The 106202-nt window shown below is 43.1% G+C and carries 75 protein-coding genes, 4 tRNA genes and 1 pseudogene; 46 read left to right on the top strand and 34 right to left on the bottom strand.

The window, feature by feature from the left end; all coding sequences use genetic code 11:
• Positions 1 to 63 precede the first annotated feature (63 nt).
• The gene (locus AC23P2_RS25620; protein ID WP_487775828.1) at positions 64 to 447 is read right to left on the bottom strand and encodes a PIN domain-containing protein; all 384 of its coding nucleotides are present in this window, start codon (positions 445 to 447) and stop codon (positions 64 to 66) included.
• Positions 444 to 647 carry a type II toxin-antitoxin system VapB family antitoxin gene (locus tag AC23P2_RS25615; RefSeq protein WP_487775827.1) on the bottom strand — a complete coding sequence of 68 codons (204 nt, stop codon included), beginning with the start codon at positions 645 to 647 and terminating at the stop codon, positions 444 to 446. The genes AC23P2_RS25620 and AC23P2_RS25615 overlap by 4 nt, the downstream gene beginning before the upstream one ends.
• A gap of 205 nt (positions 648 to 852) precedes the next feature.
• Here AC23P2_RS25615 and AC23P2_RS25610 point away from each other — a divergent pair, with 205 nt between their 5' ends.
• A complete protein-coding gene (locus AC23P2_RS25610; RefSeq protein ID WP_487775826.1) occupies positions 853 to 1332 on the top strand; it encodes a (2Fe-2S)-binding protein in 480 nt (159 codons plus the stop codon).
• Between the two features lie 194 nt (positions 1333 to 1526).
• Positions 1527 to 3716, top strand: coding sequence for a xanthine dehydrogenase family protein molybdopterin-binding subunit (locus AC23P2_RS25605; RefSeq protein ID WP_487775832.1), 2190 nt, complete (start codon positions 1527 to 1529; stop codon positions 3714 to 3716).
• Between the two features lie 38 nt (positions 3717 to 3754).
• Here AC23P2_RS25605 and AC23P2_RS25600 read toward each other — a convergent pair whose 3' ends face one another.
• Positions 3755 to 5038: an ATP-binding protein gene (locus AC23P2_RS25600; protein WP_487775825.1), complete on the bottom strand. Its 1284-nt coding sequence runs from the start codon at positions 5036 to 5038 to the stop codon at positions 3755 to 3757.
• Between the two features lie 223 nt (positions 5039 to 5261).
• Here AC23P2_RS25600 and AC23P2_RS25595 point away from each other — a divergent pair, with 223 nt between their 5' ends.
• The 4 genes from AC23P2_RS25595 (at position 5262) to AC23P2_RS25580 (ending at position 10057) form a co-directional block, all read left to right on the top strand.
• Positions 5262 to 5813, top strand: coding sequence for a gluconate 2-dehydrogenase subunit 3 family protein (locus tag AC23P2_RS25595; RefSeq protein ID WP_487775824.1), 552 nt, complete (start codon positions 5262 to 5264; stop codon positions 5811 to 5813).
• Positions 5814 to 6075: 262 nt separating this feature from the next.
• Positions 6076 to 7791, top strand: a complete 1716-nt coding sequence (locus AC23P2_RS25590) for a GMC oxidoreductase (RefSeq protein ID WP_487775823.1) — start codon at positions 6076 to 6078, stop codon at positions 7789 to 7791.
• Positions 7792 to 7844: 53 nt separating this feature from the next.
• Entirely contained in the window at positions 7845 to 9152 is a 1308-nt protein-coding gene (locus AC23P2_RS25585; protein WP_487775822.1) for a Fic family protein, read from the top strand.
• Positions 9153 to 9214: 62 nt separating this feature from the next.
• Positions 9215 to 10057 carry a sugar phosphate isomerase/epimerase family protein gene (locus AC23P2_RS25580; RefSeq protein WP_487775821.1) on the top strand — a complete coding sequence of 281 codons (843 nt, stop codon included), beginning with the start codon at positions 9215 to 9217 and terminating at the stop codon, positions 10055 to 10057.
• A 77-nt stretch (positions 10058 to 10134) separates the two neighbouring features.
• On the opposite strand, the gene AC23P2_RS25575 is transcribed toward AC23P2_RS25580, so the two are convergent.
• The 3 genes from AC23P2_RS25575 to AC23P2_RS25565 all read right to left on the bottom strand — a co-directional run bounded on the left by AC23P2_RS25575 (position 10135) and on the right by AC23P2_RS25565 (position 16693).
• A complete protein-coding gene (locus AC23P2_RS25575) occupies positions 10135 to 11628 on the bottom strand; it encodes an FG-GAP repeat domain-containing protein (RefSeq protein ID WP_487775820.1) in 1494 nt (497 codons plus the stop codon).
• A gap of 133 nt (positions 11629 to 11761) precedes the next feature.
• Positions 11762 to 13357: a SusD/RagB family nutrient-binding outer membrane lipoprotein gene (locus AC23P2_RS25570; RefSeq protein WP_487775819.1), complete on the bottom strand. Its 1596-nt coding sequence runs from the start codon at positions 13355 to 13357 to the stop codon at positions 11762 to 11764.
• 18 nt (positions 13358 to 13375) lie between these two features.
• On the bottom strand, positions 13376 to 16693 hold the full coding sequence (locus AC23P2_RS25565) for a SusC/RagA family TonB-linked outer membrane protein (RefSeq protein WP_487775818.1): 3318 nt from the start codon (positions 16691 to 16693) through the stop codon (positions 13376 to 13378).
• Between the two features lie 353 nt (positions 16694 to 17046).
• On the opposite strand from AC23P2_RS25565, the gene AC23P2_RS25560 reads away from it, so the two are divergent.
• Together AC23P2_RS25560 and AC23P2_RS25555 are read left to right on the top strand one after the other, a co-directional pair.
• Positions 17047 to 18276 (top strand): ROK family transcriptional regulator, encoded by a 1230-nt coding sequence (locus tag AC23P2_RS25560; protein ID WP_487775817.1) that lies wholly within the window; start codon positions 17047 to 17049, stop codon positions 18274 to 18276.
• 20 nt (positions 18277 to 18296) lie between these two features.
• Entirely contained in the window at positions 18297 to 19226 is a 930-nt protein-coding gene (locus AC23P2_RS25555; protein ID WP_487775816.1) for a carbon-nitrogen hydrolase family protein, read from the top strand.
• Positions 19227 to 19274: 48 nt separating this feature from the next.
• On the opposite strand, the gene purB is transcribed toward AC23P2_RS25555, so the two are convergent.
• Positions 19275 to 20618: an adenylosuccinate lyase gene (gene purB, locus AC23P2_RS25550; RefSeq protein ID WP_487775815.1), complete on the bottom strand. Its 1344-nt coding sequence runs from the start codon at positions 20616 to 20618 to the stop codon at positions 19275 to 19277.
• A 118-nt stretch (positions 20619 to 20736) separates the two neighbouring features.
• On the opposite strand from purB, the gene AC23P2_RS25545 reads away from it, so the two are divergent.
• From AC23P2_RS25545 to AC23P2_RS25535, 3 genes are all read left to right on the top strand, one after another.
• A complete protein-coding gene (locus AC23P2_RS25545; protein WP_487775831.1) occupies positions 20737 to 22794 on the top strand; it encodes an outer membrane protein assembly factor BamB family protein in 2058 nt (685 codons plus the stop codon).
• Between the two features lie 72 nt (positions 22795 to 22866).
• Positions 22867 to 23565, top strand: a complete 699-nt coding sequence (locus tag AC23P2_RS25540; RefSeq protein ID WP_487775814.1) for an MIP/aquaporin family protein — start codon at positions 22867 to 22869, stop codon at positions 23563 to 23565.
• Between the two features lie 85 nt (positions 23566 to 23650).
• Entirely contained in the window at positions 23651 to 24361 is a 711-nt protein-coding gene (locus tag AC23P2_RS25535) for a tetratricopeptide repeat protein (RefSeq protein WP_028524608.1), read from the top strand.
• 173 nt (positions 24362 to 24534) lie between these two features.
• Here the strand turns inward: AC23P2_RS25535 and AC23P2_RS25530 are convergent, their stop codons facing one another.
• A complete protein-coding gene (locus tag AC23P2_RS25530; protein WP_487775813.1) occupies positions 24535 to 25740 on the bottom strand; it encodes an MFS transporter in 1206 nt (401 codons plus the stop codon).
• A 202-nt stretch (positions 25741 to 25942) separates the two neighbouring features.
• Between AC23P2_RS25530 and AC23P2_RS25525 the strand changes: the two genes are divergently transcribed.
• From AC23P2_RS25525 to AC23P2_RS25505, 5 genes are all read left to right on the top strand, one after another.
• Positions 25943 to 27091: a Gfo/Idh/MocA family protein gene (locus AC23P2_RS25525; protein WP_487775812.1), complete on the top strand. Its 1149-nt coding sequence runs from the start codon at positions 25943 to 25945 to the stop codon at positions 27089 to 27091.
• A 108-nt stretch (positions 27092 to 27199) separates the two neighbouring features.
• Entirely contained in the window at positions 27200 to 27784 is a 585-nt protein-coding gene (locus AC23P2_RS25520) for an RNA polymerase sigma factor (protein ID WP_183976207.1), read from the top strand.
• Positions 27785 to 27920: 136 nt separating this feature from the next.
• The gene (locus tag AC23P2_RS25515) at positions 27921 to 29006 is read left to right on the top strand and encodes a FecR family protein (protein ID WP_487775811.1); all 1086 of its coding nucleotides are present in this window, start codon (positions 27921 to 27923) and stop codon (positions 29004 to 29006) included.
• 269 nt (positions 29007 to 29275) lie between these two features.
• The gene (locus AC23P2_RS25510) at positions 29276 to 32785 is read left to right on the top strand and encodes a TonB-dependent receptor (RefSeq protein ID WP_487775810.1); all 3510 of its coding nucleotides are present in this window, start codon (positions 29276 to 29278) and stop codon (positions 32783 to 32785) included.
• A gap of 19 nt (positions 32786 to 32804) precedes the next feature.
• On the top strand, positions 32805 to 34574 hold the full coding sequence (locus AC23P2_RS25505; RefSeq protein ID WP_487775809.1) for a RagB/SusD family nutrient uptake outer membrane protein: 1770 nt from the start codon (positions 32805 to 32807) through the stop codon (positions 34572 to 34574).
• Positions 34575 to 34662: 88 nt separating this feature from the next.
• On the opposite strand, the gene AC23P2_RS25500 is transcribed toward AC23P2_RS25505, so the two are convergent.
• On the bottom strand, positions 34663 to 34914 hold the full coding sequence (locus AC23P2_RS25500; protein WP_487775830.1) for a BPTI/Kunitz domain-containing protein: 252 nt from the start codon (positions 34912 to 34914) through the stop codon (positions 34663 to 34665).
• Between the two features lie 184 nt (positions 34915 to 35098).
• On the opposite strand from AC23P2_RS25500, the gene AC23P2_RS25495 reads away from it, so the two are divergent.
• Positions 35099 to 36151 carry a sugar phosphate isomerase/epimerase family protein gene (locus AC23P2_RS25495; protein ID WP_487775808.1) on the top strand — a complete coding sequence of 351 codons (1053 nt, stop codon included), beginning with the start codon at positions 35099 to 35101 and terminating at the stop codon, positions 36149 to 36151.
• A 125-nt stretch (positions 36152 to 36276) separates the two neighbouring features.
• Here AC23P2_RS25495 and AC23P2_RS25490 read toward each other — a convergent pair whose 3' ends face one another.
• On the bottom strand, positions 36277 to 36789 hold the full coding sequence (locus tag AC23P2_RS25490; protein ID WP_487775807.1) for a c-type cytochrome: 513 nt from the start codon (positions 36787 to 36789) through the stop codon (positions 36277 to 36279).
• Between the two features lie 153 nt (positions 36790 to 36942).
• Between AC23P2_RS25490 and AC23P2_RS25485 the strand changes: the two genes are divergently transcribed.
• The 5 genes from AC23P2_RS25485 to AC23P2_RS25465 all read left to right on the top strand — a co-directional run bounded on the left by AC23P2_RS25485 (position 36943) and on the right by AC23P2_RS25465 (position 46631).
• Positions 36943 to 38022 carry a dipeptidase gene (locus AC23P2_RS25485; RefSeq protein ID WP_487775806.1) on the top strand — a complete coding sequence of 360 codons (1080 nt, stop codon included), beginning with the start codon at positions 36943 to 36945 and terminating at the stop codon, positions 38020 to 38022.
• A 178-nt stretch (positions 38023 to 38200) separates the two neighbouring features.
• A complete protein-coding gene (locus AC23P2_RS25480) occupies positions 38201 to 38467 on the top strand; it encodes a carboxypeptidase-like regulatory domain-containing protein (protein ID WP_487775805.1) in 267 nt (88 codons plus the stop codon).
• A gap of 11 nt (positions 38468 to 38478) precedes the next feature.
• Positions 38479 to 41586: a SusC/RagA family TonB-linked outer membrane protein gene (locus tag AC23P2_RS25475; protein WP_487775804.1), complete on the top strand. Its 3108-nt coding sequence runs from the start codon at positions 38479 to 38481 to the stop codon at positions 41584 to 41586.
• A gap of 31 nt (positions 41587 to 41617) precedes the next feature.
• Positions 41618 to 43210: a SusD/RagB family nutrient-binding outer membrane lipoprotein gene (locus tag AC23P2_RS25470; RefSeq protein ID WP_487775803.1), complete on the top strand. Its 1593-nt coding sequence runs from the start codon at positions 41618 to 41620 to the stop codon at positions 43208 to 43210.
• 79 nt (positions 43211 to 43289) lie between these two features.
• Positions 43290 to 46631, top strand: a complete 3342-nt coding sequence (locus AC23P2_RS25465) for a VCBS repeat-containing protein (protein ID WP_487775802.1) — start codon at positions 43290 to 43292, stop codon at positions 46629 to 46631.
• Between the two features lie 4 nt (positions 46632 to 46635).
• Here the strand turns inward: AC23P2_RS25465 and AC23P2_RS25460 are convergent, their stop codons facing one another.
• A complete protein-coding gene (locus tag AC23P2_RS25460) occupies positions 46636 to 47244 on the bottom strand; it encodes a Uma2 family endonuclease (RefSeq protein ID WP_487775801.1) in 609 nt (202 codons plus the stop codon).
• A gap of 93 nt (positions 47245 to 47337) precedes the next feature.
• On the opposite strand from AC23P2_RS25460, the gene AC23P2_RS25455 reads away from it, so the two are divergent.
• The 13 genes from AC23P2_RS25455 to AC23P2_RS25395 all read left to right on the top strand — a co-directional run bounded on the left by AC23P2_RS25455 (position 47338) and on the right by AC23P2_RS25395 (position 60973).
• Positions 47338 to 50307: a DUF5107 domain-containing protein gene (locus AC23P2_RS25455; RefSeq protein WP_487775800.1), complete on the top strand. Its 2970-nt coding sequence runs from the start codon at positions 47338 to 47340 to the stop codon at positions 50305 to 50307.
• Between the two features lie 11 nt (positions 50308 to 50318).
• Complete coding sequence (locus tag AC23P2_RS25450; RefSeq protein WP_487775799.1) at positions 50319 to 51062, top strand: SDR family NAD(P)-dependent oxidoreductase; 744 nt, start codon at positions 50319 to 50321, stop codon at positions 51060 to 51062.
• A 257-nt stretch (positions 51063 to 51319) separates the two neighbouring features.
• Positions 51320 to 53290 (top strand): DNA topoisomerase (ATP-hydrolyzing) subunit B, encoded by a 1971-nt coding sequence (gyrB, locus tag AC23P2_RS25445; protein ID WP_487775798.1) that lies wholly within the window; start codon positions 51320 to 51322, stop codon positions 53288 to 53290.
• A 142-nt stretch (positions 53291 to 53432) separates the two neighbouring features.
• Positions 53433 to 55742 (top strand): polyphosphate kinase 1, encoded by a 2310-nt coding sequence (ppk1, locus tag AC23P2_RS25440; RefSeq protein ID WP_487775797.1) that lies wholly within the window; start codon positions 53433 to 53435, stop codon positions 55740 to 55742.
• Between the two features lie 3 nt (positions 55743 to 55745).
• Entirely contained in the window at positions 55746 to 57002 is a 1257-nt protein-coding gene (locus tag AC23P2_RS25435; protein ID WP_487775796.1) for an alkaline phosphatase family protein, read from the top strand.
• Positions 57003 to 57088: 86 nt separating this feature from the next.
• Entirely contained in the window at positions 57089 to 57559 is a 471-nt protein-coding gene (locus tag AC23P2_RS25430) for a hypothetical protein (RefSeq protein WP_487775795.1), read from the top strand.
• A 53-nt stretch (positions 57560 to 57612) separates the two neighbouring features.
• Positions 57613 to 58365, top strand: a complete 753-nt coding sequence (locus AC23P2_RS25425; RefSeq protein ID WP_487775794.1) for an SDR family NAD(P)-dependent oxidoreductase — start codon at positions 57613 to 57615, stop codon at positions 58363 to 58365.
• Between the two features lie 71 nt (positions 58366 to 58436).
• Positions 58437 to 58514: transfer RNA gene (locus AC23P2_RS25420), tRNA-Val, on the top strand.
• 45 nt (positions 58515 to 58559) lie between these two features.
• Positions 58560 to 58637 (top strand) — tRNA-Val (locus tag AC23P2_RS25415).
• A gap of 45 nt (positions 58638 to 58682) precedes the next feature.
• Positions 58683 to 58773 (top strand) — tRNA-Val (locus AC23P2_RS25410).
• Between the two features lie 116 nt (positions 58774 to 58889).
• Positions 58890 to 58964, top strand: a tRNA-Val gene (locus AC23P2_RS25405).
• 433 nt (positions 58965 to 59397) lie between these two features.
• Positions 59398 to 60564: a sialidase family protein gene (locus tag AC23P2_RS25400; protein ID WP_487775793.1), complete on the top strand. Its 1167-nt coding sequence runs from the start codon at positions 59398 to 59400 to the stop codon at positions 60562 to 60564.
• Between the two features lie 88 nt (positions 60565 to 60652).
• Complete coding sequence (locus AC23P2_RS25395; protein WP_487775792.1) at positions 60653 to 60973, top strand: T9SS type A sorting domain-containing protein; 321 nt, start codon at positions 60653 to 60655, stop codon at positions 60971 to 60973.
• Positions 60974 to 61036: 63 nt separating this feature from the next.
• On the opposite strand, the gene AC23P2_RS25390 is transcribed toward AC23P2_RS25395, so the two are convergent.
• From AC23P2_RS25390 to AC23P2_RS25370, 5 genes are all read right to left on the bottom strand, one after another.
• On the bottom strand, positions 61037 to 61750 hold the full coding sequence (locus AC23P2_RS25390; RefSeq protein WP_487775791.1) for a LolA family protein: 714 nt from the start codon (positions 61748 to 61750) through the stop codon (positions 61037 to 61039).
• Between the two features lie 15 nt (positions 61751 to 61765).
• Positions 61766 to 62554 (bottom strand): tryptophan synthase subunit alpha, encoded by a 789-nt coding sequence (gene trpA / locus AC23P2_RS25385; protein ID WP_487775790.1) that lies wholly within the window; start codon positions 62552 to 62554, stop codon positions 61766 to 61768.
• Between the two features lie 85 nt (positions 62555 to 62639).
• Complete coding sequence (locus AC23P2_RS25380) at positions 62640 to 63365, bottom strand: LytR/AlgR family response regulator transcription factor (protein WP_487775789.1); 726 nt, start codon at positions 63363 to 63365, stop codon at positions 62640 to 62642.
• A gap of 24 nt (positions 63366 to 63389) precedes the next feature.
• Positions 63390 to 64451, bottom strand: a complete 1062-nt coding sequence (locus tag AC23P2_RS25375; protein WP_487775788.1) for a sensor histidine kinase — start codon at positions 64449 to 64451, stop codon at positions 63390 to 63392.
• Positions 64452 to 64541: 90 nt separating this feature from the next.
• Complete coding sequence (locus AC23P2_RS25370) at positions 64542 to 64673, bottom strand: hypothetical protein (RefSeq protein ID WP_487775787.1); 132 nt, start codon at positions 64671 to 64673, stop codon at positions 64542 to 64544.
• 70 nt (positions 64674 to 64743) lie between these two features.
• On the opposite strand from AC23P2_RS25370, the gene AC23P2_RS25365 reads away from it, so the two are divergent.
• Positions 64744 to 67170, top strand: coding sequence for a TonB-dependent receptor (locus AC23P2_RS25365; protein WP_487775786.1), 2427 nt, complete (start codon positions 64744 to 64746; stop codon positions 67168 to 67170).
• A 390-nt stretch (positions 67171 to 67560) separates the two neighbouring features.
• On the opposite strand, the gene AC23P2_RS25360 is transcribed toward AC23P2_RS25365, so the two are convergent.
• Positions 67561 to 67905 carry a YrdB family protein gene (locus tag AC23P2_RS25360; protein WP_487775785.1) on the bottom strand — a complete coding sequence of 115 codons (345 nt, stop codon included), beginning with the start codon at positions 67903 to 67905 and terminating at the stop codon, positions 67561 to 67563.
• Between the two features lie 77 nt (positions 67906 to 67982).
• The gene (locus tag AC23P2_RS25355; RefSeq protein ID WP_487775784.1) at positions 67983 to 68828 is read right to left on the bottom strand and encodes an AraC family transcriptional regulator; all 846 of its coding nucleotides are present in this window, start codon (positions 68826 to 68828) and stop codon (positions 67983 to 67985) included.
• Between the two features lie 192 nt (positions 68829 to 69020).
• Here AC23P2_RS25355 and AC23P2_RS25350 point away from each other — a divergent pair, with 192 nt between their 5' ends.
• Entirely contained in the window at positions 69021 to 69422 is a 402-nt protein-coding gene (locus AC23P2_RS25350) for a Dabb family protein (RefSeq protein WP_472492119.1), read from the top strand.
• A gap of 68 nt (positions 69423 to 69490) precedes the next feature.
• Here the strand turns inward: AC23P2_RS25350 and epsC are convergent, their stop codons facing one another.
• A complete protein-coding gene (gene epsC, locus AC23P2_RS25345) occupies positions 69491 to 70318 on the bottom strand; it encodes a serine O-acetyltransferase EpsC (protein WP_487775783.1) in 828 nt (275 codons plus the stop codon).
• Between the two features lie 239 nt (positions 70319 to 70557).
• Here epsC and AC23P2_RS25340 point away from each other — a divergent pair, with 239 nt between their 5' ends.
• A complete protein-coding gene (locus AC23P2_RS25340; RefSeq protein WP_487775782.1) occupies positions 70558 to 71562 on the top strand; it encodes an FAD:protein FMN transferase in 1005 nt (334 codons plus the stop codon).
• Here the strand turns inward: AC23P2_RS25340 and AC23P2_RS25335 are convergent.
• Positions 71550 to 72461 (bottom strand): helix-turn-helix domain-containing protein, encoded by a 912-nt coding sequence (locus tag AC23P2_RS25335; protein WP_487775781.1) that lies wholly within the window; start codon positions 72459 to 72461, stop codon positions 71550 to 71552. The genes AC23P2_RS25340 and AC23P2_RS25335 overlap by 13 nt on opposite strands.
• 17 nt (positions 72462 to 72478) lie before the next feature.
• On the opposite strand from AC23P2_RS25335, the gene AC23P2_RS25330 reads away from it, so the two are divergent.
• Together AC23P2_RS25330 and AC23P2_RS25325 are read left to right on the top strand one after the other, a co-directional pair.
• On the top strand, positions 72479 to 73045 hold the full coding sequence (locus AC23P2_RS25330) for a Crp/Fnr family transcriptional regulator (RefSeq protein WP_487775780.1): 567 nt from the start codon (positions 72479 to 72481) through the stop codon (positions 73043 to 73045).
• Between the two features lie 70 nt (positions 73046 to 73115).
• Positions 73116 to 74306 carry an MFS transporter gene (locus AC23P2_RS25325; RefSeq protein WP_487775779.1) on the top strand — a complete coding sequence of 397 codons (1191 nt, stop codon included), beginning with the start codon at positions 73116 to 73118 and terminating at the stop codon, positions 74304 to 74306.
• 6 nt (positions 74307 to 74312) lie between these two features.
• On the opposite strand, the gene AC23P2_RS25320 is transcribed toward AC23P2_RS25325, so the two are convergent.
• The 11 genes and pseudogenes from AC23P2_RS25320 to AC23P2_RS25270 form a co-directional block, all read right to left on the bottom strand.
• On the bottom strand, positions 74313 to 74606 hold the full coding sequence (locus AC23P2_RS25320) for an AtuA-related protein (protein WP_487775829.1): 294 nt from the start codon (positions 74604 to 74606) through the stop codon (positions 74313 to 74315).
• A 150-nt stretch (positions 74607 to 74756) separates the two neighbouring features.
• Positions 74757 to 76145 (bottom strand): annotated as a pseudogene (locus tag AC23P2_RS25315) (acyclic terpene utilization AtuA family protein); the annotation flags it as partial.
• Between the two features lie 246 nt (positions 76146 to 76391).
• Complete coding sequence (locus tag AC23P2_RS25310; RefSeq protein WP_487775778.1) at positions 76392 to 77687, bottom strand: CitMHS family transporter; 1296 nt, start codon at positions 77685 to 77687, stop codon at positions 76392 to 76394.
• A gap of 378 nt (positions 77688 to 78065) precedes the next feature.
• Complete coding sequence (locus AC23P2_RS25305; RefSeq protein WP_487775777.1) at positions 78066 to 79691, bottom strand: sulfatase family protein; 1626 nt, start codon at positions 79689 to 79691, stop codon at positions 78066 to 78068.
• 13 nt (positions 79692 to 79704) lie between these two features.
• The gene (locus AC23P2_RS25300; protein ID WP_487775776.1) at positions 79705 to 80730 is read right to left on the bottom strand and encodes an alpha/beta hydrolase; all 1026 of its coding nucleotides are present in this window, start codon (positions 80728 to 80730) and stop codon (positions 79705 to 79707) included.
• Positions 80731 to 80811: 81 nt separating this feature from the next.
• Positions 80812 to 81819: a sugar phosphate isomerase/epimerase family protein gene (locus tag AC23P2_RS25295; protein WP_487775775.1), complete on the bottom strand. Its 1008-nt coding sequence runs from the start codon at positions 81817 to 81819 to the stop codon at positions 80812 to 80814.
• A gap of 87 nt (positions 81820 to 81906) precedes the next feature.
• Positions 81907 to 83097: an esterase gene (locus AC23P2_RS25290; protein ID WP_487775774.1), complete on the bottom strand. Its 1191-nt coding sequence runs from the start codon at positions 83095 to 83097 to the stop codon at positions 81907 to 81909.
• A gap of 92 nt (positions 83098 to 83189) precedes the next feature.
• Positions 83190 to 84797: a carboxylesterase/lipase family protein gene (locus AC23P2_RS25285; RefSeq protein ID WP_487775773.1), complete on the bottom strand. Its 1608-nt coding sequence runs from the start codon at positions 84795 to 84797 to the stop codon at positions 83190 to 83192.
• Positions 84798 to 84832: 35 nt separating this feature from the next.
• Positions 84833 to 85003 (bottom strand): hypothetical protein, encoded by a 171-nt coding sequence (locus tag AC23P2_RS25280; RefSeq protein WP_487775772.1) that lies wholly within the window; start codon positions 85001 to 85003, stop codon positions 84833 to 84835.
• Positions 85004 to 85047: 44 nt separating this feature from the next.
• The gene (locus tag AC23P2_RS25275; RefSeq protein WP_487775771.1) at positions 85048 to 86568 is read right to left on the bottom strand and encodes a carboxylesterase/lipase family protein; all 1521 of its coding nucleotides are present in this window, start codon (positions 86566 to 86568) and stop codon (positions 85048 to 85050) included.
• A gap of 125 nt (positions 86569 to 86693) precedes the next feature.
• Positions 86694 to 88322 carry a carboxylesterase/lipase family protein gene (locus tag AC23P2_RS25270; protein WP_487775770.1) on the bottom strand — a complete coding sequence of 543 codons (1629 nt, stop codon included), beginning with the start codon at positions 88320 to 88322 and terminating at the stop codon, positions 86694 to 86696.
• 115 nt (positions 88323 to 88437) lie between these two features.
• Between AC23P2_RS25270 and AC23P2_RS25265 the strand changes: the two genes are divergently transcribed.
• Entirely contained in the window at positions 88438 to 89130 is a 693-nt protein-coding gene (locus AC23P2_RS25265) for an NUDIX hydrolase (protein ID WP_487775769.1), read from the top strand.
• Positions 89131 to 89196: 66 nt separating this feature from the next.
• Here AC23P2_RS25265 and AC23P2_RS25260 read toward each other — a convergent pair whose 3' ends face one another.
• From AC23P2_RS25260 to AC23P2_RS25250, 3 genes are all read right to left on the bottom strand, one after another.
• Positions 89197 to 90024 (bottom strand): helix-turn-helix transcriptional regulator, encoded by an 828-nt coding sequence (locus AC23P2_RS25260; protein WP_487775768.1) that lies wholly within the window; start codon positions 90022 to 90024, stop codon positions 89197 to 89199.
• Positions 90025 to 90295: 271 nt separating this feature from the next.
• Positions 90296 to 92251 (bottom strand): sensor histidine kinase, encoded by a 1956-nt coding sequence (locus AC23P2_RS25255; protein ID WP_487775767.1) that lies wholly within the window; start codon positions 92249 to 92251, stop codon positions 90296 to 90298.
• A 76-nt stretch (positions 92252 to 92327) separates the two neighbouring features.
• The gene (locus AC23P2_RS25250; RefSeq protein WP_487775766.1) at positions 92328 to 93023 is read right to left on the bottom strand and encodes a LytR/AlgR family response regulator transcription factor; all 696 of its coding nucleotides are present in this window, start codon (positions 93021 to 93023) and stop codon (positions 92328 to 92330) included.
• 889 nt (positions 93024 to 93912) lie between these two features.
• Here AC23P2_RS25250 and AC23P2_RS25245 point away from each other — a divergent pair.
• The 5 genes from AC23P2_RS25245 to AC23P2_RS25225 form a co-directional block, all read left to right on the top strand.
• Positions 93913 to 96015, top strand: coding sequence for a hypothetical protein (locus AC23P2_RS25245; RefSeq protein ID WP_487775765.1), 2103 nt, complete (start codon positions 93913 to 93915; stop codon positions 96013 to 96015).
• A gap of 135 nt (positions 96016 to 96150) precedes the next feature.
• Entirely contained in the window at positions 96151 to 98283 is a 2133-nt protein-coding gene (locus tag AC23P2_RS25240; protein WP_487775764.1) for an RCC1 domain-containing protein, read from the top strand.
• Between the two features lie 834 nt (positions 98284 to 99117).
• Positions 99118 to 101205 (top strand): hypothetical protein, encoded by a 2088-nt coding sequence (locus tag AC23P2_RS25235; RefSeq protein WP_487775763.1) that lies wholly within the window; start codon positions 99118 to 99120, stop codon positions 101203 to 101205.
• A 28-nt stretch (positions 101206 to 101233) separates the two neighbouring features.
• Positions 101234 to 104698 (top strand): cadherin-like domain-containing protein, encoded by a 3465-nt coding sequence (locus AC23P2_RS25230; protein ID WP_487775762.1) that lies wholly within the window; start codon positions 101234 to 101236, stop codon positions 104696 to 104698.
• 20 nt (positions 104699 to 104718) lie between these two features.
• Positions 104719 to 106202: Ig-like domain-containing protein (locus AC23P2_RS25225; protein WP_487775761.1), on the top strand; the 1484-nt coding region annotated here is incomplete at its 3' end.

The raw sequence follows: 106202 nt of genomic DNA, 5'->3' as shown, positions 1-106202 counted from the left end.
AATGAATCGGAATATCATTCAAAATATCGAATCTGTCCTACAAGGCTCTTTTCAATGGGCTACCTAAACAGTTACGATTAATTTTAATGTTGTATGCGTAGCCATCAACCGAAAGTGCTTATCCAAACTCCACAATTCGATGTTTTTATCAATACAATGCTGGGCAATCATCAAATCGGGTAGCCCTACTTTATTGATACCGTTTTGTAGGTTCAGTATTTGTAATGCTCTAATTCCTTCCCAAAAAATAGTATAAGGCATGCAAGGTAGTGCATTCAAACTTTCGATGACCTCCGTCTGGCGTGTATGTTGCAAGGCGGGGATGAGTTCAGAAAGGACGACTTCGTTGGTACAAACCAAATCCAAATTGATTAATTTTTCTAGTAATTCCGTATTTTCGCCTTTCCGAAAATACCCCACCCAAACGGATGTATCTATCAAAATCATGGTTTGGAAGTTCTATCGCGTAAGCTATTCAAATCAATATCTAAATCAACTTTTCCCTTGAAGCTAAGTAATTTTAGGCGCTTTTCTCGCAAAATAACTTCATTTAGGGCTTTTTTAATGGCTTCAATCTTCGATTTGGAGCCTGTTACAAGCATCGCTTCAGCAATCAATTCATCGGGTAAGTCAATGGTAGTTTTCATTTTAAAGTATATAATAATTGATATACAAATATATACATAAATCATACATGTTCTACTGCCATCGGAGTAATCAAGTTGGATAAATGAAGCCAAAGAGATTTGGTCTGTTTGATTTTCGTAAGTTTCTGCTTGAAAAACGTTGTTTCTTATTGTGTTTTTTTTAGATTTTTGTTAAATTTTTGAATTGAAATAAAACTAACATACCATGGCAAAGTATAATCTGAAAATCAATGGCAAGTCACGCCAAGTAGATGTTGACCCAAACACGCCTATGCTCTGGGTATTGCGAGATAGTCTCAATTTGGTAGGTACGAAATTTGGCTGTGGTATGGCACAGTGCGGCGCTTGTACGATTCATTTGGACGGAAACGCGGTACGGTCGTGTGTTTTACCCATATCTGCCATTGGAAAACAGGAGGTTACGACGATTGAAGGTCTTTCGGCCAACGGCGAGCATCCCGTACAAAAAGCATGGCTTGAGCACGATGTGGCACAGTGTGGCTACTGCCAAACGGGACAAATTATGACCGCTACGGCATTGTTAAAATCGAACCCAAATCCGAGTGATGCTGAAATTGAGACTGCTATGAGCGGAAATATCTGCCGTTGTGGGACGTATCTGAGAATCAAAGAGGCGATTAAAACGGCAGCCAGCCCCCTAACCCCTAGTGGGGGGAAAAAATAAGCCCCTAACCCCAATGGGGAATCAATTTTGGAAGCTTATTTATTCTTCACAATTTTCAAATCTTTAGAATGCACATGAAAAATCAAGATAAAAAAAACGGTATTAAAGCCCCCATTGGGGGTTTGGGGGCTGGTGGTGACGAGGCTATATCTCGGCGTTCCTTCCTCCAATCTTCCGCTTTGGCTGGTGGGGGAATGTTGCTCAGTTTCGGCTGGTTTACAAGTGCCCAAGCCGCTGAAAAACTGGAAGCCTTAAACCTACCTGAGCAACAGTGGTCGGAACTTGCGGCTTACATCAAAATAACTCCTGATAACGTGGTGAAAATCCTTTGTCCAAACCCCGAGTTTGGTCAAAATGTGATGACGTCCCTGCCCATGATGGTGGCCGAGGAGCTGGATGTGGACTGGAAAAACGTGGTAGTAGAAATGACTACCCACGACAATGTAAAATACGGGGCACAATTTACGGGAGGGAGCAATTCGGTCAGAATGTACTGGAAACCTCTCCGAAATGCAGGGGCAGCTGCCCGCCAAATGCTCATCGAAGCGGCGGCGCAAACGTGGGGTGTGGCGGCTTCTGAAATTACAACCAAAGCGGGTGTTTTGTCTCATTCGAGTGGAAAAACCGCTCACTATGGTGAAATGGCTAGTAAAGCTGCTACCTTTGCCGTACCAAAAGAGGTAAAACTGAAAACACCCAAAGATTTTACAATTATCCGAAATTCAAAGAAAAATACCGAAGGGGTGAAAGTGGTGACAGGTAAACCACTCTTTGGAATCGACTATCGGGTAGATGGTATGCTGATTGCCATGATTCAGCACCCACCTGCTTTCGGGATGAAATTGAAGTCGTTTGATGCCACTGCTGTCAAGAAAATGCCAGGTATCAAGGACGTTTTTAGCATTAAACTCTACGATGAGGGATTTGAACAGGCAGGTTTTGATACCCGTGCTTTCAACGAAATGATAGCCATTGTGGGCAATTCGACTTGGGAAGTAATGAATGCGCGCAAAAAGCTGATAGTTCAATGGGAAGCTGCGGGCGACGTAAAAGAAACCATGCAAGGCAGGGGAGGAAAAAGAGAAGTAACTGTGCTAGGGCGGTTGGAAACGACAAGCGCACAATTTGAGATGATGGCAGAATATGCCAAAAAACCTGCCCAACAGCTCAGAAAAGACGGTGATCCTGAAACGGCGTTCAAAAATGCTGCCCAAATCATCGAACGTACCTACAATGCGCCGTTTTTGGCACACAACACCATGGAGCCGATGAATTTCTTTGCGCATGTGCAAGAGGATAAAGCATTAGTGGTAGGGCCCTTGCAAGCCCCTGGTTGGATGGAGCCAACTCTTGCAAAGATTTTAAACCTTCCAGCCGACAAAATTGAAATCCAAATGACCCGTATGGGGGGAGGATTTGGTCGCCGAGCGTATGGGTCGTATGTGTACGAGGCTGCTCGTATTTCTCAAAAAATGAAAGCGCCTGTCAAGCTTATCTACACGCGAGAAGATGACATGACCTACGGAATTTACCGCCCGATGTACACTGCTACTTACCGCGCGGCGTTGGATGCCAACAAAAACTTGATTGGTTTTCACGTAAAAGGCGGAGGTATCCCCGAAAATCCTGTGCATGCCAACCGTTTCCCTGCGGGTGCTGTTGATAATTATTTGGCTGAAGGCTGGGAAATCCCTTCAAACATTACAATTGGGGCGTTCCGTGCGCCACGTTCCAACTTTAATGCCGCCGCCGAACAGTCTTTCCTTGACGAATTGGCCGAAGCAATGGGCAAAGACCCGATTGAGATGCGGTTGGAGCTACTAAAACGCGCCAAAGAAAACCCTGTGGGGAAAAACAATGACTATGACGCCAACCGATATATGGGTGTTTTGGAGTTGTTGAAGGAAAAATCAGGCTGGGGTAAACCCGAAAACGCGGGTAAAAAACGCGGGGTTGCGGCTTATTTCTGCCACGCTTCGTACGCGGGGCACGTGGTGGATATGGTAATAAAAGATGGACAACCGTACGTAGAGCAAGTGACGAGTGCGGTTGACTGTGGGGTAGTGGTTAATCCCGACGCAGCCCGTAACATGGTTCAGGGAGCCGTGGTAGATGGTATCGGGAACTCATTTTATGGCGCCCTAACGCACAAAGATGGCGTTCCTGAACAAACTAACTTCCATAACTATCGAATGATTCGCCACCACGAAGCACCGAAGAAAATAGACGTTCATTTTGTGCAAAACGACATTGACCCAACGGGCTTGGGCGAACCGCCGTTCCCACCTGTGTTTGGGGCTGTTGCCAATGCGTTGTTCCAAACGACGGGCAAACGTTATTATAATCAGCCTTTTAAGGTAGAGATTGAGAAGCCGAAGTCGTAAAATCCTGTGTGCCCCGATAGATTGTCGGGGCACATATTTCATAATCCATTGACGGCATACAGTGGCATGTTTGCCATCCAGTCTTGCTCGCGGTAGGGGCTCATGGAGAATCGAATCGCTTGCTGAGGTTGGAACTTATCCGTGAACACTTTCAAACTTTTTGATTTTAAGTTCTCTTCGGCTTTGACTTCAATGGGAATCATTTGGTTGTCTTTTTGCACCAAAAAATCAACCTCCGCCGTAGCGTTTGGGGCTGACCAATAAAAAATGTCGTGCTTGAGGGTTAGTTGTTGCGCCACAAATTGTTCGGTCAGTGCACCTTTGAACTCGGTCAAAATACTATTTTTCTCTAGCAGGATTCGCGGGCTGTTTTCGGCCATGGCATTGAGGAGTCCTACATCCAAACAAAACAACTTAAAAATGTCAATATCAGCGTAGGCTTTAAGCGGAAGTGCTGGCTTTTCGACCATGGCTACTTTCAAAATCAGACCCGCTTCGGTGAGCCAAGTGATGGCCATTTCAAAATCCTTCGCCCGTGCTCCTTTTTTGAGTTGACCGTAAATAAATTTGCGATTTTCCTTGGCCAGTTGACTAATCAAATGGCTCCAAACCAATCGGATACGCGGAACGATATCGAAGGGGGCATGTTTTGCAAAGTCATTTTCGTAGCCAAGTAGGATTTTTTCTTGGATGTCACGGACTTGGTTCAAATCTTGGTATTGTTGGTAATTGGCGACCGCTTCGGGCATTCCACCAATAAAAAAGTATAGCCGCAACAAACCTATTAACTTGTCGTGAAATGAAGCAAGAACCTCCCAATTTGATTTCTGAAGCTGTTCTAGTAGAAGTTGTTGGTCATTGTTTTCTAAAAATTCAAAAAAACTCATGGGGTATATGCGTAAAAAATCCACTTTCCCCACGGGAAAAGACGTGCCTTTTTGAAGTGACACTCCCAACAGAGAGCCTGCGGCAATAATATGGTAGTGCGGAGCTTGCTCGTAAAAATACTTGAGGACGGTAAGTCCTTTGTTTGCTTCTTGGATTTCATCAAAAATAATGAGGCATTTCTCTGCTTGAATTTTATACCCAATTTCGATTTCGATGGTTGAAATAATCCGTGAAATGTCAAAATCTACCAAAAACAATGTCTTTAGACGTTCGCTACTTTCAAAATTAAGATAAGCTACTTGTTCAAATTCTTTTTTTCCAAATTCTTTCATCAGCCAAGTTTTTCCTACTTGCCGTGCCCCTTGTAAAATGAGTGGCTTTCTTGTGGCCGAATTTTTCCAGTTTAGTAAGTCTTGATATAGGTGTCTTACCATGTTTTTGTTTGAATTTATGTGGAAAATTACATTTTTTCCTTTGAAAAAGTGTGATGTAATACATTTTTTCAAAGGAAAAAATGAAACTCTCCCGAAAGTTTCAAACTTTCGGGAGGGTAATATTGATATTGTACTAGCCGTAAGGTATGCGCAAACGGTTAAAAAACAGCCCCGCCCATCTTTTAAAGTAATTAACCCAATTTACCAATCAACTCGAAGAAAAATGAACAGAAGAGAGGTTATTAGAAGTGTGGCTTTAATGCTGGGTGGGACTCTTTCTAACCCTACGCTCATGGCAATGGAACGATGTGAACAAGCGCCTACCCAGCCCATGACAAGCGCGGCATTTAGCTTGACGGAGCAGCAGCGAAAAATAGTGGCAGAAGTAGCCGAAATGATTATTCCCCGTACCGAGACCGTGGGTGCCAAAGATGTGGGTGTGCCTGCGTTTATCGAAATGATGCTCAAGGATTGTTATTTGCAGCCCGACCATCAGCGCTTTTTGGAGGGTTTAACTTCTTTGGAACAACTGAAATTTTTGGAACTGAACGAAGGCGAACGACGCGGTGCGCTCAAAATGATGGAGCAGCAAACCAAAGAACAAATGAAAGTGCCATCGAAAACGGTTCCCTTTTGGCGATTGATGAAAGAACTGACGCTGTTGGGGTATTTTACGTCGGAAGCGGGTATTAAGGCTTCGTTTGAGTATGTACAAATTCCTGGGAAATTGGAAAATATCAAACTCAAGCCCAATCAAAAATCGTACGCGTATTAAGTATTTGTGCAATATAAAGACTTTGCGGTCCGCCGCCGCGGCAAGTTTTAGGCTTATACTATTGATAATCAGAAGAGTTATAAACTTGCCGTGGCGGCGGACGTTCGGTGAAAGATGTCACCCCGATGGGGCTTTTGGAGGGCCTTGCCCCCTTTTTTCTACTAAGATTTAGCCTCGCTGAGGCTACTTTTTTGATGCGTTTAGCCTGATTATCATCTCTCAAATCTCATCACTTATTGCTCATTTTAAATTGTTGAAAATCATGTACCTGAATATAAAAGTAACAAAAGAAAATACCTTTGACGCCATCGTGGTGGGGTCGGGGATGACGGGCGGTTTTGCCGCGAAAGAACTGACCGAAAAAGGAATGAAGGTGTTGATGATTGAGCGTGGAAAAGAAATCAAGCACGTCCAAGATTACGATACGGCCATGAAACAGCCGTGGGAAATTGAACACCGAGGTAAAACCACGCTCGTGTCGGCCGAAGAACGCTGGGCCAATAGCCGTTTTTGGGGACTCGGCAGCGAAGAAGTCGTGAATCATTTGACCAACGATAAAGAAAATCCGTACATCGAAAAACGCCCTTTCGACTGGATTCGTGCCTACCATACGGGCGGGAAATCTATGCACTGGGGGCGTCAGTCGTATCGTTGGAACAAACAAGATTTTGAAGCCAATGCCAAAGAAGGCATCGGTATCGACTGGCCTATTCGCTACGAAGATTTGGAACCTTGGTACACGCACGTCGAAAAGTTTGTGGGTGTAAGCGGTAACAAAGAAGGGTTAGATGTATTACCTGATGGGCATTTTTTACCCGCAATGCCATTGTTTGCTCCCGAAGCCTATTTCAAGGGTAAGATGCTCGAAAAATTCAACCGTCCTGTAACGGTCGGTCGGGTAGCCAACTTAACGCAGCCGCAAGATATTCATACCCAATTGGGGCGTGCTTCTTGCCAATACCGCAATAAATGCGCTCGTGGATGTCCTTATGGTGGATATTATAGCTCGCTGTCGGGGGCGATTCCCGCGGCCATGCGTACCAAACGCCTTTCAATACTGCACGATTCGATTGTGGCCGAAATTATCTACGATGACCAAAAAAATAAGGCCGTTGGCGTTCGGGTTATTAATCAGCATAACCATCTCGTCACCGATTATTTTGCCAAAATCATTTTCCTAAACGCAGGTTCTATCAATACTGCCGCGTTGATGCTCAACTCTAAGTCAAATCGTTTTCAAAATGGATTCGGGAATGACAGCGACCAAGTGGGCAGAAACCTCATGGATCATCAACTGGGCTCTGGAGCAACAGCCACGATTGATGGATTTGAAGATGACTATGTATATGGACAGCGCCCCAACGCCATGTACATCCCTCGTTTCCGAAATTGGGGCAACGATAAACAAACCGCCTACCTCCGTGGGTTTGGGTATCAAGGTGGCGCAAGCCGCGAAGGCTGGAACCGTGGCGTGAATGGGGATGGATTTGGGGCTGGTTTTAAACAAGGTCTCACCAAACCTGGCGCTTGGACAATTAGCATTGGAGGTTTTGGGGAAATATTGCCCAACCCCAACAATCGTTTGTATCTCGACCCAGAGAAAAAAGACAAATGGGGCATTCCGATGATTGTGATGGATGCGGCTTTTGTGGAAAACGACTGGGCCATGCGGAAAGACATTATTGCGTCGGCGGTTGAAATGCTTGAAACGGCTGGTTTCAAAAACGTAACTCCGTACGACCGACCTACGCACATGGGCTTGGGTATCCACGACATGGGTACGGCGCGCATGGGACGCGATCCAAAAACGTCGGTGTTGAATTCCTTCAACCAAGTGCATGACAGTAAAAATGTGTTTGTCACCGACGGCGCAGCGATGGCTTCGGCCTCTTGTGTCAATCCGTCCATCACCTACATGGCGCTTACGGCCCGCGCGGTAGATCATGCAGTGAAGTCTTTGAAAAAAAGAGAATTGTAGCTCGAAACAGTATCTGTTTCCTTTGGGTTAGATTTAAAATAGGCGTATCGAACATGAATGTAATTGAACAGGCGATAGGTTTGAAGGCAGAGTTAGATGCCCTCCGACCTATAAGTGGGGAGCAGGAGAAGAGAATCATGCAAAAGTTTCGGTTGGACTGGAATTACCACTCCAACAACTTAGAGGGTAATTCGCTTACTTATGGCGAAACCAAAGCACTCATCATGTTTGGACTTACCGCACAGGGAAAACCTTTGCAAGACCATTTGGAGATAGAGGGGCATAATGAAGCAATTGAACATATTAGTGAAATTGTCAAAGGTGATTACCCATTAACGGAGACATTGATTCGGCAAATTCATAAGTTGCTGCTTAAAAAATCGTACAGCGTGAGTGCCATTACTCCCGATGGGTTGCCTACAACGAAAGTCATTGAAGTTGGTAAGTATAAGATGTTGCCCAATCATATTAAAACAGTAACGGGTGAAATTTTCTATTTTGCATCTCCCGAAGAAACCCCTTTTTTGATGACTGCATTGGTGGAATGGTACCGTGAAAAAGCGGAAGACCCAGCTACCAATCCATTGCTATTGGCGGCCGAATTTCATTACCGATTTATTCGTATTCATCCATTTGACGATGGGAATGGAAGGACAGCGCGTATTCTCATGAATTTTATATTGATGAAGTTTGGCTTTCCGCCAGTGATTATCAAAACCGAAGAAAAAAGAGATTATTTTTCAGCATTACAACTTGCTGATAGCGGAGTTCTGTCGGCTTTTGTTGAACACATTGCCAAGAACCTTGTACGGTCACTTGAAATTATGATTCGTGGGGCGAAGGGTGGATCGATTGAAGAAAACGATGATTTGGATAAAGAGCTTGCCTTGTTGGAGGCGAGATTGAACAAGAATAAATCCCAAATCGAGAAGAATCAGGAAGTGATTTTGGATTTATTTGACAACAGCATCGTTCCTCTTTTTCAGAAATACTATGTTAGCTTAAAAAAATTTGAGAAGTTTTATATCAAGACTACTTTTTATTTTCAATCAACCCAAACCAGTTCTGACGACCTCAACATTGCTTTAAATCGCATCAGGCCATTGATAGATGATACAACTGTAGATTTTGATATATTAACACATTTCGATACTTTTAGGTACGCTGACTACGGGAATTTTGATTTTTTTTCGCAACTTTCTATCATGTTAGGGCCTAATTCCTACTTTGTCATTGCCTATGATAAAAAGAAGTCGCAGGAGAAAAACTACGGTGAACAATTGCTTGAGGAAGAAATAGCGGATTTTGTCAAGTATGAGTTGCAAAGGCATAAACAGTTCATTGATGATAAAACAAAATAACTCAAAACAGTATCTGATTCCCTTTTTTGCCTTTCTTAAAGAAAAAAGTACCAGAGAAAAAGATGAATAACCGTAGAAAGTTTCTTAAACAAGCAAGTAGCGCTTTGGCGCTTGGGGCAGTTGCACCCGCGATGGCGCACGAAAATGCGAGCACGCCCAAAGCAAAAGAAGATTTGTTCAAGCTAGGAATTGCAGGCTATAGTTTTGTGCATTTCAAACTAGACCAAGCCCTCGAAATGATGCGTAAGGTGGACGTTCACTACCTGTGTATCAAAGATTTTCACTTGCCATTTAATAGCACCGACGAACAAATTGCGGCGTTTCATGCCACCCTCAAAGCCTCTAACGTAACGGGCTATGCCGTGGGGCCGATTTATATGAAAACGACCCAAGAAATCGACAATGGTTTTGAATATGCCAAACGGGTAGGTGTAAAGCTGATTGTGGGCGTACCGAACGAAGAGTTGTTGCCGTATATCGACAAAAAAGTGAAGGAATATGACATGCGTTACGCGATTCACATTCACGGACCCGACATTAAATTGTGGCCAAATGCGTCGTCAGTTATCAATGCCGTCAAAAACTTAGACCCACGTATGGGACTATGTTTTGACATGGGTCACGATGCGCGTTTTGGCGATGATCCAATTGCCGATCTCAAAAAATACGCTGACCGTATTTTTGACATTCACCTCAAAAACGTAACAGCGGCTTCTAAAGAAGGAAAAACCTGTGAACTTGGACGCGGTATCATCGACGTACCTGCGTTTGTGGCCATGCTTCGGAAAATCAAGTACAGCGGAAGTTGTAGCCTTGAGTACGAAAAGGATATGAAAGACCCGTTGGCAGGTATCGCCGAATCGGTGGGGTATTTCAAAGGAGTGTGTCAAGCGAGCCGTAAGTAGTAACCTGCGGTTAGCGGACTACTGTCAGCAATAAGTAATTGGGGTTGGGTAGGGCTTTGGTCAATATCCAACCCCTTTTATTTTTTATGCAAATTTTTCAAAACAAGAAGTTGGGGAGTGGACAGAATCCCTTTGAACATGAGCTTTGTTAATTCCCCCACATTGTGAAAATAAGAGCCTAAAACGATGTCAGTATCGCCGTCGCGGTCGATGTCGGCGGCTTCTAAAGTGAGCCATTTTCCTGCGGCAGCAGCAGGAGTGCTTGAGACATCAAATTGAAAATTCCCTTTGTTGGAAAAATACAAAAAACCTTGTTCGGGTTGGTCGAGGTCGTCGTAAAACGAAATAGCGGCGATGTCGATGTCGCCGTCCCTGTCAAAATCCCTTGCCATGGCCTTGCTTGTGCCGTAGAGTGGATAAAACCATGCTTCTTTAAAATTGTCCTTTCCATCGTTCAGAAAAAGTCGAATGCCGTGGTAGTTTTTAGAAATGGCGGAATAATCCCAATTATCGCCGTTGGTCAATAAAATGTCCAAAGCACCGTCTTTGTTAAAATCCACGAATTCAAAATAGCTTACCCCATACACAGGGGGGAATTGCAGTGCAATCTTCTCCCTAAACTGGCCTTTGCCGAGGTTGTAAAAAATGCGAATACTCTCTCGTGCTTGTGCCATCAGCACCACAATGTCGGGTTTTTGGTCGTGGTTCATGTCCCTGATTTCCACCCTGCGCGCACCAGGTAGCGCCAGTAGTATGTGTTCTTTGTCGGGCGATATACTTTCGTACCACGCCAGTTTTCCCGTATTATTTCCAAAGTGACAAATCACGACGTCTTCTTGTCCATCTTGGTTGAGGTCGGCCGTTGCAAAGTCCACCCCTCGCTGAATGGCGTCAAAATAGAGGGTAGCGTTGGCCACGGCCGTATCAAGAACAATTAATTTGCCCAATGCTTGGTCAGAAGGCTGAAACGACCCTATCGTGAGTAAGCGGGGAGGGGCGTTGAGAGGAAATGAAATAGCAGACGGTGGACTATCGACGCTCCAAGCCATTCGTAGCTGAAGAAGTGAATCGACTTCGTACAGTTCATTTTGGGCATCACCCACGTACAAAATACCATTTTTCGGGTTGAACTTGAGCAGCGACGTTTGTGGAATGGGCTTGTCGTGAACTTTTACTTCGACGGCTTCAAATTGCGACAATGTCGGTAGGATGGGAGCGTGTTTGGGCTGTGGCAATGGCGATTCGGGGGCAGTTTGTACGTAGAAATCAACAATCTGTTTCCACGCTTCTTGCGACAATTGTGGTATTTCGGGATACGTACCTGCTTGCCGCAATAAGGCTTCTTCCTTGGGGTTGAGGTCTTCGTACGGATTTTTACCTGCGTCTTTGATACCCAACCGAAGTCCCATGTTGGGAAGTACGCTGTTCGCCCACGTTTTTTTGTCTAACAACGCTGGTTCAGGATACAAATGACAACCCTGGCAATGCATTAAAGCAAGTTGTTTCCCTTGCGAAAAAGCATTTGTTGCCCAAAAGAGTGTAATGAGTAGTCCCGTAATTTTAGAAGTCATAGGGGAGAAATTTGAATCGAAAAATAAAAAAAATTCCGAGATAAAAACTATCTCGGAATTCTAACTACTTACCAAAGTTCAACTCTAACGTTGTATTTTTAATGTATGAATACTGCATACATGGTTAAAAGTACTATTTAACATCCCAAAAAAGTTTGGTAGTTAGATTATCTTGAGCTTTAACCGCCGAATAGTTGGGGTTATAAGTAATTTCGTTGCTAGGGATAGTCCAACGATACGGAGGCAATGTTTGATTGTTGGAGTTATCTGGCACAAAATTAAATTTAGGCAAATCAAGTCTTCTTACATCAGACCAGTTTTCAAATGGCTGGGTGATGTTATAGTGTAACCATTTCTGTTCAGCTATTAAAGCCAACTTATTAGCAGAACTACCTGCTTTTGTCCAGTTTACACCATCTTTTGCAAGGTAGGCCGTAATTTGGGCAGCTGTAGCCGCAACGGGAATATTTTTTTCACCTATAATATTGTTACTCAATGACAATATCTTGTTGTAAAAATTCACCGATTGGTCAATGCCCGTTTCGTAAGCTGTTTGAGCTTTGGCATCGTTATTAGTTCTCAAATAGTATTCAGCTTTTATCAAACTTACTTCGGCAGCATTGATTAACACGCCAGGGAAAAAGTTATTCCCACTGAAAGTAACGCGATTGTAAAGGGCTGCCATACCATCGCTGGCTAAGGTTGCTTGTACAGTGGCATTTGCGGTTGGATCAATTCCCAAATATTCTCCATTGGCATTAGCGCCTGGTTGGAAAATAATCGGCAAGCGAGGGTCGGCATTTGTTTTCATGTGGTCAATCATTTTCTTTCCTGCGAAATTGATGTACCAAGAAGCGCCAGACTCAAGTGCATCTCTAAATCCTTTTGAATTGATAGGCGAATTGAGATCAAAGACATTCATTTGAATATTTTGTGCATTTGTTTCTACGACAGGGTAGGTCGTTGGATTGCCCAAAATTTCGGCAATTTCTGAATTTGAACGCGCTTTCAAACTTTCTACATCAGATACGCGGTTGAGCATACGAAGACGAAGTGAGTTCGTATAGCGTTTCCAAGCATTCAAATCACCATAGTTCACAAAATCTTGAATTGTGAATGATTTTTGATAACCTGAACCAAGTGTAATTCCGTTCAATTCTGTAGCAATGCTTTTCAAATCGTCCAACATTTTTGTATAAAGCTCTTGTGCTGAATCAAATTTTGGAAGTGCGTTAGCATAATCACCACTTTTTGCACTTAGCATACCCGCCTCACTAAAAGGGATAGAGCCGTGTACGTCAACCAATTTTTGGGTATAGTCATACATGTAAACGGTTGCGGCGAGCATAAAAATTTTCTTCTCTTTTTGCTCTTCAGCAGGGCGTTGGGCAAAAACCCGTTGTAGTTCACGGTATTGCGCAAGAGTGTTATAGTAATTAAACCATACATCTTCAACACCTGACGACCCAGGGATATATTGACCTTCACCATTTACCCAACCCGTTGTTTGTACGTAGTGGTTGATAGTGGTGCGAAGTGTAACAAAGTAGAAACGATACCCAGGAAGGACGTAATCTTTGTTTGATTGCAACATCCCAGTGAATTGTTTTTCAATGGTTGTAGTTGAAAGTTTTGATGGGTCTGGGTAAGCTTCAATGAATTCTGACTCTTTGCAAGACATCGCAAATAGAAGGAGTCCTGACAGCAAAATGGATGATATTTTTTTCATTATCTTGTTCATTTAAAATTAGAAACTGGCTCTTAACATTACACCTGTTGTACGGAAAGCTGGGTTGTTCCCCGCGTTGTTTACGTTGTCCGTCCAACGAGTACCTGCGTTTGTTTGCTCTGCATCCAAGTCTTTGATTGTTCTGTAGAAAAAGAACAAGTTACGGCCGAATACAGACAAGGTCAGGTTTTGAGCACCAATTTTAGAGGCAATTGACGAAGGTAAAGTATAGCCAAATGAAAGCTCTCTCATTTTAGCGTACGTGTTTTCAGTTACGTACAACTCATAGCGTGAGTTACTATATTGAGGGCCTCCCCAGTTGTATGTACTGTTGTAATAAACAGCTTGCGAAATGATGTTTGTGTTTTTCTCTCCATTTGCAAGAACCCCGTCCATCAACATACCATCGTGGTAAACAGTCTCTCCGTTAGGGCCTTGGTTTGCTGTTGTTGGGATTCCTTTTCCGTCTTTTACATAGTAGCTAAGTCCACCATGTTCGGCATCCATGCTTCCTAAGCTTTGTTGGGTTAATCCTCGTGATGTCATCCAGTTGATACCTGTTGGCATGATACTTCCTCCGATGCGGAAATCAACTACTGCTTCTAGGTTGAAGTTTTTGTAGCTAACGCTATTGATAAGACCACCCACAACTTTAGGCATGGCATTACCTACTTTTTTCCATGCTGGGTCAAGCTGATACAAACCACTTGGGCCTACTACATTTTTACCATCTTTCTGGAGGATTCCGTGCGCATAAATATCACCCATAGGTTGACCTACGACAGATCTTAGCTGAGCTGCGTTACCATCATAATCGGCATGTAATAGCTCAGTAGAGTTGTTAGCAAGTTTTTCTACTTTGTTGACGTTCTTGGCAAGGTTCAATGTAGCATCCCAGTTCAAATCAGTAGCAGATTTCCCTCTGATGATGTTTGCATTAATACCGATTTCCAATCCCTTGTTTCTAAGCGTACCAATGTTGGCAAGAATAGATCTAGCACCAGTTGAAGCAGGAATCGTCAATTGAAGAATCTGGTCAACAATTTGTGCATTGTAATATGAAATATCCAAACCTAAACGATTATTGAAGAATTTTGCATTAACCCCAAACTCCATTTCGCGTTTTTGTTCTGGACGAATTAGGTCGTTCCCATAATTAGAACTAAGGACTGTATATAATACAGAACTCCCTCCCGTTTGTTGAATATTAAGTGTTCCTTGGTTATACGCTACGTTTGCAGCATATATTGGTGGATAGTTACCCACTACCCCATAAGATGCACGAAGTTTACCGAAGCTAACAAAAGCAGGTAATTGAAACGCATCAGAGAACACAAAGCTTGCGTTAACAGAAGGATAGACAAATGTATTATTGTTTGGAGCTAAGGTAGAAGTGCGGTCTCTACGCAATGTTCCTTCCACAAACACAATGTTCTTATAATCGAAGTTCAATGTTCCTAAATAGGCATCTCTGATAGAACGAATACGGCTTTGGTCACCAAGGGCAGTGTTTACAGAGGCCAATAAGTCAAAGAAGTTTTCGGTACTTAAGCCACCTTCAGTTCTGCGGCTTAACGCTGTATTTAATTCACGTTTGGCAGTATAACCTCCCATTACCGAAACTGTCATGTCTTCATTCAGTTTTTTCGAGTAGGTCAAAAGCAAATCGCCATATACACTATTGTATAAATTGTTGTTCATTGAAAAACCACCACTGTATCCAAACGCAAGCGGTACTGTGCTGTAGTTTTTGTTTTCGATGCGTTCCGAAGTGAGGTCAGTTGCAATACGTCCTCTTAGGTTTAAGCCGCTAACGATGTCCCAGTTTTGGGTAATACTGGCAATAACACGGTTGCTGTATTCGTCCGATGAATTTTTACGTACGTTCCATACATAATCCGCAATATCTCCTTTGAAACCATTGTATCTAATGTTTTCAAGCGGAGTTAAGCTTTGAGTTCCCGCACCATTTACAAACTTATAGCCAAGGCTAGTTTGGTATTTGGCATTGTACCAATCCGCTGACTCAAAACGGTCCATCATCCCCGTAAAGTTGTTGATCATACGATCTACTTTGAAAGGACGGTTATGCGTGTATTGGTTAACAAAATTCACCATCAAATCCGTTTTCAATTTCTTGTGAGGATTAAAGCTGGCGTTAAGGTTGGCAATATTCTTGCTGTTTTTAGCACCGTAGCTAATCATTCCATTGTCTTGACGCGTAAATGAAAAGCGAACATTTGAATTGTCAGATACTTTTGAAACCGCAAGGCTTACGTTAGAGCTAGATGTATTTTGGAATAAATCACCGTAGCTATTGTTAGAAGGTGAATAAGGTCTAATGTTACCATCCCAAGACATAACAGGTTGGCCGTCAAATTTTGGTCCGAAGTTAACAGTAGCACCAAGCAAACCACGTGTTTCTTTTGTGCCATCTCCGTTGGTATCGTAATAAATGAAACCAGCAGCATCCTGACCACCGTTATTGTAATTTAAAGGATAGCCTGGGCCTCTTACGTTTTGATAACGAGGAAGGTATGCGATTTTGTCCACGTTGTAGCTTGCGTTAAAATCAACGCCTAAGCCTTTTTTACCTTTTCCGCTTTTTGTTGTAATCAATAAAACCCCATTTACGGCTTCTGAACCATAGAGGGCAGCTGCGGAAGCACCTTTAAGTACGGAAATATTTTCAACGTCAGCTGGGTTGATGTCCAATAGACCATTTCCACGAATACGTTGGTCACCCCAATAGTCGGTATTTCTAGCTTCTCCATTACGAATAGGAATACCGTCCAAAATGATAAGTGGCTGAGTATTACCAGTAATTGAGCTAAAACCACGAATGCTAATGCTTACTCCACTCGTAGCTCCACCTGGCGTAGCATTGATCATTACACCTGGTGCTTTCCCATAAAGCGCTGCTGCGAAGTTAGGGGAAGCTACTTTTACGAGGGCATCACTTTTAATAGTCGCAGTGGCATAACCCAATCCACGCTGTTCTTTGCCAATCCCAAGTGCAGTTACTACTACTTCTTGGAGCTGAGATGCATCTTCTTGAAGTACAACGTCAATACTTGAGCGATTACCAACAAGGATTTCTTGGGATTTGAATCCAATATACGAAAATACTAGGGCCGTTTTGGAAGAAGCTTGAAGACTGAACTTACCGTTTCCGTCGGTAGTCGTACCAGCATTTGTTCCTTTTACGATGATCGACACACCTGGTAGTGGCTGCCCATCAGTCTGGGATGTTACTTTCCCTGTAATCGTTTGCGCGAAAACAGAGCCGCCTATCATTGTCAGTAAGACAATCAGTGCAAGTAATTTGTGTTTCATTTGGTAATGGAGGTTAAAATTGAAAATAAATAAGAAAGGGATTCTTGGTGAAAATTGGTTGCGAGTGTAAAAACCTCAAAATAAGAGATTTGGGGACGTAGAGCTGACCATTCATTGGTGTAAATAAGTAGTCGGGCTTTAATTAAAAAAAAAGAAAAAATGGGTTTGGTTAGAGTTGTATGAATCTTAAATTAGGAAATTTTTTACAATGTTAACAATAATTTCATTAATCCAAATGAATATTAATAAAAAAATATTTTTAAATAAGGATAATAAGTAAAAAAAATTAATATTATATTTATATCCATAAAATAAACTAATTTAGCGTTTCCTTATATTCTACTTATTTTAGCATGTTTGAGCCCACTACATCCTCAGAACTCGATATCTTACCTAGAACATCGGTCGTTGACTATAAAAAGAACCTGCATCGCCGACGTATATTAATCGAACTTTATCGTTCTGGTACATCTTCTATTGCAGAGTTGGCCCGAGTAATTCACAGCAGTGTTCCTTCCGTGACGAGTATTGTAGAGGAAATGGTGGAAGAAAAGTGGATTGTACCCGTGGGGACGGGCGTGACAAAACAAGGCCGTAAGCCCGTTTTGTTTAGTCTAAGTACCGAGCGGTACTATGTTTTGGTATTGGACGTAAATACGCACGATACTAAAGTGCTGGTGATGAATCTCAAAAACGAAATGGTATTTCGGAGAGACCTCGACATGAAGTTAGAAGATTCTTCCAAGTTTTTGGGTGCGCTGATTGAAGCTACCGAAGATGTAATCAATGAATCCAATATTCGTCATGATGATTTTATGGCGATGGGGATTTCGGTGGCAGGGTTGGTGGATGCCCGTAAGGGATTTAACTTTACCTACCGTAGCCTGAACCAAGGCGACCAATCGTTTGGGACGTTGCTCGAAAGGCATTTTAAATTTCCTGTGTATGTCATCAACGATACCAAAGCCACCACCCTTGGCGAACACCGCTTTGGGTTGGCCCAAGGAAAAGACCATGTGTTGGCTATTTATATAGATTGGGGCGTGGGGCTTGGGGTTATTCTCAACGGAGAAGTTTTTCAAGGGGCATCGGGCTTTGCGGGTGAGCTCGGGCACATCCAAGTAGTACCCAACGGAGAGCTTTGCCATTGCGGAAAAGTGGGCTGCTTGGATACCATCACTTCGGCAGCTTCTTTGTTGCGTCGTATCAAAAAAGGATTAAACGATGGTCGTATCTCGCGCTTGTCGGGAATGGATATTGAGAAAATCGACGCCGAAATTATCATTGACGCGGCTTGGCAAGGTGATTCTTTTGCCATTGATATTCTTCACGAAATTGGGATGGAGCTAGGTAAAGGGCTCTCTATTGCCATTCATCTGTTCAACCCAGAAATCATTATCGTGGATGGGATTGTGGCTAAGGCGGGTGCGTTTATTACAAACCCCATCGAACAAGCCATCAACAAATACTGCTTGACGGATTTTAGAAGTAACCTGAACGTGGTTATTTCTCAACTTGGGCAAGAAGCCAAATGGCTAGGAACGCAAGCGTACGTGGTAGAAAAAGTGATTGAAAATAATTAGATTCCCTGTCGTTGAGTACGATGAATTTTAAACAAGTAAAGGTAGGGGTTGTGCAAGCAACTCCTTTTCTTTTTGATAAGGCTAAAACCGTCGAACGGGTCATTGAATGGATAGAAAAGGCGGCCAAATCGCAGTGTGAATTGCTGCTTTTTCCCGAGTCTTTTATTCCTTGTTATCCGCGCGGGCTCGATTTTGATTCTCGCGTTGGCCGTCGAACGGACAAAAGCCGCGCGCATTGGCTCGACTATTGGGCAAATAGCATCGAAGCCGACTCAGAAGAAGTTCAGAAAATAGGCGAAGCTGTTCGCAAAGCAAGCATGTATGTGGCGTTGGGCGTAACCGAACGCGAGCCCGTCGGTGGGTCGTTGCATTGTGCTTTGTTTTACTTTAACCAAGATGGGGTGCTGGTGGGCAAACATCGGAAATTAAAACCAACGGGGCTTGAGCGGTACATTTGGGCAGAAAGCGATGGAAGCACACTCATGGCGTTTGATACTGAAGTGGGTCGAGTAGGAGGGCTGATTTGTTGGGAAAATTATATGCCCCTCGCGCGCATGTCGATGTACCAGCAAGGGGTCGAAATTTATTTGGCTCCTACAGCCGACGCCCGCGAATCGTGGCAATCTACCATGCTACACGTAGCATTGGAAGGGCGTTGTTTTGTGTTGGCAGCCAACCAGTTTGTACGAAAATCGGATTACCCCGAACGCTACCAAGAAGATTTAAAGGAAGAACCCGAGATCATGAGCGCAGGTGGAAGTGTGATTATCTCACCTTTAGGGGAAGTCTTAGCGGGGCCACTTTGGAACGAAGAAGGGCTGCTGACGGCCGAGTTAGATTTCTCGGTATTGGCCAAAAGCAAACTTGATTTTGACGTGGTCGGGCATTATGCACGTCCCGACGTTTTTTCGTTGGAAGTGAAGGGGCAACCACCCATTTGTAGAATATAATAAGATGCGTGGTGCAGGTTGCTCATAACCTGCACCACGCAAACCACGCTACACTCCCGTATAACTAAAAGGCGAAATCGCGCGTAGTTCTTCTTTGATGGCATCCGATACTTCGAGGCAGTCGATAAACTCAGCAATGGTATTGGAGGTGATTTTTTCGTTTTTACGCGTAAGGGCCTTGAGCGCCTCGTAAGGTTGTGGGTAAGCCTCGCGACGTAAAATGGTTTGAATGGCTTCGGCTACCACTGCCCAGTTGTTGTCGAGGTCGGCGTAGAAAGCGGTTTCGTTCAATTCAAGTTTACCCAATCCTCTCAACAATGCCTTCAAACCAATAATGGTATGCCCAAGCGGTACACCAAGGTTACGAAGGACAGTCGAGTCGGTCAGGTCGCGTTGGAGGCGAGAAATAGGAAGTTTGGCCGACAAATGCTCAAAAACCGCGTTGGCAATGCCTAAATTTCCTTCTGAATTTTCAAAATCAATGGGGTTTACCTTGTGTGGCATGGCCGACGAGCCCACTTCTCCCGCTTTGATTTTTTGCTTAAAATATTCCATCGAAACGTAGGTCCAAACATCACGGTCGAGGTCGATGAGAATGGTATTTAAGCGTTTAAACGTATCCATCAACGCCGAAAGCATGTCGTAATGCTCGATTTGGGTCGTCAATTGGCTGCGCGACAGTCCCAAGGTTTCGTTCACAAAGGTATTTCCAAACGCTACCCAATCAATGTCGGGATAAGCCACGTGGTGTGCGTTGAAGTTACCCGTTGCCCCGCCAAATTTTGCGGCGTAAGGGATGGCCTGAATCATCAAGAGTTGTTTTTCAAGACGTTCGATAAACACCCCAAATTCTTTGCCCAAGCGCGTAGGCGAGGCAGGTTGGCCGTGCGTACGGGCCAGCATCGGAATGTGTTTCCATTCTTCGGCCAAGGCTTTGAGTTTGACAACAACTTCTTCGAATGTTGGTAAAATTTCGTCCGTAATGGCTTCTTTGAGCGAAAGTGGAATAGAGGTATTGTTGACGTCTTGAGACGTAAGTCCAAAGTGAATAAATTCCAAGTACGAATCAAGCTGCTTGTCTTTGAGTTTTTCTTTGATGAAATACTCTACGGCTTTTACGTCGTGGTTGGTGACCGACTCGATTTCTTTGATTCGCAAAGCATCAGCTTCCGTAAATTCAAGATACAAAGCACGTAAGTCGGCGTAAATGGTTTTGTCGAAACCTTCCAATTGAGGAAGGGGAAGTTCGCAAAGGGCGATAAAATACTCGACTTCGATGCGAATTCGGTAGCGAATAAGCCCAAATTCCGAAAAATAAGGGGCGAGTTTTTCAACTTGACGACGGTAACGTCCATCGATAGGCGAGATAGCTGTGAGGGTATTTAATTGCATAGCTTGGTTACTAAAATGCAAAGATACGCCATCCCTGCCAAAGATTTGGTAGAAAACGCTCGAAAATGCTTTTGGAAGTATGAAACATCGCATTCTACTTGGTATAGCAGGAGGGCTTATGGCATTATTGGCTTTCCGTGAAGCAAATGATTCGTCGTTGGATTGGCCAGAATACAACGGAAACGCGGCGCGAAGTCACTATTCGGAAGCAAGTCAAATTTCGGCCGAAAATGTAAACCAGCTTAAAGTGGCTTGGACGTATGCCTCGGGTGGGGCTGATACGGTTTTTCACCGTACCCAAATGCAGTGCAACCCCATTGTGATTGATGGTATTTTGTACGGTGTTTCGGCCAATACCCAGGCGTTTGCACTGGATGCTACGACGGGGAAGGAGCTCTGGAAAACGAACGTGACTGAGACGGAAGGAACAACGAGCCGTGGAGTAAGTTATTGGGCAGAAGGAAGCGAAAAAACAATCTTTTTTGGGGCGGGGAAATGGCTATATGCCGTGGATGCCGTTACGGGAAAACTTCGCTCTTCGTTTGGAGAAAAGGGTCGAATTAACTTAAAAATAGGCATTGAACGCGCTACTGCCGACGATTACGTGGTTTCAAATACGCCCAATGCCATTTTTGAGGATAAAATCATTGTCGGAACGCGGGTGTCGGAAAGTGAATCGGCTTTACTTGGCGATATTCGAGCGTATGACGTGCGAACGGGTAAACGTATTTGGACGTTTCGAACCATTCCCGATGTGGGAGAAATGGGCGCTACAACTTGGCCCGCCCAAGCCCGACAGAACATTGGAGGAGCAAACTCGTGGGCAGGAATGGCGCTTGATCGCCAACGCGGGATTTTGTACGCCCCTACGGGTTCGGCGGCGTTCGATTTTTATGGCGGTAATCGAAAAGGCGACAATCTTTTTGCCAATTGTTTACTGGCTTTGGACGTAAGAACAGGAAAGCGACTTTGGCATTACCAATTGGTACGTCACGATATTTGGGACCGCGATGTGCCCGCTCCTCCCAATTTGGTGACGGTTGTCCAAAACGGAAAAAAAATTGACGCCGTAGCACAGATCACCAAACAAGGCTACATTTTTGTGTTTGACCGAGTGAGTGGAAAACCGCTCTTCCCTATCGAAAATCGAACGTTCACGTTTGACGCCGTGGCGGGTGAGTTTCCGTCAAAAACGCAGCCTATTCCGCTCAAACCGACCTATTTTGCCCGACAAAGTTTTACCGAAAAAGACCTGAACTCTTTCGTTGCTGACCGTGATTCGCTGGTGGCGTTGATTCGGAAAGCCCGTACGGGGAGCGCTTATATCCCTATTGGCAAAGACATGACGATTTTCTTTCCTGGGACCGACGGCGGTGGGCAGTGGGGCGGTGCTGCCACCGACCCGCAAGGAGTGATGTATATTCCCTCCAAAGAAATTCCTGTTTACACTTCGCTCGTGTCTCGTAAGCAAGAGTCAAACGCAAAAACCACCACGGGAAAACAATTGTATCGTCAGTATTGCTCGGCGTGCCACGGTGAAGACCGCCGAGGAAACCACGATGGCTCGTACCCTTCTTTGTTGACTGTTTCAAAACGACTTTCGGAAGAGGCCGTTAAAAATTTGATTACCAAAGGCCGTGCCATGATGCCGTCGTTTGTGCATCTCTCGGCGGCAGAAAACAAAGCAATTGTCGATTTTTTGTTTCAAAAACAGCAAGATACTCAGGTAGCTAGCTCACAAAAAGGCGTCATTCCGTATCAGCATACGGGTTACAACCGTTGGTACGACCGAAACGGTTATCCCATTAGTGCTCCTCCGTGGGGGACATTGACGGCTACAGATTTGAATACGGGCGAACGACTTTGGCAAGTGCCGTTGGGCGAATATCCAGAACTAACCGCCAAGGGAATTGCACCTACAGGAACGGACAACTATGGTGGGCCGCTGGTGACTGGGAGCGGATTGCTTTTTATTGCCGCAACCCGTGACGAGCGTTTACGGGCTTTTGATAAAAAAACGGGGAAAATACTATGGCAAACCCAACTGCCAGCGGCGGGTTATGCTTCACCGAGTACTTACGTAGCAAATGGTAAACAGTACGTGGTCATTGCCTGTGGCGGAGGAAAGTTGAAAACAAAGTCGGGCGACAAATACGTCGCCTTTGCATTGCCATAAGATAAATTTGTACTTAATTGCGAAAAAACTAATCCCAACGATCCTTTAACCTTCTAACTACTAAAAATTCTGATGACTCCTTCTCCTTTTTTAGGTGAACTTTTGGGCACGATGGTGCTTATTATTCTCGGCAACGGTGTGGTTGCCAACGTTGTTCTCAAAGATACCAAAGGCAACAATGGCGGCTGGATTGTCATTACCGCAGGCTGGGCTTTTGCCGTGACGATGGGCGTGTTTGTCTCCCAAGCTTTTGGTGGGTACGATGCGCATTTAAACCCCGCCGTTACAGTTGGAATGGCCATTGCCAAAAACGAATACAGTAAAGTTGTTAGTTATATCACGGCCCAGATGATAGGAGCCATGTTGGGCGCGATTACCGTGTGGCTGTTTCATTTACCGCATTACGCACGTACTGAAGACAAAGGAGCCAAGCGGGCTACTTTTTGTACAGAGCCTGCCATTCGTGCGACGGGTTCAAATTTCTTTAGTGAAGTCCTCGGAACAATCGTTCTTCTGGTTGGTATCAAAGGCATTGGGGCAGTGACTACGGGCTTAGGCCCTTTCGCCGTAGGTATTTTAGTTTGGGCGATTGGTCTTTCATTGGGAGGAACGACGGGCTATGCCATTAACCCTGCCCGCGACTTAGGCCCTCGCATTGTTCATGCCATTATGCCCATTGCAGGCAAAGGCGATTCTGATTGGCAATATTCGTGGATTCCAGTAGCAGGCCCGATTGTAGGGGCGGTGATTGCGGGTCTTTTGTTGCTTTAAATGCTTGTTGCTCATTTGTGTTTATTAAATTGGTATCACGGTGTTTCACCTGTATCTTTGGCGGCGTAAAATCAACCAAAAATCAATGAAATACCTTATCACCATAACATTAGGAGTGCTTGTCGTTCTTTTTCAGGCTTGTAGTTTCTCGTCGGCGGGTATGCTGGAAAAAGGAAAAGAGTTAATGAAAGAAGGCAAATTTAGCGAAGCATTGCCCTTTTTGAACAAAGCCGTCGAACGCGATAACGGCAATTTTGAAGCCCTCAACGCGCGCGGGGTCGTCTATTACGAATTGAAAGAATTCCAAAACGCATTGTTGGATTATGAACAAGCGCTCAAGGTAAAGCCCGATTATTATCGTCCTTATTACAACCGTGCGATGCTAAAAGTAGCCCAAAACGATACCGAAGGTGCTTTAAAAGACTATGCAGAGGCGATTCGACTGGAAGACAAAAATGCCGAGTTGTTTGTGAATCGGGGTCAACTTTTGGCCGCAATGGGGCAAATGGACGGAGCGCTCAATGATTTCGACAAGGCAATTGTGTTGGATTCAAAAAATGCCTTGGCGTATTACAACAAAGGAAATATTGTGTTTCAAAAAGGCGATTTCAAAGGAGCTGTTATTCAGTTTGAAAACGCCGTAAAAAGTGATGCAAAGTTTGGCAAGGCTTTCCACGCGTTGGGCGTAGCCCAATTGATGGAGCAGCAAAAAGAAGCAGGTTGTCTTAACCTCAAACAGGCCGATAAACTCGGTTATCCTGCCGCGAAAGAAGCACTAGAACAAAATTGTAAATAAGTATCTGGAGAGATGAGAGATGAGAGATGAGGGTTGCTCACAACCCGATAACAGAAAATTATAATTTACTCATCAAAAAAGCCTCGCTGAATCAATCGGCGAGGCTTTTTTGATGTAATATTCGTAAGTATCTATTAACAGTTAACAAATAACGGTTAACTGTTAATAGATACTTACGCTTTTTTAAGGTTTTTGGTCCAGAAGTACAAACCGATAAATGCCACGATAAGAATAGCAGGGAATGTAACCATGGTACTCAATGTCGCTTGGCCTGCGGCTAGTTCAAGCGCATCGCCTTGGAAACCTTGAGCAGCTGCTTCTGTTTTGGCGCTGTCAATCCAGCCGCCAATGATAGGTTGGAAAATAGAGCTTGAGAACATCCCGACACCACCAATCACCGACATGCCAAGCGCACCACTGGCAGGGATTTTTTCTGCAACGAATCCAACCATGTTTGGCCAGAAATAAGCAATACCGCAAGCATATACAAAAGCCGCAGCGTAGGCAGTTCCACCTGTTACTTTGCTCAATAAGAACAAACCAATGGTAGCCAAAATGGCCGAAACAAGTAAAACCCCCGTTTGGCTGATTTTATGAATCACTGGCCCTGCAAAGAAACGAGCTACGGCCATTGTACCTGTCGTAATCGCAAGAAGCAACATTGGGTCAGCGCCTGACTTACTCAAAATCAAACCTACCCACTGCTGAGGGCCAAATTCTGAAATAGCAGTTAAGGCCATACAAGCAAACATGAAAATGAACAAAGGTGAAAGCATTGCTTTGATGTTTTCTCCTATCGAAGCAGCAGCTTCGGTTTTTGGTTTTGGAAACGCTTGTCCCCAGAAAAGATAAGCATAAATAATAGCTGGAAGAAGAATAATCCAAATTTGTGCTTCCCAACCAGTGTTGGCTTCAGTCATAAATTTAGAAATCAACGAACCAATCACAATTCCACCTGGAAACCACATGTGGAATTTGTTCAACATGGCATTCATTTTATTGCCTTCGTAAGAGTCGGCAATCATTGGATTACAAGCAGCCTCTGTACAGCCGTTGCCCAAACCAATAAGAAGGGTTGAAATCAACAAGGTCATGTAGTTTCCACCCGAAAAAATTGTTAACAAGATACCGATAGTGTGGGCCAAAAATGCAAACTGCATGATTTTTTTACCACCTACTGAGTTGTAAATTAAACCTCCAACAATCATGGAGATGGGGAAACCTAAGAACCACATGGAGTTGATAGTTCCTAGTTGCTCGCCCGTGAAGCCGTACTGGTTGGCTAGCTGCTCTAGGATACCTGCACGAATACTGAACGAGAACGCAGTGGTAATCAGCGCAAAGCAACTACCGTAAAACAATCTGTCTTTGTTAATCATTGTTTGAAAGGTTTGGTTGAAGGGTATGAAACATATTACTTCCAGTGGACTAAAGTATGGATACGATTTTTTTTACCCAATTTTCGTGAGAAAAAGGCTTTTTTTTACTTTGGGAATGTAAAAGTACTTCGCTCGTGAATGGCGAAAATGACAGAATCAAACTAACCTTGTAACTAAAACACCAAATTTAAAAATTAAAAATATGGCTCGAAAAATTAGAATGGGCATGGTTGGTGGAGGCCGTGGGGCTTTCATTGGAGGGGTACACCGAATTGCGGCTGCTATCGACGGTGAGATTGACCTAGTATGCGGTGCGTTTAGCTCAACGCCCGAAAAGTCGAAAGCGTCGGGTGAAGACCTCATGCTTGATCCGTCGCGTTGTTATGGTGATTTCAAAGAAATGATTCAAAAAGAAAAACGCCGTAAAGACCGCATGGACGTGGTGTCGATTGTCACGCCCAACCACATGCACTTTGCCCCAGCTAAAATGGCGCTCGAAAATGGCTTCCACGTGATTTGTGATAAGCCCGTGACGTTTTCGTTGAGTGAGGCTAGAAAATTGCAAGAAATTGTTGAAAAAACGGGCTTGACTTTTGCCTTAACCCATAATTATACGGGTTATCCGATGGTGAAAGAAGCGCGTCAACGTATCAAAAACGGGGCTATCGGTTCGATTCGTAAAGTAGTGGTTGAATACCCGCAAGGCTGGTTATCGTTTCCTGTCGAAAAGGACGGGTCGAAACAAGCCGAATGGCGTACCGATCCAAAACGCTCAGGGATTGCAGGCGCAGTGGGTGACATCGGAACTCACGCAGAAAACCTCGCCGAATACATCACAGGATTGAAAATAACGGAATTGTGTGCCGACGTGAGCCGCGTGGTAGAAGGGCGTGTGTTGGATGATGACGCCAACGTTTTGCTTCGTTTTGACAATGGCGCCAGAGGAATTTTGCATTGTAGCCAAATTTGTAATGGCGATTGGAATGGCCTTAATATTCGCATTTACGGGGAATTAGGCAGTTTGCACTGGCACCAAGAAACACCTCAATATTTACACCACAAAAGCACGGATGGTTATCAGATTTATCAGCCATCGGTGGGGCAATTGTCGGACTCAGCCAATGCCCACTCACGCATTCCGTTTGGTCACCCAGAAGGGTATTTGGAGGCTTTTGCCAACGTTTATCGCAATTTTGCTCGTACGGTACGTAAGCGCATGAGTGGCGAAGAACCCAATGAATTTGATTTAGATTTCCCAACCATCGAAGACGGTATTCGTGGAATGCAATTTGTCGAAACGGTCATCGCTTCGGGAAAAAGCAATAGTAAATGGGTTAAGTTTAAAGGATAAAATTGCCTAGTATAACATCCTGTATATGTTTGTTGTACAGGATGTTATTTTGAAAATCAACCATCATTAGTTACCTCTTAAATCAGAAAAACATGATTCGCTATTTGAATGAAATTGACGCAAGTACATCTTGATGAGCGAGAGCTGTGGGATCGCCTGAAATCGGGAGACACAAATGCGTTTGGGCAAATTTCGACGCATTATTATCGGATATTGTTTGACTATGGCCGTAAATTCACCAAAGACCGTGAACTTATCAAAGATGTCATTCAAGATGCGCTATTGGTGTTGTGGCAAAAAAGAGCTCACATCAATCCCGACGAAAATGCGAAATTGTACTTACTCAAAATCATTCGAAATAGCTTATTTAAAGAACTCCAAAAACAACACCTGCGGGTAGCCGATGGCCAGTTTGATGAACTGGAGTTTATGGAGCCCGAAGAATCGTTTATCATTTCGGCAGAATCATCGCAGCAGATGAATGCCAAGCTGCAATTACACCTCAAAAATCTTCCCAAGCGGCAGCAAGAAGTATTGTTCTTGAAATTTTACCAAGACCTCAGCAATGACCAAATTGCAGAGGTAATGAACATCCATCGGCAGTCAGTAGCCAATTTGCTCCATAATGGCCTCCGTTTGCTCAAAAATCGCTTCTTTCTCACGACCCTCTATTTCATTCTGGCCAGGTGTTGACAATTTGTTAACACCCCAAATTTCTCCCTCCTGAGAAATACCTTCTCTTTTGCATAATAAATTTTGTCTTTGATGAGTATAGACCGCCAACGGCCAGATATACCTTATAAAGGCAGTAATAAGTACTATTTTTTCTATGATAGATTATAGTAAATTCGAGGTAGAAGATTTTATAACCGACGAATCCTTTGGCGCGTGGGTCAAAGGTAAGTCGGACAAGCATACGGCATTTTGGGAGTTTTGGCTGGAAGCACACCCTGAAAAAAAAGAAATTGTGAAGCAAGCAAGGCAGTTGTTGGAAGCCCTTAAAAACCAACCGACGGCTATCAACGACGATGAAATTTCCATTGAAGTAGCCAAAGTAGTAAGCCAAGTGCAAGAACAGCCTCGTTTATTTTTTCCTTGGTGGGGAAAGGTGGCAGCAGCAGTGGTGGTTTTGGGAATAGGCGTATGGTTTTGGGCCACGTTTGTACCAAAGATACCAGTAACGGTAGCAACTTCAACACTGAACAGCACCGCCACAAAGAATGCAAAAGTAGAAGTGATTAATAACACTAATGCCGATTATACGGCGTCTTTGCCCGATGGCAGTACTGTGGTGCTGAAAAAGGGGAGTAAAGTGAGTTTTATTGAAAAATTTGTGGGCGACAAGCGCGAAGTATTTTTGACGGGGGAAGGTTTCTTTAACGTGGTTCGTAATCCCTCCCAACCTTTTTATGTGTATGCCAATGGCCTAGTGACGCGGGTATTGGGGACTAGTTTTACGGTGCGGGCTTACGCCAAAGACAAAGAAGTGATAGTGGCGGTAAAAACGGGGAAGGTGATGGTGTATTCGCTCTCAGAATTGAAAAAATCGGAGCAAAATGCCAATTATCAAGTGCAGAGTTTGTATTTGACACCCAATCAGCAAGCCACTTTTGAGCGAGAAATGGAGAAGTTTAACAAAGCATTGGTGGAAAAACCTACGATTCTTACAAAACCTGTAGAAACCCCCGATTTTACCTTTGAAAACACGCCCATAGCTGAGGTATTCCAACGCCTTAAAACTGCCTATGGCGTCGATATTGTGTATGATGCAGAAGTAATGAAAAATTGCTCCGTCACGGCGCCTTTGGGAGATGAATCGCTTTTTACGAAGCTGACCATCATCTGCAAAACCATTGGAGCGCGTTACGAAATCGTCGAAACCGAAGTTGTGGTTTCGGGTCGTGGGTGTCCCTAAATTGTGAACATTAATGCTATTCCTCTCTACTAAACTATCTTAAACTTAAACCGAACTCTATGTCTCCATAACTACCTGACTCCTTTAAAAACGAAGTCGGCAATGGTCGCAACATTACCGACTTGTAGTTTTATCCCCTCCATTTTGTTGTGCTGCAACTACCCGATTTCTCGGGTGCTAGGAGGGACTTTGTCCAAAAAATCTTGAACTAAAACCAAACCAAATGTATGGAAAGTTTACCAAAAAAGCGCAAACTGTTGCTTATAGCTATGCGAATCACCTGTTTACAACTACTGATTAGTGTCGTGCTTAGTGGTTTGGCCGTCGCGCGTGAGGGACTGGCCCAAGAAGCGCTGAATCGTAACATCAGCCTTTCGGTCGAAAATAAGCCATTAAAAACCGCATTAACGCTCATTGAAAAAACAGCTAACGTTAAATTTACGTATTTGCCGCAGCTGATTGCCAAAAATGACAAAGTATCATTGACGGTTTCGAACCAGCAGCTGTCGGTTGTTCTTGAAAAACTACTGCGCCCGTTGGGACTATCGTATGAAGCATCGGGAGAGTACATTATCCTGACCAAAGCGGATGTTCAGATGCTCGAAAAAAGGAGCTACGTACCGATGCAAACCATAGAACAGAATGTAAAAGGACGCATCAACGATGAAAAAGGGGAGGGGCTTCCTGGGGTGAGCGTGGTTATAAAAGGCACACAACGTGGTACCACAACCAACGCCAACGGAGAATTTTCATTGGTTGTACCTGATAACAAAACAGTATTGATTATCAGTTATGTGGGTTATAGTCCCCAAGAAATTACGGTCGGTAACCAAGCCTCTATTTTGATTTCGCTCAAAGCTGACTTGAAAACTTTGAACGAAGTCGTAGTGGTTGGTTATGGTGTTCAAAAGAAAGCCAACTTGACTGGGGCGGTGGACATGGTTACGAGCGAGATATTTGAAAACCGTCCGATGACTAACCTGAACCAAGGTATGCAAGGGGTGTTGCCCAACCTTAATATCAAGATGATGGATGGGAAGCCCAACCAAGCACCAAGTTTTAACATTCGGGGGACGACCTCGATTGGGCAAGGAGGAAACGCCTTGGTTTTGATTGACAACGTGGAGGGTGATCCGAGCTTACTGAACCCCAACGATATTGCGACCATTACCTTGTTGAAAGATGCGGCTTCGGCCTCCATTTACGGAGCAAGAGGTGTTTTTGGAGTGGTGTTGATTACCACAAAAAATCCAGCAGCAGGAAAAACAAACGTTACCTATTCAACCAATTATTCATTCAAAAAGCCCATTGCAAGACCTGACTTGGTGACGGATGGTTACACTTGGGCCTCTATGTTTGCCGAATCATTCGTCAACTTTGGAGGAACGTTTCCCCAAAATGCCAACAAAACCCTCAAGTTTTCTCAGGCGTATTTGAATGAACTCAAACGGCGGTCGGAAGTGGGAGGGTTGCCAGAGGTAGAAATCGACCCTGCAACGGGTGAGTACGTCTATTATGGCAGTACAGATTATTATGGGCATTTATACAAAGATGTCAACAACTCCAACGAGCACAACCTGAGTATTTCAGGAAGCACCGACAAAGCGAGTTATTTAATTACGGGTCGTTATTTTGGTCAAGAGGGTTTGTTTCGTTACAACTCGGACGACTATCGGGTCTTTAACTTTACGGGGAAAGGTTCGATTCAGCTATTCCCTTGGTTGAAAATCAACAACATGTCGCAATATTCCGACATGAAATACCACAACCCGTCGAATGTCGGCGAAGGTGGGGGTGTTTGGCGTAATATTGCGGATGAAGGCCACCCTTTGGCTCCTTTGTTGAACCCTGATGGGACCATTACTTTTTCGGCAGCATATAGCATTGGTGATTTTTACTATGGTAAAAACGGTATTGACAATAACAAAAAGGTGTTTAGAAATACGACGGGATTTGTATCTCAGTTTTTCAACGACAAATTGAGAGTTAAAGGTGATTTTACGATTCAAAATACCGACAACAATGACCGAATCAAGGCAGTGCCTGTGCCTTACAGCGTCAAACCTGGTACAATAGCATACGTTGGAACGACGACCAATTCTATCAATGATGTGTATCGTGAAACGACGTACATGACGACCAACCTTTATACGGAGTACGAAAATACGTTCAAGGAAAACCATTATTTGAAAGCAATGGTGGGGTATAACTACGAGCAATCGAATTATCAGCGGTTGTCTGCCCAACGTAACGGACTTATTTTTGAGGATGCCCAAGACATTAACCTAGCCCTAGGGCAGGCCATTACCGCCACAGGAGGCTGGGAAAGATGGAAAATTCAAGGAGGTTTTGCAAGGCTCAACTATTCGTACAAAGACCGATATTTGTTGGAAGTAAACGGTCGTTATGATGGTTCTTCTAAATTTCCTGCCAATCAACGATTTGCCTTTTTCCCATCGTACTCTTTCGGTTGGAGGTTATCCAAAGAACCCTTCTGGAAAGTATCAGAACGGATTGTTTCCGACTTAAAACTAAGAGCATCTTATGGCTCATTAGGAAATGGGAACATCAGCTCGTATGCTTACTTGGAGCAATTCTCTATTTCACAATCATCCATGATTTTGGCAGGTCAGCGGCCACAGCAAACCAGAAACCCAACGGTTTTGCCTGAGGGGCTTACGTGGGAAACCGCTACTACCAAGAACATCGGGATTGATTTGTCGATGCTTTCTAATCGGTTGACTTTTGTGGCCGATGCCTATATCCGAACCACCACCGACATGTTCACGGTGGGTTTAACGCTTCCTGCTGTTTTTGGCGCGACTGCTCCCAAGGGTAACTATGCCGATTTGGAAACCAAAGGCTGGGAAACCATGCTGTCGTACCGTGACAAATTTTCGCTTGGCTCAAAGCCGTTTAATTTTGATTTACGCCTAACATTGGCAGATTATAAGGCGGTAATTACCAAATACAATAACCCACAAAAATTGCTAAATGATTATTATGAAGGGCAAGTATTGGGTGAAATTTGGGGATACCAAACCGATGGCTTCTTTAAGTCGGCAGATGATGTAAAAAACAGTGCGAGCCAGAATTTGTTCAGAACTGCTTCCAATGGACTTTGGTTTCCAGGGGATATTAAGTTCAAGGATGTCAACGGAGACGGTGCCATTACGCCAGGTACTGATAGGGTGGAAAACCCAGGCGACCGCTCTATTATTGGTAACTCTACCCCAAGATATACCTACGGGGTCATGCTGGGTGCCGATTGGAATAATTTCTTCTTCTCCGCTTTTGTTCAAGGCGTTGGACAGCAAAATTGGTATCCTAGTAGAGAGGCAAACCTATTTTGGGGACAATACAACCGTCCTTATGGGGATATTCCTAAAAGCCAATTGGGAAATATCTGGACGGAGCAAAACCCCGATGCGTACTTCCCTCGTTATGTGTCGCGGATAGCCAGTAATGCCAACGGAACCCTCAGCGCTGCGCAGACCCGCTACTTGCAAAATGTGGCGTATATGCGCCTGAAAAACATCCAAATTGGGTACAATTTGCCCCGTGCCATCGTCTCAAAAATTGGTTCTTCGGCAGGACGGGTTTTCTTATCTGCGGAAAATATTTGGTCATTATCACCTCTTTACAAACATACCCGTGATTTTGACGTAGAAAGCGCCGTAGCTTCCGACCAAGTATTTAGCCCTGGCGGCAACTCTGGCGATGCCTACAATTACCCAATCATGAAAAGTGTAACCGTTGGTTTGTCTATCACTTTCTAACCACCAAAAAAGTACGACTATGAAGCTTAAATACATCCTTATATTACTTGTCGCAACCTTATGCGTAGGTTGTGATTTGGAGGAACTTCCAGAAGCAACTACTTCAAAGGGGCCTATATTTGGTAGCGAAAGTGGCTTGGTGCTTTATACCAACTCGTTTTATACGCTGTTCAATGGTAAAAACCTCCACCGAGCCGATGCCATGTCTGACTACTTGGCGCGGCGAGAGTCGCCATCGTTTATTACTGAAGGCAACTACAGCGCCCAAGTGAGTACGGGCTGGAGTTGGTCAGAGTTGAGAAACATCAACTATTTTATTCAAAACTGCAACGACCCCAAAGTGCCGCTTGCTGTTCGTAAAAATTACCTTGGCATTGCGCGCTTTTTTCGGGCTTGGTTTTATTTCGATAAAGTCAAACGGTTTGGTGATGTGCCTTGGTATGGTAAAGCGCTTGACGTATCGGATACTGAATTGTTGTTCAAAGGTCGTGATCCTAGAACGGTTGTGATGGACTCCGTTATTGCTGATTTGGATTATGCTTGCCAAAACATCACGTCTTCTAGCGAACCAACGCGCAGCTTGGTAACAAAATACGTGGCCTACGCATTTAAGGCGCGCGTGTGCCTTTTTGAAGGAACTTTCCGAAAATACCACACCAACTTAGGGCTGCAAAGTACAGCCGCTGGGTTTCTAACCCAAGCGGCTGAGGCAGCTAAAAAAGTAATGGATGAAGGTGGTTATAAGCTTTTTGACGGTTCAGGAACAGACAAATCGTACCGTCAAGTGTTTATCAGCCCTGCACCTGTTAGCACGGAAGTGATGCTGTCGGCGGTGTGTGATTTGGCCTTAAATAACCTAAACGATGCCAACTGGTACTGGACTAGTGGTACGTACGGTGACAAGGCAAGCTTTATTCGGACGTTTATCAATACGTATTTGAACATCGACGGAACGCCTTTTACCAATAATGCAGCCTACAAAACCATGTTGTTTAAGGACGAGGTAAAAGGACGTGACAGACGTCTCCAGCAAACCATTCGGGTAGGTGATTACAAGCGGACGAGTGGGGGTGTATTGGTACCGTCGCCACCGTTGTTTTCCTATACCTTCACAGGCTATATGCCTATCAAGTGGACGTTGGACGACATGTATTACGATACCCGCGACTTGAACATAAACTCCGTTTCTATTTTCCGATTTGCCGAAGTATTACTCAACTACGCCGAGGCAAAAGCTGAATTGGGAACGCTCACCGACGCTGATTGGGCGGCTTCGATTGGTGCCTTGCGCAAGCGTGCGGGAATTACGGGTGGACTTACGACCAAACCAACGGTTGTTGATAGCTACTTGCAATCCAACTATTTTCCAGCCATCACCGACCCAGTGGTTTTGGAAGTACGTCGAGAACGCGGCATTGAGCTTTGCTTGGAAGGTTTCCGTTTTGACGATATTTTAAGATGGAAACGTGGAGAGTTGATGCAAATGGAGTGGAACGGTATGTATGTTCCGTCGCTCAATACCCCGATGGACTTGAATGAAGACGGGATTTTGGACGTAGCTTTCTATAAGACCTTGCCAGCATCTCGTCCAGCGGGAGTAACATACGTGGAAGTGTCGCCTACAATTGCGGGTAAGCCTAATTCACAACTTATTTCGGGAGATACTTCAGGTGAATTGACGTGGTTGAACAACATTCCACGTAAATGGACAGACCGAAACTATTATTATCCGATTCCAACGGCCGATATTATTACCAATCCAAAGCTTACCCAAAATGCGGGCTGGTAGAGGGTAAGAAGTGATTTTGTATTTGATGAATAGCTCGGCTGTGGGTCGAGCTATTCATTTTTTATACTTTGATTTTTTGAAGAAATCATCATTTTCGGCACTCACAGTCCCTGCAAGCTTCCAACGTCTCAAAGGGAACCACGCCACCGCACCCGCCCCACGTAAATTCTTTACACTTCTTTTCTTTTTTGTCGTAATAAAATCGCTTAAACGCCGCAAAACATACACCACTCTCAGGTTCCAAAGAACAATTGGGAGGGACAGGGCATGAGCCTTCACAACTCAATAAGCATACAATGAGGAGGGTTAGCCAAGCAGAATAGAAGGGGCGTTTTTTCATCATTTTACTGTTTGTTGTTAAGACTCACAACTGTCGATAAAAGTTGGAATTTTAGCGCTAGATAAATGGTAGTAACAGTAATAAAACCCATTTTGCTGCTTTATAAAATACCAGAAAGCTTGCAGGAATTTGTTTAATTGCGGGCTGTAACGTAAAACATTTTGTCTTTTACTCGTTCAAACCAATGAAAACCATCAAAGGACCTGCCATATTTTTGGCGCAATTTATGGGCGACGAAGCCCCGTTCAACTCGTTGGATACCATCGCAAAGTACATGGCCGATTTGGGCTATAAAGGAATTCAAATTCCGACTTGGGATTCGCGTTGTATCGACCTCAAAACTGCTGCTGAGTCAAAAACGTACTGCGACGAGTACAAAGGAAAATTGGCCGACATCGGCGTGGAAATCACCGAGTTGTCTTCGCACTTACAAGGCCAATTGGTAGCGGTTCATCCTGCTTATGATCCTATGTTCGACGGGTTTGCGTCGCCAGAAGTGCGTAACAACCCTGCGGCTCGTACGGAGTGGGCTATTCAGCAATTAAAATGGGCGGCAAAAGCATCTCAAAACCTCGGATTGACCTCGCACGTGACGTTTTCGGGGGCATTGTTGTGGCCTTTCTTATATCCGTGGCCGCAGCGTCCAGCAGGTTTGGTGGAAACAGGCTTTAAAGAATTAGGAAAACGTTGGAAGCCAATTTTGGATGCCTTCGACGAAGCAGGTGTAAACGTAGGCTACGAACTCCACCCAGGTGAAGACCTTCACGACGGGATTACGTTCGAGATGTTTTTGGAAGCCGTTGGCAACCACCCACGCGCAGGTATCAACTATGATCCAAGCCACTTTGTGTTGCAACAGCTTGATTATCTACAATTTATTGATTTTTACCACGAGCGTATTTTTGCTTATCACGTAAAAGACGCAGAGTTTAACCCAACGGGTAAACAAGGAGTTTACAGTGGTTTCCAAGGCTGGGCCGACCGCGCAGGTCGTTTCCGTTCGTTGGGCGATGGTCAAGTAGATTTCAGCGGAATTTTCTCTAAATTATCGCAATACAACTACGATGGTTGGGCGGTATTGGAGTGGGAGTGCTGCATCAAATCGCCGATTCAAGGAGCTGCCGAAGGAGCACCGTTTATTGCGGACCACATCATCCAAGTGACCGAAAAAGCATTTGATGATTTTGCAGGAACGGGCGCTGATGAAGCCTTTAACCGTAAAGTATTAGGTTTGTAGGAATATACCTTCACCTTCCCGAATGTGAATACCTTCCCGAAAGTTCTAAACTTTCGGGAAGGTGCTACTAAGAAAAAAGCCGTGATAGACATCCTATCGCGGCTTTTTTGTTGACGTAATTTATATTAATTTCTTGGAGGCCCACCAGGACGAGCGCCATTGGGGCGGCCTGGGTGTGCTTCACCACGGTGGCATGTAGAGCACCCGATACGAGGTTTGCGGTCTTTGGTGGCGTAAGAAGGTAAAGCGGCAATGACTTCGTCGTTGATTTTGCTAGTCATAGCCACCATATCAGTAGCAATTTTGTGGTCGTTTTTCTCGTCCGAAGCCCAATCGTTCAAATTATGGCAGTGGCTACAGCTTACGCCTAGGGTTTTGCTCCAACGGTTTTCCATGATGCCTAAAACGGCTTCTGCGGGTTGGCCTTTAAAAATCTTAATGTTTTTGAACACCTGTTCTGCGGGTAGTTTTTCTTTGCCCACAATCGCCTCCTTGATGGCTTTTACGTGCTTGGCGCGGTCAGCAGCTAGGCTGTCTTCGCGAGGGTCGGCAGAAGGGGCAGTGGTGCGTGAGGGAGTTAAAGCCAATAAAGAAGCAATGGCAGTTACTCCAAAAAGGGATAAAATCCATTTTTTCATGGGAAGGAAGAGGTTTAAATGGGAACTTTGATTACGGTAGCAAACTTAGAGAAAAAGTAAAAGTTTCCAAGAATCTACGCTAAAATAAGTTAGGAAAACGTGGGGATTTGATAGATTTGGGGCTGTTTTGAACAAGTACCTAACAAATTAACCATGCTTATCATTGATGCACACCTCGACATGGCCATGAATGCCGTCGAATGGAACCGTGACTATACGTGTTCGGTTCAGGAACTTCGTGAACGTGAAATTGAAAAAAACTTAACCGATAAACGCGACCGTGGTAAAGGGACAGTTTCGCTGCCCGAACTACGAAAAGGGAAAATTGGCTTGGTAGTGGCAACGCAACTAGCCAGAGTAACCGAGCGCGGAAGTGCCTTTGACGGCTGGTATTCTCCCGCCCAAGCTTGGGCCATGACCCAAGCCCAACTCGCGTGGTACCAAGCCATGACAGATTTGGGTGAGATGGTGCAAATTATGGATTATAACGGCCTGACAAAGCACCTCGAACTGTGGCAAAATGCCTCTATCCCCGACGAGACCAAACCTGTTGGTTTTATTTTATCCTTAGAAGGGGCGGACTCGTTGGTGAACCTTTCTTACCTCGAAAAAGCATACGGCTACGGACTGCGTGCCCTTGGGCCTGCTTGGTATGGGCCAGGTCGGTATGCGTCAGGAACGGCTACGACCGACGGTTTGACGGCCGCTGGAAAAGATTTGTTACGCGAGATGGACGCGCTCGGAATGATTTTGGACGCCACGCACCTTACCGACAAAGGTTTTGACGAAGCTCTGGCCATTTATAAAGGCACGATTTGGGCGAGTCACCACAACTGCCGTACGTTAGTGCCTCACCAGCGTCAGCTTTCTGACGAGCAAATTTTACGTTTAGTGGAAAGAGGTGCGGTGATTGGCGGGGCGTTGGATGCTTGGATGATGGCTCCAGGATTTTTGCAACGTCAATCAGACCCCAAAGAGTTTGGCGTAACGATGGATAAACTCGTAGATCACTGGGATCATATTTGCCAATTGACGGGCAATAGCCTCCACGTTGCATTTGGCACAGATTTGGACGGAATGTTTGGTCGCGAGCAGTCGCCTTACGACTTAGAAACCATCTCCGACCTGCAAAAGTACCAAGACTTACTTCGTAAACGTGGGTACTCTACCACTGATATTGAGAATATATTCCATAAGAATTGGTTAAGATTACTTACAAATACTTGGAAATAGTCCAAATGGGTTTTGTACTATTGTTAGATTAAATATTGGTATATCGTTGATATGTCCAATTTTTAAGTGTATAAATGACATATTAAAAAAATTTAACAAATGTTGTCATTTTAATAACAATAATTTAAAAATTGCGTATAACTTGCATTTGGTAATCTAAACTAATCCAAATCTATTTATGCGTAAAATTTTATTTGCCAACTTAGTTGTAATACTTATTGCGACTGGGAACTTGATGGCGCAAGACAAGGCACTGTCGGGAGCTGTCAAGGTTAAAAACGGGCAAGAGCTGCCCTGTGTGAACATTCTACTCAAAGGCACCAACCGCGGAACGAACTCCGCTGGGGATGGTGCCTTTAAACGTTTGGTTCCTGCTTCAGGGACTTTTGTGTTTTCTTCAGTGGGCTACGAAACAAAAGAAGTAGCGTTCAATTCTTCTCTCTAATCAAAACTACTATGCAAAAAAATAAACTTGTATGGTTCATAGCCATTTTACTTTTCATGGTAAATGGCCTTCGAGCACAAACGCGTGTCATAACAGGGAAGGTGACTTCCTCGGCAAATGAAGCCCAACCTGGCGCTTCGGTGATTGTTAAGGGCACAAACAAAGGAACCGTCACGGATGCTAATGGTGTCTATAGTTTAAGCGTGCCAAATGGTGATGTGACGTTGGCAGTATCGATTATCGGCTTCAATGCCCTAGAAAAGCTAGTGGGAGCGAATATTTCGACGATGGACTTTTCGCTTACTGAAAATGCAAGTACCTTAAACGAAGTCGTCGTTACGGCACTTGGTATTTCTCGTGAAAAGAAAACGCTAGTGTATGCCACCCAAACGGTTAAACCCACTGAATTGGTAGAAGCAAGAGATCCAAACAACGTGATCAATTCACTATCAGGTAAAATTGCCAATGCCGTTATTACGCAAGGTTCGGGCGGGCCAGGTTCTGGTGCTCGAATTGTATTGAGGGGTAACCGCTCAATTCAAGGGTCAAACAATGCGTTGATCGTAGTAGATGGTGTGCCATTGAGCAATGGTACAAACGGTACTGCTGGAAGTGACTTCGGTTTTGTGCAAGGTTCTGACGGTGCTTCGAGTATCAACCCTGATGATATTGAGTCTGTTACGGTATTGAGAGGTGCCTCCGCAGCAGCGTTGTATGGAAGCCAGGCAGGTAACGGCGTTTTAGTCATTACAACCAAGAAAGGTAAGGCAGATAAAGTTGCGGTAAGTATCAATTCAGGGTTTAGTACTGAAAATGTTTGGGCATTGCCTCGGTTTCAAAATACCTATGGCCAAGGCAACGGTGGTATTTTGAGCACGACATCGGGCGAAAGCTGGGGTGCTAAAATGACGGGACAATCTATCACAAACTATTTAGGACAGCCCGGGACTTATTCTGCACAGCCTAATAATGTTCGGGATTTTTTCAGAAATGGTTCGAGCTTAAATAATGCGATTAGTGTAACGGGCGGTACAGATAAAATGCAAACGTATGTATCTTATACCAATAACCGCATTGGTGGGATTATTAACAAAAATGATTTATTCAGAAATACGATTAACCTTCGTATTACTAACCAAATCTCGAAACGGTTTTCGACGGATGCCAAAATCACGTATGTGAATCAACGCATCAATAGCCGCCCACGATCGGGTGAAGAAAATGCTCCCGTTGCAAACATTTATAATGTGGCGAGAAACATGACGACCGCCGATTTGATGCAATATGAGCAACTCAGTAATGTCGGTATCCCAGAGCCTACTACTTTTCCTTCTACGCTAAGTTCGATTTATCAAAACCCTTATTGGATGATAAATAATTACATCAATAACGAAGCGAGAGACAGGGTGATTGGATTTTTAACGGCTAAATACAAACTTACTGATTGGCTGACTCTCTCAGGTAAAGCGAACCTTGATAAAACTACTGATAACGGCGAAACTTCGATTTATCAAGGAACAATCTTGTATTCTAGGCCAGGTGGTGATTATTCAAGAAACACGATAAATGTAACCGAAAAATGGTTTGACTTGATGCTTGATGGTAATAACAAAATCACTGATAATTTAAACATCAATTATCGCGTAGGTGGAATTTTCCAAGATAGCCAATACGATGGTAATTCTCAGTCAGCAGGTGGTTTGAATGTAACCAATAAATTCAGCTTGAATTTTTCACAAAACCCATCTGTAACATCAAGCTTTACCCAAGTACAAACACAGTCGGTATTTGCACAAGCCAACTTGTCTTTGAAAGAATCGGTATTTTTGGATTTAAGTTTGCGTAACGACTGGGATTCAAGACTTCCAAGTCCTCACTCCTTCCTTTATCCTTCTGCGGGGCTTTCTACCATACTTTCTGATTTGGTTAAATTACCAGAAAGCATCTCCTTCTTGAAAGCAAGCCTAAACTATGCCGAAGTAGGTAATGGGGGTAGATTTGGTCTATTGAAATCGGTTTATAACTATGGTCAAGGTGCTGGAAATGGCTTTTTGCAAATCAATTCTACCCTTCCTTTCCCTGATTTAAAGCCTGAAATTGTTAGGAATTTAGAATTTGGACTTGAAGCTAAATTCTTACAAAATAGATTAGGGGTAACAGCTACCTACTACAAGAGTAACTCATTTAACCAATTGTTGAGTGTAAGTTTACCAGTTGCCACTGGATTCAGCAGACAATACATCAACGCTGGAAATATCCAAAACTCAGGTCTTGAATTGGTACTAACAGGCACACCTTTACCGCAAGATTCGCCTTTGAAATGGGATATTACCTTCAATGCCGCGACGAACCGCAACAAAGTGGTGGCATTGAGCGACCAAGTAAAAATATTCTATCTTGGTGGTGGATTCGGTCGCTCGGCAACGCCAGTAGTTGAAGAAGGCAAAGCTTATGGTGATTTGTTGGCTTTCAGATGGAACACAAATGCCTCTGGGCAATACATAGTTGATGCCAACGGAAAGCCTAGTTTAACGCAAGAGCAGAGCTATATCGGTAATTTCAACCCAAAAGCAACCCTCGGTCTTACCAACTCATTTGACTACAAAGGTATTTCTGTACGTTTATTGGTGGATGGCCGTGTGGGGGGCATTGTTGTTTCAGGAACTGAAATGAACCTAGCTTTTAGTGGTATTACTGAAGGAACTGAGGCATATCGCGAAGGTGGCTGGAATTTGGGTGGTGTAAATGATAAAGGAGAAGCCAACTCAAAAGCCATCAAAGCGCAGGATTTCTGGCAAATCGCTTCTGGTAAAAGATACGGTGCAGGTGAGTTTTTTGCGTATGATGCGACTAATTTCCGAGTACGCGAACTTTCAATCGGATACAATCTTCCTGTAAAAAACATTAAAGCGGTGAAAGCAGCCAAATTGATGCTCGTTGCCCGTAACTTATTGTGGTTATACAGAGGTAGTTCAATATTGGACATTCCTGGTTTAGAAAAACGTAAAATGTGGTTTGACCCTGATATGAGCTTGGGTAATGGCAACTTCCAAGGTGTTGAATATGGTACAATGCCTGCAACTCGTACATTGGGAGTAAACTTACAAGTAACGTTCTAAGGTTTAATTTTTTCAATTAAAAATTTACAAAATGAAAATAGATAGCTTTTTAAAATCCTTGTCTGTTCTCAGTTTTTTTGTACTCCTATTCGGTTCTTGTACAGATAAATTTGACGAAATCAATACAGACAGAAACTCAGTTGCTACCGTAGGTTCGGCCGAATTACCCTTCCTTTTTGCCAAAGCCGAGGCTTCAGCGGTTCCTAATATTTGGAATTATCAGATTGCACAAAACCTGTTTGCTGATCAATATGCCCAATATTTTGCTTGTACGGCTACCTATTTCCCATCTGACCGTTTGAATATTCGTATGGACTGGGTAGGGGCAGCCTTTAATCCGATTTATACCGATATGGTGCCTCAGTTGCAGTCAATCAAGGCGGCGGCTCCTGCGGGTTCTGCCGAAGCAGCCATTGCAGACGTGGTTTGGGTACTTGGTTTTCATAGAGTCACTGATTACTGGGGGCCAATTCCTTATTTTAATGCTGGAAAAGCGGGTAGTTCGGTGGCGTATGATGCACAGGATAAAATCTATGATGATTTCTTCAAAAAACTGGCTGCCGCTTCTGAAGTATTGAAAAATAAGCAAAACGAAAAGCCCTACGGAACGTTTGACTTGATTTATGGTGGCGATGCTGGTAAATGGTTTAGATTTGCTAATACGTTAAGATTGCGTTTAGCATTGCGGATTTCAAAAGTGGATCCTGCAAGAGCAAAAACCGAAGCAGAAGCAGCGGTGGCAGCAGGCGTATTTCAGGCCAGCCCAGGCGATGATGCTTTGCTTCAGAAAAGTACCAAAGGTTCAGACAACAACGGCCTTTCAATCATGTCAGATTGGAACGAGTTTCGTATGAGTGCTTCGATGGAGTCGGTGATGAAAGGATACAAAGACCCGCGTATGTCGGTTTATTGGTTGCCAAACAATGCGACAAAAGCCAATCCAAATGGAACTGGTAAGTACGATGGGTTACGTAATGGTCTTACTTCTACTCAATTAACAGAAGCAATCAATTTACCAACGGCCAACGCCAAAGTAGGTGCGAGATGGTCGTCACCTGATTTTGGAGGAAATGCCAATTACTTAGAAACTCCACAAAACATCATGTCGGTAGCGGAAGCATTTTTCTTGCGTGCCGAAGGTGCCTTGTTGGGTTGGAATATGAACGGTACTGCCCAAAGTTTGTACGAAGAAGGTATTCGGCAATCAATGAGACAATGGGGAATAACCGATGCCGCCGCCATCACGGCCTATATCAATAGCCCAGATGTGCCTGTTGCCCCAGAAGATTTCTTGAAATCGCCAGCGGTGTCAAAAGCTCCAATTAAATGGGCAAGTGACATAGCCACCCAAAGAGAACAAATTGCGATTCAGAAATGGTTGGCGATCTTCCCTGATGGATCAGAGGCTTGGGCCGATTATCGTCGTGGTCGTAACTTCATTTTATATCCAGTGGCAAATTCTGAAAACCCTGATATTACGGATCCAACGAAGCAATGGATACGAAGAATACCATTCTTGTTATCAGAAAAACAAAACAACAAAGCGGCAGTTGATGCAGCAGTGCCGTTGTTAGGTTCTGGTGGCGATAAAGTTACAACACCTCTTTGGTGGGATAAGAACTAGATTTTGTACTAAGCTTTTTTGTAGATTCCACCGAATATTGTTATTTGGTGGAATCTCTTTATCACTCATACCCAAAACCATGCGAAAACTTCTATTCGCCCTTTTTACACTGTTTTTTTTGAATTCGTGTAAAGACAATAATGCCCTTTTTACTGAATTATCTGGCGATGAAACAGGTATCAATTTCAGAAATACGCTGTTTGAAGATGGCCCTTTAAATGTTGCCAACTATATCTATTTCTACAATGGCGGAGGAGTCGCCGTTGGTGATATTAATAACGACGGGCTCCAAGACATACTTTTTACGGGAAATATGGTCAGAAATAGGCTTTTTTTGAACAAAGGAAACTTTCAGTTTGAAGATATTACCAAAAAAGCAGGCGTTGACCAAATGCAGGGCTGGTGTACTGGTGCAACGATGAGTGATGTAAACAATGATGGGAAATTAGATATTTATATTTGTCGAAGTGCTGATATTAACCCAGACCGCCGTAAAAATCTTCTTTTTATTAATAATGGCGATTTAAGTTTTACCGAAAAAGCGGATGAATATGGCTTAGCCGACAATGGCTATTCGACCATGGCCTCATTTTTAGATTATGACAAAGACGGTGATTTAGATTGTTTTATCATCAATCACTCGATACAAAAATATACCGCTGGTGTCCAAGATAACCCCGAATTAAGAAAAGAACGTAATCCTGATTATGCCAGTAAATTGTATCGCAACGATTTAATTCCCCCTGTTGGGGGGACTAAGGGGGGCTTTACCAATGTCTCTGACCAAGAAGGCATTTTTTCAAATGTATTGACTTTTGGTTTGGGTGTTACAGTCTCAGATTTTAACAATGACGGCTGGCCAGATATTTCGGTTTCCAATGATTTTAACGAACCTGATTATTTCTTTGAAAACAATGGCAATGTGACAGGTTCATCCCCACGATTTACCGAAAAACTTGTTCAGAAAATGGATAACATTTCCCTCTATTCGATGGGAACTGATGCAGCTGATTATGACAACGATGGTAATGTTGATTTGCTGACCCTCGACATGATGCCCGAAGACAATAAAACCATCAAAATGCACAGTGGGCCTGAGAATTTCAATAAGTTCCAGTTTCTGTTTAGGCAAGGATTTTATTATCAATTCAGCCGAAATATGCTTCAACGCAACAATGGTGATGGTACTTTTAGCGAAGTGGGGCAGCTTGCTGGCGTGTCGAATACTGACTGGAGTTGGGCAGGTTTATTCAGCGATTTTGATAAAGATGGATTTAAAGACCTTTTCATCACCAATGGCTACGTAAAAGATTATACCGAAATGGATTTTTTGAAATATTCGGTGGATAGGGTCATCAAGTCAATGGCAAAAGACTCCGCAAATGTGGACCCGATTCCTGAATATTTACGAAAAATGCCTAAAAATGAAACCCAAAATTATGCTTTCAAAAACAAAGGCGATGGTACGTTTCAAAAAATGTCTAACGAATGGGGATTTACTACAAAAGGAGTTTCTGCGGGAGCTGCTTATGCTGATTTGGACAACGATGGCGACCTTGATTTGATTGTGAATAATACCAACGCGTTGGCGAGTATTTATAAAAACAATGCGGAAAAATTAACTAAAAACAATTATTTGTCCGTCAAATTAGATGGTGGTGCTACGAATCGTTTTGGTATTGGGGCAAAAGTAAAATTGTACACTAAAGGGCAACTTATGTACCAAGAACAGTCACCTGTGAGGGGGTTTCAATCATCAAATGACCCTGTTTTAAACTTTGGCGTAGGCGAAAATACCACGATTGATTCGCTCATAGTGATTTGGACAAATGATTCTTACCAGAAATTAACCACCGTAAAAACTAACCAAGTTTTAACATTGAAAATAACTGATGCCCAAAACAAATGGGTGTATCAGAATCAAAAGTCAAATCCGATTTTTTCACAAAGCAGTTTGACAAATGTGATTCATAAAGAAAATGGATTTAGCGATTTTACAGTGCAATCGCTTTTGCCAAATTATTACAGCCGACAAGGGCCATCCATTGAGGTAGCAGACATCAATAACGATGGTTTAGATGACTTTTTTATGGGGGGAGCAAAAGGCGAGCTTTCGCAGCTATTTACCCAAAATAAAAATAATACATTTAGCAAAATAAATACGCCCGTTTTTTCTAAAAGTGCTGGTAGTGAAGATGTAGCAAGTACTTTTTTTGATGCAGATAACGACGGTGACAAAGACCTTTATGTGGCAGCGGGAGGGTATGAATTTGAAAAAAACGACCCATTGCTGCAAGATAGATTGTACCTAAACGATGGGAAAGGGAATTACTCTATAAGTGAAAATTCCCTTCCCAAACTACTGACAAGTAAAGGCTGTGTAAAAGCGGCTGATATTGATTCTGATGGTGATTTAGACCTTTTTGTTGGCGGAAGAATTGTACCACGAAGTTATCCTGTTGCTCCCAATTCTTATATTTTAATCAATGAAGGGAAAGGGAACGGTTCGTCGCCACGATTTACCGACAATACCCAAAAAATTTGTGCATCATTGAGCCAAATCGGTATGGTAACCGATGCCGTTTGGATGGATTTGAATAACGACAAACAGCAAGACTTGATTGTAGTAGGGGAGTGGATGCCCATTAAAGTTTTTATCAATTCAAAAGGGAAATTGACCGATAAATCGGCGGAATACATCCATTTCGCAAGTACTGGATGGTGGAATAAAATCAATGCCAACGACATGGATGGCGATGGAGATTTGGATTTAATTATTGGAAATTGTGGATTAAACACCCAATTTAAAGTCAATGAGAAAGAACCAATGACTGTTCATTACAAAGATTTTATGGATAACGGTTCGATTGTGCCTGTTCTAAGTTATTACATTGACGGTGTATCGTATCCAATGGCATCTCGGGATGATTTGGCGGAACCAATGCCGTTTATCAAGAAAAAATTCACTGATTATAAATCGTATTCAACGGCTACGATAACCGATGTTTTTAGCTCAAAGGAGTTGGAAAATGCTAAAGTTTTGAAATCGGAAATCATGCAAACCCTTTATCTCGAAAATCAAGGAACTAAAGGGTTTAAAGCACATACACTACCGATGGAAGCCCAATATGCGCCTGTAACGGCTATTATAGCTGATGATTTTAACAATGATGGCAAGAAAGATTTGCTCTTGGCGGGTGGTAATACGTGGACACGCATCAAATTTGGGCGCTACCTCGCCAATCATGGTGTATTGCTTTTGGGTGATGGAAAAAACAATTTCAAATATGCTTCACAATCTCAATCAGGATTGAACTTAAAAGGCGATATTAGAAATTTACACACAATCAATTCAAGTAAAAACAAACGGATAATTGTTGGCGTAAATGATGGAGAGGCGTTGATTTTGGACAGGCAATAAAAATTTAATACTCAATCTCTTCATCTTGAAGCAGTTGGGCAAGATTCAGGGTGCAATCTTCCATTAAGGGAATGTTTTCGTCGTAATTGACGAGATACCAAGGAGCATTGGCCGTGATGACAAAGATTTTCTTGGTTTGGGTAGTAATCCAAATGACTTTTTCTACCCCAAAATCAAGCATTTTCTGCGATTTGTTCAAAACATACGCTAAGTCGCTCGTCAACCCAGTTTCTTCCAGAGCTACTTTAATGTCCACTTCAATCACTATTTTAGGGGCTACATCAAAGTATTTATCGGTCAATGTAATTTTTCCTTTTTCAAAAATGGCAATATCGTTGGCTAAGTTACTCCCTGCACTTACGTGCAAGCCTGACTCATTGGAGGCAATTAAATATTTTTTTCGATTGATACGAATCCCGATATAAAGACCAATTAAATAGACCAATACGGCCTGTAATGAACTGCTGCCCATGATTTCTTCCAATGTTTTCTTTCCTGACAATACTTCCAAATAACCGCGATAAGGCAAAGCTTGCCCGTTCAGCTCTTCATAGACCAAGTGGGCGGGTATTTTCCGAATTTTAGGGCGTCGTTTGGTGGCAATGACAACCATAGCGTGTTCTTTTTTTGACAATTTTACTCAAAAAAGCGACATAAACCAAGCCAAAATTTTATCTTGCATTATCCAATAACTTCACACAAACCCATGAGTCCGCTCTATTTTTTAGCCCCTAAACAATGGTTGTTTATCGGCCTGATGTTGGGACTGTTCCAAGCTTCAACGGCTCAAAATGCAGTTGTTCGTGAAACCACCCAAACCCTCACCACTTACCCGTTTTCGGACCCTGACCCAGTGCCTAAGCCTGGGCGTATCTATCCTTATTTTCGCTACGATGGCTATACTGACAAGCCCGTGTTGAAGGATTGGAAGTTTATTGAACTTGAAAACGACTACATCAAAGTCTATATCACGCCCGAAATCGGGGGTAAAATTTGGGGAGCGTACGAAAAGTCCACCAACTTTCCCTTCATTTATTTCAATCACGTCGTCAAATTCCGAGACGTGGCGATGCGGGGCGCGTGGACGTCGGGTGGTATTGAAATCAACTTTGGAGATATTGGCCATGCGCCTACGGTATCGGCTCCCGTCGATTATTTTACGCGAACCAACGACGACGGTAGCGTTAGCTGTTTTTTGGGGGCATGGGATTGGTCGGCACGAACGCGCTGGATGGTAGAGGTGAATTTGCCCAAAGACAAAGCCTATTTTACCACCAAGTCGCACTGGTACAATGCTACAGCTTTTGAAACGAGTTATTATCATTGGATGAATGCAGGTTTCAAAGCCGCAGGAAACCTCGAATTTGTTTTTCCTGGCACCCATTACATCGGGCATGAGGGAGAAGTCGGCCCATGGCCAAAAGATTCGCTGGGAAGAAACCTGAATTTTTACGAACAAAATAACTTCGGCACGTACAAGTCTTACCACGTTTTGGGTAAAAAAACAGACTTTTATGGTGGTTTTTGGCATGACGATAACATGGGTTTTGCCCGTTATTCACCTTATCATGAGAAACTTGGTAAAAAAATCTGGATTTGGGGGCTATCACGCGAGGGAATGATTTGGGAAAAACTCCTGACCGATACTGACGGCCAATACGTTGAGTTGCAGTCGGGGCGATTATTTAATCAAGCTGCTGAAGGCAGTATGTACAGTCCTTTTAAGCACGTGTCTTTCATGCCCTATACCCACGACAGTTGGACCGAATATTGGTTTCCAGTGAAACAAACTCGTGGGTTGACACACGCAACGCCTGAAATAGCATTGAATCTTCGGGTACAAAATGGATGGTTGAAATGGGATGCCTGCGCCATTAGCCCGCTCAACGATACCCTAAGGATGTCGGTGCCTTATCCCCTTGATAAACCCGTAACAAAGCGACTTCAATTAAAACCACTGGAGACCATCAGGGACTCAGTACGCTGGTCGGGAGAGGTGGAACGTCTCAAAATACAACTAGGAGAAACAGTGATTGCCAACGGGCAACCAACCGCTACTCGAAGACCTTTGGCAGCCCCAAAAGAGTTTGATTGGGAGTCGGAATATGGGCTTTATACCCGCGCCAAAGACTTGGCTAATCAGCGAAAGTACGAGGAAGCGGCAACGTATTTAAAAAAAGTAATTGAAAAAAATAAAAACCACGTAGATGCCTTGGCCGATTTAGCCGAACTCTATTTGAATTTAAAAATAGGGTGGCAAGGGAATGCTTCACCATTAATTAAACAAGCGTTAGCAATCAATGCTTATCATCCCAAAGCTAACTATCTTCAAGGCATGATGGAGTGGAACATGGTGGGTTCGTTGGACTATTTTGGCGTAGCTTCGTTACATTCTGCCTACCGTTCGCCTGCTTTGACTCAGCTTGCGATAAGGGCGATTCGTAACCAAGAATGGGCAAAGGCCGATGAATTTTTGCAACAAGCTTTAGAGGCAAATTCAACCAATTTTGATGCACTGCAATTGGAAATTGTTGTTGCCCGAAAACGGAAAAGAAACGAACATGCTTTAAAATTAATCAAAGAATTACTTCACAAAGACCCCTTAAATCATTTTGCCCGTTTTGAGAATACGTTGATAACAAGCGGAGAAGATGATAAAAAAGTATTTAGTGGCCCAATTAAAAGTGAATTGCCGCACGAAACGTACCTTGAAATAGCTCTTTGGTACAATAAGCTGCGGTTGTTTGAGGAAGGATTGCAAGTGCTTGAATATGCTCCCAAAGAAGTGATGGTACTTTTGTGGAAGTCAGAGTTGATGTCACAACTTTATAAAGATGGCAAGCAATATCGAATGGAGGCGTTAAAGATGTCGCCTGAAAGAGTTTTTCCTTTTAGATGGGAAGATAATGGTTTGTTCCTCAATGCGTCTTTAAGTTCTGATGAAGAAGCTTCAAAAGTGGGTTCTTATTACTTCTTTTTGTCAGCCTTAGCCTCAAAACAAGTAGATGCTAAGAATATTCTACGGGTTGGGATACCCGAAATAAATTACGCACCTTATTACCTCACAAAAGCAGAATTATTGAAAGACCAAAAGGATTCTGTTTTGAAAGCCCTCGAAAAAGCCTACGAGATTGATCCCAAAAGTTGGCGCGTAGTGAAGCGTCTGACTGAGTTTTATGCGGCCAATGGGGAGTTGAACAAAGCCATTCGCCTCAACGAGGAAAAGTTGAACAAGTACTTAAAAACCAAAAAAATAGAGACTTCGGGCTTGCCCGAACACGAAATTTATATTTTGGGGCAACAGCGGGCGGAGTTGTTGAATCAGGCAGGGCGCTACAAAGAAGCCCTTGAAGTGCTAAATTCGCTGACTATTTTGCCAAACGAAGGCGCCTCAGGAGCTCATAAGTTGTACCGCGAACTTAACATACGGTACGCCGCGACGCTCAACCAGCAAAAGAAATACCGTGAAGCGTTTGCGGTTTTAGAACAGGCCGAAAAATGGCCCGAAAACCTTGGTTCAGGCGAGCCTTACAACCCTGATAATCGCTTGACGTGGTACCTAAAAAAGTGGATGACACAAAAGTTGACCAAACAGGAGCCACAACCCGCAGACATTGCTAAATTAACCAAAAATTTGTCAGCTTACGAGTTTGAGCTGTTAAAGCTATTTCAATAAGATAGGAAATAATGAACAAACGACTTGTCATTATTACAGGAAGTAACCGTGGCCTTGGGAAAGCACTCGTTGACACGTTTCTCATGGACGGAAGTCAAGATACAGTGGTAGGGGTTTCGCGGACGTATGGGGAGCAATCTTCGCCGCGCTACGTGGATGTAGGGGCGGATTTGAGTAGTATTGAAGGCTGTGAGTCGGTGCTTTTGGCACTTGGTCAACTGATTGGCCAAGGGGCGTTTGAGCAGGTGATTCTTTTCAATAATGCAGGCCGTTTGGGGGAAGTTATTCCCTCGTTTCAAGCCTCTCCGTATGACATTGCCCAAACCATTTTTGTGAACCAAACGGCGCCAATGATTTTACAAAACGGCTTGTTGTCCATTGGCTCTTTACAAAACATCGCGGTCGAAATCATCAATCTTTTATCAGGTGCGGCTGTCAAGGCGTACGATGGCTGGGGGGCATATTGTTCGTCGAAGGCGGGGCTGCTGATGGCCACCCAAGTCCTCGGCACAGAAATAAACCTTCATCAGCTGCCTGCCAAAGTTTGGGGGTTTGCTCCTGGCGTGGTGGACACCGAAATGCAGACAACTCTTCGCACCTTGGACAGTTCCCAGTTTTCTCAAGTCGAACGTTTTCAACGTCTTTTTGTCGAAGGACAACTCCGCTCACCCGTCAGTGTTGCGACGTTTTTATACCAAGCCGTTGGAAATCCTCAATTTGAAAACGGTGGTTTTTATGACATTCGAAGCTTCTAAAAAGCTGCTGATTGGTGCGTGCCAATTTTGCTACTAACCACCTTCAAAATCGGGATTGTCGCTGACGGGTGAGGTGCGCTCAGTGGCGCTTGTAGGACGCTATTTGGTGTTCGGGTCGTTTCATCAACCCGTGCAGATATATCGTAGGTCTTAGAGGGTCAATTTTTAGGATTTTTGCGTAGAAATTTGTAGTTTTACGCCTTAATTAATACAAAAAGTACATCAATAAGTACCCTATTCGTTACCAATTCCAACATATGGCAACCGAAACGATTGAAATTTCCGAACAGATTGACAGAAGTAATTATTCAGCCGAAAACATCCAAGTTCTTGAAGGTCTCGAAGCCGTTCGCAAGCGTCCTGCGATGTACATTGGAGACATTGGTATTAAGGGGCTTCACCACCTAATTTGGGAAGTAGTTGATAACTCGATTGACGAAGCACTAGCGGGGCATTGTGACCTTATCAGCGTCACCATCAATACCGACAACTCAGTTACGGTAAAAGATAATGGTCGGGGGATTCCGACAGGCATTCACCCTAAAGAAAAAAAATCTGCGTTGGAAGTGGTAATGACCGTTTTGCACGCAGGGGGTAAATTCGACAAAGACACATACAAAGTATCAGGTGGTTTGCACGGGGTAGGGGTATCCTGCGTAAATGCCCTTTCAAAATACCTTCGCGTAGAAGTACACCGTGAAGGAAAAATATTTGAACAAGAATATAGCATTGGTAAGCCTAAATACGCCGTTCGCGAAATCGGTGAAGCAACCGATACAGGAACCTTTGTACACTTCCTGCCCGATGACAGCATTTTTACAGTGTCAGAATACAAGTACGAAACGGTCGCCAACCGTATTCGTGAGCTGTCGTTTTTGAACAAAGGCATCCGCTTGACGTTGACCGATTTGCGTGACTTAGATGAAAATGGACAGCCACGCACCGAAGAGTTTCACTCTCAAGGAGGCTTGACGGAGTTTGTGACCTACCTCGATAGTACCCGCGACCAGCTTATCCAAACCCCTATTTACATGGAAAATGACAAAGGGGCGGTGCCTGTGGAAGTGGCAATGATTTACAATACTTCGTACTCAGAGAACGTGGTATCGTATGTCAACAACATCAATACGATTGAGGGCGGAACGCACGTTTCGGGCTTCCGTATGGCGTTGACGCGTACATTGAAAAACTACGCAGAAAAAACGGGGATTTTGGCCAAAGAAAAAATCGAAATCAGTGGCGACGATTTCCGTGAAGGTCTCACGGCTGTGATTTCGGTAAAAGTACAAGAGCCGCAGTTTGAAGGTCAAACAAAAACCAAATTAGGTAATTCCGACGTGGCTGGGGCTGTAAGTCAAGTAGTGAGCGAAATGCTTGAAAACTTCTTGCAAGAAAACCCTAAAGAAGCTCGTACGATTGTTGATAAAGTGATTTTGGCAGCAAAAGCCCGTATCGCAGCCCGCAAAGCCCGCGAAATGGTACAGCGTAAAACCGTGCTTGGTGGCGGTGGTTTGCCAGGAAAACTAGCTGACTGCTCTGAAACCGACCCATCGGCTTGCGAATTGTACTTGGTGGAGGGAGACTCGGCGGGAGGCTCGGCCAAACAAGGTCGTAACCGCGCATTTCAGGCTATTTTGCCCTTGAGAGGTAAAATCTTAAACGTTGAAAAAGCCCAAGAATACAAGATTTACGAAAACGAAGAAATCAAAAACATGATTACTGCCCTTGGTGTGCAGTTTGGTCGTGATGGCGATGAACGTGCGCTTAATATCGAAAAACTCCGCTACCACAAAATCATCATCATGACCGATGCCGACGTGGACGGGAGCCACATTCGGACTTTGATTTTGACGTTTTTCTTCCGCTATATGAAAGAACTCATTGACAATGGCTACATCTACATTGCCCAACCACCTTTGTATTTGGTGAAAAAAGGCAAAGAAGAGCGCTATTGTTGGACAGAAACGCAGCGTGAGCAAGCCGTGCGCGAGATTTCGGGAGGAAAAGAAGATAGTGTCTATATTCAGCGTTACAAAGGTTTGGGGGAAATGAACCCAGAACAGTTGTGGGAAACAACCATGAACCCAGAGAACCGTAGCTTAAAGCAAGTAGGTATCGAGTCGGGGGCGGAGTCAGACCACCTGTTCTCTATGTTGATGGGTGATGAAGTAGCGCCTCGTCGTGATTTCATTGAGCGCAATGCAAAATACGCCCGCGTTGATGTTTAAACCTCGCTTGAGAAATTATTACGTGGCGAAGGCTATGTTGAAATAACTCTTGTTAAGAAAACGTTAATAAAAGCCATTCGTCCTATCCGACGAATGGCTTTTTGTTGATAACTACCTATTTTTGAAGAATAAAATAAGAAACATGCCTGCATCCGATAACCTTAAAAATTTAGCATCTTTATTTACTTTTGGCCGTGATCGTCGTGAAACTAAGGAGGAGAGACAAGCTGCCGAAGACCAAGATCGTTTCTCGCGTTCGGTAGAACGAGTGAGCCAAACCATCGAACAGAGCAACTTTATCAGTCGTGACTTGAGCTGGCTACAGTTCAATTTTCGGGTTTTAGATCAAGCCAGAAGCAGTCGCCGAACATTGTTTGAACGAATGAAGTTCTTGGCCATTTCGGACTCGAACCTAGATGAATTCTTCACCATTCGAGTAGGAAGTTTGTACAATTACCTCGACTACGGCAAAGAACGGGTGGATTATTCGGGACTGCGAGAAATTCCCTTCCGTAAGGCGTTGATGTCGGCTATACATAAATTTACCGAGGCACAAGACGAGGTGTTTGAGAAAGAACTTATGCCTTTGTTTGCGGAGCATAAACTGCGCATTGGTGGTTGTGTGGATTTAAACGAAGTTGAAAAACAGGAAGTGGGCAAGTATTTCGACCGAACGATTTACCCGATGCTTACACCAATGCTCTTTGACTATACCCATACGTTTCCTGTGTTATTGGCCAAAACCCTGATTTTTGCGGTGATTACCAACTCGCACGAAAAAGGAAAAGGTGACGAAGAAAATCGCCGCATTTCGTTCGTTCAAATTCCCGTAAACCTTCGACGTTTTTATACCATTGAGCGAAAAAACGGAGAGTTTTTGTTTATTCCAATTGAAGAGATTATTCGCCACGAATTACATAAATTATACCGAAACGTAGAAATTACGGACATGCACTTGTTCCGTATTGTGCGTAATGGTGACTTCTCCATTGAAGAAAATGACGATGATGAAAGTGATTTTCTGGACGAGGTAAAACAGAAACTGAAAACGCGGCGCTTAGGGCGTGTGGTGCGAATGGAGGTCGAAAAAGGAATGACTGATTGGCTCCTAAACCTACTCAAAAAGCGCTGGGAATTTGATGATTATAACGTCTTTACGTGCAATCACTTACTCGATTTTACGTGTTTGTGGCAAATTATCAAACATCCCGAATTTGCCGAACTTACGCCGCCGCCCCCGTCGGTAGTTCCGCCGTTGGGCCTTGAACCTGGGCAAATTATAGACGACATTTTTGAGACCATCAAGGAGGGAGACGTTATGCTGCACCATCCTTACAACAACTTTGAACCAGTATTGAAGATGTTGGAAGACGCCGCAGAAGACCCGCAAGTATTGGCAATTAAGCTGACGATTTATCGCCTAGCCAAAAAATCGCGGATTACGGCTGCCTTGCTAAAAGCCGCTGAAAACGGAAAGCACGTATCGGTTTTGTTTGAAGTAAAGGCCCGTTTTGACGAAGAGAACAACATGCGCGAGGCCGAACGCCTCCAAAAAGCAGGCTGTTTTGTGATTTATGGCATTACTAGGTTTAAAACCCATACAAAACTCCTCCAGATTGTGAGAGCAGAGGAACAAGGGGTCATAAGTTACTCTCACCTAGCCAGTGGCAATTACAATGAAGAAACAGCAAAGCTTTATACAGATATTGGTTTGCTCACCTGCGACGAGGTATATAATCGTGACATTACGGAGTTTTTCAACGTAATTACGGGGCATTCGTTGCCAAACGATTATCAATACCTGCTTACCGCGCCCCGCGACATGCGTAAACAAATTGTCAAATTAATTCGGCGAGAAGCAGAAAATGCCGCTCAAGGACTTTCAAGTGGGATTTGTATCAAAATCAATTCATTAGAAGATAAATCGACCATCGAAGAATTGTACAAAGCCTCGCAAGCGGGTGTGCCTATTCGCCTCATTGTCAGAGGTATTTGTTGTTTGCGCCCAGGGCGGGCAGGTTTGAGTGAAAATATTACTGTACGGTCAATCGTGGGTGATTTCTTGGAACATACCCGCGTATTCTATTTTCATAACAATGGAAAACCTAAAGTTTATGGAGGCAGTGCCGACGTAATGGTACGTTCGTTTGACCGTCGGATTGAATCCATGTTTGAATTTGTCAACCCAAGGGTTAAGCAACAGGCAATTCATATTTTGGACTATAATTTCCGTGATAATGTCAATGCTTACGAGTTACAGGAAGATGGTAACTACATCAAATGCGAAGACGAAAAAGGGGAAGCTTTCAATATCCACGAACGTTTTTTCCATGTTACGCTAGAAGAGGTAATGGCTACGCGCTTGTTTGTAAAAGAAGATGCGGCTTTATTGGAAAAACAAAAAGAAGAGGCTACAAAGATTCCTGCTGCCACAGAAACGGGAGAAGAATAAACCATGAAGTATTTTAGAACACTTGTTCAGGCGGGAGCCATCTTCTGGGGTGCATCCATGGGCGTAGAGGCTCAAACACGGACGCCCAAATCGCTTTTTGTGATTGTGGATGGAATTGCCTCAGATGTGATTGAAAAGCTTGATTTACCCAATCTAAAAGCCATCGGACATCCAGCGGGTTATACCCGTGCGTATGTTGGGGGAAAGAAAAATACTTATTCTCAAACCCCCACCATATCGGCAGTGGGTTACAATAGTTTATTGACAGGAACGTGGGTGAATAAGCACAACGTTTGGGACAATAACATCAAAGAACCCAATTACCATTATTGGACTATTTTTCGCTTTTTTGAAGAACAATATCCTCATAAAAAAACGGCCATTTTTTCGACTTGGCTAGACAATAGAACCAAGCTTTTAGGTACTGGTTTGCCTCAGACTAACCACTTAAAAGTAGATTGTTATTTTGATGGTTTTGAATTGGATACCTTGCATTATCCCCACGATGCAGAAAAAGAATACATCCACAAAATAGACGAACGTGTAGTGGAGGAAGCCGCCCGATATATCAAAGATGAAAGCCCTGACCTAACTTGGGTGTATCTTGAATATACTGATGATATGGGGCATAAATACGGAGACAGCGAGCAGTTTACCAAGGCGGTTAAAATCATGGACAATCAAATGGGAAAGTTGTGGAAAGCAATTCAGTTCCGTGAGGCTAACTTTAAAGAGGATTGGCAGGTGTTTATTACCACTGACCATGGGCGGGATGTTGCGAGTGGACGAAACCACGGCGGGCAGTCAGAGCGAGAACGGAGTACTTGGATAGTAACCAACGCAAAGGGATTAAACGATTACTTTGGTGATAAAAAGAAACAAAATGTTCTGCCAGCAGTGGTGGATATTATGCCAACGATGGCCAAACATCTACAAATAAACATTCCCAAAGAACAGGCATTTGAGGTGGACGGCATCCCACTGACTGGGAAATTATCACTGATTGATATGTCGGTCAAAAAAGAGTCTTCGGCGATTCACGTGGGTTGGAAAGCTTTGGAAAAAAAAGAAAAAGTGAAGGTTTGGGTAACAACAACAAACCATTTTGAAGAAGGAGGGCATGATTTATATTTGTTAATGGATGAGGTTCCAATTGAAAATGAAAAAACGGTAATTGATGTTTCAAAAATGCCGTCTAAGTTGTATAAAATCGTCATAGAAGCTAAATTTAATCTTCAAAATAAGTGGGTGGTAGAATAAAAACTTCCAACCTTTTTGCTGCTAACAACGTCATGGTTTTAGAAAACACACCAATTATTTAGAGTAATTGATAATTTATAAAAACCATGAGAAAAATACTGTTAATAGGATTAGTAGCGTTGGTTGGCTTACGATGTAAATCAACTTCTGAAGCCATGATGATGCCCTCGGGCTGTGCCTCCGAAAAGCCTACTTTGGTAGGAAAATGGACAATGACGGAGTTTCGTTATTATGGAGGTTGTTGCCCTGTTATTGCAGATTCTACTTGGAAAAAAGCAACAGATAATTCGTATGCCATTGAGTTTACTAATAATGGGAAACTAAGAGTAATTGATTACATGGCCAACGGTCTGTCGTCAAGCAACGCTGCACAATTAGTGACTAATTATTCCTTTGATGGCAAAGAGATTGCCATAGATGAACAAATTTTAGGGGGAGTACCTTGGCAAAAGAGTGTAACGATTGCACAACTTACCACTCGAGAACTAATTTTCGTAGTTACGGTTGGAAAAGAAGGCGAAAAAAATGCCCGAAAGTTTGTCCGAATATGCGAATAACGTTTTTTATCCTACATTTGAAGTTGAATAATTAACACTAAAATCAACTACTTATGTCTCGTATTGCTCTCATTACGGGTGCTTCTTCTGGAATTGGTAAAGCGACCGCAGAAGCCTTTGCAGCCATTGGGATTGACCTAATTTTATGTGGCCGCCGCCAAGAACGTTTAGAAGAACTTGCTATTCAGCTTGGTCAAAAAGTGAAAACAACTTTTCTGGTTTTTGATGTTCGGTCTTACAAGGAAGTTACAGAAGCCATTCGGTCGCTACCTGAAGCATGGAAAAATATTGATATTCTCATTAATAACGCGGGAAATGCACACGGATTATCATCAATTCAGGAAGGGGATGTGGCGGATTGGGATGCAATGATAGACGGAAACGTGCAGGGATTGCTTTATGTGTCAAAAGCCGTGATTGACGGGATGGTCGAGCGGGGTAAAGGCCATATTGTCAATTTAAGTTCGGTCGCTGGAAAACAAACCTACGCCAACGGTGCGGTGTATTGTGCCTCTAAAAAAGCTGTAGAAGCTATCAGTGAAGGAATGCGCTTAGATTTGACACAGCACGGAATCAAAGTGACAAACATTGCGCCAGGGGCCGTAGAGACGGAGTTTTCGTTGGTACGTTTTAAAGGAGATGAAATGAGGGCTTCAAAGGTATATGAAGGTTTTGATCCACTTTTAGCTCAAGATATTGCAGATGCCATTGTTTATGCAGTGAATGCACCAGCACGTGTAACTATCGCAGACTTAACGATTTATGCCTCTGCGCAGTCAGCACCCACAATAATTTTTAGAAAATAATTAAAAAAAAGCTTGACCAAAGAAATTAAATCGCACATATTTGCAGCCCGAAACGACGAAAAAAGGGCATCGGGAGTTTAGCTCAGCTGGTTCAGAGCATCTGCCTTACAAGCAGAGGGTCGGGGGTTCGAATCCCTCAACTCCCACCAACAAACGGCGAGTTTGTCAATAAAATATAGTGAAGAAAGACCTTAGGGAGTTTAGCTCAGCTGGTTCAGAGCATCTGCCTTACAAGCAGAGGGTCGGGGGTTCGAATCCCTCAACTCCCACCAACAAACGACGAGTTTGTTAATAAAATATAGTGAAGAAAGACCTTAGGGAGTTTAGCTCAGCTGGTTCAGAGCATCTGCCTTACAAGCAGAGGGTCGGGGACGGTCGGCCGCTGCCGTTCGAATCCCTCAACTCCCACGAAAAATAAACGGAAGCTCATTTGCCTTACAAGCAGAGGGTCGGGGGTTCGAATCCCTCAACTCCCACCAACAAACGACGAGTTTGTTAATAAAATATAGTGAAGAAAGACCTTAGGGAGTTTAGCTCAGCTGGTTCAGAGCATCTGCCTTACAAGCAGAGGGTCGGGGGTTCGAATCCCTCAACTCCCACGAAAAATAAACGGAAGCTCATCTGTCTTACAAGCAGAGGGTCGGGGACGGTCGGCCGCTGCCGTTCGAATCCCTCAACTCCCACATTAACAAAAAGCCTCAGACATCTGAGGCTTTTTGCGTTTTATCAGGTTAAACGCATTAAAATATAGCGTGGTTATTGATTGCTCCAGAGAAGCTACATCTTATGAAAGATGTCACCCCCATGGGGCTTTGGGATGGCCTTTACCCCTTTTTTCTACTAAGATTTAGCCTCGCTGAGGCTATTTTTTTGATGCGTTTAACCTAGCGTTTTATTACTACTTACGCTTACCTGAAACGATTTCTTAATGGAGCTTGTTTTATCCTCTTTTGAGGAAAATAATTCTACGAATTCATTATAAATACTTCTTGTGCTTCGTTTTAGGTAATTTAAAGGCTTATCGCTAATGCTATGTACTATTTGCTAATTTTTACGGTTATTGGTTGGGGAAAATATTTTACCTCTTCTCCGCAAACAGAGCCTCAGAATGTCACAGTTTTTCAAAATGGCTTAGAAGGATATAAATGTTATCGAATTCCTGCGATTGTCAAAGCACCTAATGGCGACTTGTTGGCTTTTGCCGAAGCGCGCCGCAACAATTGTGGCGATTTTGGCGATGTGGAAATTGTGATGAAAAGTAGTGCTGACCAAGGAAAATCGTGGTCTGCGCTGCAAGTAGTGGCTGATAATGGTTCCGACCAAGCGGGAAACCAAGCGCCCGTTTTTGACCTCACTGATAAGCGATACCCAAAAGGCCGACTTTTTTTGTTTTACAATACAGGCACCGCGCACGAACAAGAAGTGCGCGAGGGAAAAGCCATAAGGGAGGTCTGGTTCAAAACAAGTACTGATAATGGACGTACGTGGACTGAGGCAGTCAACATCACGACGCAAGTATCAAAACCTAACCATCCAGCTACGAACCCAGCGTATGGTTTTAAGGAAGATTGGCGCTCGTATGCCAATACTCCTGGGCATGGTTTGCAAATTCAGAAAGGGAGGTACAAAGGTCGAATCTATATCGCTGCCAATCATTCGGAAGGTCCTCCGCAGCCTAAGTCGAGAGATTACACTGCGCATGGATTTTACACCGATGACCACGGGCAATCGTTTAAATTGTCTCCTAACGTAGCCTATGCGGGTAGTAATGAGGCGATTGCGGCAGAAACATCAAATGGTAGTTTGCTTTTTAATTGTCGCAATCAGTCGGGAGATGCCAAGTATCGTATTCAGGCTTTTTCCAAAAATGCGGGAGAAACGTGGTCGGAAGTGAAAGTAATGACCGATTTACCTGATCCAGTTTGTCAGGGAAGTATGATTGATTTTGAGCCTAAAAAAGGGAAAAAAGTGTTGATTTTTTCTAACTTAAACAGCCAAACAAAGCGCGAAAAATTGACTATTCGGGTGAGTAAAGACGATGGAAAAAGCTGGTCGGCTGGTAAGGAAATTTATGCAGGTACAGCGGCTTATTCCGACTTGGTGGTACAAAAAGACCAACAAATTGGGGTTTTGTACGAAAAAGATGATTATACCAAAATAGTTTATGCTGTTTTTGAATACAACTGGTTGATTAAATAAAGAGGTATGTTTTAGGCAACGACACCTGCCTTCTGACAATCTATGTGTATATTCGTACGTTTGATACGAAAAAGCCAATTGCCCTACTATGAAAACCCGATTATCCATGCTCTTCGTTATTTGGAGCTCGTTGGTGCAGTTGGGGGCGATGCAGGAGCCTCAGTGGAAAGTTTACCCAAATCCCGCCACGGAGTACGTAACGGTTGAATTCAAATTGCAATTGCCTTCGCGGGTGATTGTGAAAATTCTTGACCCTAATGGGCAGCTTATACGGTTATTGACCAATGATTTATACCCCACAGGTACGCACTTTATAAAGACGACGCTGTTTTCAATTCCAACTGGTTATTACCTTATTCATTGCGAACAAGGCGATGAGACTTGGACAAAGAAATTTGTTGTAAAATAAAACTTCGTAAACAAAAATAGCCCTTTTCTGAAGGGCTATTTTTGTTTATCCACTTAATGGAAACTATTTCTTCGGCATCGCAAATATGCTTTCGTCGATGGTTGGATTAAGCTCTAATTTGGTAATAGTCGTTACAATTGCTCCCGCTTGAGGATTTGAAATCTCTGTTGTATGGGGAAACGAAATTCCATCGACTATTTTATAATTCGACATTTTTGTATCAACCTCTACCGACTGACCACTTACCGTAACCTTGATGGATGTTTTGGCCGTAAGATACGTTTTTGTATCAATGTAGTGGGTCATAATGGTACCGTCTTTGGAGGTAAGTTTTACTTTATATGTTTCATTTCCATCTAAGGTTTCTTTGCCCATTAATTCGGCAACAGCACCCGACTCTTTGATATTGGCCATACCCGATAAGTCTAATTGTGATGCCGTAGCTTTGACTTGTTCGTCTGGAAGCGCCACGGGGTCAGAACCCTGCATAGGATTAATCGTCCAGCCTTTGTCACCGTCGATGGCAACAACGATGCTTTGACCCATCACTTCGATGTCGTTGCGCATTCCGCGTTTATGGACAATGACCGACTTGGAGGCCAAATCCATCCCCATGACCGATGTCGTGCTTTCCATTCGCATTGATTTGAGGGCATTGAGTTTGGCCGAGCCACCACGGGCATCAATGGCTTTAGAAATAATTTCATCGGCTGTTTGTCCGAAACTAGCAGCTGCACTAGCAAAAACGATGGTTAAGGAAAAAAGTAGCTTTTTCATGATTTTATTGGGAAGTTAAACAAGTGCAGAAGCGCCTTTAACGCCATGAACGTACGAAGTGATGTCTTTTTCGAGTTCGGTGCTTTCTTGCAAAACCCGAATGAAAGCACTACCGATGATGGCACCACTTGCGTGTTCACAAGCTTTGTTGAAGGTTTCGTTATCTTTGATACCAAAGCCAATTAAGCGTGGATTTTTGAGGTTCATGGCATTGACTCGCGCAAAATAAGCTTCCATGTCGTGGCTGACGCCCGACTGGGAGCCTGTCACGCTGGCCGAGGATACCATGTAAATAAATCCTTCGCTCGATTCGTCGATTTGGCGAATGCGTTTTTCGGTAGTTTGAGGCGTAATTAAGAAAATATTGAGTATGCCGTACTTGTCAAACGTAGGTTTATAATACGCTAAGTACTCATCTACGGGCATATCAGGTAAAATAAGCCCATCTACGCCAACTTCTGCACATTGCTGGCAAAAATTTTCAATGCCAAATTGGAGAACGGGGTTGATGTACCCCATCAGCAACACGGGCAGCGTTATTTCTGAACGCATTCCATGAAGTTGCTCGAATAGTTTCTTGACACTCATCCCGTTTTCAAGCGATTGCTCGTTGCTTTTTTGGATGGTTTCACCGTCAGCAACGGGGTCAGAGTAGGGCATACCAATTTCAACCAAATCTGCTCCTGCATCTTCGAGGGCTTTTAGCACACGGCGGGTGTCGTTTAATTGCGGAAAACCTGCCGTAAAATATACGTTTAGATTGTGGGTGGGGTTCTTCTGAAAAAGTTGAACAATTCGATTCATGCTGGGTTTATTTTTTTGGTAAATGTAGGATTTTCCACTACGACAACCAAAATTTGGAGTGCGCCTATTTAATGGGCAAAGCGTACTACTTGGCCAGCAACCTGTTTTTGAGAACCACCTCCAATACCCGCTCGCGGAGGTTGCGGCTGATGGGAATGAGTTGATTCTGAATAGAAAGCTCGCTAGGCTCGATGCGCTCGATTTTGTCAATAGCTACTAAATATGATTTATGAACCCGTAAAAATTGGCTGGGGTCAAGGTATTCTTCGACGGTTTTTAGGGGAAGCAGCGTCATAAATTTTCCCCGTAGGGTGTGAATAATCACGTAGTTTTGAAGGGCTTGAACAAACAGAATTTCGTCCACCAAAATTTTCTCGTACTTGCTTTCACATTTGATAAACAGATAGTTGGGTTCGCTGTTTTGAGGAGAATTTTGAAGTGCCTGATTCTTTAAAAAATACAAATCTTTGGCTTTGTTGGTGGCTTTGAAAAAACGATTGAACGTGATGGGCTTTAACAAATAATCGACCACATCAAACTGAAATCCTTCTAAGGCGTAGTTGGGGTAGGCCGTTGTCAAAATAACCATCGGAAGGTTCTGCCTGATTTTTAGAAAATCCAGACCTGTCATGTGGGGCATTTGAATATCTAAAAATAGGAGGTCAATGGCTTGGTTATCAAGTAATTTATTGAGTTCGAGTGGGTTTTCCGCTACACCTACGAGGCTCAGGTAATCGACCACCTCGACGTACTTCGTAAGCCCTTCGCTGGCCAAAGGTTCGTCGTCCACTATAACGCATCGTAATTTCATAGCTGCTTTCTCCAAGGGGAGTTTTTATAGATGGATAGTTAATTTAACTTTATAAAAATTCACTCCTCGTTCTATGTCTAAGGTATGTCGATTTGGGTATATCAAATTGAGCCTTCGTTTGACATTTTTTAACCCAATACCCGAATTTTCGTTTGTTTCTTCTACGTCATGACTGTTTTCGAGGTGCAACTGAAGTGTCTTTTCGGTGTCAACTTTCAAATCCAATTTTATAAAATTTTGTTGGGTTTTTCCCTTTGATACGTGTTTAAAGGCATTTTCGACAAAAGGCAACAAAATAAACGGCGCAATCTGATGACCTCGGGCCGACTCATGGTTCAGTTCAAACGCCAATTCAGTTTGATTTTCGTTTAAACGCAGGGTTTCTAGTTCGATAAAGTTTTCCAAAAATTGAAGGTCTTTGCTCAACAAAATCTTCTCGTCATTGCACTCATATAGTTGATAACGAAGCATTTCTGAAAATGAAGCTAATGACTCCGAGGCCAAATCTGGGTTTTTGTGAATCAGGACAAAAATGGAATTAATGGTATTGAACAAAAAATGAGGATTTATCTGCGATTTCAGGTATTTCAGTTCGGTTTCAAGATTGGCTTTTTCCAAAGTAAGGCGTTTTCGCTCGGCATTGAGCCAGTTTTTACCAAGTTTTATACTCATTGCCAACGTCATCGAACCTACAGTAGAAGGAAATGCCGCCGTAGAAAAAATGACAAACCATTGGTCGGGACGTTTGCCAAATAATTCAAAAAAAGTCAATTTTGAATAATAAGCATTCAGAAAATAACCCGCAGTAATGAAAGCCGTACACACCAAAACGGTGAGGAGTACCGCCAAAATATAGCTACGATATTTACCTACATACAAAAACTTCGGAATCAGATAGTATAGAATAAAATAAGCTCCCGCTGCTTGAAAAATAATGTATCCGATGAATTTGACAGGCAATTCTCCTTTAAAAAGATAATTAATTACGCCTTCAAAACTACCTACATTAATCATCATCCACGCCAGATGGTTAGCAATCCAAAACGGAATGTGGTGAAGTTTATATTTGAAAAACCAGTGTTGCATTGTCGCTTATTTTAGACTGAAAAATAACGGTTTATGGCGTACCAATGCCCCAAAGATTGATGTAGTGTCGAAAATAATTGACGAAATGTTTTAATCCATAATCAAATATTTGTCCAATTGACGATACAAACAGTCGGTATCACTTGGCCTTTTGGCGTTTACTTCTACTATTTTCCCTTTTTTATTGATGATTAAATAGCGCGGCATCATTTTATCAATCATTTTGTACAGTTTGTCAATCGCTCCATTTTTCCAATAAGCGTCTCATTTTCTTTGAAGAAAAAACAGAAACATGAAAACGCTATTGATTATCATTCTTTTTTCAAACGTCGCTTTTGCGCAAATCACAGGCAAAATCATTACTCCAAAAGGAGATGCTGTTCCGTTTGTCAATGTGCTGCTTTTGGCTGCTTCCGATAGCAGTTTGGTAACAGGTACCACTACTAATGAAGGAGGAAATTATCAACTTTCGTTGTCGAAAATTGGGCGTTTTTATTTGAAAATCACTGGGGTAGGGTATCAGACGCGAATTTCTGAGGCGTTTGAAGTAAATTCTTCCAATTCTACCATCACACTTCCCGATTTGACACTTTTAGAAGAAGAAAATACCCTTAACGAAGTACAGGTTTCGGCCAAGAAAGAACTCGTTCAAACCACGCCGCTGGGCAAAATTATCAATGTTCAAAGTAGCCTAATGACCAAAGGAAGCAATGCTTTGCAGGTACTGGAGCGGCTACCAGGGGTGATGTCGGATCGACGAAACAATCAATTTAACCTCAATGGTCAAAGTGGAGTGACAGTACTGTTCAATGGCCGAAAAGTGCAGATGCCGATGGAGGAATTGATGTCGCTGCTTGAAAATACAGTGGCCGATAACATCGAAAAAATTGAACTTATAACTTCTCCTACTGCCCAATACGACGCCGACGGAGGGGCGGGGATTATCAATATTATCTTCAAGAACAACGAAACATTGGGTACAAAAATCAATTTGTCGGCTACCGCAGGATATGGTTATAAAGAGAAAGTCCTTACCACAATTGGCTTTTCTCATGGATTAAAAAAGCTAAATCTTAATGCTTCCTATTCTTTCAATCATGATGTTCGGAAATCTGGATACGCAGGCGATGGCACAGCAGGGGCTTCGTTTATGTTGGGCGAAAGCTACAATACTTTTTATGGAATTGCTCGCCGATACCAAAACAATCATAATCTAAATTTTGCGGTACAATATCAGCCTAACCCCAAAACTACACTTGGGGTAGATTTTGTTGGAAGTTTTGATAAATCTCATAATTTGGTAAACAATGGAGGCACTTATCAGCTAAAAAGGGGGGATTTTTTTGAAATAGCAATGCTTTCAGATGGATTGACGACCAAGCAAAACAATATTGCTTCGTTTTATCTGAAACAGACCTTTTCGCCTAAAACACAATTCAATGCCGATTTTAGTTACATTAATTATTTCAACAACAGCCCCGCAGGTATTTCGTCTGAATATTTTGACGAACAAAAGCAACCGATAAAACCCCAATTTTCAATTTTTACGTATGGAAATAGGGGCGAAAGCATTTCTAAAATACATGTGGGCGTTTTTAAAGCTGATTTGAATACCCAATTTAGCGAAAAAATTAATGCGGATTTTGGCATAAAAACAAGTTTTGCACAAAATGAAAACGACAGTAAGGTAGAAAGAAAAGTAAACGACACTTGGGAAATAGACCCACGCTCGCAAAGCCAACTCAAAAGTCAGGAACGGATTGCAGCGGTGTATTCTCAAGTTAAATACATGCTTGACGCTAAAAGTAACCTTCTTTTGGGGTTGCGTTATGAATATTGGAAAAGAGATTTTAGCAATCAAGAGGAAGTATTTGAGATTTCAAAACTCTTTCCTTCAGTGCTTTATACCTACGCCATTAATCAAAATTCCTCGATCAATTTCAATTACAGTCGCCGTATCAGTCGCCCTGCCTATACCGACTTGATTTCCAATTTGTTTTACACCGACCCCACTTTTATTTTTTCTGGAAATCCATTGCTAAAACCTACGCTTTCTGATATGCTCAAAGTTGAGTATTCAAAAAAAGGTTTGAGTATTGGTATTTCAGCTCAATACGATTTGAATCCTATTTTGAGGTATCAGATTACCTCAAACGCCACCAAAGATGTGGGCATTTCTTCGCCACAAAACCTGGATTACATGAAAAGCCTTAATCTATTTTTGAGTTACCCTTTTCAACTTACAAAATGGTGGAAATTTACCCTCAACACCCTCACGTCTCTCCGAGATTATAAGGTTTCCTACAGTCAATTTCCTGCCGAAAAGAAGTTTGTGTTTCAGAATCTCAATTTTTCACAACAAATCAACTTACCTAAAAACTTTGAAATTGAGCTTTCGGGATGGTACAATATGCCCCATTTTGAAGGGCCAAACACAATCAAAGGCTTTGGAGTAGCCAATGTAGGAATTGCTAAAAAACTTAAAAATGACAAAGGAACCTTATTGCTTACGTTACCCGATGTGTTCCGTTCGTTTAGCGTCTTTTCTCACAACGGAGGCATGACACCCATCGCTTTCGACATCAATACGGTGTCAAATTGGCGTGACGAAACGGTATTTTATCGGGTTGTTAAATTGACCTACTCACGAAGTTTCGGTAAAAATGCCCAAAGCGTAAAATATGATTCGAAAGACGAAGAAAAGGAGCGAGTGAAGTAAAATACGTGGGTTTGGATGAGTGAGTCATTGAGCGAATATTTGGTAGAGGAGGAGGTGTTGGAAACTAACGAAGGGTATTTGTCGTTTTGTCTAAGTTTACTACCAATCAAACTACCTACTTGGGGCGTTGTTGTTGGTGTTGAGTATCCGAATTGGTAAGTCAGTCGTTTATTTCTTTGATTACAGTTTGCCCAAAATATACCTGCAAATTGGGCTTACGGCCTGTTTTTTTATTGGCCCTTTCTTATATTTTTTTGTTAAGTCCGAAATTCAGCAAATTCGTAGTATGCCCAAATCGTGGGTATGGCAGCTAGTGTTTTGGCTGTTTACAGATGAACTCAACGGGAAATTGATTAGGGTAAAAAACGGAGCCTTTTGAAAAAAGTGGTACTAGCGGTTTGTTTCGTCAAAATAACTGATGATAACACTGACAAGGCATAAAATGGAATAAATAACGGCGATACGGGTTTTGCCGATGCCCCAAAAGGCAAAAGTACCGAGGGAAAAAAGGAGGATTTTGACCAAATTGAGCCAAGGAAACGAAACACGCATCGAAGATTTGGGTGCGGCAAATATCCCCCAGAGGGTAACGACGATGATAAATAGTGTTATGGCAATTACCCATTTGGTCAACGTACTCTTTCCAAAGGTATATCCCCAATAAGAGACACCAAAGAAAAGCACGAGTTCTAACCCAAAGGCAAGGAGGTAATTGATGTAGCGGATGGCTTGCATGATGAGGAGTAGTTTAATCGATTTGCTTTTCTAAAGTGTAATTTCATGGGCTAATGGTTTAAAAACGGTACCCAAAACTACTGAAAAGTTTGCCCATTTTTTCGAAAAGTTGAGGGGTTTACTCCCGTATATTGCCGGAATTGCTTGCAAAAATGGCTTTCGTCCGTAAACCCAAATTCATGGGCAATTTCGGTCAAGGTCATGGAGCTATAGAGAAGCCTAGCTTCAATCAACTTAATGCGGTGTTTGACAATAAATTGCTTGAGCGATTCTCCCGTTTGTTTTTTAAAAAAGATACTTACGTAGGTAGGCGCTAGGTGAAATTCCTCAGCAATTCGTTCCATACTGAGTTTTTCGGGCTCATAAATATGTTGTTTGATGTACCTCAGTATCGCCTCGGCAGCATTCGATTCTTCCGATTTGGCGGGAGTTTGTTGGGAGAGGTTTCGAGCTAAAATCAGCAGAATACTCCGCATTAAACTGTCTCGTATCATTTCAAAATGTGTCGATGGAGTGTTATCGTACTCACTTTCAAGTACTTTTAGAAGTTGGTGTAATTTTTGTTTTTCTTCTTTGTCATGCACAATCGTTCCACGGCTTTGAGTGGAAGTCAATAGCAACGACTGGAAAATTTGTTGCCAATATTTGTCAGTAACGCTGTGGGGTTTGCTGTAAGATTCGTTGAAACGGATAAAACAGAATTCAGTAATCGAGGCTATATCAAACGAATGAAAGTCTTCTGGGCCTAACAAAAATACATCCCCTTGCTCGTAAGCATAGGTGTTGCCATTGATGTTGTGGTCGCCAAACCCCTTCAAAATAAAAATGATTTCGTAATAGGTATGCTTGTGTACGGGGTGTTCCCATTGGGCTGCTTCAAAATGGTAAATGTTAAACGGGCTGTGTAAAACGTAGCGTTTCATCGAAAGAAGGTGCGTAATTTTTTACCAAAATAAAATGGATTTTTACAGAAAGTAGTAAATCTGTCCTCTCTAATTTTGCCGAACAATGCTTAAATTAACTTTTTCTCGCATTGACCTATAATGAAATAGTACAGAATTGGCCACAAAACGCTAAGACTAAACGGAAGAATTAGAACAAAAAAACGACAGAAGATGAAATTATTAAAAAGACGTTCGATGTTGAAAAAAGCGGTGGCGGCCTCTACGGCTTCAGTCGTGGGACTGTCGGCCGAAGCGGCCAAAGACAAGAAAGTGTTTGTTCACCACGTGTATTTTTGGTTGAAAAACCCCGCAAGCGAAGCCGACCGCGCCAAGTTGATTGAAGGATTGACGGCCTTGGCAAAAGTACCAACCATCAGAATGCACAACATCGGCTTACCCGCTACGACCAATCGTAGTGTGATTGAGCGCAGCTATGCCGTGTCTTGGTTGTGCTTTTTTGACAATTTGGAAGAAGAAGAAGTTTACCAGAAACACCCCATTCACCTCAAGTTTGTAGAAGATTACTCGCACCTTTGGGAAAAGGTCATTGTATATGATTCGGTGCAGGTGTAGTGCAAGTAGGAAAGATTTTCAAAGGGAACAGGACTTTTTGCCATGTTCCCTTTGTGGTTTTATAGCACCTAAAATACCGTTTGACGAATTTTTACTTCGCTTTGGTGATAAACCTGCGAATACGGTTGTACACTCGCCGTTACCCAGGCGTTTCCGCCGATGATGGAATCATTGCCTATCACGGTTTTTCCGCCTAAAATGGTGGCATTGGCATAAATGACCACGTTATCTTCAATGGTTGGGTGTCGCTTGGTTTCTGCCAATGATTTTGATACACTCAAAGCGCCCAGCGTTACCCCCTGATAAACTTTTACGTTGTTTCCAATTTCGGTTGTTTCGCCAATGACTACTCCCGTTCCGTGGTCTATAAAAAAAGATTTTCCAATTGATGCTTTGGGGTGGATGTCAATGCCCGTCAAACCATGGGCGTATTCGGTCAACATCCGTGGTAGAAGTGGGACGTCCAAGTCAACCATCGCGTGCGCTAAACGATAAACTGCAATGGCATAAAAACCTGGATAAACCGCAATCACCTCCTCAATGCCGATGGAGGCGGGGTCGTTGTCAGATATAGCTTGGGCATCCAGCAGGAGATTTTCGTAAATGTCAGGAAGCTGCTCCATAAACTGCTCCGTTACCACTTCATGATTCGTACCAAGGTTGCCGTTTAGCGGTTCTAACAAACACAAAAGCCGTTGCTGAAGCTTGGCGTAGGCATCAGGTAGATTGGTCGCTGAGCGCGAACAATCTTGGGTGATTGGAAATAAGAACCGCATCATTTCTTCGACGAATTTACCCACTTCATTCCGCGACGGTAAGCGGTACTGATAACGGAGGTTTTGCTGCGCAAGACGATCAAAAAAGGTACTTGACAATGTTTGCTGGGTTGAGGTCATGGCATTGATTTGAGTTATAAAAAAAAGGCCCTTCCATAGTGGAAAGGGCGGCTTTATGGTTGGTTCGCTTTGTTTAAATTATTCCCTTTATATCGTTTAGCGAAAGATACAGCAACAACATACTAAAAGGATAGCCGTTTTCATTGGAATAATTTTTATACTTGTGATACCAAAAACCGTGCAAAAAGGTTCAATCTTTGGAAGTTTTTCAAAAGTTTAAAATAAAAAATTGATTTTTCGTGATTCGCATCGTTTCCTTATTTGGCTTCTCGTTATGGATTATTTTAGGATTGGTTGCTTTTGATGCCAATTCGCAACAAACAGAGCGCCTTCGTCGATACGCTTACGTCCGAAATGCCATGGGGTCGGAGTTTAATCTGGTTTTTTATGCTCCAAGTGATTCGCTGGCAAAAGTAGCCTCCGACAGTGCCTTTGCGAGAATTCAGTACTTAAACAATCTCCTGAGTGATTATTTAGATGGCAGCGAAGTAAACCGCCTTTCGGAAACCGCAGGAACGGGGCAACGTTTTTATGCGAGTGCTATTTTGTTTGAAATTTTAGAGCAATCAAAGCGCTTGAGTATCAATACCAATGGCGCATTTGATGTTACCGTCGGGCCAATCGTTCAGCTTTGGCGAAGGGCGATTCGGCGCAACTATTTTCCCGATAAGTCCCAACTCAAAGAAGCCCGCGATGCCGTTGGCTATCGTTTTGTTCAGCTTCGAAGCGAAGACCGCTCTGTCGTTTTAAAACGTAAAAAAATGCGGATAGATTTTGGAGCAATTGGAAAAGGATACGCGGCCGATGACGTCTTGAAGGTGCTTAAATCGTTTGGAATCGACCGCGCCTTTTTGGACGCGGGCGGAGATTTGGCCATTGGTGATGCCCCACCAGAGAAGGAGGGTTGGCGGATTGAGGTGAGTTCTGGAGGAGGAGATACTACCGCCACGCATATACTGACCTTGAAAAATTGTGGGGTAGCCACTTCAGGGAGTACTTATCGGCATTTCGATTACAAAGGTGTTCGCTATTCGCACATTGTAAGCCCTTATACGGGGGTAGGTTTAACCACGCATACACGCACAACCGTAATCGCTCCAACTGGCACTGATGCCGACGCCTTGGCTACTGCTTTTAGTGTACTGGGTATAGAAAAAGGTAAAAAAGTAGCCAAGCGTTTGAAGGGAATTGAAGTGTGGCTTTTGGAGCATAATGCCAGCAAAAAAGCACACTACAAATATTGAGTTTGTCGGTATTCTTTGGGGGTTTTTCCTGTTTCTGCCTTGAAAAATCGGCTAAAGTCGCTAGGGTCGAGTTTCCCAATTTTAAAGGCAATATCGGCAATAGAAAGGTTACTTTGTTTTAGTAAAACTTTGGCTTCCAACACGCGCATTTCATCCAGCAAATCGTGGGCACTTTTTCCCGTGACGGCTTTCACGCATTTGTGGAGGTGATTGGGTGAAACAGACAACAGCTCGGCGTATTCGGATACGGTGTGCTTTTCGTAAATGTGCTGAGAAAGTGCTGCTTTGAAACGTTCCGTCATCCGAACAGCAGCGTTGCCAATGGGTTTTTCTAGGGGACGAACAAATTGGTTTACCTCCGTAAATAAGGTGAATAGATAGGAGGCAATCAAACAAAATTGTTCTTCGCAAATCACTTGGTTAATTTCGAGGAGCCGCTCAAAGATTTGCAAGATAGCGAGTTGACGCTCTTGGCTGAGTTTAACTACTGGAGAACCCGTTAATTGAAGGAAGGAGAAGGCTTGTAAGGTTTCTGATTTCCAAGGTGATATGCTAAAAATGTCGCTGCTAAAATGACAGTAAAAACCTTCGGCGTCGTCGCTGATTTCATCCAAAGTTGTGATTTGAAAAGCGGGTAAAAAAAAGAACGAACCTGCCCTAATCTCGTATTTATTAAGCGCTTTTCGGCGGGTAATGCTACCTTTGGTTAAGAAAACAAAAAACGTAACCGAGCGTCGATGAGGAGCTTGAGGAATGATGAGGTGCTTTTTGTAATCTTCTAACCGAATGACGTGGAACTGATTAAAGAATGGTCGTTGCGTGTTTTTCCATACCAAGGTGTCAAACACATAGTCATCGAATTCTGCGGGTTTAAGGAGTGGAATTTGGGTGGTTTTCATACAAATATTAACAAACTATGAATGAGCTATTCGCTTTTTTTGCGTCATTTCAAGAACTTAACTCAACCGAAAAGAAAGCACTCGCACCACTTTGTTCGGAATTGAAACTAAAAAAAAACGAAGAGTTGCAGCCCATGGGGCATACATGTCGTAACATCTACTTTATTAAAAAGGGAGTAGCTCGCATTTACTACTACAAAGATGGAGTTGATATCACTGAATCTTTTTCTTTTGAGGGGAGTATCATCGTCAGAGTAGAAAGTTTGTTTTTAGGAATCCCTTCCCAAAAAGCAATTCAAGTACTCGAAGAGTCCGAAATTGTTGCCATTTATGCTCCAGGGTTATTTCGTTTGTATGATACCTTCCCGCTGATTGAACGCCTGTTCCGAAAAATCTTTGAAAAAGGCTACGTTGAAACCGTTCAACGCCTCGAAAGTTTGCAGTTTCATACGGCAGAGGAGCGGTATAAAGCTCTGCTGAACGAAAATGCCGATGTATTGCGCCGAATACCTCTTAAATACATTGCTTCTTATTTGGGCATTACGCAGGTAAGTCTAAGTCGAATCCGAGCTGTTTCAAGGTGATTATTTAACAAATGTAAAAGGAAGCCTAAAGTAGTACCTAGACCTTTGCAAAAGAAAACTTGTGAAAAATATGGTACAACTTGGGTTAAAAGAAAACTGGAAACAGTTTGCACTGCTGGTGATTATCAATGCGTTTGTGGGTGGGATGATAGGTCTTGAGCGGTCTATTTTGCCACAATTGGCCGAACAAGCATTTGGGATTGTGTCAAAAACAGCGATTCTATCGTTTATCATAACCTTCGGTTTTACCAAAGCTATTGTCAACTACTTTACAGGTAAACTTGCGAATTTATTGGGTCGAAAAAAGCTATTGATTATTGGCTGGCTTTTTGCCTTGCCAGTTCCTTTTCTATTGATTTATGCTCCTAATTGGTCGTGGATTGTGACTGCCAATGTGTTGTTGGGGGTCAATCAGGGATTGACGTGGAGCACGGCTGTGATGATGAAAATCGATCTTGTAGGAGACAAAAACCGTGGGCTCGCGGTGGGTATCAACGAATTTGCGGGGTACTTATCGGTGGGTGTTGTGGCTTTTTTGACGGGCTACATCGGCAGTCATTACGGAGTGAGGCCGTATCCGTTTTATTTGGGAATAGGATTCGCCATCGTAGGGCTGTTATTAAGCGTATTTTTTGTCAAAGATACCCGCCAACATGTTTCTGTTGAGAACAAAGCAAGTGTTATCCCCCTCTTGGCAAGTCCATTTTGGGATACGACTCTTCGACATAATTCACTGAGTGCAGTGACGCAAGCGGGGCTTGTTAATAACCTAAATGATGGCATGATTTGGGGGCTTTTGCCGTTATTACTTTTGTCCAAACAATTCACTTCTGCCCAAATTGGTATTTTGACGGCGATTTATCCGTCGGTTTGGGGGCTTACTCAATTGGTTACAGGTCGATTGTCTGATATTTACTCCAAAAAAGGCTTGTTATTTTGGGGAATGTTGTTGCAGGCTCTGGGGATTATTGGACTTATTTGGGCAAATACTTTTACGTATTACGCGCTGATTGGGACAGCTTTAGGGTTTGGAACAGCCTTGGTTTATCCCACTTTTTTGAGCGCTATTGCTGACTGCACGCCCCCCGTTCAGCGTGCCGAAAGTTTGGGTATTTTTCGATTTTGGCGCGACATGGGGTATGCCGTTGGGGCATTACTGACGGGGGTAATTGCTGATTACTTTGGACTAACGATGTCAATCTTTAGTATTGGCATGTTGACCGCTCTGTCGGCGTTTGTGGTATTGTTCAGAATGAAATAAACAGCATTAAATCTCCATTTCTAGCAACGCATAACTCAATGCTTTTCCGTGGGTGTCTAAAGCCAACGACGTAGTTACGCCCGTCAATAAGGCATCTTGACATACAAATAACAACGCTGAAATATTGGGCAGTTCGTACCGCACAATTTCACCCGAAACGATGTCTTTTAAATGCTCTTTTAACCTTTCTACCGTTATTTTTTGACACAAAAGTTCATAATCTTTCACATCGTATGGAATCAAGGAAAGGGTAGAGGTATTGCCTTTGTCACCTGCACGGCTGTGGGCGATTTGGTACAGCCCCCTAACCCCCAATGGGGGAACTTTCGTAGCAATAGCCTGTTCAGACGTTTTTTGACTAAGTGAAGAATAAATAAGTGAATTATAATCTATTTGTATCCTGTCTTTCACTTCCTCTTTGGGGCGGCCTGACGTTACCGTTAGGGGGTTGAATAGTGTCACTTCTGGATTCACTTTTTTTCTATCCACCAAAACCGAAACAATGCCGACGAGTTCGGTGACGTACTTTCTGGCACCACCGCCGCCTGCTGGGCCATTGGTGTAAAGGGCTTCTACTTCCTCGCCGATGATAGCTGCTTTTTGAGCGGTTTCGGCGTTGGCAGCTAGGCGTAATCGCACTTCATAAGGCTCGATTTGATGGTTAAAAGCAGTTCGATGAATGGCCGAAACACCGACGTAGTCGGTTCGCAAATCGGGAAAATCAGCTTTTAGTCTTTTTTCGAGGGTCTCGCCTGCCAACTGCGCCCTTGCGAGTGCATTTGCACCCGCGTATGAGATTTCACCTTCTCCCAGAAAACCCGCCTGATAACCCACACTTACTTTGAGCGTTGACGGTTTTTCTTGGCCAGTGCCACCCCATACTTTGACTTGGTTGGTAGCAATTTCTTCCAATTGTACCGTCGTAAAATTAGCTGACACATCGGGCGTAAGGTAGGCATAAGGGTTGACGACTTCGTACAATAATTGCTCTTTGACCGTTGCCAAATTGACAACACCACCTGTACCTGCTACTTTGCTAATGATGGCCGTGCCGTCTGCAAAAACATCGGCAAAGGGATGACCCAAGGTGTCCATGTTGGTTACTGGTTTGGTGGTTGGGTCGGCAAAATATCCGCCTGTTATTTGCCCCGCACATTCTAACAAATGCCCAACTACTGTACCTTGCCCCAGTAAATTATAATCGTCGGTAGCCCAGCTAAATTCGTGAATCATGGGGGCTAAAAACAACGAAGGGTCGGCTACTCTTCCCGTAATAATGATTTGTGCATCAGACTGTAATGCTTCTAAAATGCCTTCCACGCCCATGTACGCATTGGCAGAAATGAGAGGAGAAGTGCTGAGTGAGGAGTGATTAGAGATGAGCGTGATGGCAAAATCCTCATTATTAAATTTAAAAATCGCATCACTCATCTCTACTAACTTATCACTTAATTCGTCTCCGATAACGGCGGCTACTTTGACTGAAATGCCTTGTTTGCTGGCTATTTCGATGATTTTTTTTGCCCCATCAATGGGGTTAGCCGCTCCCATGTTTGTTATGAGGCGAATGCTATTTTTAACTAAAATGGGTAATAATCCTTCAATGCGGCGTTCTAACAGCGGGTCGTAGCCTTTGCTGGAGTCAGCGCGTTTGCGTTTTTGGGCGAGGGCAATCGTGCGTTCGGCCAAACATTCCAATACCAAATAATCTAAATTCCCCTGTTCGGCCAATACGAGGGCTGGTTCTAATCTGTCGCCCGAAAACCCTGCCCCACAGCCGATTCTGATAGCCCCCAAACCCCCAATGGGGGTAATATTATCATTTATTTGGTGATTCATTGTGTGTGAAATTTGTCATTGTCCCAATTGTTAGGATTATTTTCAATGTAATCATTGATTCGCTGGTATTCGGCGTCATTTCGGATAATATGATCATGGAATCTGGATTGCCAGCCAAACACTACGCCATCGTTATCGGTTAGTTTCAGGCGATTACAATGTTTTGTGACGGCGGATTTATAGGAACCAATGATAGATGAAACGGTGCCGACGCGATACGGTATTTATGTTGAAATTTTTCCATGATTACCAATGAATTGAACCCGTCAAAAGCGCCATAATCGTCATCACAATCGTAGTGCCCCACGCCCAGAAAAACGTGTGCCGTTGGTGTTCACCTAAATCCACCTCAGTGAGGCCCACTAGCAAAAAAGTCGAAGCCGTGAGTGGACTGATGGGAAAGCCGACGGTCATTTGACCCAGCAAGGCCGCTCGACCGATTTCGAGTGGGTCAATGCCAAATTGGGTAGCGGTTTGACTTAAAATGGGTACAACTCCAAAATAGTAAGCATCGGGTGTAAACAGAATACTAGCAGGCAGGCTCGTGAGCGCGGTCAGGGTAGGTAGCCAACTGGCGTGCTGCTGCGGAATGAGCGCCACCAATGAATTGGCCATGGCGTCAATCATTTTCGCTCCTGTAAGGATTCCCGAAAAGATGCCAGCGGCAAAAATCATACTCGAAACCAAAAAAATATTGGTACCGTGGCTTTTGATGACCTTTTGTTGGTCTGCGAGTTTGGGGTAATTGACGAGCAGCGCAATCATGCTCGCAATCACAAATAAAACGGGAGCGGGAAGCCATCCTTTAGTCAACGCAATAATGAGTGTGATGGTCAAAATGGCGTTGATAATGAGGAGATTGGGGCGGCGAAGTTGATGCTGTTCTGTGTTTAAATTGTCTTTGTGATTGTATTCAAACTCAATGATACCCAATCGTTTTCTTTCTTTTTGACCAAAAAAGTAAGCCACAAAAAGTACCCAAACAATACCCGCTACAATGGCTGGAATGTTGGGGTTGAAGATGTGAACCGCATCACTCTTTAACGTAGAAATCGCCCGCGCTGATGTCCCTGACCACGGAACCAAATGCAAGGGGCCGACACTCAGTGCTACGATGCTTGCCAAAATTTTTCGGTTGATTTTCAGCCGTTTGTAAATGGGTAAAAACGCCGACAACACAATCATAAACGTAGCTGTACCGTCGCCGTCGAGGTGGACAATCATGGTTAGAATCGCCGTTCCGATGATTACTTTGAGCGGGTCGCCTTTCACCGATTTGATGATAGCCGCAATGACGGGGTCAAAAAGCCCTGCGTCAAGCATGGTAGCAAAGTATAACACCGCAAACATCAATAAAACCCCCGTCGGTGCCACTTGTTTGATACCTGCCAAGGCAAAATCGCCGAGTTCTTTGGGACTAAAACCAGCCAAGAGTCCAAAAACAACGGGCGTAATCACCAAGGCCGTTATCACCGAGAGCTTTTTGGTCATAATTAGCACCAAAAAAACAAGAATTGTAGCAAAGCCGAGGAGGGAAAGCATTGATAATTAGGAGTTTTTAATTAAGTAAATGCGTAAAACAAGATAATACTTTATAGTGAATTGAGTCTCCCCAAACCCCACGCCTTTAGGCTGGGGCTAAAGGCGTGGGGTTTGAGCATTAGATATCCAGTCTATTAAGTAATTGTGCGTAAATTTTAGTGTATTAGTAGTTTATATCGCTTCGGCGAAGCGTAACCTTTGTAGAAGAAAAATTCGTTCATAAAGTTTGAATCTTTTTTGCTTCGGAGAAGCATAACCTGTTGCTTTGTTATGCTTCTCCGAAGCAAAAATTAAAAATAATCTCCTGCTACTACAAAGGTTGCGCCTCTACCGAGGCTGCTTTGAAGTCCTCAAAAACTTTTGATTAAATACTTCAAATCAACCTCTCTTCAACTGTTTATATTTTTCAATGTACATCTTATCCAGTGCCTCCGAGTCCTTGTATTTGACGCGGAGTGCAGCCAATTTTTTGTGCATTTCTGCCTTTATTTTGGCGTATTTAGGGTCGTTATAGACGTTCTTGAGTTCGTTTTTGTCGTTAGTACGGTCATACAATTCCCATTCATCAACATCATGATAGAAATGCACTAATTTGTATTTTTCGGTTACAATTCCGTAGTGGCGTTTTACCATGTGAATCCCTGGATATTCGTAATAATGGTAATAAGCCGCATCCCTGAAATTTTTTCCTTGTCCTTTAAAAATTGGAATCAAACTTTCTCCTTGCATGTCGTCAGGTGGTTTCACCCCCGCAGCTTCCAAAAATGTTTGAGCATAGTCCAGATTTTGAACCATTTGCGAGTTTTTTGACCCCGCTTTGATTACCCCAGGCCACTTAATCAACAAAGGTGTTTTGAACGATTCATCAAAAATAAAGCGCTTGTCAAACCAGCCATGTTCGCCCAAATAAAAACCTTGGTCGGAGGTATAAACAACAATCGTATTTTCTTCTAAGCCATTCTCTTTCAAGAAGTCTAACACTTTACCAACCCCTTCATCAACCGAAGCGATACAGCCCAAATAATCTTGCATGTAGCGCTGATACCGCCATTTCATTTTGTCGGTATCGTTCATTTTGGGATAATTCTTGATAAACTCTTCGTTCATTTTGTCGTAAGTAGCATCCCACACCTTGCGCTGTTCAGCATTCATACGGCCAACGGTGTAGTCATAATTGCGTTTATCGTAGGGATGTGATTCCTTGATGCCCAATTTATCCATATTTTCGGGCTTGATTTTGGAATCACCTGCCCAGTTCATGTGGGTTAGCAGGTTCATTTCGGCTTGCTTTGAGGCACTTCCGCGCCCTTCGTAATTGTCAAAAAGTGTAGCGGGTTCAGGGAATTTTTTATTGATAAACTCCTTAAAGTGACGCTCAGCAGGCAACCATTCACGGTGAGGGGCTTTGTGTAAATAGGCCAAGAAAAATGGTTTTTCTTTGTTTCTTTCTTTGCCCAGCCAGTTGAGTGTCAAGTCCGTAATGATGTCCGTGACATAGCCCATGATTTTCTTTCTGCCTTCTTTTTTGGTAATAAAATCAGGGTTATAATAATCCCCTTGGTCAGGTAAGATTTTAAATTCATCGAATCCTTTGGGGCTGTTCCCAAAGTGTAATTTCCCGAACATCGCCGTCTCGTAGCCATTCGCTTGAAGAAGCTGAGGAAAGGTCATATTGGTGGTGTCAAATGGAAAATTATTGTCAATTTTTCCGTTTAAATGACTGTGTTTTCCCGTCAAAATCACTGCCCTCGATGGTGCACAAATGGAGTTGGTGACGCAAGCATTGCTAAAAAGCATCCCTTCTTTAGCTATGCGGTCGATGTTGGGCGTTTGGGTGAGGCGATTACTATAGGCCGAAATCGCCTGATAGGCATGGTCGTCTGACATGATAAAGACAATGTTAGGACGACGACCCGCTTGGGTTTTCTTGGTAGCCTGCTTGAACGAAAACATACCAATAGCAATTATGGCTACGGCAGTGATAGAAATGGTGATTTTTTTCATAAATATTGGTTAATCAAAATTTCAAATAATCATTAAAAAAGGGCAGTAAATCGTTCAAAACGCGCCCGTCGGTTGTCCAGATTTTGTTGCCGTGATCGCCGATGTATTCTTCAGAAAAGTGATTAATCCCCAGATTCTCTAAACGCTGGCTCAACATTCCGATTTGAACAGGAAAACGGGGAGAATCATTTCGTCCCCAATCCAATTTGATAGCGGTCATTTTTCGTAAATTATCAGCATATTTATTGACCATATAAACAGGCATGTTAGCCTCCCATTTTTCCAAAATCGCTTGATTTACAATCATTTTATCGCCTTCATAGCTAAACGGAAAATCGCAATAAAACGGCGGATTATTTGGGTTGGGCGACCACGCACGCGCTACGGCCACCAATACTTTGGGGTAATAGGTTTTCTTTAAATCTTCTTTTGTTTTTACATTTTGAACCTCTTTAAAAGACGGGCTATTGGGGCCAAATTCTTTGACCATTGCCAACAACCCAGGACTCAACGCATAAATACTGCTAAATACCTCTGGATGCAACATGCCAATTTTGAACGCACCGTAGCCCCCCATCGAATGCCCCGCAATACCCCGACTCTCGCGAGTGGCAAGGGTACGGAAGTTTTTGTCCACGTATTCGACGAGTTCTTTGGATTCAAATTCGTCCCAATTTCCTGTTAATGAAGAGTTTGAATAGAAGCTGCCCTCGTAAAGTGTGTAATGGTCAGCTTGCACAAAAATGAAAGGCTTGATTTTGTTACGTTTGATGCCTTCGTCGAGGATGGCCTGCATTTGAGGAAAAATGTTGTCTTTTCCCATAAACCCGTGCAAATAGTAAATGACGGGATAACGCTGTGTAGAACCGTCGTAGTTGAACGGAAGATAAACGGATACTTTTCGGTTGGGGTCTTCGCCACCCGTGTTTTGCAGGGCTTTGGAGTTGAGTACAAAGCTGACAACTTTGCCTTGACAAAAAGCCCCCCTGCCCCCAAAGGGGGAAATAAAGATCAGGAGTAAAAATAAAAGTTTTTTCATCGGGTTAGTTGGAAAAAATACCCTCCCGAAAGTTTTGAACTTTCGGGAGGGTTGGGTTGGTCGGCATGATAAAAAAGAGCCTTAACTCATCAAAATGTTCTTAGCAAAAGCTACGCATTTCGCTACTTCTTTGACGGCGTCCGAACCTTCGGGAATTTGGTACTCAAGCTCTACCGAAACGGGGAATTTGTATTTGCGATCGCGAATCATCAACAAAATCTCACGAATAGGTGTGTCGCCCGTGCCCCAAACCAAGTTGCCCGCGCCGTGTTCGGGCGTAGTGCGGTCTTTTAAGTGCATGGTCGAAATACGGTCGTGTTTGTTTTCGATGAAGGCCATCAACGCTTCTTTGGTGTTTTTACCACCCGCCGCCAAGTAGTGGCCACAGTCAAAATTAATTGAGTTGTAAGGCGACTGACTCAGTGCGTTATCCCACAGTGTATCAGTGGCTTGGGTGTGATTGTGGTAGCCTACATACATCTTGTTTTTTGCCCCTAAGTCACCCAAACGTTGGGTTTGTTTTGGATCGGTCGGAAGCTCCAACGTTACCGAAGTTGCCCCGAGCACTTTGGCCACTTTCATGCCGTATTCTACCTCGCCATCGGTATTTGTTGGGCTAAAGGCGTTGGGTTTGAAAGCGTAAATAGAGATGCCCGCTTTGTCAAATTTCTTACGAACTTCTTTGAATTTATCCATCGAAACTGTGCTCCGCCATTCAGCCACTTGTTTGTTATATTCGGCCATTTGGGCTTTTTGTTCGTCGGTCAGCTGAGGGCGTTGGCCAGGGCGCGCATTACGGAAAAGCTGCGCCATGTCAATCGGCGATTTTGGTTTTCCAGCATATTCTTCCACCGAATCGCCCATCAATTCGATGGCACTGAGGTTGGAGTCAATGCAAAACTGAATCAATTTATCGACATCATGCGGCATACTACGGAATGAGTAAGTAATGGCGCCAATTTGCACACCTTTAAACTTAGAGTTGGGTTTGTCGGCCAATGCCCATGCTTTATTGACGTTTAACAGGCCTCCCATCGCAGTGAGAGATGCCATTGCCATAAAATTTCGGCGGGATACTTGTGTATTCATTGGTGATAAGGGTTTAATAGATAATGAGGGTTTGAATTACTACTAAAAGAGAAACGCATCCGTTTTTTCCTGATTTATTATTCCCCATTAATTAAATAATTTCGGAGCAAATTGGCTCAGATAGACCCGCCAGTTTCTCCAAATATGCCCACCTTCCGATTCCACATACTCGTATTTCATGCCCATACCATCTAATTTTTTACGGAAATCCACATTGGCTTGGTAAAGGAAATCGGTTTTGCCAATGGCTATCCAGTAGAGCTTGGTTCCGTTTTCTTTTTGTACTTTCAAGGTTTCATCAATGTTGCTATACACCTTGGCCGTAGCATCTTCGCGTGGCATAATGGCGGCAGAAAACAAGCCCACGTAATCAAACGTATTTGGATAAAACCGTGAAATGTGCATGGAATGAAAGCCTCCCATGGATAAGCCTGCAATGGCTCTGCTCTCTTTTTTGGCATTTACGCGGTAGTTTTGCTCTACAAATTTTACAATATCCATGAAGGCACCTTCATAAGAACCTTCCATCGTACGAGGAGCCATAAATTGCGGTTTGTAGAAGCCTGTATTTCCTTCGCCAGGGGCAGCATCTTGCGAAGCGTTTCCATTTGGCATTACCACAATCATTGGTTTAGCTTTGCCTTGGGCAATAAGATTGTCCATGATTTGTGCCGTGCGCCCGAGTGCTATCCAAGCTTCTTCATCGCCACCCGCGCCGTGTAATAAATAAAGTACTGGGTAATTGGCTTTGCTGCTTTCATAACCTGGAGGGGTGTAAATGGTGAGTCGGCGGTTGATGCCCAAGCCTGGTGAGTCGTACCAGCGTCTGATTACGCTACCGTGTGGGATGTCGTTTACTTTGTAAAGGTCAGCCTGTGGGCCTCCCACAATAAAAATATTGGTAACAGTTGCTACATCACGGTTTAAAAACGGGTTGTTGGGGTCGATGCTACGAAGGCCGTCCACCGTAAATGAATACGAATACAATTCAGGGGCGAGGGCATCGGAAGTAAAAGTCCAAACACCTTTCTCATCTTTTTTCATCAATGCAGGTTTTGGAACATCCACTAAACCAAAACGTGATTTGATTTTCATAGTAGGCAGAAAATCACCTGTTACGAAAACAGAGTCGGCTTTTGGGGCAAAAAAGCGAAATGTAACGGTTTTATCCGCATTGATTTCAGGCGACTTGAGGTCGGCAGCGTTGAAAAGAGCTTCTTGTGAAAAAGCTAAATGGCTCAATAGTAGGCCAAAAAGTAAAACGATTGATTTTTTCATGTTTTGATAATTAAGTTTAAATATCACCGCCAGTGAGTTTGAAAACCGCTGACGGTGACGGAACGAATTGAACTTTGATAGGTAAATGAAATTTATTGAGGTGCAACGACCTTCATCAACTCTTCGTCGTGGTGGTATCGAATGCTACATTTATTGTCGAAAAACATCGTCGTTCCTTTTTCTGCCGTATAAGCATCCCATTTGGGAAGACCAGCATGATTTGGGTTGCCCGTTTTGGCGAAATTAATCCACGATTGGCTCATTTTATCGGCCAAAACATAAGCGTCTTTGAAACCTCCCGTCATTTCTTCGCAGCGAGCGATGTTGTTGAATACAAACGGAATTTCCATACAGTGAACAGCCTTGTATTTTCCGTCCATCACAGGCGACTGCCACGTAAACATAAACATATACACAGGTGCTCCGCCTGCCAACGACGACTTTTGTTTGGCCTGAGACACAGCCCCTGGACGAAAAGTCACGTCAATATCCAAAACTGCCGAGGGTTTGGTGTCTTCGGGGAATGCTTTTTTTGCGGCAGCGATGTACGCATCAGCTTTGTCACCGTACGATTTTTTGACCAGTTCCAATACTTCCTCAGGAGTGCTGTTGGCGGGGGCGGCACGGAATGCGGCAAACTCATTTTTAGTTGTGCCAATCAGTAAAGGAATATTTTTAGAAAGTTCAAAAGCTTCATTTGAGAACAATTGATAGGGGAGAATCTCTCCGTCCACGCTTGGCCCCCAGCTCAAACCAAAACCAATCACAGGCTTCCCATCAGCTTTCATTTTATCGGCAATGGTTTTTAAGGCTCTTTTGCCTGCATCGCTCAAGGTTTGGAATGGTACTTTTTGAACATCATCCACTTTGTCGGCCGAAATGTTGAGTTCCTTTAACACCTCAGCACCAATGGCTTGGGTTGTTTTTTTGTCGAGCATGGCAGCACGGAAAGAACCACTTTGGTTGATAGCTTTATGGAACAATCCCTTTGCCGAAGGCATGGCCATCAGGGTGTTTACTTTAGCACCCCCGCCCGACTGTCCAAAAATAGTGACGTTGTTGGGGTCACCACCGAAGTTTGCAATGTTTGTTTTTACCCATTCCAGCGCTACTTTCATGTCTAATACGCTCAAATTGGCCGATTGTTTGTATTTATCACCGTAAGCCGACAAATCCAAATACCCCAAAATATTCAGGCGGTGGTTGATAGAAACGATGACTACGTCGCCTTTTTTAGCCAAGCTTTCGCCGTCATAAGAAGGTAATTCTTGTGATGAACCTGCCGTAAAGCCCCCTCCGTGAATCCAGAACAACACAGGGCGTTTTTTGCCGTCGTTGATGCCTGGAGACCAAACATTGATGCGCATACAATCTTCACTTGTATAGCCCCAACTATGGTTAAAAACGAACTCGGGCTCGTCCATCACCGAAGTTGTGGGGTCCATCAGCGGTGCAACGGGGCCGTAGGTCATCGAGCTTCGTACATTGCTCCAAGGCTTTGGTTTTTGAGGGGCTTCAAAACGTTTTGCTTCGGCATACGGTATTCCCTTATACGTAAAAATGCCATTGTGAATATAGCCCCTAACTTTACCAGCATCTGTATTGGTTACGGCTACGTTTTCGCCCGTTTGTACTTGAGCAAAAGCACTATTCATGGTGCAGGCGAGCGCAACAGCGCAAGATACAACCAGTTTTTTCATGTTTTAAAAATGTGTTTTGATAGGTGTTTGAATGGTTATTTTTCTAATTTTTTCAAAGTGCTTTTAATTTCCTCTTTGGAGAGCCATTTGCCATCGAGCATTACCCCTTCTACCTCACCCACAGCCCTTATATCTTTTACAAGCGCGTCTTTTGCGTAAACAACTTTTGTACCCATTGCAGCAATCTCCCCATTTTTGACCACCACCGTTTGGTTGTTGAGAGTAGTGTTTTTATACTACCAAAGCTACGCTAATTTGCTTCTAAAAAGTCAAATTCGCGTTTAAACAAGCCTTGCTGCGAATAGGTTTTGTTGTCCAACACAAGAATATTGCCCGTGGCTTTGTCATAGGCTTTCCACTCAGGAAGTCCCTTGCCATTCGGGTTGCCTGTTTTGGCAAAATTGACCCAATAAGACGACATAATGTGCTCTAAATCTTTGTCTTCTGCTTTCCAAGGGCGGTTCCAGGTATGTAACGTATGTAAGGCATACGGAACTTCGGAAGTGTGAAAAGCGCCATAATTAGGGAAATTAGGTTTGTCGGGTGGAACGTGGCTGAACTGATACAGATAGCTTGGTTTGTCGGTATAAGTTGCCAATAAGTGCGAAGGCATTGCGGCAAAGCCCAGCAAAGTTTGTTTTTGTTTGATTGACTTTACTTCATCATTGGTAGTAGCGGGAAAAATGCGTAAGTATTCAGCGGCTTTGTCACCGTATTTGGTTTGCGCTTCTTTTTGATATTCCTCCAAGGTGGTTTTGTTTTCACCTAGAAAACTGCCGTCGCCTGTTACCCAGCCTGTAAGTAATGGTACTTGGTTGTGTTTGCCGTTTTTAAAGTGGGTCAAAATATCTGTGGGCAAGACGTATCCGTCCATTGTTACCCCAAACCGCCCTGCATCTTGGGCGTTGCTCAATTTTTGAAGTTCGTCTGCTGATTTACTGCGCAATTCGGCGAGGGAACTGCACTTGGCTTTTTCCATAAACTTAACCCCCTGTTTTTCCGCATCGGTAAGGTTTTGACTTAAACGGTTCGACAACAATCCGCCACTTTGTGGGATGGCTTTGTGGAATAAGCCTTTGGCCAAAGGAGATGCAATCAGGGCATTCACACTAAATGCACCTGCCGATTGGCCTGCAATGGTGACATTGGCAGGATTCCCTCCAAAATTTATAATGTTTTGTTGAATCCATTTAAGTGCCGCGATTTGGTCTAAAAACCCATAGTTCCCCGAAGCTTGGTAGCCCGATTCTTTGGTTAGGGCGGGGTGAGCCATAAAACCCAGTACACCTACGCGGTAATTAATGCTGACAAAAACAATGCCTTTCTTAGCCATTTCTTCACCGTTATAAATGTCGCAATTGGCCGAACCACTGTTTAAGCCGCCGCCATAAATCCAAACAAAAACGGGTAGCTTTTCTGCTTTTGATGTGGCGGGTGTCCACACATTCAGGTACAAACAATCCTCACTTAAGGGCTCAGGTTTGGCAATAAACTCTTCAGACCAACAGTAAAAAGGCTGAGGTTTATTTTGAATCGGACTTGCCGAAAATTCGGTACATTTTTTTACACCTGTCCAATTTTTTACGGGTTGAGGGGCTTTCCAGCGCAAGTCACCGATAGGGGGCGAAGCAAAAGGAACGCTTTTGTATATACGTAGATTTTCTTTGGCGTAACCTTCCACTTTACCGTTGATGGTTTGAACGATAAGTTGTCCTCTAAGAATAGAGATGAGTGATAAGTGAAGCGTGATGAATAAAATGAGCTTTTTCATTTTTCGTATAGTTTTTCACTTTGGTAATGAGGACAAGCGAGGTTTTTGATTGATAAATAAAAAAATGAAGGCGAGTTTACGGTCTGACTATCGTCTGACCGTAAACTCAACCAAGTATAGATAGGTTAGTTTTTATACGATTTGTCAAGAAACAAATAGCGGGCATCGTCTTTGGCACTTTCGGTACGAGACTCAACATCCAAAATCATCACGGGCGGTGTGCTTTCTCCCGCCTTCGCGGCTTTCCAATTGGGCAGCTTATCCCCGTTTGGATTTCCTGTTTTGACAAAATTGGTAAAGTAATTCAGCATCGTATCCGATACTTTAAAATCATCGGCAGTCCAAGCATATTCTTTCACTAGGTGAAGGTTGCCCATTGCGTATTCAATTTCACAAGCGTGTGGTGCACCTACGGCTTTGGGAGGTTTAGGCGCGTTGGCGTCGGCTCTAACTGTACCACCAGCTAACCCAGATGCCAGTGATTTGTCCACCAAATCAGGGCGAAGTTTGCTGTATAAATAGCGATAAACTGGTTGTGAACTGTTGTTGCGGTGCAAATCAAACCATTTCCAAGTGCTGTAAGAAATGAATCGGTCGGCAGCTAGGGCCGTTGCGGAAAGCTCAATTTCTTTTTCTGAGCCGTGAGGATATAATTTTAAAACTTCCTCAAAATCAGTAGGATACTCTTTTTTGACGCGTGCTACGTAGTTTTCTTCTTTATAGGGTTGTCCTTGCATAAAAGCTTGTCCTGGAATTTCGGCAGAGTTCCAACCGACCAAGAGGGGCACTTGCGCTTGTTCTTTGGCCGCAAAAACCTGAGGTAATGTTTTGGTTAAGAAGTAGTTATCAATTACAATTGGAAATCCGAAGCGGCGAGATTCGTTATAAATTTCGTAAATCTCACGCGTTGACATTCCTCTCAATTCTTTGATGGATTTTATCCCAGCTTTTAGCAAAAACTCAACGCCTTGCTTTTCACCTTCTGCCAGCGGTACGGGTGCCATTGTTGGGTTGATACCTGCACCACTTTCACCAATGGCTCCTGCAATCAAATTTCTCGACAGGGGAGAGGCCATCTGGCAACTTACGCCAATTGAACCAGCCGATTCGCCCGCAATCGTTACTTTTTTCGGGTCGCCACCAAAGGCTGCTATGTTTTTTTGAACCCATTTGAGGGCGGCAGCTTGGTCAAGCATTCCATAATTACCAGAAGCTTTGTAAGGCGCTTCGGCGGTGAGCTCGGGATGGGTTAAAAACCCAAAAATATTCAAGCGGTAGTTGCAAGTGACTACCACAACGCCCTTTTTAGCCATGCTTTCGCCGTCGTAGCGTGGTTCTGAGGCATCACCAGCTACATTGCCGCCGCCATAAAAGTAAACCAGAACGGGTAAATCTTTGGTGTTACGTTTGGCAGGTGTCCATACATTAAGGTACAAACAGTCCTCGCTGACGCCATTTGAGCGGGAATTCATGTCGCCAAACACAACGGTTTGCATCGGACGAGCACTAAATTGTTTGGTTTGTTTTACTCCTTTCCAATTGTCGGCGGGCTGAGGGGCTTTCCAACGTAGTTCGCCAACGGGAGGTTTGGCAAAAGGTACGCCAAAATAGGTTTGAATACCCGTTTTTGTATCATAATTCCCTTCAATGACGCCATTTTCAACGGTTGTTTGCACCGAAAATGCGTTATTTTGAGCTTCGGTGGACATTTGGGTAGCTAAGAAAAGTCCTAACAAATAGACTAATTTCTTCATAAACTTTGATTAAATTTATTTATTGTCTCATTATGCGACAATAATAGTTGCTTTTTGAAAATTATCCTATTTATTTGAAAAAAATTTACATTTGTTGGTCAAAAATCAGTCATCAGTGAAGCAAACAGCGTATTTAAGACACATTGCCTACGATTCGGTTATCTTTGGTTTTTCGGGAGAAAAACTCAAAATATTGATTACGAAGTACCATAATACAGGGCTTTTTGCTTTGCCAGGCGGCTTTGTGAAAATGGATGAAAACCTAAACGATGCGGTGCGCCGAGGTTTGAAGGAACGGACGGGCTTGGATAATATCTATTTAGAGCAGTTTTATACGTTTGGCGATGTGGCTCGATTTCGACCAGAAGTGATGCAAACGATTCTTGAAGCCAATGGACATTCCATCCAGACGTACGAATGGATGCTGGATCGGTTTATTTCGGTGGCCTATTATGCCCTTATCAATTATAGTGAGGTGGTTCCTACGCCTGATGCACTTTCTGATTCATGTGATTGGTACAGTTTAGACGACCTTCCCGAACTGATGCTCGACCACGGCAACATAGTAAACAAAGCCCTACAAACGCTACGCGACAACTTGGAAAGACAACTCGTAGGGATGAATTTATTACCACCACTTTTTACGATGGGTGATCTCCAAAAGGTTTATGAAGCTATTTTAGGTGAAAAACTTCACCGTGGAGCATTTCAGCGTAAAATGTTGGGATTAGGGATTCTAAAGCGCCACGATAAGCAGTACTCGGGTGCGGCCCACAAAGCACCTTTTTTATACAGCTTTGAAGCATGATACAAAAAAATGTCCCAACTCATTCACAAATGCGTTGGGACATTTTTTTGTATCACTTTCAACTACTTAAAATTGTCCTTGTACAAACTGTTTGGGGGTAATGTTGTAACGTTTTTTAAAGACAATAATGAATTTAATGGCTTGCGTATATCCTAGGCGTTCAGCAACTTCTTGTACTTTAAAATATTTTAAAAGCTCACAGGCTCTTTCAAGCTTTCGGTCAAGATAATATTCGTAGAGTGATTTATTGTGAACTTGTTTAAACTTGTTTTGGAGCGTTACTTTGTGCATGTTGAGTTCTAGGGCGATCTCGTCAATTTTGGGTAAAAAACCTCCTTCTAGGTGATTCTCAACGAGTTCCTCTAAGTGTTTTACTACCTTATTGGTGGGAGCAGAAGGGCTGTTGAGGTCAATTGACGAGCAAGCCTGCCGTAGAAAGTCATGGATAAGTTTTTTGGGAGAGACAAACTCTTTCAAATCTCCCGTGGCCCAGCCTGTCAGTGCCAGCAGAGACGTAAAGCAGGCGGGGGGAAGCGGATAGGAGGTTTGGTTCATCCGTAACTCATTGGTTTGTAAGGCAAAACTTTTTTCTAAATAGTCATCTTTTGTGACGATGAAGAACCCTTTCCATTTGGTGTGCGGCCCTACCCCTTCAAACCACGTTATGGGTTGATTTGGATAGAGGGAGCAGTCAATAAACTTAATGGAGGGAGTTGGTGAGATAAACACAATAGCAAGTTTAGCCCCTGAATTAGGCAAAGGGTACTGAAACCACTGATGCGAGGGTAGAACTGGAAGGTTAAACTCATTCCATTCAAAATCAGCGTCTGAGTATAATAAATTGACGTTAAGGGTTGACTCTGCGGCAGTTGTCATGAAAGTGTATGGCTTCATTGCGTCGGCAGTTAGTAGGTTGGAATATTGGATAGTTGTGAGTTTTGACGCAATGTAAGTACCAAAGATACCTAGAGATAGCAACAAATTAAACCAATTGGCAAGTTTTATAGCGAAATAGTACAAAAAGTTTAATAAAATGGCTCTTTATGGTCAATGACAAAGTAATTGTCTTGGTATTTGTGAGGCATAAATAAGGATATATTTAAGGTATGTAATTGATTGGAAGGATAAAATTACTTGATTTTGGTATCAATAAAAATGTAAACGTTTATGTATTAGCGTTCAAAACTCTGATGGTTACTAGTGCTCCAAACGATGTATCGGTTATCTCCAATTCTCCGTTGTTGATTTTTAAAAGAGATTGCACAAGGGTGAGTCCTAGACCCGAACCTTTTTGCTTAGAATTGCCTGTATTGCCAAACCCAGGGCCAGAATCAAGAACTGAAATGGTGACAAATGGTGGTTGTGCATCTGAAGTAAGTGTTATTGAACCCCCTGTTGGCGAGAATTTTATGGCGTTCTGAAGTAGATTTCTAATGATGATTTTAAAATGATTTTCATCAATAGTACATACTAATGTTGGGTCAATTTCATTGACAATGGATAGCTCGTTTAACTCAATATTTGTTTCAAGCAATTCTAAACATTCCTCTACAATTTCTAGCAGGTTACATTGTATTGGCTTTCGTTTAAAAGATTTTTGTTGGCTGTTAGACCAATATAGAAGGTTATCAAGTGTTAGTAGAAGTGTATTGAGTCTAACCATTTTTGAATGAAGTGAACTCCTGATTTCTTCTGCAGTTAATGCTGGATTATTTACAACCTTTTTTATGTTTGTATAAGCGGCTAAAACGGGGCTGCGTAAGTCGTGACCAATGACGCCAAAAAGGGTATTTTGGGTCGAAGTTAATTCGAGTAGTGTATCTGTTTGTTTTCGGTTTTTTCTTATTTGAATACCAATGATAACGAGTGAGATTAATAAAATCACAATTGATAGAATTAGCCCAGTAAATTCTCTGAACTTTTGTATTTGAAATTGCTCTGATTCGTATTTTTTTAATTCAATTTCTTTTTGAAATTCTTTCAATTTTAAATCACTCTCTATTTGTTCTTGAAGTAAAATAAGATTAAAACCAGCGAATAAACTATTCAAACTATCTTTGATTGGAATGAGTTTTTTGTAAATTTCAATACTTTTTTTTAGCTCATTTTTATGTTCTAATAGTAATAACTGATTGATTAGAAAGTCGTACCGATGCGTGATAGATAAATTAGGTGTCTTATCAATCAGGTTTTTTGCCAATTGAGTATAGTTCTCGGCATATACAAATTGTTTTTTTTTGAGGTAAAACGTACTAAAATTATTATAGTAAGTAAGGCTGTCTGTTCTCCCAGGAAGTCGATTTAGTCTTGGTTTAAGTTGGGTAGCTATTATGGAGCTTAGTGAGGGATAGTTGAGCGACTCTCGCATCATATCGTTGATATAATAGGCATATACCATGTCGCTAAGTTCTTTTTTTGCGTGAAATTTACTCAACTCTTCAAAACAACTCTTCGCCTTTTGTAGATCTTTTTTATAAATAAAATACCCAAAATATATAATTTGATAATTAATAGATTTAGGAGTTAATGGGTTGTTTTTTAAGTGCTTATCAAAAAATGAGTAATAGCTAGAGTCTTGTTTATAGGTATAATATATATCCTTAAACAGATAAATAGTTTTATATAAACTCTTTTTGGATTTAGAAATTTCAGAAAATCGAATATTTTCGTATAATTGTTTGACCAAATCCCCTTGCTTGGCATGGCTAGTACTACTACCTAAGAAAATGTCAGAATAAATGGTTAGCTTTTTGTAATTAATTTCTTCTATAAATTCATTGTCTTTTCTTTTTCGTGCCCAATACAACGATTTATTAAACATTTCTAGGGCTCTCTTCCAATTGTATTGCGTGTGTCCTCTGTAATATTGACCGTATTGAAAGTAAATTTCAGGATTAAAAATGGTTATTTTTTTTTCTTTTGAAAATGAATTGATACGATTAAGGTATATTAAAACACTGTCATGTCGAGCATCATAGTAAAGTGTCGTGATTTTGGTTAATACATTCCGAATATAAGTAGTATCTTTTGTGTAGCTACTTGTTGACTTATTTTGTGTAGTTTGAGAAAATGAAAATAGATTAAAAATAAATAGTACAAACAAGAATAAATAAGCTCGCATTGACATGTGATTAATATGCTTATTGATAGTGATACTTAAAATATTACTTTAGGTATCACTATCCTATTGTCAAGGTTTAAAAATTAGGGTCAATATTCAAGTATTGCGCCAAACGACCTCGATAGCTAACGCCCAACGCAAATTTTTGGTTACCAATCCACAAATGACGGCTATCAAAAGAAGCAATATGGATACAATTATAAATATAAGACTTGTGAAGACGGACAAGCTTGGTATGTTCTAGCTGCTTTTCTACTTCCGAAATATTACTGTTGATAAGGCTTCGTTCGCCAGACTTCAAATAAATCATACTGTAAATCCCATCGGCCTCAATGTATAAAATTTCATCAAGTTTATACTGTTGATTTCGGTGGCCTGCTTTAAAGTAAACGGTGTTTTCGTCGATTTTTTCAACTACCTCCTGCATGGCCCTGCGGACTGCTCTGCCGATGCGCGTGACGGTAAATGGTTTTTCTACAAAATCCACCACATCGTCGAGGTCGAAACACTCGGCTGCATAACCAGGATGGGAAGTGACCACAATGGTTGGTGGCAGCGCCAGCGATTTGAGGAGCTCCATTCCGCTAAGCTCTGGCATCTCCATGTCCAAGAAAAGTAAATCGTACTCGTTTTCAAGGAGTTCGGCATAGCCTTTTGTAGAGTCATTGATAATTTTGATGGAAAGAAAAATAGGTAATTTTTCTAGGATACTTTGAAGGTGTTCTGCTTGTTCTGGGTCGTCGTCAATGATTAGTGCGGCCAAATTTTTCATAAAGTTTTCTGCTTTAAATGCTTGAAGAAGGGTAAGTTCAGGATAGGACTAACACTTTGGGACAAAGTAACAAGTTTTTTTGAATAAAAATATAGATGTTCTTCGTTCATTTTTTTTGGAAAATAGGATATACAGTATATACATATTTGGGTTATAATTTATATTTTAGACATTACATTGTATAAAGTAGCCATTTTGTTGTATGTTAGCTTGGATAAGTATATTCGTAATTTAACATAAAATCATACGATTTGGAAGGGACAATAATGTTTTTGTTGGTACATCCTACCCAGTTATTTTGAAAAACCCAGTTAAATGAGGTATTTGTAAGGACAAACCTCTTTTTTGTAACACAATTGCCAATGGTATGTTTTTAAGTGTCACAAAAAACGTGTCCTTAAAACAAAATCCTTAGGGGCTTGTCTCATAAAATCCTTATTTTGGGTCTTTATATGACAGTATATATCTATGGTACTGAGCCTATTTAAAAAATGGCATCATTATTGATAAGGGAGTTTTTTGTAGCAATTGACCTATTTTGTCATTGATGTTACATAGATATATATACATAGCTAAAAGTCGCCATTTTGTATAGTATTAGGTGCTTTAATAATCAACGTAATGAATACTTGGTAAGCTTATTGATAGGCTAATCGACTTCTTATTTGGTATATTTATATTGAATGGAATATATCGCCATTTCATTTGGTTAAGTCGCCATTTGGTTTGAAATCACAGTTACTTCTCTCATTCTTGGTGTCATTTTAGTGTGCTTTTAGATGTGCAATTTATAGTAAATACATGCACAACAACTAATGCCAAGTTCAAGATAATTACCTCTTATCCTTATTTTATCTTAGGGTCAATCACCTTAAAAACAGTATCATATATGAAAGCATTTTATTACTCCTTGCTTCGAAACCATTTTTTTGTGGGGATGCCTGATGGCAGACCTTACCGATTACGCATTGCTTACATATTAGTAAGTTTGTTATTTTTTGGACAGCAGGCTGTTCAAGCCCAGTTTGGCTCGGATTTGGGTGCACCAGCGGTTTCTACGCTGGCGTGGGATCATATTTCGTCTTCTAGCCAAGAACAAACTACATCTTGTTCGATTGGCCTAACAAAAGATGGCCGTGTGTATACGTGGGGCTCGAATCGTGCATATACAATTCATACCCAATCTGCAAAAAGCCAAGGGAACGGCTCTATTATAGGCCCTACTGTGCAGGCAACTCCATTTTACTTGCCTAGTCCAGCAGGTGAAAAAGTTGTTAAGGTAAGAGTGTTGGGGAATAACCTGAGTGGGGTTCGACTGCCTACCTTTTTTGCTTTAACCCAAAGCGGAATGCTTTATGCTTGGGGTATAAACAACGGGCTAGTGGCAACGGCATGGCCTTCCGTTGGCGGCGCCGTACCAGCGGACGCGGATACAACCAAAGCGCGCCGAAGGCCAATACAGCTTACAGTACCTGGTGAAAGTAGCTTTGTTGATTTTGCTACATCCGTAATGGGAGAGTACTGGGTGGCCATAGGGCAGTCTGGAAAAGCGTATCATATAGGAAAAGCTGGAGGGAGTGTATCGCCCACTACTACATTTAATGCTTTACCTCTGCCATCTGGTGTTAGTCCAGGGTTTAAATATACAAATGTATGGGTATCACAAAATGGTACACCGATGATTTATTTGAAAGCGAATGACGGGAATGTGTATTATACAGGACAAATGGGGTTTGGTTATAATACGGCAGTGCCGTCTGTATATCCTGGACAAACGACTACGTCTCCAGAGACTTTAGGCCAAGTATTAACTATTAGTCCTCGTTTGGTTCCATTCCCTGCTGGTGAAAGTATTGCAGAAATTGATATACAAGCAATCTCACAAAATTATGGAAGTATATTTGCTCGGTCTGTAAGTGGAAAAGCTTATTTAGCAGGAGGTTGGCGTTTTGTAAAAGGAGATTACCTTACTAGTTATACTGGGCGAACTTTTGTAGTCGCTCCGCTTAAAAATGTCCCAACAGCCGCAAATTTACAGATCATAGCACCTGCTCCTGTTGTTAATTCAGATAGTGCGTTTGTCTTGAAACAGTTTGTTGAAGTGGCGATGCCTCCGGGTGCTTCAAAGGTAATACATTTTCACGGAGGCGAAGGGCATGCCAGTACGTACTCTCTATATAGTTTAATTATTGGTGATAACAACAAAGTGTACTGGAGTGGCACTAGTGTCGTTGCTGCTACACAAGCTGAGCCGTATGTAGGTAATTTTCTCGAACTAATGAGACAAAATAAACTTTTGAGTGATTTTTGTGCTAATGTAGATTATGGAGCAGCAAATAACTTTTATACCTGGCAACATGAAGCTATTAATTATCGGGGGGCTGTATATATCTATAATACAGTTCTTCAAGGCAATCAATTTCTAATCATATCAAAGTCAGGGAGAGGGTATTTTAGTGGGGATATGTTTATGAATACAGGATCTGGTAAAATATACGCGAATAACGCTTTCAAGCAATTCACGTCTCCATATCCTATTCCGATTGCTAACGAAGTACTATATGATTGTAACACTAGCCCAGGCACGGGTGGCCCGTTGGGCGAGCCTGTATCAACGCCAGGCGTGGGAGTGATTGACTGTTCAAAAACGAAACTGTACCCCGCCCCTGTGCAAGGGACACCCTCTGAGCTTTCGTTGTTGGTAACAATAAACGTAACAACGGTCGGAGATTTCTCGCCCATTACCATCAGTGGTTCGGGCATGAGCTTAGTGAGTGGTTTTGATAAGGTAACGGCCACTACTACGGGAATACAAACGTTTCACATTCCAATCAAATACGATGGAAGTACGTTGACCAATAATTTCCAATTTACGATTGGTCAAGCGGGTAGTTGCTCGGCCGATTTGACCAACAAGCCTTCCAACGAAATTACGAGGGTATGGAGTTTGAACAACTGTTCGGCGATTACCCCAGGCGTACTCTCAAAATAAAAAATACCCTCTCTTATCAACAGGTTAGCCTTGGCTGATAAGAGAGGGGCTTTGCACCTCAGCAACAACTTGAAACCCTACTCTGAAAATTGATAACGTTAAAAAAACTCGTAACGACAAAATTTATCAATACAAATGAAAACATCTTATTACCCCTTACTCTTGAATCAAGTACGGACGAGGTTGCCAGGAGATAAGCTTCGCTGTGCGTTAGTAAGTTTATTGTTTTGTTGCTCATTTTTTGTTGGGCAAAACGTACTGGCCCAGTTTGGCTCCGATTTAGGCAAACCAGCGGTTTCTTCGCTGGCGTGGGCAGATATATCATCTCACCTCAAGAACAACGAATCGATGGCAACCATTGGCTTGACCACCGACGGGCGAGTCTATACCTGGGGCGCAAACCAATTTTTTACCATTCATGCCAAGCGGAACGGTACATCGACAGCAACCCTTGCAAATTCGTATCAGGTAACACCTTACAAGGTGTCGGTGCCAGGCAATGAACCCGTTAAAAAAGTGCGGGTGACGATTGATGAAGCAACTACCTATAACTACGCTAACACATTCTTTTGTTTGACTGCTTCTGGTAAATTATGCGCATGGGGAATTAATACGGGACTTGTTGGAACAGTTGCGGGATGGACGCTTGGGACTCCATCTAGTTATGCTGATACGACCAGGGCAAAGCGGGTGCCAATCCCATTGACGATTTTAGGCGAAAGCGAATTTGTAGATTTTGACGTGCCAAGAAACTCTTTTTATTGGGTTGCGATTGGCGCATCAGGAAAAGCTTATCACATCGGTGATGGAGGAGCCGTAAACACGACGACTTTTGGTGAAATCCCTCAACCTACGGGGGCTGCTGCGAGTTTCAAATATACCAATGTCTGGGTGGGTAACATAGATACACCCTTGCCTCACATTTATTTAAAAGGAAACGATGGAAAAATTTACTATACAGGAAGAATGGGTAGTAGCAGTGTATTTGCATCAGGTGTACCCTCGCTTTTTCCGCTTCCAACGGCTCCGACCCTCACAACGAATGAAACGAATGGTAAAGTAACTTTGATCACCCCGCGTGAAGTTCCCTTTCCTGCGGGGGAAGATATTATTGATGTTAAAGTGGCTGCACTAGATATTTATGCAACGTCTTTTGCGATTGCGGCCAGCGGGAAAGCCTACGCTGCGGGAGTTTGGCGAGTCTCTAGTCGCTACAACGACCCTGCCTATACCAAACCTGGGGTGTATCCTACCAACTATGTAATTGCCCCTTTAAAAACAGCCCCTCTGGCTGCAGATGAATTCAAACGAGTCCCATCAGGCACAGATACTGTTTGTTATCTTAATAAATTTGTAGAGATGGCTATGCCGCCAGGCGTATCAAAAATAACGGATGTCATGGTGGGGAGGCAATTTGTTACGGATTATCATACCACGACACTTGTGGTTGGCGACAACGGAAAAGTGTATTGGACTGGTACAAATGATAATAGGGTAGCAAATACCATCTATGCGGGTAACTACTTATCGCTGGTCAATGTCCAAGGTGAGCCACCTGTGGGAAGTATAGGTGAGTTTACCGATGATTGCAAAGATGTGCTAAACGCAAACTCAATTTCCCGATACTCATGGACGTATGAAGCGGTGAACTATGCAGGGGCAAAGAAACTGATTAAATCAGGTACTGCTGTCGGAGAACAATTTTTTATAATATCGCAGTCGGGACGGGGATATGTTGTTGGTGAATTAGCGGCAAATGCTGGGATTGGTAAAATATCTTATGGTAATGATGGAATGAATGGGGACTATTCTTATTTCCCTATTCCAATCGCCAATGAACTGTTATTGAGTTGCAACACCAGCCCAGGTACAGGAGGCCCCTTGGGTGATCCTGCTCCAGCAGCTGGTACGATTGATTGCTCAAAAACCAAGCTCTATCCAGCTCCAGTGCAGGGAACACCTTCAAAGTTATCGCTATTGGTTACAGTGAATGTGACAACGGCAGGTTTGTTTTCGCCCATTACCGTAAGTGGCTCGGGAATGAGCTTACCTGCTGGGTTTAGTAGTTTAACCGTAGAAGGAACGGGAGTTCAGACGTTACACATTCCAATCAACTACGATGGTAGCACGCTGACAAACGCCTTCCAATTTACGATTGGGCAGGCGGGCAGTTGTGCGGCAGATTTGACGAAAGAGTCGAAAAAAGCCATCGTCGATGTTTGGACGCTTGAATGTGTACCATCCGTAGGTCCGATGTTGAAGAAATAAACAACGTAGATGCCTTTGAGATTAGCTTTATGGCTATCACGTCGGGGCGCCTTCAAAATAATATAATCTCACTTGTTAAGCTTAAATCTCAGCAGATAAGTGAGGTTTGAAATTTCAATAACCAGTTGAGAAGGTCAAGAAAATCGTAATGTTAAAATTTGTAAATCCATATGAGTGCACTTTGTTTTCCTTACTTTTAAGTCAAAAACAGTTGAAGTTAAACTGTCAGGAGATAAGCTTTGTAATGTGTATTTTCTATCGTTTCGTTGCTCACTTTTTACTGGGCTATGTGACGGATAAAAACTTTTCGCCGATTGGACTGAAAACTGATGTGTAAATACACGGTGATTAGTAAAATCAACAAATGTTTGTCTCAAAAAATGCCTATTTGAAATAAATTTCGGTGTGTTTTGTCTATGTTTGATAGATAAATTTAAAATTGGCGTAATTTTTGATAGTGTGGCTTCCCGCGATTGCTATCTTACTTTACATTTATTATATATAGTTGCATATATGTTTATACATAACGCCATTTTATATGATAACAGGGCTTTCCCAAGCTTTCAATTTGATTTCTTGGTAGGGTTATTGGTAGTAAGGTGAGATTCTTTTAGGTATATCTGTTTTTATTAAAATATATCGCCATTTCATTGCCTTGAATCGCCACTTCGTTTGAATTTATCGTTACTTCTAATAAAGTTGGTGTCATTTTAGTGTGTTTTATGATGTGCAATTTATGTAAGTACATTAAAAGCAATTAATACCAAGTTCAAGATAATTACCTCTTATCCTTATTTCATCTTAGGGTCAATCACCTTAAAAACAGTATTGCATATGAAAGCATTTTATTACCCCTTGCTCTTGAAAAGATGGAAGATTCCTAGCATTCTTTCCTTTTATTTACTTACGTGGCTTCTATTTGCTAGAATAACGACCATTAACTCTCATGCACAGTCGGGAGGGCTTGATTTGGGGATGCCCGCTTACTCGTCCTTGTCTTGGGAAGAGATATCATCATTCGACGAATCTGGTGAAGGTTCGTCTATTGGTCTCACAAAAGATGGCAGAGTTTACACATGGGGTACAAACATAGGTTATACAATCCAAACGGAAATGGCATCTACGCAATATACCGATAGATACGTTCGTCAACTAGCTCCGTATTATGTCCCATTTCCAGCGGGCGAAACACCCATAAAAGTACGGACAGCTGCTATTGGATCAAACTTTCGTAATTATGGATTTAGATATGCTACTTTTTTTTGTTTAACAGCCAGTGGGAAGATGTATGCCTGGGGGTTGAATTCGGGAATAGCGGGAAGTGACCTCCCTACTTTTCCCGTATTAAACGGTGGCGTAGATACCACCAAGGCCAAAAGACAGCCCGTACTTATGACCAATATCGGAGAGTCTAGTTTCGTAGATATGGATTTTTCACTAATGAAGGAGTACGGCGTTATTATTGGGTCTTCAGGAAAAGCGTATCATATTGGTAACAATGTTGGTGCCTATCCTACAACCTTTGCTCAATTGCCTAACCCAGCAGGTGTGAGCGCAACATTCAAATACACGAAGGTGTGGGTGTCCAATTTTAATACAACTCCGATTGTCTATTTAAAAGGCAATGATGGCAATATCTATTTTTCAGGAGCAATGCCTGGGAACGGGACTTCGGGCGTACCTTCTGTTTTCTTTGGAAATACTCCCGCCCCTTCGTTTGTTGGTGCCGAAGCTGGTGGTGCTGTCCGTTCCATTACACCGCGTTTAGTTCCATTTCCTGCGGGAGAAGATATTATAAAAATGCACGTGCGTTCTGAAAATCCATATGATAATGCCTACGCGATTAGTGCGAGTGGAAAAGCTTTTGTATCGGGGGCTTGGCGATTCACTTTTGCCCGAGGAGGTGGGGTTCCTGGCGGAGATTACCGGCAGTATGTGGTTGTCCCGCTCAAAACACCTCCCGCCCCCTCTGAGATGTTAGCTGGTTTTTCAAACATAGGGGATGTAGATTCAGCCTATGTACTAAAGCAGTTTACGGAGATTGCTATGCCACCAGGCGTAACAAAAGTAATAGATATTATAGGAGCGTTTCCGAATCAATATCAGAATGTAGGAACTCTTCTGGTGGGGGACAACAATAGGGTTTATTGGAGTGGGTCGGGCTTTGGTGTGTCGAGCACAAACGATATCATGACTGGTAATTATTTGCAGCCAACAACGGCGCCTGCTCCTGCTCGTTTGCCCGATCGTTGTTTTGACATAATTTATACCCGCTCAAATTCGTATTTTTCTTGGATTTATGAAGCAGTTAACTATCGTGGGGCAGCAAAAATATTCATTTCAAGTTTAAGCCGGCAATTAGGAATTATTTCGGCATCAGGAAGAGGTTACTTCGTTGGAAATATGAGTGCTAATACAGCACCTGGTAAAATAACGCTGGGTAACTTCAGATATACCTCTGCATATCCTGTACCCATTGCCAACGAACAGCTATTGAGTTGCAACACCAGCCCCGGCACGGGTGGCCCGCTGGGCGAGCCAGTGTCAACGCCAGGCGTGGGAGTGATTGACTGTTCAAAAACGAAACTATACCCTGCACCCGTCCAAGGGACACCTTCAAAGCTTTCGTTGTTGGTAACAATAGACGTAGCAACGGTAGGCGATTTCTCGCCCATTACCATCAGTGGTTCAGGCATGAGTTTGGTCAGTGGTTTTGATAAGGTGACGGCCACTACCACAGGAGTGCAAACGTTCCACATTCCAATCAGCTACGATGGTAGCACGCTGACAAACGCCTTTCAATTCACGATTGGGCAGGCGGGCAGTTGTGCTGCAGATTTGACAAAAGAGTCGAAAAAAGCCATTGTCGATGTTTGGACGCTTGAATGTGTACCGTCTGTGGGTCCGATGTTAAAAAAATAAAATAAGTTACCCCTTATAATTCGTGAATATGAGAAATAAATTATCCATCTTAAAAAGAGCAATTGGTTGCTGTATAGCGCTTTTGCTTGCGGTGTTTGGGAGCGCGTATTCCCAGACACCACAAGTGAATATCACAGCGTATCAGCCAACAAGCGTACCGTCGGGGGCTACCTTCGAGTGGCACAGCGACTTGCCCGTGGGGAGCGCGAACCTCATGACAAATGCTCAAGCGCAAGCGGTTGCACCAGGTTTGTATTATGCCGTGTACAATTTAGGTGGGAGCCCTGTCTGCTATAGTCAGCCTACACCTATCTTGGTTGTCACCAATGCCTGTGCCGCAACAACCGTCAATTTAAAAGCTTCGGTGGACAGTACAGGGAAACCTACGGGTTCGGTTGTTACTTTTCATACGGATCCTGTTGCGACGGATGCCAACCGAATTTCGAATACGGTTGTGACACCTACATCGACGCCCGTCATTTATTTTGTAGCCTATCGAGATGCCTCAGGTTGTTATACAACATCAAATGCTGGGATTGTGGCCATTGCTACTAATTGTTCTACGCCTTGTTTGGCTGGAACAGCCTCACCTGTGTTGAGTAGTACTTCTTTATCTAACGTATGTCCAGCTACGTTAGTAAGTTTGGGGTCGATTACGGCCAGTAATTTGCCTGCCAATACCACCCTAACGTGGCACAGTTCTAAGACGGCTACTACGGCCAATAAGTTAAGTAGTGTCTCTGGGTTAGGAGCTGGGAAATACTATGCAGCATTTTTTGACGCTACTAATAATTGTTATAGTCCTGCCGATTCAGTTACAGTTACGATTAATGCGTGTAGCTGTCCTGCGGGAACAGTTGCACCCGTGATTGCGGCTACTTCTTTGGTGAATACCTGTCCAGCAACTACAGTCTCGTTGGCTACGTTAACCAATACAGGAACCAAACCAGCGGGTACAACACTGATTTGGAGTACGAATAAAGTTCCAGCCTCGGCTTCAGATACGCTTACCAATCTTACGGTAAGTGCTAGTGGTAAGTTTTATGCGTTGTACTACCATAAAGTAGCCAATTGTTACAGCCCTGCTGATTCGGTAACGGTGCAAATTAACGATTGTGAATCTCCAATTCCACCATTGCCCCCTACGCCAACGGCCTGTGATTACAATGCCGCACCTGCCAATGTAACGTTGACGGTGACCAATGAACCAGCGGGTTATTTGAAAACGTACTTATTGGTGGATATGGCCAATGGCCAAATCGTGAAAACGAATGCAACTGCCCCAAGTTTTACAGGGGTGAATGCGGGTAACTATTACGTGGTGGGAGCCTATTATGCCGATACCTTGAAGGACGCAACGGTTGGGAAAAGAATTACGGAAGTATATAGCACGAGTGGTTGTTTGAAGTATTCGACGCCGCTTGCCTTTCGAGTTTGTGGCGCTTGTGATTACACAACAGCACCCACTACGATTACATTTACTGCCAATCCAAGTACAACCGCAGGGGTGACGACCACCTACGTATTGATTGACGAAACAACCAACAAAATAAAGGCCATCAGTAGCAGTGCTTCATTTGCCGCAGTCGATACGGGATATTACGCGGTTGTGGCTGTATATAGAACCAAACCAATAAATTTTGTCGTTGGAGATGTTCTTTATTCAAAAGTTACGCAATTAGATAGCTGTTATGAAGTGTCGAACTCGATCCATTACCGTGTTTGTAGCATTTCTAACCTGCCACCAATTGCTGTTAATGACATCTTCAATACCGTACAAGATAAGCCCGTTTCAGGTAGCGTGTTGACCAATGACCGTGATCCAGAAGGAGGGCCACTGACGGTGACTACTACGCCCGTGACTCCGCCGACCAAAGGAACGGTGGTACTGAATGCCAACGGCACATTTACCTACACGCCAAATCCAGGGGTAACGGGTCAGGATGTCTTTTGTTACGAGATTTCGGACAATGCAGGCTTAAAGTCCACCGCTTGCGTGACTATTAATATTTTACCAGCGCCAACGGTTGAAAACAACAAGCCAATTGCGGCAGATGATGCGACCGAAACGTACTTAAATACGGCGGTTGTTATTAAAGTCAAAGCCAATGACGTTGATCCAGATCCAACAGGAACACCTAATGGTACGCTGGGGACACCAACAAAGCTGACGGATCCTGCGCACGGTACAGTTGCGTTAAACCCCGATGGTACTTATACTTACACACCGACAACGGGATATATTGGTAAGGACACATTTACCTACCGTATTTGTGACAATGGAACACCAAGTTTGTGTGATACAGCGACTGTTACAGTGACCATTTTACCAACACCGTTGATTGGTAATAAACCACCAATTGCAGTGGATGATGCTAATGTAACGTTGAAAAATACACCAGTAAGTGGAACCGTAGCAACCAATGATTTTGATCCTGATAACAATACCCCACTAACGTTTACTAGAGTAAGCGCGCCGACAAACGGTACTGTTACGTTCAATGCCGACGGAACTTATACTTACACCCCAAATACTGATTTTGTGGGGAGCGACGTCTTCACGTACAAAGTTTGTGATAGCGGTACCCCAGTGAAATGTGATACAGCCACGGTAACGCTCACTGTTTTACCAACTCCTGTGGCGAAACTGGTACTTAGAGTATTACTACAAGGGGCATTATATGCGACTGGCGATGGCTTGATGCGTGATGATTTACGTAGGTTGAATTTAATTCCTTTAAAAGAGCCATATACTGCGCTAAATGATTCACTTGGACTAACAAGCGTTCGATTTAAACACCTGAAAGGTGGAGGAGAACTAACGACGGCTGCGGTATTAGGTGGAAACGTTGGAACGGGTAATGCGATTGTCGATTGGGTGTTTGTAGAATTACGCTCGAAATCAGACTCCACCGTAGTTCTTCAAACGGCTTCAGGATTGGTACAAAGGGACGGAGATGTAGTGTCACCTGTCGATGGAACGTCTGCATTGACGTTTAGTGGATTAACGAGCACTTCTTACTTTGTTTCCGTAAAACATCGCAATCACCTCGGAGTAATGACCAACAAAGCGATTCCCATGACAACGGTCGGGACGTTGGTAGATTTCACAGTGATGGATAGTTCGAATGTCTGGAATCGACCCAATGTTTTAACGTTAAACTACGACGGCGTTGAAATGAATACAACCGTTTTGCCAGGTAAGAAAGCATTGTGGGCAGGAAATGCAGTATCAGATTTTCGCCTTAAATACGATGGTGCCAATACCGATTTGATAAAACCATTGAATGAAATTTTGGTGGATTTTGCGGCACTCCCTTACAACTTCAACAATGGCATAGGTTATAAGCAGGGAGACATCAACATGGATGGAAAAGTAAAGTATGCGGGTGCAAACAACGACATCATTTACATCCAGAACAATATTTTATTGTACCGATTGAACATTGGGCAATTGTACAACTTCAATAACATGTTTGAACAAATCCCTTAAACCTTACCCTACTAATTATTATGGAACGATTGATAAAATATCTTTTAATCTTGTTCGGGGGGCTTTTTGTGAGCGTTCAAGCAATGGCTCAAAAAGTAGAAACAACCATTCGATTCAACTCCACGACGAGTGAATACGAAGTATATGGTAAACCCGATTTTTCGGCGGCAGTATTCAACGTGGGAGGTGGGACTCAAATTACAGTCGTGCTTCCCAAGAGTATAGCAGATGCAAAATTGACGATTACGTCAGTCAATGGTGGAGTTTGGGCGGATAATTCAACCGTCTATGCTCCTACGGCGGCACCTAATTCGGATTTCCACGGCATTTCCACGACTGGCGCGCCAATGTCATGGACAACGGGGCAGGAAAAAATGCTTTTCAAATTTTCTCTCTCGGGTAGTTGTGTAGCGGGTGTGAGACTTTTTGAAAATACGTCTGATCCGCAGTCAGATGCGCCAGGAATGCTTTTTGGTGATTACAATAACTACATTGGAAATGCCATCAACTTTGCTGACGTTTACAAGAGTAATTATGACAATACAGGAACGACTTGTTCGGTCAATTTACCGCCAATTGCGACCAACGACATTGCTGAAACGCCGCAAGACAAACCGTTTACAGGTAATGTGTTGACCAACGATGATGATCCAGAAGGCGGGCCATTGACAGTGACGACGACGCCAGTGACGCCACCGACGAAAGGAACGGTGAGTTTGAACCCAGATGGCACGTTCACTTATACACCAAACCCAGGAGTAACGGGTCAAGACGGTTTCTGTTACGAAGTGAAGGACAATGTAGGCTTGAAAGATACGGCTTGCGTGGTGATTAACATCATTCCAACGCCGACACCAGGCAACGATAAGCCAATTGCGGTGGATGACAATACGCAAACGGAAGTAGGCACGCCAGTGACGATTAACGCGAAGGCGAATGACAGCGACCCAGATGCGTCAGGCACACCAAACGGTACATTGGGCAGTCCAGTGAAATTGACGGATCCGACGAACGGAACGGTGAGTCAAAACCCAGACGGTACTTTTGTTTATACGCCAAATGCGAATTTTACAGGAACGGATAAGTTTACGTACCGCATTTGTGACAATGGAACTCCAAGTTTGTGTGACACGGCTACGGTGAGCATCAATGTGGTGCCAGTGATAGCGGGCAACAACCCACCAGTGGCCGTTGACGATGCGAATGTAACGACGCGCAACACGCCAGTGTCAGGCACGGTAGCGTCCAACGACAGCGACGTGGACAACACGGCGGCAGAGTTGACGTACACGAAAGTGACGAATCCGACGAACGGGACGGTGGTACAGAATTCAAACGGTACTTACACCTATACACCTAATACGAACTACGTAGGCAGCGACCGCTACACGTACAAAGTATGTGACCCAAGCGGCGCGTGCGATACGGCGACGGTAGTGATAGCGATATTGCCACCAGCAAATAATCCGCCAATTGCCACCAACGACATTGCTGAAACGCCGCA

The sequence above is a fragment of the Runella sp. R0.1_18 genome (assembly GCF_057652155.1).
The sequence above is the reverse complement of the archived record's forward strand: the minus strand, read 5'-3'. Positions and strand labels throughout refer to the sequence as shown.

What these genes read in the sequence shown, in the direction of transcription:
- epsC (WP_487775783.1), bottom strand. Translation starts at nt 70,318, where the DNA reads ATGACCTCAACCCAGCAAACATTGTCAAGTACCTTTTTTGATCGTCTT.
- AC23P2_RS25260 (WP_487775768.1), bottom strand. Translation starts at nt 90,024, where the DNA reads ATGAAGCCATACACTTTCATGACAACTGCCGCAGAGTCAACCCTTAAC.
- AC23P2_RS25310 (WP_487775778.1), bottom strand. Translation starts at nt 77,687, where the DNA reads ATGCTTTCCCTCCTCGGCTTTGCTACAATTCTTGTTTTTTTGGTGCTA.
- AC23P2_RS25330 (WP_487775780.1), top strand. Translation starts at nt 72,479, where the DNA reads ATGAATGAGCTATTCGCTTTTTTTGCGTCATTTCAAGAACTTAACTCA.
- AC23P2_RS25450 (WP_487775799.1), top strand. Translation starts at nt 50,319, where the DNA reads ATGAACAAACGACTTGTCATTATTACAGGAAGTAACCGTGGCCTTGGG.
- AC23P2_RS25470 (WP_487775803.1), top strand. Translation starts at nt 41,618, where the DNA reads ATGAAAATAGATAGCTTTTTAAAATCCTTGTCTGTTCTCAGTTTTTTT.
- AC23P2_RS25510 (WP_487775810.1), top strand. Translation starts at nt 29,276, where the DNA reads ATGCGAATCACCTGTTTACAACTACTGATTAGTGTCGTGCTTAGTGGT.
- AC23P2_RS25455 (WP_487775800.1), top strand. Translation starts at nt 47,338, where the DNA reads ATGAGTCCGCTCTATTTTTTAGCCCCTAAACAATGGTTGTTTATCGGC.
- AC23P2_RS25325 (WP_487775779.1), top strand. Translation starts at nt 73,116, where the DNA reads ATGGTACAACTTGGGTTAAAAGAAAACTGGAAACAGTTTGCACTGCTG.
- AC23P2_RS25615 (WP_487775827.1), bottom strand. Translation starts at nt 647, where the DNA reads ATGAAAACTACCATTGACTTACCCGATGAATTGATTGCTGAAGCGATG.
- AC23P2_RS25570 (WP_487775819.1), bottom strand. Translation starts at nt 13,357, where the DNA reads ATGAAAAAAATATCATCCATTTTGCTGTCAGGACTCCTTCTATTTGCG.
- AC23P2_RS25495 (WP_487775808.1), top strand. Translation starts at nt 35,099, where the DNA reads ATGAAAACCATCAAAGGACCTGCCATATTTTTGGCGCAATTTATGGGC.
- AC23P2_RS25600 (WP_487775825.1), bottom strand. Translation starts at nt 5,038, where the DNA reads ATGGTAAGACACCTATATCAAGACTTACTAAACTGGAAAAATTCGGCC.
- purB (WP_487775815.1), bottom strand. Translation starts at nt 20,618, where the DNA reads ATGCAATTAAATACCCTCACAGCTATCTCGCCTATCGATGGACGTTAC.
- AC23P2_RS25460 (WP_487775801.1), bottom strand. Translation starts at nt 47,244, where the DNA reads ATGGTTGTCATTGCCACCAAACGACGCCCTAAAATTCGGAAAATACCC.
- AC23P2_RS25610 (WP_487775826.1), top strand. Translation starts at nt 853, where the DNA reads ATGGCAAAGTATAATCTGAAAATCAATGGCAAGTCACGCCAAGTAGAT.
- AC23P2_RS25500 (WP_487775830.1), bottom strand. Translation starts at nt 34,914, where the DNA reads ATGAAAAAACGCCCCTTCTATTCTGCTTGGCTAACCCTCCTCATTGTA.
- AC23P2_RS25545 (WP_487775831.1), top strand. Translation starts at nt 20,737, where the DNA reads ATGGCATTATTGGCTTTCCGTGAAGCAAATGATTCGTCGTTGGATTGG.
- AC23P2_RS25270 (WP_487775770.1), bottom strand. Translation starts at nt 88,322, where the DNA reads ATGAAGAAATTAGTCTATTTGTTAGGACTTTTCTTAGCTACCCAAATG.
- AC23P2_RS25595 (WP_487775824.1), top strand. Translation starts at nt 5,262, where the DNA reads ATGAACAGAAGAGAGGTTATTAGAAGTGTGGCTTTAATGCTGGGTGGG.
- AC23P2_RS25275 (WP_487775771.1), bottom strand. Translation starts at nt 86,568, where the DNA reads ATGAAAAAGCTCATTTTATTCATCACGCTTCACTTATCACTCATCTCT.
- AC23P2_RS25425 (WP_487775794.1), top strand. Translation starts at nt 57,613, where the DNA reads ATGTCTCGTATTGCTCTCATTACGGGTGCTTCTTCTGGAATTGGTAAA.
- AC23P2_RS25585 (WP_487775822.1), top strand. Translation starts at nt 7,845, where the DNA reads ATGAATGTAATTGAACAGGCGATAGGTTTGAAGGCAGAGTTAGATGCC.
- AC23P2_RS25230 (WP_487775762.1), top strand. Translation starts at nt 101,234, where the DNA reads ATGAGAAATAAATTATCCATCTTAAAAAGAGCAATTGGTTGCTGTATA.
- AC23P2_RS25375 (WP_487775788.1), bottom strand. Translation starts at nt 64,451, where the DNA reads ATGCAACACTGGTTTTTCAAATATAAACTTCACCACATTCCGTTTTGG.
- AC23P2_RS25365 (WP_487775786.1), top strand. Translation starts at nt 64,744, where the DNA reads ATGAAAACGCTATTGATTATCATTCTTTTTTCAAACGTCGCTTTTGCG.
- AC23P2_RS25290 (WP_487775774.1), bottom strand. Translation starts at nt 83,097, where the DNA reads ATGAAAAAATCAATCGTTTTACTTTTTGGCCTACTATTGAGCCATTTA.
- AC23P2_RS25390 (WP_487775791.1), bottom strand. Translation starts at nt 61,750, where the DNA reads ATGAAAAAGCTACTTTTTTCCTTAACCATCGTTTTTGCTAGTGCAGCT.
- AC23P2_RS25255 (WP_487775767.1), bottom strand. Translation starts at nt 92,251, where the DNA reads ATGCGAGCTTATTTATTCTTGTTTGTACTATTTATTTTTAATCTATTT.
- AC23P2_RS25590 (WP_487775823.1), top strand. Translation starts at nt 6,076, where the DNA reads ATGTACCTGAATATAAAAGTAACAAAAGAAAATACCTTTGACGCCATC.
- AC23P2_RS25435 (WP_487775796.1), top strand. Translation starts at nt 55,746, where the DNA reads ATGAAGTATTTTAGAACACTTGTTCAGGCGGGAGCCATCTTCTGGGGT.
- AC23P2_RS25300 (WP_487775776.1), bottom strand. Translation starts at nt 80,730, where the DNA reads ATGAAAAAACTTTTATTTTTACTCCTGATCTTTATTTCCCCCTTTGGG.
- gyrB (WP_487775798.1), top strand. Translation starts at nt 51,320, where the DNA reads ATGGCAACCGAAACGATTGAAATTTCCGAACAGATTGACAGAAGTAAT.
- AC23P2_RS25475 (WP_487775804.1), top strand. Translation starts at nt 38,479, where the DNA reads ATGCAAAAAAATAAACTTGTATGGTTCATAGCCATTTTACTTTTCATG.
- AC23P2_RS25370 (WP_487775787.1), bottom strand. Translation starts at nt 64,673, where the DNA reads ATGATTGATAAAATGATGCCGCGCTATTTAATCATCAATAAAAAAGGG.
- AC23P2_RS25295 (WP_487775775.1), bottom strand. Translation starts at nt 81,819, where the DNA reads ATGAATACACAAGTATCCCGCCGAAATTTTATGGCAATGGCATCTCTC.
- AC23P2_RS25360 (WP_487775785.1), bottom strand. Translation starts at nt 67,905, where the DNA reads ATGCAAGCCATCCGCTACATCAATTACCTCCTTGCCTTTGGGTTAGAA.
- AC23P2_RS25400 (WP_487775793.1), top strand. Translation starts at nt 59,398, where the DNA reads ATGTACTATTTGCTAATTTTTACGGTTATTGGTTGGGGAAAATATTTT.
- trpA (WP_487775790.1), bottom strand. Translation starts at nt 62,554, where the DNA reads ATGAATCGAATTGTTCAACTTTTTCAGAAGAACCCCACCCACAATCTA.
- AC23P2_RS25430 (WP_487775795.1), top strand. Translation starts at nt 57,089, where the DNA reads ATGAGAAAAATACTGTTAATAGGATTAGTAGCGTTGGTTGGCTTACGA.
- AC23P2_RS25350 (WP_472492119.1), top strand. Translation starts at nt 69,021, where the DNA reads ATGAAATTATTAAAAAGACGTTCGATGTTGAAAAAAGCGGTGGCGGCC.
- AC23P2_RS25245 (WP_487775765.1), top strand. Translation starts at nt 93,913, where the DNA reads ATGAAAGCATTTTATTACTCCTTGCTTCGAAACCATTTTTTTGTGGGG.
- AC23P2_RS25305 (WP_487775777.1), bottom strand. Translation starts at nt 79,691, where the DNA reads ATGAAAAAAATCACCATTTCTATCACTGCCGTAGCCATAATTGCTATT.
- AC23P2_RS25285 (WP_487775773.1), bottom strand. Translation starts at nt 84,797, where the DNA reads ATGAAAAAACTGGTTGTATCTTGCGCTGTTGCGCTCGCCTGCACCATG.
- AC23P2_RS25525 (WP_487775812.1), top strand. Translation starts at nt 25,943, where the DNA reads ATGGCTCGAAAAATTAGAATGGGCATGGTTGGTGGAGGCCGTGGGGCT.
- AC23P2_RS25540 (WP_487775814.1), top strand. Translation starts at nt 22,867, where the DNA reads ATGACTCCTTCTCCTTTTTTAGGTGAACTTTTGGGCACGATGGTGCTT.
- AC23P2_RS25575 (WP_487775820.1), bottom strand. Translation starts at nt 11,628, where the DNA reads ATGACTTCTAAAATTACGGGACTACTCATTACACTCTTTTGGGCAACA.
- AC23P2_RS25555 (WP_487775816.1), top strand. Translation starts at nt 18,297, where the DNA reads ATGAATTTTAAACAAGTAAAGGTAGGGGTTGTGCAAGCAACTCCTTTT.
- AC23P2_RS25565 (WP_487775818.1), bottom strand. Translation starts at nt 16,693, where the DNA reads ATGAAACACAAATTACTTGCACTGATTGTCTTACTGACAATGATAGGC.
- AC23P2_RS25250 (WP_487775766.1), bottom strand. Translation starts at nt 93,023, where the DNA reads ATGAAAAATTTGGCCGCACTAATCATTGACGACGACCCAGAACAAGCA.
- ppk1 (WP_487775797.1), top strand. Translation starts at nt 53,433, where the DNA reads ATGCCTGCATCCGATAACCTTAAAAATTTAGCATCTTTATTTACTTTT.
- AC23P2_RS25380 (WP_487775789.1), bottom strand. Translation starts at nt 63,365, where the DNA reads ATGAAATTACGATGCGTTATAGTGGACGACGAACCTTTGGCCAGCGAA.
- AC23P2_RS25515 (WP_487775811.1), top strand. Translation starts at nt 27,921, where the DNA reads ATGATAGATTATAGTAAATTCGAGGTAGAAGATTTTATAACCGACGAA.
- AC23P2_RS25485 (WP_487775806.1), top strand. Translation starts at nt 36,943, where the DNA reads ATGCTTATCATTGATGCACACCTCGACATGGCCATGAATGCCGTCGAA.
- AC23P2_RS25240 (WP_487775764.1), top strand. Translation starts at nt 96,151, where the DNA reads ATGAAAACATCTTATTACCCCTTACTCTTGAATCAAGTACGGACGAGG.
- AC23P2_RS25505 (WP_487775809.1), top strand. Translation starts at nt 32,805, where the DNA reads ATGAAGCTTAAATACATCCTTATATTACTTGTCGCAACCTTATGCGTA.
- AC23P2_RS25335 (WP_487775781.1), bottom strand. Translation starts at nt 72,461, where the DNA reads ATGAAAACCACCCAAATTCCACTCCTTAAACCCGCAGAATTCGATGAC.
- AC23P2_RS25605 (WP_487775832.1), top strand. Translation starts at nt 1,527, where the DNA reads ATGTTGCTCAGTTTCGGCTGGTTTACAAGTGCCCAAGCCGCTGAAAAA.
- AC23P2_RS25560 (WP_487775817.1), top strand. Translation starts at nt 17,047, where the DNA reads ATGTTTGAGCCCACTACATCCTCAGAACTCGATATCTTACCTAGAACA.
- AC23P2_RS25530 (WP_487775813.1), bottom strand. Translation starts at nt 25,740, where the DNA reads ATGATTAACAAAGACAGATTGTTTTACGGTAGTTGCTTTGCGCTGATT.
- AC23P2_RS25520 (WP_183976207.1), top strand. Translation starts at nt 27,200, where the DNA reads ATGAAATTGACGCAAGTACATCTTGATGAGCGAGAGCTGTGGGATCGC.
- AC23P2_RS25580 (WP_487775821.1), top strand. Translation starts at nt 9,215, where the DNA reads ATGAATAACCGTAGAAAGTTTCTTAAACAAGCAAGTAGCGCTTTGGCG.
- AC23P2_RS25535 (WP_028524608.1), top strand. Translation starts at nt 23,651, where the DNA reads ATGAAATACCTTATCACCATAACATTAGGAGTGCTTGTCGTTCTTTTT.
- AC23P2_RS25235 (WP_487775763.1), top strand. Translation starts at nt 99,118, where the DNA reads ATGAAAGCATTTTATTACCCCTTGCTCTTGAAAAGATGGAAGATTCCT.
- AC23P2_RS25395 (WP_487775792.1), top strand. Translation starts at nt 60,653, where the DNA reads ATGAAAACCCGATTATCCATGCTCTTCGTTATTTGGAGCTCGTTGGTG.
- AC23P2_RS25465 (WP_487775802.1), top strand. Translation starts at nt 43,290, where the DNA reads ATGCGAAAACTTCTATTCGCCCTTTTTACACTGTTTTTTTTGAATTCG.
- AC23P2_RS25355 (WP_487775784.1), bottom strand. Translation starts at nt 68,828, where the DNA reads ATGAAACGCTACGTTTTACACAGCCCGTTTAACATTTACCATTTTGAA.
- AC23P2_RS25490 (WP_487775807.1), bottom strand. Translation starts at nt 36,789, where the DNA reads ATGAAAAAATGGATTTTATCCCTTTTTGGAGTAACTGCCATTGCTTCT.
- AC23P2_RS25620 (WP_487775828.1), bottom strand. Translation starts at nt 447, where the DNA reads ATGATTTTGATAGATACATCCGTTTGGGTGGGGTATTTTCGGAAAGGC.
- AC23P2_RS25480 (WP_487775805.1), top strand. Translation starts at nt 38,201, where the DNA reads ATGCGTAAAATTTTATTTGCCAACTTAGTTGTAATACTTATTGCGACT.